Below are 110,414 nucleotides of genomic sequence, written 5' to 3'. Positions count from 1 at the left end.
CCCGCGCGCCCGCCGGCTGCTGCTGGACGCCCTGTGGCAGCAGGCCACCAGGGACCTGCCGAAGCCCGCGGACCACTACGCCCGCGAGCAGCGCCAGGAGGAGAAGGAGTCCTTCGACGAGTACGTCTCGGACGAGGCGTCGTTCCTGGACTTCCTGGACGCCTGGTGGCCGGCGCTGACCCCGCGCCGGGTGCTCGCCACGCTGCGCCAGCACCGGCACACCAACCGGATCGCCCGCCGGGCCGTCACCCCGGACGAGGCCAGGCTGCTGGCGGCCTCCTGGCGCCACCTGTCCGGGCGGGGCGAGGGCGCGCTGTCCGCGCACGACGTCGCGCTGATCGACGAGCTCCAGGTGCTGCTCGGCGAGCCGGCCCGCCCGAAGGTCCGCGAGGTGGACGCGGTGGACCTGCTGAGCGGCCTGGACGAGGTCACCACCTTCGCCGACCGCAGCGCCCGCCAGCGCGACCGCCAGCCGGTCGAGCGCACGGAGTACGCGCACATCATCGTGGACGAGGCGCAGGACCTCACCCCGATGCAGTGGCGGATGATCGGCCGCCGGGCCCGGATGGCCACCTGGACGATCGTGGGCGACCCGGCGCAGTCCTCCTGGCCGTTCCCGCAGGAGGCCCAGGCCGCGCTGGACGAGGTGCTCTCCGGCAAGCCGCGCCGCCGCTTCACGCTGACCGTGAACTACCGCAACCCGGCCGAGATCGCCGAGGTGGCGGCCAAGGTGCTGGCGCTGGCCGCGCCGGGCACCCCGTCGCCGAGCGCGGTGCGCCACGTCGGCGTGGAGCCGCGCTTCGCGGCCACCACCGACCCCGCGCCGGAGGCCTTCGGCAAGGCCGCTCGGGCCGAGCTGGAGCGGCTGCTGGCCGAGGTGGACGGCACCGTGGCGCTCGTGGTGCCGATGGACCGCCGGGGCGAGGCGGCCGGCTGGGCCGAGGGCCTGGGCGGGCGCGTGGTGGTGCTGGGCAGCCTGGAGGCCAAGGGCCTGGAGTACGACGCGACCGTGGTGGCCGACCCGACCGGCATCGCCGGCGAGTCGGAGGCCGGCCTGCGGGTGCTGTACGTGGCGCTGACCCGCGCGACCCAGCGGCTGACCGTGCTCTCCGGTCCGGACGACCTGCCCGACGCGGCCGGCGTGCCCGCGCTGCTGCACGGCTGACGGACCCTACGGGATCCGACGGAAGAAGGCCCCTCACCGGGTGGTGAGGGGCCTTCAGACGTTTACGACACCGACCCGCCATGCTCGCCTCGCGGCAAGTGGTCCCTCGAAGGGACGAAGGTTGGGCCCGGGGGCTTGGATCGAGCCGGTGTCCCGTCCAATGTAACGCATCGGCCGGGAGAGGCAAGGAGCGAGCGGCGGGAGCCGGACGGCCATCGGGTGGGATTGTCGGGTCCGCACACTCAATGAACGTTATTTCTGGCTACCCCTTGGAAGGTGCGACGATCGACGTCTAGCATGCGCAGGCGATGCCTTCAACAAAATGTTGAGCCTGCGGGACAGACGGAAGAAGGAAGCGTCGATGGCGACGGTGCCCAGTGTCTCCAACTCGATCACGGTACGGCTGGAGGTCCCGGCCCGGGGCAACGCCGTCAGCGCGATCACCACGGCCGTGGAGTCCTCCGGCGGATCGGTGACCGGTCTCGACGTCACCGCCTCCGGGCTGGAGGCGCTGCGGATCGACGTCACGGTGGCGGCGGCCTCGGTCGCGCACGGCGAGGAGATCGTCGAGAAGCTGCGCACGATCGACGGCGTGTCGATCGGCAAGGTCTCGGACCGCACCTTCCTGATGCACCTCGGCGGCAAGATCGAGATGTCCTCCAAGCTGCCGATCCGCAACCGTGACGACCTCAGCATGATCTACACCCCGGGTGTCGCCCGGGTCTGCATGGCGATCGCGGAGAACCCCGAGGACGCCCGCCGCCTGACCATCAAGCGCAACAGCGTCGCCGTGGTCACCGACGGCTCCGCGGTGCTGGGCCTGGGCAACATCGGCCCGGAGGCCGCGCTGCCCGTCATGGAGGGCAAGGCGGCCCTGTTCAAGCGCTTCGCCGGGATCGACGCCTGGCCGATCTGCCTGGACACCCAGGACACCGACGAGATCGTCGCCATCGTCAAGGCGATCGCCCCGGGCTTCGCCGGGATCAACCTGGAGGACATCTCCGCGCCGCGCTGCTTCGAGATCGAGGCCCGGCTGCGCGAGGCCCTGGACATCCCGGTCTTCCACGACGACCAGCACGGCACCGCGATCGTGGTGCTGGCCGCCCTCACCAACGCGCTGAAGGTGGTCGGCAAGCGGATCGGCGACATCCGCGTGGTGATGTCGGGCGCCGGCGCCGCCGGCACCGCGATCCTCAAGCTGCTGATGGCGGCCGGCGTCGAGCACGCCACCGTGGCGGACGTGCACGGCGTGGTCCACCTGGGCCGCGGGGACCTCAACGAGAACCTGCGCTGGATCGCCGAGCACACCAACCGCTCGGGCCGCACCGGCAGCCTCAAGGAGGCCGTGGCGGGCGCCGACGTCTTCATCGGCGTCTCGGCCCCGAACGTCCTGGACGGCGACGACCTGGCCACCATGGCCGAGGACTCGATCGTCTTCGCGCTGGCCAACCCGGACCCGGAGGTCGACCCGGCCATCGCCCGGCAGACCGCCGCCGTGGTCGCCACCGGCCGCAGCGACTTCCCGAACCAGATCAACAACGTGTTGGTCTTCCCGGGTGTCTTCCGCGGCCTGCTGGACGCCCAGAGCCGCACCGTCAACACCGAGATGATGATCGCCGCCGCCCGGGCGCTGGCCACCACCGTGGCCGACGACGAGCTGAACGCGAACTACATCATCCCGAGCGTGTTCCACAAGGACGTGGCCAAGACCGTCGCCTCCGCGGTGCGCGAGGCGGCCCTGGCGGGGGCCCAGGAGGACCGCGCGCCGGCCCGTCCGACCCCCGGCATCGTGGGCACCCTCGACACCGCCGCGTTCCCCACCGTCAAGCTCTGACGGACGGCTCGGGCGACGTGTCGCAGATCGCTCAAATGTGCGAATAGCGGTCATACCCGCCCAGCTCGCCCCGAACCCTTGCGACACAAGGGCGAGGGGCGTGTTTGGGCTTGTCAGTCGTAGGGCGTACCGTAGCCCTGCACGGGGCAGGCGTGTCCGACAAGTACGGAACGTCCCCCTGGTCTTCCGGCGTGTCGTCCCGACCGCCGCCCGGGTCCGGTCCGCCGGAGCCGACGGAGCGTCACACCTCCGACGGGCGGGCGATGTTCGGGTGGCTCGGCCGGGGCCCGATTGGCTTTCTCGGGGCCGGTCGGGGCAGGATTCGTACCCAGGCGGGCGGGCGGGCCTTCGACGGCTCCGGCGCGCGGCATCGGGTACGGACCCGGCCTGCGACCACGCATTGCCTGCATGAGCACAGTGTGCGGACCTGCGGCCTATCCGGGTGCCCCCCGGTGGGAGCACCGATGGGCCCCCGCGCACCGCAAGCGAACAGACCACAGGAGTACACATGAACCGCAGTGAGCTGGTGGCCGCGCTGTCCGAGCGCGCCGAGGTGACCCGCAAGGACGCCGACGCCGTTCTGGCCGCCTTCGCCGAGATCGTCGGCGAGGTCGTCGCCAAGGGCGACGAGAAGGTCACCATTCCCGGTTTCCTGACCTTCGAGCGCACCCACCGCGCTGCCCGCACCGCCCGCAACCCGCAGACCGGCGAGCCGATCCAGATCGCCGCGGGTTACAGCGCCAAGGTGAGCGCCGGCTCCAAGCTGAAGGAAGCCGCCAAGGGCGCTGCCTGAGCCACCCCTTGAACGCCCGAGAGGCCGGGCTCCCCACTGGGGAGCCCGGCCTCTCGCCGTTGTGTGCTCGGACCGTCAGGCGTCGACCAGCTGCTCGCTGGGCAGCTCGACGTGGGCGCCCAGGTCGCGCAGCTTGTCCATGAAGTTCTCGTAGCCGCGGTTGATCAGGTCGATGCCGTGCACGGTCGAGGTGCCCTCGGCCGCCAGCGCCGCGATCAGGTACGAGAAGCCGCCGCGCAGGTCCGGGATGACCAGCTCGGAGCCGATCAGCTTGGACGGGCCGGAGACGACCGCGGAGTGCAGGAAGTTGCGGGCCCCGAAGCGGCAGGGGGTGCCGCCCAGGCACTCGCGGTAGAGCTGGATGTGCGCGCCCATCTGGTTCAGCGCGCCGGTGAAGCCGAGCCGCGACTCGTACACCGTCTCGTGGACGATGGACAGGCCGGTGGCCTGGGTCAGCGCGACCACCAGCGGCTGCTGCCAGTCGGTCTGGAAGCCCGGGTGCACGTCGGTCTCCAGGGCGATCGCCTTGAGCTCGCCGCCCGGGTGCCAGAAGCGGATGCCCTCGTCGTCCACCTCGAAGGCGCCGCCGACCTTCCGGAAGGTGTTCAGGAAGGTCATCATCTCCAGCTGGCGGGCGCCGCGGACGTAGATGTCGCCCTTGGTCGCCAGCGCCGCGCAGGCCCAGGAGGCGGCCTCCAGGCGGTCCGGCAGCGCGCGGTGGTTGTAGCCGTTCAGCTCGTCCACACCGGTGATCAGGATCGTCCGGTCGGTGCCCAGGGTGATGATCGCGCCCATCTTCTGCAGCACGCAGATCAGGTCGACGATCTCCGGCTCGATGGCCGCGTTGCGCAGCTCGGTGACGCCCTCGGCGAGCACCGCGGTGAGCAGCACCTGCTCGGTCGCGCCGACCGAGGGGTAGGGCAGCTCGATCTTGGTGCCGCGCAGCCGCTGCGGGGCCACCAGGTAGGTGCCCTGCGGGTGCTTCTCGATGCTGGCGCCGAACTGGCGCAGCACCTCGAAGTGGAAGTCGACCGGGCGGCCGCCGATGTCGCAGCCGCCCAGGCCGGGGATGAAGGCGTGGCCGAGGCGGTGCAGCAGCGGGCCGCAGAACAGGATCGGGATCCGCGAGGAGCCGGCGTGCGCGTCGATGTCCGCGACATTGGCGCTCTCGACGTGCGAGGGGTCGAGGATCAGCTCGCCGTCCTCGTCACCGGTGCGCACGGTCACGCCGTGCAGCTGCAGCAGGCCGCGGACCACCTTGACGTCGCGGATGTCCGGGACGTTGCGCAGTCTGCTGGGGCCCTGCCCGAGGAGGGCGGCGACCATGGCCTTGGGCACCAGGTTCTTCGCTCCGCGGACGCGGATCTCGCCTTCGAGCGGGTTTCCGCCGTGGACCAGCAGGACGTCGTCGGTCATCGTTCTCGCAATCCGGGGTGCCAGAGGAGTCGGGGGGAGGGCTCCGGGAGAGAGCCGGTGGTGGACCGGTCGTACGGGCGCGTTCGGGCCCCCGGCGAAACCGAGTCGGCACCGTATAAAGGCGTCCACCAGACGTAGATGGTAGTAGGCGTGCCGTTGGTTCCCGTGAGCCTCTCCCGTGATGGTGCTCTCTCCGGGCCCGGGCCCGCCCCCCGGTACGGCCGTACGGGTGTTCGTGGGCGTGGCCGTTTCCGGGCGTTGCGGTGTCCGAGCGGTGCGGTTCTGCGGGATCATGTGGGCATGACGGCGGCCCATTCGCACGGAGGCCGGTCCCACACCGGCCGTCTGCTCGTCGCGACGCCCCTGCTCACCGACCCGAACTTCGCGCGGGCGGTGGTGCTGCTCCTCGACCACGACGTCGAGGGGGCGCTCGGCGTGGTCCTGAACCGGCCGACGCCGGTCGAGGTGGGCAGTGTGCTGGACGGCTGGAACAGACTCGTCGGACAGCCGGCCGTGGTCTTCCAGGGCGGCCCGGTGGCGCTGGACTCGGCGCTCGGCCTCGCGGTGGCGCCGGGGGAGCCGGGCACCGGCGAGCCGCTCGGCTGGCGCCGGGTGCACGGCGCGATCGGCCTGGTGGACCTGGAGGCGCCGCCCGAGGTGCTGGCCGGCGAACTGGGCAGCCTGCGGATCTTCGCCGGGTACGCCGGGTGGTCGCCCGGGCAGCTGGAGGCGGAGCTGGAGAGCGGCGCCTGGTACCTGGTGGACTGCGAGCCGGGGGACGTCTCCAGCCCCGAGCCGGAGCGGCTGTGGCGCTCGGTGCTGCGCCGCCAGCGCGGCCCGCTCGCCCTGCTGGCGACCTACCCGGACGACCCGACGATGAACTGAGCCGACCGGCCCGGAGCCGCGACACTGGCCGGGTTTCCGGAGGCGCCCATAGACTTGGCACCCATGAGCACTCTTGAGCCCGAGCGCGGCCTCGGCACCGGCACCCTGGTCGAGCCCGTCCCGCAGGTGTCCCACGGGGACGGCGACCACGAGCGCTTCGCGCACTACGTCCAGAAGGACAAGATCATGGAGAGCGCGCTCTCGGGGTCCCCCGTGGTGGCGCTCTGCGGCAAGGTGTGGGTGCCCGGTCGCGACCCGAAGAAGTACCCGGTCTGCCCGATGTGCAAGGAGATCTACGACGGCATCGGCAAGCCGCAGGGCGGCGACGGCGACAAGAAGTAGTCCGCGGCGCCCCGCACAACGCCGTTTTGCATAGCACCAGGGTTCCCCTGGTGGTCTATGCCAATCGTCGGGGCGTGGGCAGGATGTCGGAATGGACCTCATTCCCGCACCTTCGAGTGCCGCCCGCCGCCCGGACGAGGACTATCCGCTCGACGCCGCCACCACGCTGACCGCACCCCCCGCGCTGGCCGACGCCGAGCGCTGGCTGCGGGCCACGCTGTCCGCCGCCACCGGGCTGCCGCTCGGCCCGGGCCGGCCGGGTGCGGGCATCGAGCTGGTCCAGGACGGGACGCTCGCCGCCGAGGCGTACCGGATCACGGTGCGCCCCGGCCACGCCCTGCTCACCGCGGGCGGCCCGGCCGGCGCGCTGTGGGGCGCGCAGACCCTGCGGCAGCTGCTCGGGCCGGACGCCTACCGCCGCTCGCCGCTGCGCCACGAGGGCTGGGTGCTGCCCGGCGCCGACATCGAGGACGCCCCCCGGTTCGGCTGGCGCGGCGCGCTGCTCGACGTCGCCCGGCACTTCCTGCCCAAGGCGGACGTGCTGCGCTTCGTCGACCTGCTGGCCGCGCACAAGCTCAACGTGCTGCACCTGCACCTGACCGACGACCAGGGGTGGCGGGTCGAGATCAAGCGCTACCCGAGGCTGACCGCGCGCGGTTCCTGGCGGGACCGCTCGATGGTCGGGTACCGGGCCGGACAGCGCCGCGACGACCGCCCGCACGGCGGCTTCTACACCCAGGACGACCTGCGCGAGATCGTCGCCTACGCGGCCGCCCGCGGGATCACCGTCGTCCCGGAGATCGACCTGCCCGGCCACACCCAGGCCGCCGTCGCCGCCTACCCCGAGCTGGGCAACACCGACGTGGTGGACACCGCCGCGCTCGGGGTGTGGACCGACTGGGGGGTGAGCCACAACGTGCTCAACGCCTCCGAGGAGACCCTGCGCTTCTTCGAGGGCGTGCTGGAGGAGGTCCTGGAGCTCTTCCCGTCCGAGTTCGTCCACCTCGGCGGCGACGAGTGCCCCAAGGAGCAGTGGAAGGACAGCGCCGCCGCGCAGGCGCGGATCCGCGAGCTGGGCCTGGCCAACGAGGACGAACTGCAGAGCCACCTCATCCGGCACTTCGACCGCTGGCTGGCCGAGCGCGGCCGCCGGCTGATCGGCTGGGACGAGATCCTGGAGGGCGGGCTCGCGCCCGGCGCCGCGGTCTCCTCCTGGCGCGGCTTCGGCGGCGGGATCGCCGCCGCGAAGGCCGGGCACGACGTGGTGATGTGCCCCGAGCAGCACGTCTACTTCGACCACCGGCAGGCGGACGGGCCGGACGAGCCGATCCCGGTCGGCTTCGTGCGCACGCTGGAGGACGTCTACCGGTTCGAGCCCGTCCCGAAGCAGCTGGACGAGGCCGCCGCCCGGCACGTGATCGGCACCCAGGCCAACCTGTGGAGCGAGTTCATGGACAGCGCCCGGGACATCGACTACCGGGCCTTCCCCCGGCTGGTCGCCTTCGCCGAGGTCGCCTGGTCCGCGCTGCCCGCCGAGCCGGCCGAGCGGGACTTCGCCGGTTTCGAGCGGCGGCTGACGACCCACCTGAAGGCGCTGGACGCGCTCGGCGTCGAGTACCGCCCGGCCGACGGGCCGCACCCGTGGCAGCGCTGGCCCGCCCCGGCCGGCCGGCCGATCGAGGGCCTGCCGCCGGTCCGTTAGGGCGTGTCCCGGGGGCCCTTTCCGGGGCCGCCGGGACCCCCGTGACACGCCCCGGTCGTGCTGACCGGGAACTTCTGAGCGGTCATCGGACGTCAAGAACTGATGAACATCTGCCCTGGCCCGGAGCGGGTCGGGGCAGATACCGCCCGGTATCGGTCCCAATCGGGCAGCCCCGTTCACCGGCCCCGAAATGATCATCGAGCATTGTGTGCCAGAGTTGCCCAACCCGGCCCGATCGCCCGTACCCTACGGGCCAGGCCGGGCTGCTGACGCAGGACGGCACGGCCGCAGGCCGGCGGGCGGCAGGCGATCGATGAGCAAGTGGAGCACGGTGGGACCCAGGTGAACCGGACGATCATGCTGCCGGCCTCCCTCGACGAGGCCGTCGACGCGCTGGCCGCCGCTCCGGCCGCGGTACCGGTGGCCGGAGCCACCGACCTGATGGAGGCCGTCAACGCCGGCCGCTTGCGCCCCGCCGCCCTGGTCGGCCTCGGCCGGATCACCGAACTGCGGGGCTGGCGCTACGAGGACGGCGGCACCGCCGTACTCGGCGCCGGACTCACCCACGCCCGGATGGACCGCCCCGACTTCGCCGCGCTCATCCCCGCGCTCGCCGACGCCGCCCGCACCGCCGGCCCGCCGCAGGTCCGCAACGTCGGCACCCTCGGCGGGAACATCGTCACCGCCGCCCCGGCCGGCGACACCCTCCCGGTGCTCACCGCGCTGGAGGCCGGCGTCACCCTGACCCGGGCCGGGGGCACCCGCGAGGTGCCGGTCAGTCACCTGCTCACCGGACTCGACCCGGTGCGCCCCGGCGAACTGCTCACCTGGGTGCGCGTCCCGCTGCTGCACGCCCCGCAGGTCTTCCTCAAGGCCACCGGCCGCAGCGGCCCGGCCCGCGCCACCGCCTCCGTCGCCCTCGTCCTCGACCCGGCCAGGCGCTCGGTGCGCTGCGCCGTCGGGGCCGTCGCGCCGGTGCCGCTGCGCCCGCTGGAAGCCGAGGCCTGGGTCGCCGGCTGCATCGACTGGGACGGCAGCCGGGAGATCGACCCGGCCGCGACCGCCGCCTTCGGCGAGTACGTGGCCGCCGCCTGCGTCCCCGACGACTACGGCGCCGAGGGCGCCTGGGAGGCCGTGACCGAGGGGCCGACAGCGGCCGCCGTTCGGCTGCGGCGTACCGTATCGGTGCTGGCCCGACGGGCGCTGGGAAGGGTGCTGAAGTGACCACAGACCCCATCGAGACCCTCGACGCCGACCCGCTCGGCCTCTCCCCGCAGGTCAGCCGCGAGCTGCGCCCGTGCGCCTCGTACACGCTGCGGGTCAACGGTTTCGAACGGCCCGTCACCGACGCCTGGATCGGCGAGAGCCTGCTCTACGTGCTGCGCGAGCGGCTCGGCCTGGCCGGCGCCAAGGACGGCTGCGAGCAGGGCGAGTGCGGGGCCTGCTCGGTGCAGGTGGACGGCCAGCTGGTGGCCGGCTGCCTGGTGCCCGCCGCGCTGGCCGCCGACAGCGAGATCAACACCGTCGAGGGCCTGTCGGCCGCCGGCGGCGCGAGCGCCGTCCAGCAGGCGCTGGCCGCCTCCGGCGCCGTCCAGTGCGGCTACTGCACCCCCGGCATGGCGATGGCGGTGCACGACCTGCTCCAACGCAACCACCGGCCCACCGAGGTGGAGGCCCGTCAGGCCCTGTGCGGCAACCTCTGCCGCTGCACCGGCTACCGGGGCGTGCTGGCCGCCGTCCAGACCGTCGCGGACGCCCGCGCGCTGGAGGCCGAGCAGGCGGAGGAGGCCGCCGAGGCCGCCGCCGCGCAGGCCGCCGCCGGGCCCGCCGCCGAGGCGCCGGCCGTGCCGGTCGCCGAGCCCGTCGCCGAGCCGCCCGCCGCACGGCCGGCGGAGGCGCCGGTCGAGCCCGGGCAGGCCGTCGAGCCGCCGGTCTACGCCGACGCCGGGGACTGGATCGAGCACGTCCCGCAGCAGGCCGTCGAGCAGCAGCCCGTCCCGCAGCAGCCCGTCGAGCAGCACGCCGTCCCGCAGCACGCCGTCGGGCAGCCGGGCGTCGGGCCGGCCCCGGCCGGAGTGCCGTACGGCGACCCCCAGGGCGGCTACGACACCGGCGTGTACGACACCACCGTGCTGGCCCCGATCCGGGACGCCATCCCCGCCCAGGCCGCCGACGAGCAGGTGTACTACCCGCCGCAGGGCTACCCCGAGCAGCCCTACCAGGCCACCCCCGCGCACGGCACCTACCTGCCCTACCCGGACGGCCACCAGCAGCAGAACGGCTACGACACCGGGTACGACGCCCCGGTCTACGAGCCCACCCCCGCGCACGGCACCCCGCTGCCCGGCACCGTTTACGACGGCACGCCGCCGCACGGCACCCCGTACCCCGCTCCGCACCCGCACGGTGCCCCGGCCGAGGGCGGCGCCCCGGCCGGTGTCCCGTACGGGGCCACCCCCGCCCACGGCATCCGGCTCCCCGAGGACGACCACGCATCATGACGTCGCCTACCGACATCGGCGCAGCACTCCAGCAGGACGGCGGCGAGGGCGGCGCACCGGAGCCGATCGGCCTGGGCAGCTCCCCGCTGCGCGGCGACGCGCTGCCGAAGGCGCTCGGCATCTACCCGTACGCGGCCGACCTCTGGGCCGAGGGCCTGCTGTGGGGCGCGGTGCTGCGCTCGCCGCACCCGCACGCCCGGATCCGCGGCATCGACACCTCGGCCGCGCTGGCGCTGCCCGGGGTGCACGCCGTGGTCACCGCCGCCGACCTGCCGCCCGGCCCGGACGGCACCCCCGACGGCGCCCCGGCCGGGCCGATCGTCTCCGACCGGCCGGTGCTGGCCGCCGGTGTGGTGCGCCACCACGGCGAGCCGATCGCCGCGGTGGCCGCCGACCACCCGGACACCGCCCGGCTGGCGGTCGGCCTGATCGCGGTCGACTACGAGCCGCTGGAGGCCGTCACCGACCCGGAGCAGTCCTTCACCGCGCCGCCGCTGCACCCGGACGGCAACCTGTTCCGCCACCTGCCGCTGCGCACCGGGGACCCGGACGCGGTCGGCGAGATCATCGTGGAGGGCCTCTACCAGGTCGGCCGGCAGGACCCGGCCCCGCTCGGCGCCGAGGCCGGGCTGGCCGTGCCGCGCCCGGACGGCGGCGTCGAACTGCACCTGTCCTCCACCGACCCGCACGGCGACCGCGACCGCACCGCCGCCTGCCTCGGCCTGGAGCCGGACCGGGTCCGGCTGGTGGCCACCGGCGTGCCCGGCGCCACCACCGACCGCGAGGACCTCTCGTTCCAGGTCACCCTGGCCCTGCTGGCACTGCGCACCGGCCGCCCGGTGAAGATGACGCTCACCCGCGAGGAGTCCTTCCACACCCACACCTCGCGCCACCCCGCGCTGCTGCGCTACCGCCACCACGCCGACGCCGAGGGCACGCTGGTGAAGGTCGAGGCGCAGATCCTGCTGGACGGCGGCGCCTACGCGGACGTCTCCGCCGAGGCGCTGGCCGCCGCGACGGCCTTCTCGGCCGGTCCGTACGTCTGCCCGAACGTCTTCGTGGACGCCTGGGCGGTGCGCACCAACAACCCGCCGGCCGGCCGGATGCGCGGCGAGGGCGCCCTGCAGGCCTGCTTCGCGTACGAGTCCCAGCTGGACCAGCTGGCCGCCCGGATCGGCGTGGACCCGGTGGAGATCCGCCGCCGCAACGCGATGTCCACCGGCGACCCGCTGCCCACCGGACAGGCCGTCACCTGCCCGGCGCCGGTGCGCGCCCTGCTGGACGCGGTCGCGGCCGAGCCGCTGCCGGCCCTGCCGGTGGACGACCCGGACGCCGAGTGGCTGCTGCCCGGCGGGCCCGGTGGCGCGGGCGACCCGGCGGCGGTGCGGCGCGGCATCGGCTACGCCGTCGGCATGGTGCACATGCTGGGCGCCGAGGGCGAGGACGAGGTCTCCACCGCGACGGTGCGGGTCAGCGGCGACCACGCGACGGTGATCTGCGCGGCGGTCGACGCCGGGCAGGGCTTCGCCACGCTGGCCCGGCAGATCGTGCAGACCGTGCTGGGCGTCAGCGAGGTCTACATCGCGCCGGCCGACAGCGACCAGTCGATCGCCGGGCCGTCCGCCCGCGGCCGACACACCTGGGTCTCCGGCGGCGCCGTCGAGCGGGCCGCGCTGATGGTCCGCCACCAGCTGCTGCAGCCGATCGCGGCGAACTTCGGGATGTCGGCGGAGCTGCTCCAGATCGCCGACGGCAAGATCACCTCGTACGACGGGGTGCTCGGCATGCCGGTCGCCGAGGCGCTGGAGGGCAAGGAGCTGTGGGCGACCGCGCAGTGCCGCCCGCACCCCACCGAGCCGCTGGACGAGTCCGGGCAGGGCGACGCCTTCGTCTCCATCTCGTTCTGCGCGATGCGCGCGGTGGTGGACGTGGACATCGAGCTGGGCGCCGTCCGGGTGGTCGAGATGACCGTCGCCCAGGACGTCGGCCGGGCGCTGAACCCGCGCCAGATCGAGGACCGGATCGAGGCGGGGGTGGCCCAGGGCGTCGGCCTGGCGCTGCTGGAGGACCTGCGGACGGAGGGCGGGGTGCTGCAGAACCCCTCGCTCACCGGCTACCGGCTGCCCACCGCGCTGGACACCCCGGAGGTGCGGATCGCCGCGCTGCTGGAGGAGCGCGACGTGGTGGCCCCGTTCGGCGCGAAGGCGGTCGGCGCCGTCCCCGCGGTGGTCGCCCCGGCGGCCGTCGCCGCGGCCGTGCGCGCCGCCACCGGCCTGCCGGTCGGCCGGCTGCCGATCCGGGCGGAGGACGCCGTCACCGCCTGACCGGACGGTTGGGAAAGGCGACGGAAAGCGGTGCAAACAGCGGAAAGGAATTGCCGGCCGACTTTTCCGGGTCGACCGGCAATTCCTTTCTCCACGAGGCCATGGCGGGGATCGAACCCGCGTGTACCGCTTTGCAGACGGTTCCCTAAGCCACTCGGGCACACGGCCAGTGAATTCATAGTGGCCGATCCGGGGAGAGCGGTCAACGCTCCTTTGTAAATTCTGTATGGCAGTGTGTGCTACCGTCGGAGACCGGTGGCGGCATTTCCGCCACCCCGGACGAGCGCGTCGTACCCGGTGACGACAAGACGGCGCAGTTCAGCGGCAATCCGGCCGCTGTGGACTGCGGAGGCACCACCGTCATGGCCTGGCTCGTTCTGATCCTCTCGGGTTTCCTCGAAACCGTCTGGGCGGTCGCCCTGGAATCGTCCAAGGGCTTCACCCGCCTCGTTCCCAGCCTCGTCTTCGGCGTCGCCCTGCTGTTCAGCATGGGCGGGCTGGCGTACGCGATGCGCACCATTCCGATCGGTACCGGCTACGCGGTCTGGGTCGGCATCGGCGCGGTCGGCACCGCGGTCTACGGCATGGCCGTCCTGGGGGACGCGGTGACCATGGCCCGGATCGGCTGCCTGCTGCTGATCGTCTCCGGCGTGGTGGGCCTCAAGGTGTTGCACTGAGCCCCGGCGGGCCCGCGGCGTAGGTCCCGGGGCGGAGTCGATCACCGACCGGGGTCAGGGGTCATCGGGGCGGACGGCTCTTACGATGTTACGTATGACCACTGCCTCCCCCACCTCGGTCGACCCTGTTCCGATACCCCTCGACGACGACCCCGGTGGCGGGGTGCTCGGCGGCCGCTACCGCGCGCTGACCCTGGGGATCGTCTCGGTGGTCCTGGTGATCGCCTTCGAGGCGACGGCCGTCAACACCGCGATGCCGACCGCGGCCCGCCAGCTGAACGGGCTCGGGCTGTACGCCTTCGCCTTCTCCGGCTACTTCACCACCACCCTGTTCGCCCTGGTCGTCTCCGGCCAGTGGTGCGACCGGAGCGGCCCGCTGAGGCCGCTGTTCAGCGGCATCGCGGTGTTCGGCGTGGGGCTGGTGGTGGCCGGGACGGCGCCCGGGATGTGGGTGTTCGTGGCCGGCCGGGCGATCCAGGGCCTGGGCGGCGGGCTGGTGATCGTCGCGCTGTACGTGGTCGTCGGCCGGGCCTACCCGGAGCGGCTGCGGCCCGCGGTGTTCGCGGCCTTCTCCTCCGCCTGGGTGCTGCCCTCGATCATCGGCCCGCTGGTCTCCGGGGCCGTCACCCAGCACCTGGGCTGGCGCTGGGTGTTCCTGGCCGTGCCGGTGCTGATCCTGCTGCCGCTGGCCGTGATGGGCCCGGCGCTGGCCCGCTCGGAGCGGGAGCGCCCGGTGGTCCGGGGCGCGGCCTTCGACCGCCGTCGCACCCTGCTGGCCGCGATGGCGGCGGTCGGCGCCGGCCTGCTGCAGTACGCGGGCCAGCGGCGCGACCTGATCGGGCTGCTCCCGGGGATCGCCGGGGCGGCGCTGCTGGTGCCGGCCGTCCTGGGGCTGCTGCCGACCGGGACCCTGCGGGCCGGGCGGGGGCTGCCGGCGGTGATCCTGCTGCGCGGGATGGCGGCCGGGGCGTTCCTCGGCGCCGAGGCCTTCGTCCCGCTGATGATGACCACCCAGCGGGACCTCTCGCCGACGCTGGCCGGCCTGACCCTGACCAGCGGCGGCCTCACCTGGGCGGTCGGCTCCTGGCTCCAGGGCCGGCCCGGGGCGGAGCGCTACCGCGAGGCGATGATCCGGGGCGGCCTGCTGCTGACCGCGGTGGCGATCGGGGGCGCCGCGCTGGTGCTGTTCCCGGCGGTGCCGGCCTGGGTCGCGTCGGTGGCCTGGGGCGTCGGCGGCATCGGGATGGGGATGGCGATCGCGAGCGTCAGCGTGCTGATGATGAAGCTCTCCACGCCGGAGGACGCCGGGGCCAACTCGGCCGCCCTGCAGATGAGCGACGCGCTGGGCAACGTGCTGCTGACCGGGATGGCCGGGGTGCTGTTCGCGGCGCTGGGCGGCGGCTCGCTCGCCGCCGCCCACGAGGGCGGCGGGGCGGCCGGCTCGCCCGGCGCCTTCGCGGTGATCCTGCTGTCGATGGCCGGGGTGGCGCTGCTCGGCGCGCTGCTGGCCGGCCGGGTGCGGGCGAAGGCCTGACGGTCAGGACCCGGCGGGGGCTCCGGCCCCCACCGGGGCGCCGAGGAAGGCCTCCCAGCCGCCGGCCGGTGCCTGGCCCGGGGCGAGGGTCTGGAGCTTGCGCAGCACCGCCGGGTCCTGGGCGTCCAGCCAGTCGACCAGCTGCCGGAAGGAGACCAGCCGGACCTCCGGCTTGCCCGCGATGGTCCGGAGGACGTCCTCGACGGCGTTCATGTAGATGCCGCCGTTCCACTCCTCGAAGTGGTTGCCGATGACGTACGGCGCCCGGTTGCCGTTGTAGGTGCGGTCGAAGCCCATCAGGTAGGCGTCGCGGGCCTGGGTCTGGAAGCCGGGGTGGAGCGCCGGGTCGGCCTTGGTGTTGGGGCCGCACTGGTTGTACATGATGTTGTAGTCCATCGAGAGCACCTGGAAGGTGTGCCCGGGGAACGGGATGGACTGCAGCGGGAGGTCCCACAGGGCGCCGCCCTGGATCTTCTGCGGCCACACCTGGGTGCCGTTGCCGCTGCTGTCGTAGCGCCAGCCGCGCTTGACCGCGGTGGGCAGCAGGTTGCGCTGGCCCTCCAGACAGGGGGTGCGGCTGCCGATCAGCTCCTTGCGGTAGTCGAAGGGCAGCGCCGGCAGGTCGGTGAAGCCGGTGTTGGTGCGCCAGTTCGTCACGAAGTCCATCGCCTGCTGGATCTCGCTGTCCCACTCCTCGGGGGACCACTTGCCGACGCCGGTGGAGCCGCAGAAGTGGCCGTTGAAGTGGGTCCCGATCTCGTGGCCCTCCAGCCAGGCCGCGTGCACGTTCTCCAGGGTGTCGCGGATGTGCTGGTCGCTCAGGTAGCCGATGTCGGAGGCGCCGGCCCTGTGCTGCGGCGGGCGGTAGAGGTCCTTCTTGGACTCCGGCAGCAGGTAGAGGCCGCTGAGGAAGAAGGTCATCTTCGCGTCGTGCTCCTGCGCCAGCCGGCGGAAGCGGGCGAACAGGCCGTTGTCGAGCTCGCCGGCGCCGTCCCAGGAGAAGACCACGAACTGCGGCGGGCGCTGGCCGGGCTGCAGCCGGTCGGGGACCGGCTGGTGCGGCTGGGCGCCGGTGTCCGAGGTGGAGCCGTCGCCGATCAGGACGGCCTGCGGCTTGGGGGCCGGGGCCGGGGCGGGGGTGTCGCCCCGCTCGTCGGCCGCGCCGGTGGCCGGGACGACGGCTCCGGGCACCCGCACTCCGCCGGTGGCGTGGTCGCTGCCGCAGCCGGCCGCCAGGGTGGCGGCGGTGGCGGCGCCCGCCGCCAGCAGGGTGCGGCGTGAGAGGGCTTCCATGGTCACTCCGTTCGTGGGGCGGTGGGGCGGTGTGCGGGAGTGCGGAGTCCGGTCGGACAAGTGGGTGATACAACCCGTGGCCGGGTCAGCATGGCACGGGGGCGGGGCCGGTCGGAGAGGCGCAGCGCGTCGTCCGGAGCGATCGCCCGAACGCCGCAACCGATCGGGTCCGTAGAACCGTCGGTAGCTCGTGTCGGGAGTGTTCCTGCGGCGATCGTATGCGGGGGGCGGCCGTCGCGCTCCGCGACCGGGTGCCCACGGGGCGCACGAAAGAGGGCGTCAGCCCTGCCGATCGGCGGGTGCCGGTACGACCGTCGTATGGACGTGCCTTACAGTCCGTTCCGGTTGAATTGTTTCCCAGGAAACTCCCAGGAAGCGGGGTTCCGTCGGCAGAGGGGAGCGCCCGTGGGCGTCCAGCAGAGCAGGGGGCCCTGGCCGGGCACCCTGGCGGCGGGTGCCGCGCTGGTGCTCGGTGCCTGGCTCGTGCACGACGGAGGCCCGTCGCTGCCGCCCGCGCCGGGGGCCGGCCAGGCCCAGGCCGGGATCACGCCGGTCTCGGTCGTCCCTCCGCTGGGCCCGTCCGCGCCGACCCGGATCCGCATCCCGGCGGTGCGCCTGGACGCCCCGGTCACCGCGCTCGGACTGGACGCGGACGGCCACCTGCAGACCCCGCCCGAGGCGGACCGCAACCTGGCGGGCTGGTACCGGGGCGGGGCCAGCCCCGGCCAGCGCGGTACCGCGATCCTGGCGGGACACGTCGACAACAAGACCGGCCCCGCGGTCTTCTATCATCTGGGCGCGCTCCGTCGGGGGGACCGGATCGAGATCGCCCGGGCGGACGGCGCCACCGCCGTCTACCAGCTCTACGCCATCGAAGTGCACGACCGAAAGGACTTCCCGGACGATCGGGTCTACCGTCAGGCCACTGACGCGCAGCTGCGGGTGATCACCTGCGGCGGCTCGTACAGCGAGGAGCACGGCTACGACGGCAACGTCGTCGCCTACGGCTTCCTGGCCGACACCACCCCGCCGGGCAAAGCCGCATGAGCACGCTGACCCTTGCCTCCCGCTGGAACCCGATCGACTGGCCGCTCACCGAGGGCCTGATCCCGCACGCCGTGCTGGCGGCCGGCTGGGCGGCGCTGATCGCGCTCGCCGTCGGCCGCGGCCGGAGCTGGTGGCGGGTCCGCCTGCCCGCCGCCCTGATCACCGCCGCGGCGCTCAGCTGGCTGCTGGACGTCGTGGTCGACGGCTGGTGGCACCCCTTCCCGGAGGGCACGCCCAAGTACGTCACCTGGTGGATAGCCATCGCCCTGACCGGGCTCTGCCTGGCCGGCTACCGGATGCGCCGGCTCACCTGGCGGCGGCGGGGGCTCGCGCTGGGCCTGTGCGGCCTGGTGGTGCTGATGGCCTCCTCCGAGGTGAACATCGGCTTCGGCCAGTTCCCGAGCGGGCGCGTGATGCTCGCGCCGTGGCTGACCAAGACCGACGGGCTGGTCGCCGACAAGGCGGGCCAGACCGTGGCCGCCCCGCCGGGCAGGACGCTGGAGGAGGTCTGGCAGCCCCCGGCGGACCTGCCCGAGAAGGGCACCGTGTCGGTGGTGCCGATCCCCGGCACCAAGTCGGGCTTCAAGGCCCGCGACGCGTACGTCTACCTCCCGCCCGCCTACCAGGCCACCCCGCGGCCGCTGCTCCCGGTGATCGTGATGATCACCGGTCAGCCCGGCGTCCCGGGGGACTGGGTGCTCTCCGCGCAGATCAACGAGGCGCTGGACGCCTACGCCGCGGACCACGGCGGCCTCGCGCCGATCGTGGTGATGCCCGACCAGCTCGGCTCCACCTGGGCCAACACGCTCTGCCTCGACTCCAAGATCGCCAAGACCCAGACCTACCTGGCGGTGGACGTCCCCGAGTGGGTGCACCAGCACCTCCAGACGGCGGCCGGCCGGAAGTCCTGGGCGATCGGGGGCGCCTCGATGGGTGGAACCTGCGCCCTCCAGCTCGGCGTCAACGCCTCCGACGTGTACGGCACCGTCCTCGACATGTCCGGGCAGGAGGAACCGACCCTGGGCAGTCGGGAACAGACCGTCAAGGCCGCCTTCGGTGGTGACGAGAAGAAGTTCGACGCGGTCGATCCGCTCCAGGTGATGGCCCGCAAGAAGTTCCCGGACACCAACGTCGCGTTGGTCGTCGGCGAGACCGACGAGGAGTTCAGACCGCAGATGGAGAAGGTCTACCAGGCCGCGCAGGCGGCCGGAATGAAGTCCAAGTTCGAACTGATGCCGGGTGGCCACGGCTGGGTCGTCTTCCGGCCCGGCATCGCCCAGCAGCTCCCGTGGCTCGCCCAGCAGACCGGGCTGACCCGGTGACCGGGGCGGGGACGGCGCTGGCCACCGTCGGCGAGCAGCGCGGGCCGGGGCCGGACGCGGAGCGCTCGGCCGAGCGCGGCACCGACCGGGCCGACCGGGCGCCGGTCACCCGGACGCCGGAGCCGCGCCCGCAGAAGGTCCGGCGGGCGGCCGGGGTCCTCGGCGCCAGGCTGCGCTCGGCGCCGCTGACGCTGGCCCTGCTGGCCGGGCTCTGGCTGCTCGGCGCGGCCACCCGCAGCCTGGGCCACGGCCCGTCGGACCGGCTGCTGGAGCGGGCCGGCATCGGCCTGTCCACGCTGGCCGAGGGCCACTGGTGGACGCCGGTCACCTCGATGTTCTGGTGTTCGGGCCGCGGCTCGTACGTGTTCACCAGCCTGCTGCTGCTCCTGGTCGGCCCGGCCGCCGAGCACCGGCTCGGGCGGCTGCGCACCCTCGCGGTGCTGGTCGGCGGGCAGGTCGTCGGCACCCTGCTGGGCACCGGGCTGGTCGCGTTCGGCTCCTCGGCGGGGGAGCAGTGGACCGCCTCGGTGGCCGACCAGATCTCGGTCGGCCCCGGCGTCGGCGTGTTCGCGCTGGCCGGGGTCCTCGGGTACCGGCTCACCGTGCTCTGGCGCCGCCGGCTGCACCTGCTGGTGCTGCTCGTCCCGCTGGTGATGACGCTGTACGTGGGCCACCTGCAGAGCGTCCAGCGGTGCGCCGCCGCGCTGGCCGGGCTCGGCCTGGGCGCGCTGGTCAGCCGGGGCCGCCCGCACCTGCGCACGCACCGCTCCTCGCACTCGGAGACCCGGGTGCTGGTGGCGCTCTGCCTGGTCGCGGCCGCCTTCGGGCCGCTGCTCGCCTCGCTGTACGACAACGCCAGCGGGCCGTTCAACACCTTCTCCGAGCTGTACTTCTCGCACCGGCTCAGCCCGGACGAGGTGGCCGACTTCTGCGCGCAGTCGGCGCACGACTGCGCCCGGGCGCACGCCGTCGTCCGGATCTTCGACACCCCGGGCCGGATGATGGCCGCGCTGATCCCGGCACTGCTGCTGGTGCTCGCCGAGGGGCTGCGCCGGGGCCTGCGGTTCGCCTGGCTGGTCACCGTGGCCACCGAGCTGCTCTGGGCGGCGCTGCTGTGCTGGCTCTACCTGGACGCCGGGCCGGTCAGCCGGGACGTGGTGCAGTACTTCGTCGAGGCGCTGCTGCTGCCGCTGCTGACCACCGCGCTGCTGGTGGCCACCCGCAAGCGGTTCCTGCTGCGGCTGTCCGGCCGCTCGGTGCGCCGGCTGGCCCTGGTGCTCGGCGGCGCGGCGCTCGCCTCCGCGGCCACCTACGTGGGGGTCGGGCGGCTGGTGGCCGGGGAGTTCGAGCCGGGGGCGTCCGCCCGCCGGCTGGTGGCCGGGCTGCCGGCCCAGTTCCTGCCGCCCGCGTACAACGACCTGCTGCCGGACTACCCGATCGCGGTCGGGCCGGTGGCGCGCTTCCTGGAGACGTACTGCGGGCTGGCGTTCTGGGCGGTCGCGCTGGCCGTGCTGCTGTCGGTCTTCCGCCGGCCGGTGCTGCACACCGACGCGGCGGCGGCCGCCCGCGCGCGGGCGCTGCTGGCCGAGCACGGCGGCGGGACGCTCTCGTTCATCGCCACCTGGGACGGCAACCACTACTGGTTCGACGAGGGCGGCCGGGCGGCCGTCGCCTACCGGGTGGTGGGCACCGTCGCGCTGACCACCGGCGACCCGTTCGGCGCGCCGGAGGACCGGGCCCGGGCGGTGGCCGGCTTCGCCCGGTACTGCGACGCGCGCGGCTGGACGCCGTGCTTCTACAGCGTCTGCGGCGAGACCAGGGCCGCCACCGCGCAGCTCGGCTGGCGCTCGGTGCAGGTCGCCGAGGACACCGTGGTGCCGCTGCCCGAGCTGGCCTTCACCGGCCGCAAGTGGCAGGACATCCGCACGGCCCTCAACAAGGCCGGCAAGCAGGGCATCTCCGCGGAGTGGTGGGCGTACCACGAGGCGCCGCTCGCGCTGCGGGAGCAGATCCGGGCGATCTCCGAGGAGTGGGTCTCCGAGAAGGGCCTGCCGGAGATGGGCTTCACGCTCGGCGGGCTGGAGGAGCTGGACGACCCGGACGTGCGGGTGCTGATCGCGGTGGACGAGCAGCGGGTGGTGCACGGGCTGACCAGCTGGATGCCGGTGTACGAGAACGGCGTGCCGGTCGGCTGGACGCTGGACTTCATGCGCCGGCGCTCGGACGGCTTCCGCGGCGTCAGCGAGTTCCTGATCGCCTCGGCGGCGCTCGGCTTCAAGGAGGAGGGCGCGCGCTTCCTGTCGCTGTCGGGCGCGCCGCTGGCCCGGACCGGGCAGGACGAGGAGCCCACCGGCCTGCAGCGGATGCTGGACTGGATGGGCAAGGTGCTGGAGCCGGTGTACGGCTTCCGCTCGCTGCTGGCGTTCAAGGCGAAGTTCCAGCCGGAGTACCGGCCGATGTACATGGCGTACCCCGACCCGGCCGCGCTGCCCGGCATCACCAGGGCGATCGGCAAGGCGTACCTGCCGCACCTGACGGCGGCCCAGGGCGTCCGGCTGATGCGCAAGCTCTCGGGCTGACCCGCCCCTGGGGGCGCGACCGTACGGGCTTCCCGGGCCCCGGACCCGGGTCGCCGCGCGACGGACGCGGACGGACGGTTCACCACGCGGGCGGGCGCGTCACGGCCCGGAAGCACGGGGGCGCTTCCGCGGGCCGGCGCCCCCGTCAGCCGAGCAGCTGGGCGAGCGCGCGGTCGGCGTCCAGGTGCAGGTGCTCCTCGCCCTCGGGGACGACCAGCCGGCTGCGCCACAGGAAGCGGCGCAGGTCGGCGGCGTCGAACTGGAGCAGCGCGGTGCCCTCGGGCGCCCGCAGCTCGACCATGGTGCGCCGGCCGACCGCGGGCCGGACGTGGACGTCCCCGGCGCCGGACGGCAGCTCCAGACCGGCCGAGAGCAGCTGGCGCGCGAAGACCCAGACGATGTCCTCGGAGCCCCGGCGCTCGGCCGGGTCGTCCAGCGAGAACTCGGCGGGGAAGGCCATCCGGACGGCCAGCGGGTCCTCCGGCAGGTAGGAGAGCCCCACCCGCAGCCGGACGGAGCGGTGGGAGGAGAGGATCAGGCGGGCCTGGACGGTCTCTTCGACGGTGCGCACGGGCGGGGTCCCTTCGGTTCGGTGCGAGGCTGCGTGACAGCAGTGAGGGTTGCTGCGGCCTCACCCTGGTGAGAGTCCCGGGACGGGTGGTGCTTACCGGATTCCACGAGGCAATCGGTGTGATCCGGGTCACATCGATTTCCGGCCGCGCGGGCCCGGCGCGGAGCGCCGCCTGGAGGCCCGAACGGCGCCGGACCCGGTACGCTGGGCGGGTTGTCCGATTGCCGCCCGACCGCGGGGTGAGGCCGCAAAACCGCCTCTGACCTGCGATGATCCCCCTCGGAGACCGTGAGTACTGCCGCCGCCTCCTCGATGCCGCTGTTCTCCGACGTACCGGAGCCGCAGGCGCCCGTCCGATCCGTCGGCCACGCCGCGCCCGCCGGTTCGCACCACCTCTCCCCGGCCTTCCCCGGCCGCGCCCCCTGGGGCACCGCCGGCAAGCTGCGGGCCTGGCAGCAGGGCGCGCTGGACAAGTACATCGAGACCCAGCCGCGCGACTTCCTCGCGGTCGCCACCCCGGGCGCAGGCAAGACCACCTTCGCGCTCACCCTGGCCTCGTACCTGCTGCACAACCACCTGGTGCAGCAGGTGACGGTCGTCGCACCGACCGAGCACCTGAAGAAGCAGTGGGCCGAGGCCGCCGCGCGGATAGGCATCCGGCTGGACCCGGCGTACTCCTCCGGGCCGCTCTCCCGGGACTACCACGGCATCGTGGTCACCTACGCGGGCGTCGGGGTCAACCCGATGCTGCACCGCAACCGGACCGAGGCCCGCAAGACCCTCGTGATCATGGACGAGATCCACCACGCCGGTGACTCCAAGTCCTGGGGCGAGGCCTGCTTCGAGGCCTTCGAACCGGCCACCCGCCGACTGGCGCTGACCGGTACGCCGTTCCGCTCCGACACCAACCCGATCCCGTTCGTGGCCTACGACGCGGGCAGCGACGGCATCCGCAAGTCCATCGCCGACTACACCTACGGCTACGGGCACGCGCTCGCCGACCACGTCGTCCGTCCGGTGATCTTCCTCAGCTACAGCGGCAACATGCGCTGGCGCACCAAGTCCGGCGACGAGCTGGAGGCCCGGCTCGGCGAGCCGATGACCAAGGACCTGATCGCCCAGGCCTGGCGCACCGCGCTGTCCCCGCAGGGCGAGTGGATCCCCTCCGTCCTCCAGGCCGCCGACCGGCGCCTCACCGAGGTCCGCAAGGCGATCCCGGACGCCGGCGGACTGGTCATCGCCACCGACCAGAACGTGGCCCGCGCCTACGCCAAGATGCTGCGCGAGATCAGCGGCGAGAAGGTCACCCTGGTCCTCTCCGACGAGACCGAGGCCTCCAAGCGGATCTCCGACTACGCGGAGGGGACCTCGCGCTGGATGGTCGCCGTCCGCATGGTGTCCGAGGGCGTCGACGTGCCCCGGCTGTGCGTCGGGGTCTACGCCACCTCGATCTCCACCCCGCTGTTCTTCGCCCAGGCCGTCGGCCGCTTCGTGCGCGCCCGCAAGCGCGGCGAGACGGCCTCGGTGTTCCTGCCGACCATCCCGATGCTGCTGGGCTTCGCCAACGAGATGGAGCTCCAGCGCGACCACGTGCTGGACCGGCCGAAGAAGGAGGGCGACGGCCTCTTCGACGAGGAGGACCGGCTGCTCGCCGAGGCCGAGCGGGCCAACGACGGGCCGGACGGCGCGGGCGGCGACGAGTTCTCCTACGAGGCGCTGGGCTCCGAGGCGGTCTTCGACCGGGTCCTGTACAACGCCATGGAGTTCGGCATGCAGGCCCACCCGGGGAGCGAGGAGGAGGAGGACTACCTCGGCATCCCGGGCCTGCTGGAGCCGGACCAGGTGCAGATGCTGCTCCAGAAGCGCCAGCACCGGCAGATCCAGCGCAGCAGGACCAAGCCCGCCGAGGAGGCCGACCTGCTGGAGCTGCCGGCCGAGCAGCGGCCGGTGGTCACCCACCAGGAGCTGCGGGAGCTGCGCAAGGAGCTGAACGCGCTGGTGGCCGCCTGGCACCACCGCACCAACCAGCCGCACGGCACCATCCACAACGAGCTGCGCCGCCAGTGCGGCGGGCCGCTCACCGCGCAGGCCACCGCCAACCAGCTCAAGGCGCGGATCGTGAAGATCCGGGAGTGGGCCAACTAGTCCGGGCGGCGGCCCGGCGGGGCCTGTCGGCGGAGGGGCTTCGAAGGGCGGCGCGTCCGGTCATCGGACCGGGGGCGCGTCCGGAGCCCGACGCACCCGGCGAATCGCGGGGGTTCGTCCCGAATTCGAGGCGCTGTTGGAGTTGATCACGCCCGAATTTTGGACAACCACTTCCGTCGCGTCATTTCCTTCACTACCTTTCCCCCACGCTCTTCCGTCGGGCAACCCCCGCGGGACGGCGTCGCAGGGCCGTGCGCGTCAACGACGACGCCGTACGGCCCGAGCGCGGCCACCCCCACCTGCGCGCGACACCGACCTTGGAACGGCGCCGCCCGCCCCGCGAGCGCCGCGGAAAGGATTGCCCGTCGTGACAGCCGAGACCTCCCAGACCCTGGACCGCGGCGTCCGGGTCCTCAAGCTCCTCGCCGACTCCGAGCGCGGGCTCACCGTGACCGAGCTGGCCGCCCGGCTGGCCGTCAACCGGACCGTGGTCTACCGGCTGCTGGCCACCCTGGAGCAGCACGGCCTGGTCCGCCGGGACATCGGCGGGCGCGCCCGGGTCGGCCTCGGTGTGCTGCGCCTCGCGCACCGGGTGCACCCGCTGCTGCGCGAGGCCGCGCTGCCGGCCCTGCGCAGCCTCGCCGAGGACCTCGGCGCCACCGCCCACCTGACCCTGGTGGACGGCAACGAGGCGCTGGCCGTCGCCGTGGTCGAGCCCAGCTGGACCGACTTCCACGTCGCCTACCGGACCGGCCTGCGCCACCCGCTCACCGAGAGCGCGGCCGGCCGGGCGATCCTGGAGGCGCGCACCTTCCCCAGCCAGCGCCGGCCCGAGCAGGGCTTCGTCATCACCCGGGCGGAGGAGCAGTCCGGGGCGAGCGGGGCCGCCGCCGCGCTGGTCGGACTGAGCGGCATCGAGGGCAGCGTCGGCGTGGTGATGCTGAACGGCATGGTGCCCGAGCGGGTCGGCCCCCGGGTGGTGGAGGCGGCGACCGAGGTGGCCGACGCCCTGAGGTAGCGCCCGCACCCGGTGTCGGGTGTGTTTGGATTCCCCTTGTGTCCGACACCAAGCTCTCCAAGGCCCTCACCTCCCCGCGGACCCGCGCGCTCACGCTGTGCGGGGTGCTGGTCGCCGTGCTGTTCGGGGTGGCCGCCTTCGTCCCGCTGCCGTACACGATCACCTGGCCGGGCCTGACCGCGGACACCCTGGGCTCGTACGAGGACAAGCCGGTCCTCACGATCACGGGCGCGCCGCTGCGCACCACCGAGGGCGAGCTGCGGATGGTCACCATCACGGCGACCAACCCGGGGCAGAAGAACACCTTCTGGCGCTCGATGCAGGCCTGGTTCGACCCGAAGGAGGCCGTGCGCCCGACCGAGACGGTCTACCCGGAGAGCAACCCGGTGAAGGCCGACGAGGCGACCGCCGCGCAGATGGCCGAGTCGCAGGACGCCGCCACCGCGGCCGCGCTGAACTACCTCCGCCTGTCGCCGGACCAGGTGAAGGTCAAGGTCGACCTGGGCGCGGTCGGCGGCCCGAGCGCCGGCCAGATGCTGGCGCTGGGCATCGTCGACAAGCTGGCCGGCGACGGCAAGGGCGGCGACCTCACCGGCGGGCTCACCGTGGCCGGCACCGGCACCATCGAGGCGGACGGCACCGTCGGCCCGGTCGGCGGCGTCCCCCTGAAGACGCAGGCGGCGGCCCGGGACGGCGCGACGGTGTTCCTGCTGCCCAAGGACGAGTGCTCGGACGCCAAGGTGAACACCCCGAAGTCGCTGCGGCTGGTGCCGGTCGGCACCCTCGGCGAGGCGGTCTCCGCCCTGGAGGCGCTGAAGAGCGGCGGCAGCGTCCCGTCCTGCTGACCTCCGGCCGGCCTCGTGCGGGCCTCCGACCGGCCGGGCGTCCCCCCGCACGGGGTCGGCCCGGCCCGCGCGGTCAGATTCCGAAGGCGACCGCGGCGAAGTCCTCGCCGAGCCGGGTGCGCAGCTCGGCGGCGATCCCGGCCAGCCGGTGGGCCTGGGCCATCGGCAGGGAGACCGAGATCGCGCCGATGCCGTTGCCCGCGACGATCGGCACCGCCGCACCCGCCGAGCCGAGCGCGTACTCCTGGAACTGGGTGATCGGGACGGCCCGCCGCGGGCCCTGGCGGGGCAGCAGCGGCAGGCAGGCCGGGTCCCGCAGGGTGTACGGGGTGAACGGCACCATCGGGTAGCGGGCCAGGTGGGCCCGGCGCTCCTCGGCGGTCATCAGGGCGAGCAGGGTCTTCCCGGCCGCGTGGGCGTGGGCGCCGACCCGCCAGCTGTGCCGGTCGATCAGCGGCGCGCCGGGGGCCTCGGCGGCCTCGATCAGCTCCACCTCGCCGTGCCGGTACCAGGTGAAGTAGACGGCGGCGGACAGCTCGTCGGCGAGCAGGCCCAGCAGGGCCCTGAGCCGGGCCCGGTCGGTGGCCGGGCCGTCGTCCCGGACCAGCCCGGTGACGGCTGGGCCGGTCAGGTAGCGGCCGCTGTGGCGCTCCAGGTAGTGGTCGTGCACCAGGGTGCGCAGCAGGTGGTAGGCGGTGCCCAGGGCGAGGTCGGTGTCCCGGGCGAGCTGCTTGGCGGTGGCGCCCTTGGGGTAGCGGGCGGCCGCCGCCAGCAGGCGCAGGGCGCGCTGGGCGGAGGCGATGAGGGTGGGGGCGGTACCGTCGGCCGCGACGGCGTTCGTCATGCGGGGGCCGACCAGGGGGAGGGCGCGGCCGCCACGGGTATCAGCGGGCCGGAGAGCGGCGCCAGGATTTGTAGAACGTTCATACATAAATCTTGCGGCCCCCGACGCCTCCTGCCTATGCCGAATCGGCGCGTGGCGTGGCGCGGACCCTCCTACTCGGCGGCGGCCTGGTCCACCAGCGGCAGGATCCGGTACGGCACCGGGTTCTCCAGCACGATCGCGGTGGACGAGCGGACGATCCCGTCGAAGCCCAGCACCCGGTCGATCACCCGCTGCAGATCGGCGTTGGACCGGGCCACGATCCGCACCAGCATGTCCCCGATCCCGGTGATGGTGTGCAGCTCCAGCACCTCCGGCACGCTCGCCAGGTGCGCCCGCACGTCCGCGCCCTGCCCCTGGGAGATCTCCAGGGTGGCGAAGGCCGTCACCGGGTAGCCGATCGCCGCCGGGTCCACCTCCGGGCCGAAGCCGCCGATCACGCCCTTGGCCTGGAGCCGGTCCAGCCGGGCCTGGACGGTGCCCCGGGCGACCTGCAGCCGGCGCGAGCACTCCAGCACCCCGATCCGGGGCTCCTCGGCGAGCAGCCGGATCAGCCGGCCGTCCAGCGGGTCGATCGTGTCGTTCGTACTGCCCACGATGGAATTCCCTTGAGGGGCAGTGGAGTTGGGGGAGCCGGGGGAGCTCGGCGAGTGGGCGGGGGGCATTCGCGGCACCGTCCTGTGGTGGGCATTCTGTACAGCGGCGCGGCCGATTCTCCCGCTCCGGGGCACAGCTTGACCAGGAGGAAACGGAACAGTTGCGCGCGGGTCGGCCCGGCGACACCCTCCAGCCACACCCCCGTGCGCAGGGCCCCACCCCCGGTGCCGGGGGCGGCCACGATGGTCCGTACGCCTACCGGGAGGGCAGTCATGACCGACACCGCCGCCGAACCCGCCCTGTTCGGGGCAGACCTCCCAGCGGACCCGGCGGAGGCGGGGCCGCTGCCGATGGGCCGCGCCGACGCGGTGGTCTTCGCGGTCGCCGACGCCGAGCGGGCGGCCCGCCGCTACTGCGCCGCGCTCGGGCTGCGATGTACCGCGTACGCCGGGCCGGAGACCGGCGAGCCGGAGCTGCTCTCGTACGTGCTCGCGGCGCCGGGCACGCGGATCGTGCTCACCTCCCCGGTGCCCGCCGCCCCGCCGGTGCCCGCCGCCCCGGTGCGGGCCGCCTCCCGGACCGCGCCCCGGGTGCGGACCGGCGGCCCGCGCGGCCGGGAGCTGACCGCGTACCTGGACCGGTACGGGGACGGGGTGCTGGACCTCGCGGTGAGCGTGCCGGACGTCTACTACGCCTACGACTACGCGGTGGACCGGGGCGCGCTGTCGCTGGCCGAGCCGTACGAGGCGCGGGACGACTACGGCGCGGTGGTGCTCGCCACCATCGGGGTGCCGGGCGGGACCAGGCACACGCTGGTGGACCGGGCGGGGTACGTGGGGCCGTACCTGCCGGGGTACGTGCCGTGCGACGGCCTCTGACGGGGCGTCGTGCGGCGGACCGGTTCCTGACGGACCGCCGGAAGCGCCTCAGCGGATCGCCGTCTCCACGATCGGCGGGTGGCCGTTCCAGGAGGCGAAGACGGAGTTGGCCTCGTCGCCCCGGGTGAAGTCGACCCGCAGCCACTGGCCGTCGGTCCACACCTGCATCTGCCAGCCCGGGTCCGGGGTGGCGGAGACCAGGGTGGCCCGGTCCGGCTTCAGGTCCAGCGCGACCTTGCCGCCCGGGATCGGGTAGCTCTTCACCGTGGACGTCGTGGTGGCGGTGGGGACGGGCCGGCGGGTGGGCGGCGCGGCGGCGGTGGTGGCGGGGGCCGGGCCGTGCGGGGCGGTGGCGGTGGTGGCGGCGTTGGTGGTGCCGGTGGTCGGGGAGACCGCCGGGGAAGGGGTCGTGGACTGTGCGGCGGAGCGCGGCTGGTCCGCGGTGGCGGGCGCGGAGTGCAGCGTGCCGTCGGCCTTCGGGGAGGGCAGCGGCAGCGCCGTGGGCCGTTCGAACGCGGCGCCGGTCAGCACCGCGTGCACGCCGAGCCAGGACAGCGCCACCGCCGCCCCGGTGGCCGCCGCCCAGGCGCCGAGCTGTACCAGTCCGTTCCGCATCGTCCGCACATCCTGCCGTATTTCCATACGGATGGAGACCGGCACCCCCGGTATTCAGCAGGGCAGTTGCACAATGTCCGGACCCACCCCCGAGGTACAGACCACTGACCGGCGATGGCGTACCGTGCAGGCCCATGGCAACAGTGCTCGTGGTCGAGGACGACCCCTTCGTACGATCCGCCCTCATCCGGCACCTGACCGACACCGGTCACGCGGTCCGCAGTGTGGGCACGGCTCTGGAGGCGCTGCGGGAGGTCGCCCAGGTCGGCTGTGACCTGGTGATCCTCGACCTCGGCCTGCCGGACCTGGACGGCAGCGAGGCGCTCAAGATGATCCGGGGCCTGACCAACGTTCCGGTGATCATCTCCACCGCCCGGGACGACGAGGCCGAGATCATCCGGCTGCTCAACGACGGCGCCGACGACTACCTGGTGAAACCTTTCTCCGGGGAGCACCTCAGCGCCCGGATGACCGCCGTGCTGCGCCGCTTCGGCAGCGGCTCGGCCCCCGTCGCCCAGGTGCTGCGGGTCGGCGGACTGGCCATCGACCTCCAGCGGCGGGAGGCCGCGCTGGACGGACGGCCGCTCGACCTGACCCGCCGTGAGTTCGACCTGCTGGCCTTCCTGGCCGCCCGGCCCGGCGTGGTGGTGCCGCGCAAGGAGATCCTCGCCGAGGTCTGGCAGCAGACCTACGGCGGCGACCAGACCATCGACGTCCACCTCTCCTGGCTGCGCCGCAAGCTCGGCGAGACCGCCTCCAACCCCCGCTACCTGCACACCGTCCGGGGCGTCGGGGTCCGACTGGAGGCCGCCGGAGGACTGCCGGAGCACCGGACATGAGGCGGTTCGGGCGCTCGCTGCGCTGGGCCCTGATCAAGGCCGCGGTGGCCGGGACCACCATGGTCGCGCTGGCCTTCCTGATCCCGCTCGGGCTGATGGTCCAACAGACCGCGCGGGACCGGGCCTTCACCGCCGCCGAGCGGCAGGCCGCGGCGCTCGGGCCCGCCCTGGCCATCACCACCGACGAGGACGCGGTCAACCGGGCCCTGGCCAGTACGGACGCGGGCGGGCAGGGGCGGATGGCGGTGCACCTTCCGGCGGCCGGGCAGCCCGCCGGAGCGGGCGGCGCCGAGGCGGCGGCCGTGGGGACGGGCGGGGGCGGCCCCGGGACGGTGGCCGCGGGGACGGGCGGAGGAGGCCCCGGTGTGGCGGCCGCCGGGACCGGCGAGCCCGAGGGCCCGATGCTGGGGGTGGGGCGCGCCGCCGCGGCCGACGTGGCCACGGCCGGCGGAAAGGGCCGCTCCTTCACCGTGAAGGTGGCCGGCGGGTACGCCCTGCTCCAGCCGGTCGCGGTGGACACCGGGCGGACCGCGGTGGTCGAGGTGTTCGTGGCCGAGAGCGACCTCACCCGGGGCGTGGCCACCGCCTGGCAGGTGCTCTCCGCCGTGGCGCTCGGCCTGGTCGCCATCTCGGTGCTGGTCGCCGACCGGATGGGCAGCCGCATCGTCGCCTCCGCGCGGAAGCTCGCCGCCGCCGCCCGCTCGCTCGGCGCCGGGAACCTCGCGGTGCGGGTCCCGGTGGAGGGTCGGCTGGTCGCGGGCAGCCCGGAGGAACTGCGCGAGGCCGGCCAGGCGTTCAACACCATGGCCGACCGGGTGGTCCAACTCCTCGCCGCCGAACGGGAACTGGCCGCGGACCTGTCGCACCGGCTGCGCACCCCGCTGACCGTGCTGCGGCTCAACGCCGCCTCGCTCGGCGAGGGCGACGCGGCCGACGCCACCCGGCACGCGGTCGCCCAACTGGAGCGCGAGGTCGACCAGATCATCCGCTCGGCCCGCCGCGCCCCCGAGGACGCGCCCGTCGTCGCGGTTGGCTGCGACGCCGCCGAGGTGATCCGGGAGCGGGTCGCCTTCTGGTCGGCGCTGGCCGAGGACGAGGGGCGCCGCTGGCAGCTGGCCGGCGCCGAGCGGGCGGCGCCGGTGCCCGTCCAGCGCGGCGACCTGGCGGCCGCCGTCGACGCGCTGCTCGGCAACGTCTTCCGGCACACCGCCGTCGGCACCGCCTTCTCGGTGGACGTACTGGCCACCGACTGCTCGGTGATCGTGCTGGTCGGCGACGCCGGACCGGGGTACAGCGACCCGGCCGCCGCCCTCAAGCGCGGCGAGGGCCACGGCGGCGAGGGCTCCACCGGCCTCGGCCTGGACATCGTCCGCAAGCTCGCCGAGTCCACCGGCGGGGACCTCGCGCTCGGCCGCTCCGCGGTGCTCGGCGGCGCCGAGACCCGGCTGCGGCTGCGCACCGGGCCGCAGGAGGCGGCGCCCGCGCGGGGCGGACGGCGGCGGAGCCGGGGCGCGCTGTTCCAGAAGTGACGGCGGCTCGGGGTGGCCGGGCGCCAGGTGTGGCGGCACGGCGGCCGCGCGCTCTTCCTTAACGGCGGCCTAAGGGACCTCTACCGCTCGCTCAGCCCGCCCGCCGCGCCCCCGGCCCACCGCTAGCGTCGGTCGCGCCGACCTCCACCCCGGCGCCGACCCCACCCCGGCCGTCACCCCCACGGCGACCGGTGTGCCCGTTCCCCCGGTCGGCGCCGGGGCCGGACACACCCTGTGCGTGGACACCCCGCTCCACCCGCCGTACGACCTGGTCGCAGGGGCCAGGGCCTGCGCCGACGCGACGTGCTCCAGCGTCGTCCAGCAGCCGCTGGACTTCACCCGGGCCCTGGGGGCGTACACGGGCTGAGGGTCCGGCCCCGTCCGGTCTCCTGATCTTCCGATCGCGTGATCGCCTGATTCCCGGTCCTGGCCGTCCGTGCCCCGCTCGCGGCGGAGGACGGCTGGTCAGGGCCGGTTCGTCACGCCGGGTAGTCGATCGTGTCCGGTTCCGCCTGGGCGGCATCCGGTATCGTCGCTGGTTGGCCCAGCCGTGGACGGAGTGGACAGTGACAGCGGTGCAAGACGAGCGCAGCCCGGTGCGGACCGCACCCGACCCCTCGCCCGCCCCCCTGTCGGACCGGCTGCGCCGGGCCCTCGGCGCCCCCGTCCGGGCGCTGCGCGAGGCCCCCCGCCGTCCGCTGCTGGCGGCCTCCGCCGTCGCGCTGCTGTCCCTGCTGGTGTACGCGGTGGTCCGCCACTTCGTGCACACCTCGATGGTGGACATGATCGTCTACCGGGCCGAGGGCGCCGCCGTGGCCAACGGCACCGACCTGTACGCGCTGCGCGTCACCGAGTGGAACCTGCCGGCGACCTACCCGCCGTTCGCGGCGATGCTGTTCGTCCCGACCACCTGGTTCCCGGTCCCCTTCCTCCGGGTGGCGATCACTCTCGGCAACATCGGGCTGCTCGCCCTGCTGACCCACCTGTCCTTCAAGCTGGCCGGGTGGCCGCGCCGCGAGCTGCGGCCGATCGGCGTGATCCTGGTGACCGGCCTCGGGGTCTGGCTCGAACCGGTCTTCACCACGCTCCGTTACGGCCAGATCAACCTCGCGCTGGCCTGCCTGATCCTCTGGGACCTCACCCGTCCGGACGGGCGGCGGAGCAAGGGTGTGGCGATCGGCATCGCCGCCGGCATCAAGCTCACCCCCGGCCTGTTCGCCGTCTACCTGCTGGTCACCGGACGGATCCGGGCCGCCTTCGTGGCCGGCCTCACCTTCCTCGGCACCTTCCTGCTCGGCGCCCTGGTCCTGCCCGACGCCACCTGGGGCTTCTGGACCAAGTACCTCTACGACTCCTCCCGGGTCGGCAAGACCTGGATCGTCGACAACCAGTCGATGCGCGGCGCCTTCGCCCGCCTGCTGCACAGCGCCGACCCCGGCACCGTCGCCACCCTCGGCGCCGGCCTGGTCGCGGTGGCCGGCCTCGCCGTCGCCGCCTGGGCCGCGCGCAGCGGCCGCTGGCTGCCCCGGGCCGAGGCCTGGGGCGTCTGCTGCGCGGCCGTCACCGCCGTCCTGATCTCGCCGATCAGCTGGACCCACCACTGGGTCTGGTGCGTGCCGATGCTCGTCCTGCTCGCCGCCGAGGCCTCGGTCGAGCACGCCCGCCCGGCCGGCGTCCGCCGACTGCGCTGGCGGGCCGCCTTCTGGGCCACGCTGGTCGCCTTCCTGTCCTTCGCGATGTGGGCCGCGAAGCCGGTCGGCCTGGCCGTCCTCGACATGTCACCGTGGCGCCAGCTGCCGACCTCCGTCTACCCGTGGGTCGGACTCTGCTTCCTGATCGCCGCCGCCGTCCGGATAAGGGCCCGACGGCGCTCGGCCGGCGCGCCGCTGGTCCGGCTGCCCGGACAGCGGGAGACCGGCGGCCCGGACGCCGCCCGCGGTCGTCAGCAGGCCCCCGCGGCCCGCTGAGCCGGCGGGGGCGCCGCTCCTGCTTCCCTGTTCCCGCGCTCGCGGTTCCTGCCGAGCCCGCTGCCCGTGCTCGTGGTCGCGGTCGTGGCCGTGCTCTCGCGGGTGTCCGTGTCCGTGTCCCTGCTGCTGTCCGTGCCGGTGCACGCTGCGGCGCACGCCTAGGCGAGCAGCTCGGCGAGCGAGCCGTCCATGTCCAGCGCGGCCAGCTCGCTGCCCGGCGGGACCAGCCGGTGCGCCCGCTCCAGCCAGGCCGCGACGATCGGCAGCGGGGCCTCCAGCAGGGCGTCCCCGGCGGGCGAGCTCAGGGCCAGACAGAGCACGCTGCGCCGCCCCGAGCGGGTCGGCCAGATCCGGACGTCGCCCTGGCCGCACGGGCGGAAGGTGCCCTCGACCAGCAGCTCGCGGGCGAACACCCAGGTCACCGGGGAACCGGTGTCCAGGTGGAAGGTGATGTACACCGCGTACGGGTCGTGGCTGCCGTAGGACAGTCGGGCCGGGACGGGGACGCTGTGCTCCGGCGAGAGCACCAGGTTGAGCTCCAGCTCGTGCTCGACGACGCTGACGGGACGCTCCATGATCGTCTTCCTCTCTGCCTTCGGGCGGTGCCCGGTTCCGGGCCCCTGTGACCTTTGAGAGGGCGGTCCGCACCGGCTCTTACACACGTTTCCGGGATTTCTTCGGGAAGTTTGGTGAGGGGTGGTGAACGGCGGGTGGCACGGCGCGCGGGCCATCGTCGTGCGCTGGGTTCCTTACCTTGAGCCACCCTCCACTGTCCGGGGATTCGCGAACTTTCCGTCACGGCTTCGATGAGGTACTACCCTTTGTGACTGCCCGGCGACTGTCCGCCCATCGGTGGCTCCCCCACGCGCGCCGAACGCCGGGCGCGCGCCTGGTCGTGCGCGCGGGGGGACGCGTCTGCGGTGGTCGGGCCCGGTCGGCCCGCACCGTCCTCGTCAGGCCCTGCCAGGAAAGAAGACCCCCATGACGGACCGCCCCTTCGCCGCCGCCGGCGACCCGGCCGTCGCACCCGAGCCCGGCTACTACCCCGACCCCTCCATCCCCGGCTTCATCCGGTACTGGGGCGGCTCTGCCTGGGTGCCCGGCACCAGCCGGCCCGCGCCCGCGGAGGGCGAGGTGCCGGCGCCGCCCCGGTACGCGACCCGCCCTCCCGTCCCGGGCGGGCCGGCGGCGCGGGCGGTGCCGCCGCCGGTGGTGCTGCTGGAGGCGGTGGCGCCGGAGGCGGGGTGTGCGGGGCCGGCGGCCCCGGAACCGGCGGCTCCGGAGCAGGTGGCCCTGGGGGCGGTGCCGCTGGGGGCGGTTCCCCCGGGGTCGGCGCCTTCCGGGGTGGCGCCCCCGGGGTCCGTGGCGGAGGTGCGGGGCGGGCTGCCGGCGGGCGGGGGCGACACCGGGCCGGTGTACTTCGACCAGACCTCGGGCGGGGCGTCCTTCGTGCTCGGGCCGCGGGTGGCGGAGGTGATCGGCGGGCCGGTGTTCCGGACGGTCGACGGGCCGGGGGTGCTGTCGGGGGTTTCGCCGGGGGTGCCGTCCGGGGTGCCGTCCGGGGGGCCGTCGGGTTTCGCCGGTGCCGAGCCGCCCGGGGTCGTGGACGCGCCGGTGGCCTTCGGTGCGGTGCCCGAGGCGGCCCCGGTCCCGGTTCCGGCGCTGGGGCTGGGCCCGGCTCCGGCCGCCGCTCCGGTCGCCGGGGATTTCGAGTCCGGCTGGCAGGCCGATCCGCGGGCGCAGCGGGGCCTGATGGAGACGGGCGACGCGCCCCGTTGGGTCTCCTGGGGGGTGCTTCCGGAGGCGCCCGAGGTGGAGCAGGGGCGTGCGGAGCCCGAGCGTGCTCCGATTGCCGCGGAACTGGCCGCCGCCGGCGCTCCCGCCGTGGCGGTGGCGGTGCGGGAGGCCCCGGTGCCGGCCGTCCTGGCCTCGGGCCCGGTGCCGGTGGTCGGCGAGGAGATGCTCCGGAGCCCGCTTCAGGCCCCGGTCCCGGCCGCGACCGCGGCCGCCTCGAAGCCCCTGGCCGCGGCGGCGGCGACCGCCTCCGCCCACGCCGCTCCGCTGCCCGCCGTACGGGCGGTCCGGGAGACCGCCGTCCAGCCCCGCCCGTCCGCCGCCACCCCCGTCCCCGCGCCCTCCCGGGCCGCCCGGACCTCCCGGGACGCCCGGACCACCCGGATCCCCGGGCCGGCCGGCCTCGGCCGCCGACTGGCGGCGCGGACGGTGGACACCGCCGTGCTGCTGGTGGTCGCGGTCGCCGCCGGGATCCCGCTCGGCAACTCGGTCTCCGACCACCTCCGGCAGAAGGTCGACCAGGCCCGGATGGCCAGCGCCCTCACCCGGCGCCAGGTCCAGGTCTGGCTGGTGGACGACGTGGTGCTGGGCAAGATCGCCGTGCTGATCGGCATCCTGCTGTTCGTCAGCCTGCTCTACGAGGTGCTGCCGGTCGCCCGCACCGGACAGACCTTCGGCAAGCGGATCGTCCGGATCCGCGTGGTGGACGCCGCCGCCCCCGCGGCCCGCACCAGGCTGAGCCTCGGCCGCTCGCTGCTCCGCTGGGCCGTGCGGCAGCTGGGCGCGGTGCTGCTGCTCGGCCTGGTCTGGCCGGTGTTCGACCGTACGGCGCGGCGGGGCTGGCAGGACCGCGCGGCCAGGACCCGGGTGGTGCGCGGCTGAGGGCCGGTAGGGCCCGGTGCAAAACGGACAAAATGTCCCGAACATCGAGAATATGTGATGTTCTACTCTGGGACATGAGCACCCACGACCCCTCAGGCCCCCAGCCGGAGGGGGGCGGTACGCCCTCCTTCGACAAGCAGCCCCCGCAGCCGGGCGGCGGCACGCCGGAAGGCGAGCCGCCGGGCCCGACCCCGTCCCACGACCCGTCCGGTGACTCGTCCGGTGACCGGTCCGGCGGCCCCGGCGCCTACCAGGGCACCTACGGCGGAAGCCCGTACGGCGAACCGACCCCCGGTCAGAACCCGTACGGCCAGAACCCGTACGACCAGCCGCCGCCCGGCCACGGCACCGGCTACGGCCCCGGCGCGTACGGCACCCCCGGCGCCGGCCCCGTCCCCGGCATGCCGCCGATCGGCACCTGGCCCAAGCGGTTCCTCGCCCGGCTGATCGACTACCTCCTGATGCAGGCCGTCGGCGTGATCATCGTGGGCCCCTTCACCGACCTCAGCACGCGCAACGGCTCCACCGAGGCGTTCTGGCTCGGCTGCGCCATCTACCTCGTCTACGAGGCCCTGATGCTCAGCCGGGACGGCCAGACCCTCGGCAAGAAGGCGATGAAGATCCGCGTCGCCATGCTCGTCGACGGGAACAAGCCCACCCAGTCCGCCGCCTGGACCCGCGCCGCCGTCTTCATCCTCCCGGCCGTGCTCTGCTGCGCCGCGCTCTGGTGGATCGTCGACGGCCTCTTCGGCGTCTTCGACAAGCCCTACCGGCAGTGCCTGCACGACAAGGCCGCGAAGACCGTGGTGGTCACCACGGAGGTCTGAGCGGCGCGGCGGGACGCGCCCGCGCCCGGCGGCGGATCAGCGCTGCCGGGCGTACGCGTGCCCGGCAGCGGTCGCGGTGGGGTGCGGCGGGGCGGCCGGGGCCCCGGGACCCGACGCCACGGTGGCGGACCTGGCCGCGGCGGCGGACATCGAAAGCACCGTCACCACGGTGCCGAGCGCCAGCGCGAACCCCACCAGCACCACGACCGCCAGGACGCCCGAGGCGCCCGAGACGGCCAGCAGTGCCACCGTGGTGGCGACGACGGTGAACGAGCCGAGGCAGGCCTGGGCGACGGAGGGGCGCGGCATGGCGGGGGTCCTTCGCACGTCGGGGGAAACGGGCGGGAGTGGAGCCGGTTCCAGTGGTGCTACCCCGCGGGGAGGACGGGTACGTCCAGGCTAGCTCCCGGAGGCGGGGGCACAGGGGGCGCACGGGCTCACCCCGGGGTCGTCCGGGCCGCTCGGTACGGTGAGACCGGCACCTGCCACGCACTGTCGCAGAGCACGTATCACCGAGCACCACGTACCCGGGGGAACCGACCATGCCCATCCCCGCCGACTGGCCCACCACCGAGGCCGAGGCACTCGCCGAACAGGAGCGGCTGCGCCCGCTCGTCCAGCCCCACGACGACCCGGGCCGGGACCCCGCCGCCCCCGGCACCCTGATCGCCGGCGTGGACGTCGCCTACGACGACGAGCACGACCTCGTCGCCGCCGCGGCCGTCCTGCTCGACCGCGACACCCTGGACGTCGTCGAACAGGCCACCGCCGTCGGCCGGATCGCCTTCCCGTACGTCCCCGGACTGCTCGCCTTCCGCGAACTCCCCGCCGTCCTCGACGCGTTGGCCGCCCTCACCCGCACCCCCGACACCGTCGTCTGCGACGGCTACGGCCTCGCCCACCCCCGCCGCCTCGGCCTCGCCAGCCACCTCGGCATCCTCACCGGACTCCGCACCCTCGGCGTCGCCAAGACCCCCTTCACCTTCGACCACCACGAACCCGACGCACCACGCGGCTCCTGGACCCCCCTCACCGACCCCGCCACCGGCGAGGAGGTCGGCCGCGCCGTACGCACCAGGGCCGGCGTCAAACCCGTCTTCGTCTCCGTCGGCCACCGCACCGGCCTCGACACCGCCGTCCGCACCACCCTCGACCTCGCCCGCCACTACCGCCTCCCCGAAACCACCCGGCACGCCGACTCGCTCTGCCGCCGCGCCCTCGCCGACGCCCGACGCACCGGGACGAACGCGAACTGACCATGCCCCGGGCGGGATTCGGGCCCGGTGTGTTAGACATGAGGCACCGGGGCCCGGCCCCGGCCGCCAGGGGGACGGACGCACGGGGGAGGCGCCGACATGGGCACAGGAACCACCGGAACCGGATCGACCGGCGGAGCCGGACAGGGCTACCGCGTCGAGGTCGAACAGCTCCGCGCCTTCGCCGGCCAAGTACGGCTGCTGCTCGCCGACTTCCAGAAACACGCCGACGGCACCGACGCCCACGGCCGCAGCGGCATCGGCAAGACCGCCTTCGGGACCTTCGCCGAGGCCGCCGAGATCCACGGCCGCTACGGCACCATGCGGGACGCGCTGCGCGACGTCCTCAACCAGCTCCAGGAAGCCGTGAACGAGGCCCAGCAGAAGGCCGACCTCACCGCCACCAACTACGAGGAGCAGGACCAGCACACCGCCACGAAGCTCAAGCTCGGCGACGACGGCTGGTCCGTCGCCCAGCCCTCCGCGAGCAGCCAGGCCGCGGCCCAGCAGAACCGCACCCCGTCCACCCGCGGCAACGCCACCGTCTGACCGCCGCCCGCCCGCCCCGAACGGAGGCCGACCGCCCGTGGTCTACACCGACTTCACCAAGTACAGCCACGCCCAGCTCCGCACCATGGCACAGGCCCTCGACCCCGGCGCGGTGATGGCCGCCGGCGACCCCTGGCGCAAGGCCGCCGACACCCTCAAGCAGATCCGCCAGACCCTCACCAAGGCCAGCACCGAAGCCGCCACCTCCTGGGAAGGCACCACCAGCGACGCCTTCCACACCCGCATGCTCACCCTGGCCGCCAGCATCAACAACGCCGCCGCCTACGCCAACGACGCGGCCAACACCCTCCACAACACCTCCGAAGCCATGGCCAAGGCCAAGCGCGACATGCCCGAGGAACCCGGCAACTGGGACAAGGTCAAGGACACCGTCGGCGACGCCCTCTTCGGCGACGACGACGAACACATCCCCCTCGCCGACCGCAAGAAGGCCGAAGCGGCCGCCATCATGCAGACCCTCGCCATGCACTACCGCGTCGCCACCCCGGCCCTGAAGCCCCCGCCGGCGTTGGATACGAGGCCGCGGCAGCCGATCCGGGACGACCCCGCAGACGGCGCCCAGGGTGATCCGAGTGGTGCCGCGGCGACGGCGGCCGCGATGATGTCGGGCACCTCGGTGGGAGCGGCGGGAGCATCGACACGGCCGACGACCGTCCCGCCTTCTCAACGTAGTTCCGCCCAGCCGCCGATGACGGCTCGGCCCGTGGCGAGGAGTACGCCTGCTCCGACCGACTCGGGGATCAAGGGCGGTACGGCGCAGACTCCGTCGAAGCCCTCGGTCCCACCGGGTCGTGGTTCCGGTGACGGCATCTCCGGCAGGCCAGTGGCGCCCGCGAGCGGAAGCATGCCGAGTCCGGCGCTGGCCGGGACACAGACCTCCGGAGTGGAGCTCGTGCAGGCCGGGGGCACCGCCACCGGGCCGTTCGGGGGTGCCAATGGTCCGGAGACCCCTCGCACCACCGGCCCGACGACCGTCTCTCCGGCCGCGCCGATCGTCGGCCCGGGGAAGGTCGGCCCCGGAGGCCGGGAGATCGCGGGTGGCGTGGTGCCGGTCGAGGGTTCCGGTCCGCGTGGCGGTCGGGCTCCCGGCGGTTCCGGTGAGGTCAGTCCGGTCATGGGCGCCCGAGGCCCTGGAGCTTCTGGTGGCCGGCAGTCCGGGGGTTCTCTGGCGCGACCTGGCGGGGTCGCGGGAGAGACGGCGAAGCCGGGTGGCGCACAGGGCAAGCAGTCGTTCACGGAAGGCGGGTCCGGGCTGGGAGCACGCAATCGCCTCAGGGGTGAGTCGGGCCCCGCTACGACGAACGGCGCGTCTCCCGGTATCCCGCTGGGTGGAGCACAAGGACGCAAGAAGGAGCGGGGGAAGGACGGCAAGCGGCCCGACTACCTCGTTGAGGACGAGGAGACCTGGGCGTCGAAGAAGCCCGCGAATCCGAACGTGGTGGAATGAAAGCCGGTCCGTGAGCGGACAACGGTTCTGATCGCATCCCGCAGGTCGGTGACCTGTGGGATGCCGCGCTGAGTGGGGTGACCAGGTTTGACGAGCCGCCGGTTGGCACGTGGTACGGCGGCCCTTGCCGCTGGGGCACTGATCTGGGGTGTCGGGGCACCGGTGGCATCGGCCGATCAGATCAGGGACCAGCAGTGGGCTCTGAAGGCGCTCGAGGCGGAGACGAAGGTCTGGCCGACGAGCCAAGGCGATGGTGTGGTCGTCGCCGTGATCGACACGGGGGTGAGCCAGGATCAGCCGGATCTCACCGGACAGGTGCTTCCCGGCGGTGACTTCTCCGGTGGCAACACGGACGGTCGAGTGGACAACGACGGCCACGGCACCGGGATGGCGAGCCTGATCGCCGGACACGGACACGGTTCCCAGGACGGGATCATGGGCCTTGCCCCGAAGGCGAAGATCCTCCCGGTGAAGATCAAGTCTGGCGGCGACGGCCCGGACTCCCAGTCCACCTCCGAGCCGCAGCCGACCCCGGATCCTCAGCAGAACGACCTGGCGGACGCGATCCGCTTCGCGGCGGACCACGGTGCGAAGGTCGTCAACATGTCCATCGGAGGATATTCGCGCTTCGACTCGAAGCTGCGGAAGGCGGTCAGCTACGCGGTGTCCAAGGACATCGTGCTGGTCTCCAGTTCGGGCAACGGGGCCGGTCTGGGGGTCGAGTATCCGGCCGCCTTCCCCGGCGTGGTGGCGGTGGGAGCCGTGGACTCCAACGGGGTTGTGTGGGAGCGTTCCACGTCCGGCCCCGAGACCACGCTCACTGCACCCGGCGTGGGGATCTACCGTTCCGCTCCGAAGTCCTCGACGGGCTACGAGCGGAGGAACGGTACGTCGGATTCCACTGCCTACGTCTCCGCGACGGCGGCGCTCATCCGTTCCAAGTACCCGAACCTGTCCGCTGGGCAGGTGATCAATCGGATGATCAAGTCGGCCACGAGCCCGGCCGGTGGGCCGGCGGTGCCCAACGGTCAGTACGGCTACGGGCTCGTCGCGCCGGCGAAGGCCCTGGAGGCGAATCCCGCTGTGGACAACGGGCCCCGGGAGAACCCCCTGCTCGGGCGGATGGAGGCGAAGGGCACTCCGCCTCCGGTGGACGAGGAGACCGACGAGCCCGCCGTCGTGCCCATGGTCCCCGAGGGGGACAAGGCGAGCAGTGGGAACGGGGTCGGGGTGGTCGTGGGGGTGGCGGCCGGGGGGTTGGTGTTGGTGGTCGCTCTCGTCGGGGTGTTGGTGGTGCGGAGGCGGCGGGGGGCGGGTCAGTGAGTGGCGAGCCATTCGTCGCGTAGGGCGGCCATCTGGAGGACGTCCCAGTAGCGGTCGTCCCAGTGGTGGGCTTGGCGGGAGCGGCCTTCGAGGGTGAAGCCGGACTTGCGGTAGGAGTGGGCGGCGCGTTCGTTGTACTCGAAGACTTCGAGGTGGACGCGGTGGAGGCGGATGGTCTCGAAGGCGTGGCGCAGGACCAGGAGGGTGGTTTCGGTGCCGATGCCGCGGCCGGTGTGGTCCGGGGTGAGGGCGATCCGGTAGCCGGCGGAGGAGTTGTCGGGGTCGACGTCGTTGACGGCGGCCTCGCCGAGGAAGCGGCCGGTGGCGGGGTCTTCGACGGCGAGGTCGAGGCGGTCGGGCTGTTGGGCGCGGGTGGTGCACCACTGGTGGATCCGGTCGCGGGTGAAGGCGGTGCGGGTGCCGGTGAGCCGTTTGGTGGTCTCGTCGGCGCAGAGTTCCCACATCGGGTCGGTGTGCCGTTCGTCGAGGGGGACGAGCCGGATGGTGGGGCCGTGCAGGGTGGGCTTCACGGCGAGGGCGGCGAGATCGGTGGGAGCGGTCATGGCGGCCAGGATGGATGGTCGGCTTCCGGTTCGTCCACGTGTTTAGTCCTGGCGTGCGGGCGCGCACCGGTTGGGGTGCGCGCGGGGACGGGGGCGTGTGTCGGGCGGGCGCGCCGGGTGAATGCGCCGGGGGTGGCAGTATTTCGGCGACCGCTGGCGTCATTGCCGCTGGTGGGGTTCCCCCGGTGGCGGAGATGCTGGGCCCATGAGCACTCCTGAGCGCACGCGGGTCGAGAGCACGTCGATCGCCGCCACGAAGACCGCCGACGACGGGATCGTCCCCGACACCAAGGACTGGACCTGGGTACTGGAACGCCCGTGCCCCGACTGCGGGTTGGAGACTCCGCGGGTGGTGCGGGAGGACGTCGCCGGGATGGTCCGGGCCAATGCGGAGGGCTGGCTGGCGGTGCTGGCGGGGGATGTGGACGGGCTGCGCAGGCGGCCGGCTCCGGGGGTGTGGTCGGACCTGGAGTACGCGTGCCACGTCCGGGACGTCTTCCGGCTGTTCGAGGTCCGGCTGAACCTGATGCTGGACCTGGAGGACCCGCTGTTCCCCAACTGGGACCAGGACGGGACGGCCGTCGCCGAGCGCTACGGGGAGCAGGACCCGAAGGTGGTGGCCGGGGAGCTGGCGGAGGCCGCTGAGACGCTCGCCGCCGCTTTCGAGCGGGTGGCGGGGGCGCAGTGGGCGCGGACCGGGAGCCGCAGCGACGGGGCGCGGTTCACGGTCGAGTCGTTCTCCCGGTACCTGATCCACGACCCGGTGCACCACCTGTTCGACGTGACGGGCGAGCGGGTCTGAAGCCGGTCCTGAAGCCGGGCCTGGAGCCGGGCCCGGGAGCGGGGCCGAGGCCCGGTCTGAGGCCGGACCGGAGGCGGCCGGGGCGCGGGGTCACCAGCCGGAGGCCTCGCGCAGCATGGTGCGGCGCAGCCGTCCGGCCACGCTGGCGGCGTCGGTGCCGATGACGTCGGCGATCTCGGGGGCGGCGAGGCCGACGACGTAGTGCAGGATCGCCAGGTCGTCGTCGGCCGGGTGGCGGTCCGGGGCGGGGGTCGCCTGGCGGGTGTGGTCGGCGACGGTGCCGCGCAGGATCTCCCAGGCGTGCGCGGTGGGGTTGGAGCTGCCCATCAACTCCCGCCAGTGCACCGCGATTTCCGCGAAGGCCTGTTGGACGGCGACGGCCGCGGCGCTGTGCTCGGTCAGCCACACGCGCGCGTAGCTGAGGTACCGGGGGCGGTGGAGTTCGCAGAACGCGGTGAACTCCAGGGGCACCTCCGCCGGCTCGCCGGGCCTCGGGGGCGGCTCGGCTGAACTCTCGTGACGGTTGGTCATCTCGGCTTCTCGGAAAGGGAGATGGGTTTCTGACGGTCGATCATCTGTGCTCACTCTACGGTAGGCCCTCGGTGCGCTGGGTGACCAATCCGATGGAATGCCCGGAACCCGCCGCCGCCAGGCCGGTTCCGGTGGCGACCGGGTGCGGCGAGGTGGCGGGACGGCCGGGCGGAGGGCCGGCGAGGGCCGGTGGGGCGGTGCTGCGCAGTGGCGCGGGATTCGTAGGTGCGAGCGTGTCGCGGCTGGTCAGAGGGTGTGGGGCGACGGCGGCCGCAGGGCGGTTGATGTGCCACCGTAGGCCCTGTGGAGGCTGGCGTCCACGCCCAGGGCGCGAACCTGGGTGCGCACAACCACCCGCACAACCGCACTCACGATCGTGGGGAAGATCGCCACGGAAGAGGGCATGGTCGTCACCGCGATGACGTCCGCGCGGGCGGGCCGGACGGCGTGCGCGGAACGGGTGCGCCGTGGACGCGGTGGACCCGGCGCCCGCCGCGCGCCGGGGCGGAGGGCGCGCTGGTGGGGCGGCCGTTGGGCGGGGTGGTCCCGCGACCGCCGGTGTGCCGCCGGGGGCGTCCGCCACACCCCGGCGGCCCGGATCGGGCCGGGCGGAACGCCGGGGGCGGGAGGGCGGGCGGAGCGGCCGGCTGTCCGTCAGGAGGTCGTCCGGGCCTCCGTGGGGGAGATCCGGTCGACGGCGGTGTCCCGTTCGACCTGGGTCGGGAAGGCTTCGACGGCCCGTCGCCGGGCCGCCTGCGCCGCCGCGGCTGCCGCGGCCGCAGCCGCCGCAGCTGCCCCGGCGGCGGCCTCCTCGCGCTCGCACCGGTGCGCCGGGCCCGTGTGCGCCGCGCCCGTGGCGTGGGCGCCGGCGGCATGCGGACCCGCGGCGTGGGCGCTCGCCGCGTGCACACCCGTGGCGTGCGCGGCGGGGGCGTGCACGCCCCCCGCGAGCGCCCCGGGGGCGTGTCCGGTGGCCCGTCGTCGGCGGCCGAGCGCGGCCCGGGCGGCATGCTCCTCGGCGGCCTGTCTAGCGGCCAGGTAGGCCTGTACGGCCGCCATGCCGTAGACGGGCTGGATGAGCTGGTGGCCCTTGAAGAAGGGCCTGGCCGGGGCGAACCCGGCGGCGACCACGAGGTCGCGGATCTCTGCTATCTCGGCCTCACTGCGGGCGGTGAAGCGGACCTCCCAGCCCTTCTTGTACGTATGCCCCTTCTCGCCGCTGCGGCGGGCGGGGTCCGGGCGGCGGACGTATCCGGGCAGACGGCCGAGGCGGAGCTGGGCCGCGCGGAGGCCGGCGGTCTCGTCACGTGACATGACGTAAGCCTAGGCAATCCCCGGGGCGGGATTGACGCCTTGGGGGTCCCTCGCCGTATGCCTTTGATCACTCTGGGTCAGGCGACCAGGTCGGCGATCGTTTTCGATCACATATGACAACCTGATGAGCGTCAATTACTCCAAATGAGTGAGGGTATGAGGACTTTAGTGCGGGCTGATCCCGGTTTCGCGACGGTTGGGTAACAGTGCGTCAGGGTCTCGGTCGCGGGTCCGGACGGTTGGGGATGGTGTCGGCATGAGCTACCGGATTCCGTCGCCGCCGCCGTCCCTGGAGGAGCTGGCGAAGCGTCAACAGAACGTCGTCACCGCGAGCCAGCTGCGCGCCCGGGGCGTGCCGGCCCGGATCATCACCGAGCACTGCCGCCGGGGCGGCCCCTGGCGGCGGGTGCTGCCCCGGGTCTACCTGCTGCAGTCCGCCGAGCCCACCCCGGAGCAGCGGATGTGGGCCGCGCTGCTGTACGCCGCGCAGAACGGCCGGGAGGAGGGCCGCCGGGAGGGGGCGGTGATCACCGGTACGGCCGCGCTGGCGCTGTACGGCTTCACGGTTGTGCCCCGGCTGCCCGCGGTGACCGGGGTGGACGTCCTGGTGCCCCGACAGCGCCGGCTGAAGGACGTCGGCGAGGTGCGGATCCGGCGCACCGAACGGGAGTTGGTGGCCCGCTCGGTGCACGGCCTGGCCTGTGCGCCGGTGGCCCGGGCGGTCGCCGACGCGCTGGTCGAGTGGACGGCGGAGCCGGGTGGCGCGGCGCCGGTGCGCGAGGTGCTGCGGGAGGCCGTCGCCCTGCCCGGGAACCGCTGCACGGTACGGGAGTTGGTGTCCGAGCTGACCGACTCGGGGCTGACCTGCGAACCGCGGGTGCGTGCCGCCCTGGACGAACTGCTGGCCGTCGAGCGGGACTTGGCGCTGGAGCGGATCGGCCGCCTGGTGGACGAGCGGCTGCTGCCCGCCCCGCTGAACGCCCCCGAGCTGCGGATGCGCGGCGGCACGTACATCGCCGTCCCGGACCTCTACTGGCCGGAGCGGGGCGTCGCGGTGGAGGTGGACTCGGAGCTGCGCAGCGTGAGCGAGGGCGAGGCCGCCTGGGTGCGCGGCGGGCAGCACCGGATGGAGTACCTGGGCATCCGGGTGGTGTACGTCTGCGGGGCCGCGCTGGCCGCCGACCCGGACGCGGTCGGCGGCGAACTGCGCGAGGCGTACCGGGTCGGCGGGACGGACGTGGTGGAGCTGCTGGTGGTCTGAGCGGGCGACGCCGGCCGACCGGGACACGCCGGCCGCACCCACAACACGCCCGCACAACACGCCCGTACGGCACGACCCCCCGAATGCCGTTACGAACGGACCACCGGCGCGCCGACCAGCTCGACCCCGGCCGCCCGCAGCTCCGCCAGCGCGGCGGCGGTGGTCTCCGGGTTCACCCCGGCGGTGAGGTCCAGCAGCACGCGGGTGGTGAAGCCCGCCCGGGCGGCGTCCAGCGCGGTCGCCCGGACGCAGTGGTCGGTGGCGATGCCGACCACGTCGACCTGGTCGACCTGCCGCTCGCGCAGCCACTCCACCGGACCGCGGTTGTTCTCGTCCAGCCCCTCGAAGCCGCTGTACGCCGCCGAGTGGGCGCCCTTGTCGAAGACCGCCTCGACCGCGCCGGAGATGACGGCGGGCGCGAAGTTGGGGTGGAAGCCCACGCCCTCGGTGCCGGCCACGCAGTGCGGCGGCCAGCTGTCGACGTAGTCCGGCTCGGCGGAGAAGTGGTCGCCCGGGTCGATGTGGTGGTCGCGGGTGGCGAGGATGTGCCGGTAGCCGGGGGAGGACTCGGTGATCAGGTCGGTGATGGCGGCGGCCACCTCGGCGCCGCCGGCGACGGCCAGGCTGCCGCCCTCGCAGAAGTCGTTCTGCACGTCGACGACGATCAGTGCCCGGTGCATGACTCGCATCCTCGGATCTCGGGGGCCCGCGGGAGGCGGCGCCCCGGTGGGGGAGCCCTCGGGAGTACGCGGCCCGGCCGTGCCGGGCGCGGGGGGGTACTCGGGGAGCTCCGGGGGAACTCGGGGAACTCTACGGCTGACTCTAGGGAGTGGCGCCCGGGGGCGGAAGCCCCGGGGCCGGTCCGGGACATCCCGTCCGCGGGGGCGGGGGTCCCGGGGCCGGTCCGGTGGTCCGGCCCCGGGTTCCGGTCAGCGGCCGGGGCCGGCCGGCAGGACCAGTTCGGTCGGCAGCACCGGGTCGCCCTTGGACAGCTGGGTGGCCGACAGCGGCAGCGCGGCGCGGGCGCGCACGTGCCGGTCGCGGGCGGCGCTGAGCGGTTCCCGGCCGACGGTCTCGCCGCCCAGGACCAGCGGCACCTGCGTCAGGTGCGGGCGCAGGTAGTCCGGGACGGGGCCGGTGCCGACCACCTCGGCCTCGGCCACGCCGTCGGCGTCGGGCCGGCGGGCCGCCCACTTGCGGCCGCCGATGCTGGTCTTGCCGCCGGCCGCGCGCTTGGCGACCGGGATCAGCGGCCCGCCGTCGGTCTCGGCCCGGGCGACCAGCTTGTAGACCATCGCGCAGGTCGGGTGCCCGCTGCCGGTGACCAGGCTGGTGCCGACGCCGTAGCCGTCGACCGGGGCGGCGGCCAGGGCGGCGATCGCGTACTCGTCGAGGTCCGAGGTGACGATGATCCTGGTCCGGTCGGCGCCGAGGTCGTCCAGCTGGCGGCGGACCCGGTGGGCCAGCAGGGTGAGGTCGCCGGAGTCGATCCGGACGGCGCCCAGGTCGGGGCCGGCCACTTCGACCGCGGTGCGCACGGCCTCGCGCAGGTCGAAGGTGTCGACCAGCAGGGTGGTGCCCTTGCCCATGGAGGCGATCTGCGCCTTGAAGGCGTCCCGCTCGCTGTCGTGCACCAGGGTGAAGGCGTGGGCGGCGGTGCCGGTGGTCGGGATGCCGTGGGTGAAGCCGGCCTCCAGGTCGGAGGTGGCGGCGAAGCCGGCCACGTAGGCGGCCCGGGCTGCGGAGACGGCGGCGTGCTCGTGGGCCCGGCGGGCGCCCATCTCGATCACCGGGCGGCCGCCGGCGGCGGCGGTCATCCGGGAGGCGGCGGCGGCGATGGCCGAGTCGTGGTTGAGGATCGAGAGGATCACCGTCTCCAGGATCACGGCCTCGGCGAAGGTGCCCTCGACGGTGAGCAGGGGAGAGCCGGGGAAGTAGACCTCGCCCTCGGGGTAGCCGTGGATGTCGCCGCGGAAGCGGTAGTCGGCGAGGAAGCGCAGGGTCTCCTCGTCGACCACGCCCTGGTCGGCCAGCCAGTCCAGCTGGGGCGAGGTGAAGCGGAAGTTCTCGACGGCGTCCAGCACCCGGCCGGTGCCGGCCATGACGCCGTAGCGGCGGCCGCTCGGCAGGCGGCGGGTGAACACCTCGAAGACGGAGCTGCGGTGCGCGGCCCCGCTGCGCAGGGCGGCCTGCAGCATGGTGAGCTCGTAGCGGTCGGTGAGCAGGGCGGTCGAAGCGGCCGCTCGCACGGAAGTGGCGTCCATACGGATGATGCTACTACCACTTAGCGTCAGAGTGACGATTTCTCGTCGAGCGTGCCGGGGCGGAATCGCCCGGGTGTCCCCCGGATGGCAGCATGGGGCATGAGTGGTTACGGACGACTGTGCAGCGAGGAGGACCGGGGTGAGCGTCGCGCCCGTGGAGATCGAGCGCCCGGAGGTCGAGGGGGTGCCGGTGACCGAGCCGGACACGCCCTGGGTGACCATCGTGCACAACGACCCGGTCAATCTGATGAGCTACGTCCAGTACGTCTTCCAGGCCTACTTCGGCTACCCGAAGGACAAGGCCCGGAAGCTGATGATGGACGTCCACACCAAGGGCCGGGCGGTGGTCTCCAGCGGTTCCCGCGAGGAGATGGAGCGCGACGTCCAGGCGATGCACGGCTACGGCCTCTGGGCGACGCTGCAGCACGACTGATGCCGGGCCGACTGACGCCGAGCCGACTGACACCGGGCCGACCGGCGCCGGCCGTACGACCGAAGACGACGAAGACGGGCTGACCGATACAGATGGCTGGGTTGTTCGAGAGCGCCGGCAGTGGTGGCGCGGCGATCGCGCTGGACGAGTGGGAGGCCTCCATCCTGCGCTCGCTGGAGGTGCAGGTGCTGGAGCTGATCGGCCCCGGTCCGGGCGGGGAGGGCGGCGACCCGCTGGCCGCGCTGTTCGCCGAGGGCCCGACCGAGGCGCCCGCCGACCCGGTGCTGGCCCGGTTCTTCCCGGACGCCTACAGCGACCCGGAGGAGCCGGCGGACGAGGAGGCCGAGGTCGCGTCCGGGGAGTTCCGCCGTTTCACCGAGCTGGACCTGCGGGCCCGCAAGCGGGACGACGCGCTGTTCGTCGTCCGGGCGCTGGACGGGCTCGGCGGCGGCGGGGTGCTCAAGCTGGCCGCGCCGGACTGCCTGCGCTGGCTGGGCGCGCTGAACGACCTGCGGCTGGCCGTCGGCGTCCGGCTGGAGGTCACCGAGGACGACGAGGACGGCCTCTACGAGCTGCCCGACGATGACGAGCGCAAGCCGCTGGTGATGGCGTACCTGTGGCTGGGCGCGCTGCAGGAGTCGCTGTTGGAGGCGATGGCGGACTGACCTGCGCGGACCGCTCCGCGTGGGCCGCTCCCCGTGGACCGCTCCGCGGGGGTCGCCGTATACGCACCGTGTCGCACGGATCGCCCTGCGGGGTCGATCCTGCCCGATTCCGGGCAAGCCCCGGCCGTTTTGTCCAGAATATGGACGATCAGCCGGGGCTTTTCCCATCAAAATGGGACAGAACATACCAGGTCATGCTCAAATAACGCTCAGATGGACGCCGCTATCCGAACCCTGCGTGGTACGACTTCTCCACCCCCGAGACCGACCAGGACGGTGCACAGTGGCCGAGAAGTTGTACGACGAAAGGGTCGATACTCCACCGGATGCGGAGGGCTACGAGCGCGGGCTCGGCAGTCGCCAGATCCAGATGATCGCGATCGGCGGTGCGATCGGCACCGGTCTGTTCCTCGGCGCGGGCACCGCGATCTCCCGCTCCGGTCCCAGCCTGATCCTCTCCTACGCCGTCGCCGGCCTGGTGATCTTCGTGATCATGCGGGCGCTCGGTGAACTGCTCACCTACCGCCCGGTCTCCGGCAGCTTCGCCGAGTACGCCCGGGAGTTCCTCGGTCCCTTCGCCGGCTACGTGACCGGCTGGACGTACTGGCTGTTCTGGGTCGTCACCGGCATGGCGGAGACCACCGCCGCCGCCGTCTACGTGCGGTTCTGGGCGCCCGGCATACCGCAGTGGGCCAGCGCGCTGACCTTCCTGGTCCTGCTCTACGCGGCCAACCTGATCTCGGTGAAGCTGTTCGGCGAGATCGAGTTCTGGTTCTCCATGGTCAAGGTCACCGCCATCATCGGCATGATCCTGATCGGCGTCGGCGTGCTGACCCTGGGCTTCAGCAAGGCCGGTGACACCGCGTCACTCGGCCACCTCTGGCAGGACGGCGGCTTCTTCCCCGAGGGCATCGGCTCCACCGTGATGACCCTTCAGATCGTCATGTTCGCCTACCTGGGCGTCGAACTCGTCGGCGTCACCGCGGGCGAGAGCGAGAACCCCGAGAAGACCCTGCCGCGGGCCATCAACACCCTGCCCTGGCGGATCATGCTGTTCTACATCGGCGCCCTGGTGGTCATCCTCTCGCTCGTGCCGTGGACCGAATTCCGGCCCGGCGTCAGCCCGTTCGTCGCCGCCTTCGGCAAGATCGGCATCCCGGCGGCGGCCGGCATCATCAACTTCGTGGTGCTCACCGCCGCGCTCTCCTCCTGCAACTCCGGGATGTACTCCACCGGCCGCATGCTGCGCGACCTCGCGCTGCGCGGGCAGGCCCCGGGACGGCTCACCAGGCTCAACTCCCGCCGCACCCCGGCCTTCGCGATCACCGTCTCCTGTCTGCTGATGGGCATCGGCGTGGTGCTCAACGGCGTCGTCCCGGCGCGGGCGTTCGAGTACATCACCTCGGTCGCCACGGTCTGCGGCCTGTGGACCTGGGCGATGATCCTGATCTCCCAGATCCGCTACCGCCGGGCCTGGCGGGCCGGCCACCTGCCGCCGCCCACCTTCAAGGCGCCCGGGGGCACCTGGGTCAGCGGGGCCGCGCTCGCCTTCCTCGCGGTGGTCGTGGTGCTGATCGCGCTGGACCGGGACAACCGGATCTCGCTGTTCGTCTTCCCGGTCTGGGCCCTGCTGCTGGTGGGCGGCTACCAGGTGCTCAAGCGCCGCGACCCGCAGGCCGTCCTCGGCGCCGCCCCGGACGGGGCGCCCGCCCCCACCGGGAACGCCTCCGCCGGGAACACCCTCGACGGGAACGCCCTCGACGGGAACGTGGACGCCCGCTGACCGAGCCTCGGACACCCGGCGGACGGCCGCCGGGGCGTGGCTATCCTGACCGCATGCTGACCATCACCCGAGAACTCCGCGACCGGATCGTGGCCCACGCCCGCGCCGACCACCCGGACGAGGCCTGCGGCGTGGTCGCCGGACCGGCCGGCAGCGGCCGGCCCGAGCGGTTCGTCCCGATGCTCAACGCGGCCCGCTCGCCCACCTTCTACGAGTTCGACTCGGGCGACCTGCTCAAGCTCTACCGCGAGATGGACGACCGGGACGAGGAGCCGGTGATCGTCTACCACTCGCACACCGCCACCGAGGCCTATCCCTCCCGCACCGACGTGAGCTACGCCTCCGAGCCGTTCGCCCACTACGTCCTGGTCTCCACCGCCGAGGGCAGCGGCGAGGAGGACCCCTACCAGTTCCGCTCGTTCCGCATCGTGGACGGCGAGATCACAGAGGAAGACGTGCAGGTCGTCGAGGCCTACCCGGTGTGACCGGTACCGGCGCGGACCCGGCCCGCCGACCCCTCCGAGGGGGCGGCGGGCCGCCGTCGTCTCAGTCCTGGGAACGGGAACATCCGGATCCCGAGACGGGCATGTCGAAGCGAGCCCGGGAATCTATACGATGAGCCCATGCGTTCCGTCGATGTGAGCACCCAGGCCCCGGGCACCCGCCTCGTGGCGCGCCTGCACATCGACCTGTGCCGGCACGCCGGTGCGATCTGTCCCGGCACGCCCGCGCGCTCGCGCTGAGAGCCGCTTCACCACCTCACCCGGGCCCGCCGCCCCGCGGCGACGCCGGGCCCCGGGCGCCCGCCCCGCCGCGTCCGCCGCGGCCCACCCACTCCACGACTCGCACAGGAGCGCACCCATGGCCATCGAGGTCCGCATCCCGACCATCCTCCGCACCTACACCGACGGCGCCAAGGCCGTCGAGGGCAACGGCAGCAACCTCGGGGAACTCTTCACCGACCTCGACGCCCGCCACCCGGGCATCGCCGCCCGCCTGGTCGAGGGCGGCGAGCTGCGCCGCTTCGTCAACGTCTACCTGAACGACGAGGACGTCCGCTTCCTGGAGGGCATCTCCACCGCCCTCGCCGACGGCGACAGCGTCACCATCCTGCCCGCCGTGGCCGGCGGCGCCCGCTAGCGTTGACCGGTTCCCCCGTCGCCACGGCGGGGGAACCATCCCTCTCCACCCTCACCGCCGTGGCCGGAGGCCTCCCTTGCGTTACGACAGTCCGCTCGAAGCCGTCGGCAACACCCCGCTGGTCCGCCTGCCGCGGCTGTCCGCCGCCGTCCCCGGCAACGCCGACGGCCTGGTGACCCTCTGGGCCAAGCTGGAGGACCGCAACCCCACCGGCTCGATCAAGGACCGCCCGGCCCTGCACATGATCGAGCGCGCCGAGGCCGACGGCCGGCTCACCCCCGGCTGCACCGTCTTGGAGCCCACCAGCGGCAACACCGGCATCTCGCTGGCCATGGCCGCCAAGCTCAAGGGCTACCGGATGGTCTGCGTGATGCCCGAGAACACCAGCGAGGAGCGGCGCGAGCTGCTCCGCATGTGGGGCGCCGAGATCATCCCGTCCCCGGCCGCCGGCGGCTCCAACACCGCCGTCCGGATGGCCAAGGAGATCGCCGCCGAGCACCCCGACTGGGTCATGCTCTACCAGTACGGCAACCCCGACAACGCCGGCGCCCACTACACTGGCACGGGCCCCGAGATCCTCGCGGACCTGCCGACCGTCACCCACTTCGTGGCCGGCCTCGGCACCACCGGCACCCTGATGGGCGTCGGCCGCTACCTGCGCGAGAAGGTCCCCGGCGTGAGGATCGTCGCCGCCGAGCCGCGCTACGACGACCTGGTGTACGGGCTGCGCAACCTGGACGAGGGCTTCGTCCCCGAGCTGTACGACGCCGAGGTGCTCACCACCCGGTTCTCGGTCGGCTCCGCGGACGCCGTCCGCCGCACCCGTGAACTCCTCCAGCAGGAGGGCATCTTCGCGGGCGTCTCGACCGGCGCCATCCTGCACGCGGCGATCGGCGTCGGCCGCAAGGCGGCGGCGGCCGGCGAGCGCGCGGACATCGTCTTCGTGGTCGCGGACGGCGGTTGGAAGTACCTCTCCACCGGCATCTACACCGCCGAGTCCACCGAGGCCGCGGTCGAGGCGCTGCAGGGCCAGCTCTGGGCGTAGGGCCTATCCGCCCTGCAACACCTTCCGCGCCCGGGCCCAGACCTGTCGGTCCACCGTGCCGGCCCGGCGGCGGAAGTCCGCCAGCGGCACCTCGCGCAGCTCGTCGGTCTCCAGCCAGCTGGCCCGGCCCTGCCGGTCGCCCACCACGCCGGGCGGCAGCGGCAGCACGCCCGGGCGCTCCGCGTGGTGCTTGCTGGTGATCTTCGCGACGGTGGCGGTCCGGCCGTGCACCCGCAGCACCAGGCACGGGCGGTCCTTGGCACCGGGGCCGTCCTCGAACGGCACCAGCGCCCACCAGACCTCCTGCGGCCGCGGGCCGGCCCCCGGCCGCGGTCGCGGACCGGCCGGCCCGGACGGACGCGGCGCCGGACGGGTGCGCCGCACCAGCGCCGCCGCGGCGGCGGCCAGCAGCGCGACGCCCAGCAGCGACAGGACGAGCCAGGTAGCGGTCATGCCGTTCATGCGGCGAACCGTACCGGGCCGGGGGTGAACGCCACCACCGCGACGGCCGGGCACCCGTCCGGGCATTTGTCCGCGCATTGCTCCCGGTTCGTCACGGAACTGCCACAATGCCCGTTCTGCGCCCGGAGCCCCGGCCGTCCCGGCAAGGCTGCGTCACGAACGTCCGCCCCCGTCCCCCGGAGGTGCCCCGTGGCCCGTGGCCCCGAGCTGTGGTCCTACGCCGAGATCGCCCGCCACATCAACGTCCGGCGCGAGACCGTCCGCAGCTACCGGAGGCACCGGCTGCTGCCCGATCCGGACGTGATCGACGGCAGCGGCCACCCGCGGTGGTACCCGTTCACCATCCGCAGCTGGGCCCGCAACCGGCCCCGCCGCCGCTGATCCCCCGGCCCGTCAACCGCCCGCGCCCCCGCCCCGGGCGTTCTGGTGATTCCGCCCACAGCCCGGCACGGGGACGGGGGCAAAGTGCCGCTCCGCCCTTACCCTCGACACACCAACGCAGTGCTACCGGCCGGTCCACCGGGCCCGGCCTGCCGTTTTCCATGCTGTTTTCCACGCTGTGCCCGTGGAGGACGGCGATGCCGTTTTCCAGCAGCAGCCAGGATGTGTCGGGGCGGAGGGGCTCGGATGAAACTGACCGTGGTGGGGTGCTCGGGGAGCTTCCCGGCCGCCGACTCGCCCTGCTCCAGCTACCTGGTCGAGGCCGAGGGCTACCGCGTCGTCCTCGACCTCGGCAACGGAGCCCTCGGCGCCCTCCAGAAGTACACCGGCCTCTACGACGTCGACGCCGTCCTGCTCAGCCACCTGCACGCCGACCACTGCGTCGACCTGTGCGCCTACTGGGTGGCCCGCAACTACCGCGCCGAGGGCTGCCCCGAACTGCTGCCCGTGTACGGCCCGGCCGGCACCGCCGAGCGGCTCGCCCGCGCCTACGACATGCCGGAGAACCCCGGCATGAAGGAGGTGTTCGAGTTCCGCACCCTCACCCCCGGCGGCTTCCGGCTCGGCCCGTTCCGGATCGACGTCGCCCAGGTCAACCACCCCGTCGACGCCTTCGCCTTCCGGCTGGAGCACGACGGCCGCTCGCTGGTCTACAGCGGGGACACCGGCGAGAGCGCCGAACTCGTCGAACTCGCCCGCGACACCGACCTCTTCCTCTGCGAGGCCGCGTACATCGACGGGCGCGACACCTACCAGGCCGTCCACCTCAACGGCCGCGAGGCCGGCGAGCACGCCGCCGCGGCCCGCGCCCGCCGGCTCGTCCTGACCCACATCCCCCCGTGGACCGACGCCGAGCACAACCGGCGGGACGCCGCGGCCGCCTACCCGGGGCCGGTCGAGGTCGCCCGGGCCGGCGCGGTGTACGAGGTCTGAGAGCGGGCCGGCGGGGTCTGAGAGCGGGCCGGGCCTGAGAGTGGGCTGGCGAGGTCGGGCGGGATTCCCGGAAAAATGCTTCGGGACGACCCGCAACCTCCGCGCCCCCCGCACGTCCTTGTGAGTGAGCGGCGGGAAACGCCGCCGGAACGGCCGGCCCGTCGGGCACGGACGCGATCACACTACTCATCAGGCCCGCTTCGTGCTGCCCGGATCCGGTCGTACCGGTCCGGGACGGATATCCAGGGGGAAATCCCATGCGCAAGACCAACCGTGCCCTGAACCGGGCCCGCCGGCTCACCCCGGCGCTGGCGCTGACCGCCGCGCTGCTCGCCGGCGGCGCCGTGACCGCGGCCCCGGCCTTCGCCGCCGCCGGGCCGCTCAGCCTCACCGTGCACACCCCGGCGGTGGTCGGCTTCGCGGGCGGGCCGGTCGAGTTCACCGAACACCTCGGCAACCCGGGTGACCAGGGCACCTCCGTCGTGCTGGACTTCGAGATCGAGAGCGACCTCGGGACGCCGCCGAACGCCCTGAGCCTCGACTACTTCAGCGAGCTGACCGGCGGCTGGCTGCCGGTGGAGCTGACGGAGCGCCCCGGGGCGGACAAGGTGGTCAACGCGGGCGGCACCGGCAAGGTCGTGGTCCCGGCGGGCGGCACCGACGTCCGGCTGCGGCTCGGCGTGCCGATGGGCAGGCCCCACGACGGGGCCACCAACGGCGGCACCGGCCCGAGCCTCACCTTCCGCACCGGCGTCAAGGGCTGGTCGCAGGACTCCCCGGTCGAGCCGCCGCTCACCGACAGCCACGTGGTCAAGGTGGAGGGGATCAGCAACGGCGTGTCCGGGGTCCCGGCCGAGGTCGTCGCGGGCGGCGAGCCCGTCGAGTTCGACGCGGTGCTCTCGAACCCGACGCCGTCCGCCTACACCAACCTCGGCAACGTGCTGTTCACCGACCGCCTCGCCAAGGTCGAGGTCCGCGGCGCCGACGGGAAGTGGACCACCGTGCCGGGCGTCACGGCCCCGGCGGAGCCCGTGGCGGGCCACTACCTGGACGGCCGCAACTCCTCGGCGGCGCCCCAGAGTTCGACCACCCGGCGGGTCCGGGTCAGCTACCCCGCCGACAGCCCGCTGGGCAGGACGGCGCTGAACCCCTGCGTGTTCGTCAACGAGGGCGAGGAGATGCCCTTCCGGGGCACCACCATGTGCTCGCAGGGCGCCACCACCGAGGTCGTCGCCCCCGCGCCGAAGCCCTCACCGACCGGCACCCACAAGGCCGGCGAGCCCTCGACCGGGCCGGCCGGCTCCGACGGCTCGCAGCCGAAGCCGGACGGCGGCGCGGGCGTCGCCCAGCCGGTCGGCGACACCACCACGGCGCCGGCCGCCCCCGCTCCGGCCGTTTCGCAGCCCGCCGTGTTGTCCGCGGACAACGTTCCCGCCGCGGCCGCCCGGCCGGTGGACGCCCACCTGGCGTCCACCGGTGCGGACAGCGACTGGACCGGCCTGATCGCGGGCGTCGGCGCGCTGCTGGTCGGCGTCGGTGCGGGGGCCTTCGTGCTGGTCCGCCGCCGCCGCACCGGCTGACCGCGCACGGCCGTGCCGTCGGCGCTCGCTGTACGGCCGACGGCGTACGGCTAGCGCCGGCCGGGGACGGGCAGCCCGAGATGGTCCCGCAGGGTGGGGCCGGTGTAGTCGGTGCGGAAGACCCCGCGCTCCTGGAGCAGCGGGACCACGCGGTCGACGAACTCGTCCAGGCCGCCCGGGGTGAGGTGCGGGACGAGGATGAAGCCGTCGGCCGCGTCGCTCTGCACGAAGCGGTCGATCTCGGCGGCGACGGTGGCGGGCGCTCCGATGAAGGACTGCCGGCCGGTCAGCTCGATCACCAGTTCGCGGCTGGTCAGCTTCTTCTCCGCGGCCACCGCCCGCCACCGTTCGGCGACGGCCACCGGGTCGGCGTGCCGGACCCGGCCCTGGACCAGGCCGCTGTCCGGGTCGGGGTCGACGGCCGGCAGCGGTCCGTCCGGGTCGTGGTCGGACAGGTCGACGCCCCAGACCTGCTCCAGGAAGGCGATCGCGGTCTGCGGGCTCACCTGGGCCCGGCGGATCTCCCGGGCCCGTTCGTCCGCCTCGGCGTCGGTGTCGCCGAGGACGAAGGTGACCCCGGGCATGATCTTCAGCTCGTCCGGCTTGCGGCCGTACGCGGCGAGCCGGCGCTTGACGTCGGCGTGGAAGGCCTGGCCGTCGGCGAGGGTGGAGTGCCGGGAGAAGACCACGTCGGCGGCGGCGGCCGCGAACTCGCGCCCCTCGTCGGAGTCCCCGGCCTGGATCACCACCGGGTGGCCCTGCGGCGGTCGCGGCAGCGAGAGCCTGCCCTCGACCTCGAACTGCGGGCCGGAGTGCCGGACGGGTTCCTCCCCGGCGTCCCAGAACTCCCGTGCCAGCTGGACGGATTCGGCGGCCCGGGTGTAGCGGTCGGCGCGGTCCAGGTACCCGCCGCGGCGGAAGTTCTCCCCGGTGAAGGCGTCCGAGGAGGTGACCACGTTCCAGGCCGCGCGGCCGCCGGAGAGGTGGTCCAACGAGGCGAAGCGGCGGGCCAGTTCGTACGGCTCGTTGAAGGTCGCGTTGACGGTGGCGGCCAGGCCGAGCCGTTCGGTGACGGCGGCCAGCGCGTTCAGCACGGTGATCGACTCGGGGCGGCCGACCACGTCGAGGTCGTGGATGAGGCCCTTGGTCTCGCGCAGCCGCAGGCCCTCGGCGAGGAAGAAGAAGTCGAACTTCCCGCGCTCGGCGGTCTGCGCGAGGTGGCGGAAGGAGGAGAACTCGATGTGGCTGCCGGCGGCCGGGTCGCTCCACACCGTGGTGTTGTTGACGCCGGGGAAGTGCGCGGCGAGGTGGATCTGCTTGAGCGGTCGGTCCGTCATCGGGTCACCTCGGCGAGGGCGGGAGCGGCGGTGGAGGCGGTGGAGGCAGGGGAGGTAGGGGAGCCGTCGGCGGGGCGGGCGGCGTAGCGGCTGGCCGGGCGGGCCAGGCCGAGGTGGTCGCGCAGGGTGCGGCCGGTGTACCCGGTGCGCAGCAGTCCGGCGGCGCGCAGGGCGGGGGCGATCCGGTCGGCCAGCGCGGCGAGGTCGCGCGACGCGTCGGCAGGGGAGAGGTGGAAGCCGTCGACGCCGGTGCCGGGCGCGGTGAGCTCGGCGAGCAGCCGCTCGTCGGCGGCCCGGTCGGGCAGGGCGGACAGGTCGGCGTCGAGCCGGGCGAGGACGCGCAGGTTCTCGCCGGCCCGCAGCCGCAGTTCGGTGGCGGCGGTCAGCCGGGTGGCGCGGTCGGGGGCGTCGAGCAGGACGACGTCGGCGTGCCGGATCGCGGCGTCGACCCGCGCCCGCCCGCCCGGGGAGGCGTCCGGCGCGAGGTCGGCGGCGGCGACGGGCACCACGACCACCGGGCGGCCCTGCGGCGGGCGCGGGGTGATGGACGGGCCGCGGACGGAGAAGCGCGGGCCCTCGAAGTCGATGTAGTGCAGCTTGTCGCGGTCGATGAACCGTCCGGTGGCGGTGTCGCGGATCTCCGCGTCGTCCTCCCAGCTGTCCCAGAGCCGGGCGGCCACCTCGACGGCGTCGGCGGCCTCGGCCCACAGCTCGTCCTCGGCGGCGACGGGGCGGCGGCCGAAGGCCCGCGCCTCGGCCTCGGTCGTGGAGACGCCGACCAGCCAGCCGGCCCGGCCCTCGCTCACCCAGTCCAGGGTGTTGACCGAGATCGAGGTGTGGAAGGGCTCGGTGTGGGTGGTGGTGACGGTCGGCACCAGCCCGACCCGGCCGGTCAGCGGGGCGGTCCGGGCGAGGGCGGCGAGCGCGTCGGGGCGGCTCGGCTCGGCGGCGAAGGAGTCGTCGAGGGTGACGAAGTCCAGGGTGGCCCGCTCGGCGAGGCGGGCGAGGGCGGTGTAGTGCCCGGCGTCGAGACGGCCGGGGCTGTCGAGGGCTGCGGACAGGTGCAACTGGCGGGGCATGGTGAGCCTGGCTTCCTCGTGCGGACGCGTGCGGGCACCGGCGCACCCGTACGGGGACACGGGTGCGCGGGGGCGCGCCGGAGCGCGGTGGCGGCCCGCGGGCGGAGCCCGTACGGGCGGGGGAGGGAGGACCGGCGCCGGGCGGGACGTCAGCCGGGCGGCGGTGGGGGAACGGTCAGCTCAGCCGCGACACGCCGCGGACCACACGCGACCGAAGTCGATGTGGCTGCGGGTGACCAGCGGGCACGAGGCGTTCACCGCTTCAGTTGACCAGGGCGTCCGGCGGTTCGTCAACCGTCGTTTCCGCCCGCCGGAGCCCGCCGGAGCCGCGTGGGAGTCCGGCGGGAGCCCGGCGGGAGTCCGGTCGGGGACCCGCCGGAGCCGCGTGGGCGCGCCCGGGTACGCCGAAGGCCCCGCCCCGCCGCTGGGGGAGCAGCGGCGGGGCGGGGCCTCGGGAGCGGGCGGTGACTCGGGCGTCAGGCCTTGGTGACGTCCTCGATCTCGTCGTCGTCCTCGCGACCGGGGGTCTTGAGGTCGAACTTGGTGATCGCGAAGCGGAACAGGAAGTAGTAGACCGCGGCGAAGGCCAGGCCGAGCGGGATGATCATCCACGGGTCGGTGGCCTTGTTCCAGGCCAGCGCGTAGTCGATCAGGCCGCCGGAGAAGGTGAAGCCGTCGTGCACGCCGAGCGCCCAGGTGACGGTCATCGAGACGGCGGTGAGCAGCGCGTGGATGACGTACAGGACCGGGGCGATGAAGACGAAGGCGAACTCGATCGGCTCGGTGACACCGGTCACGAAGGAGGTCAGGGCCAGCGAGACCATCATGCCGGTGACGGCCTTGCGGCGGTGCGCCTTGGCGGCGTGGGCGATGGCCAGCGCGGCGGCGGGCAGCGCGAACATCATGATCGGGTAGAAGCCCGACATGAACTGTCCGGCGGTCGGGTCGCCGGCGAAGAAGCGGGTCAGGTCGCCGTGCACGACGGTGCCGTCGGGCTTGGTGAAGTCACCGGTCTGGAACCAGGCGTAGGAGTTCACGAACTGGTGCATGCCGACCGGCAGCAGACCGCGGTTGACCAGGCCGAAGGCGCCCGCACCGAACGCGCCGGCGCCGATCAGGGTGTCGTTCAGGCTCTTGATGGCGTCGCCGATCGGGCCCCAGGCCAGACCGAAGAAGACGCCGACGGCGGTGCCGACGAAGGCCATGATGATCGGGACCAGGCGGCGGCCGTTGAAGAAGCCGAGCCAGTCGACCAGCTTGGTGCGGTGGTACTTCTGCCACAGCACCGCGGCCAGTAGGCCGATCACGATGCCGCCGAGCACACCCGGGTTCTGGTAGGTGGCCGCCTCGTCCTTGCCGGGGAGGATCTTGTACTCGGTGATCGGGAACGCGGTGAGCACGTTCTTGTACACCAGGAAGCCGACCAGGGCGGCGAGGGCGGTGGAGCCGTCCGCCTTCTTGGCGTAGCCGATCGCGATACCCACCGCGAAGAGCATCGGCAGAGCGTCGAAGACCGAGGTGCCGGCGGTGTTGAACACCGCGGCGACCTTGTCCCAGCCGAGGCCGTCCTTGCCGAACACGTCGTCCTGGCCGAGACGCATCAGCAGACCGGCTGCGGGGAGCACGGCGATGGGCAGCTGGAGGCTGCGACCGATCTTCTGCAGACCCTGGAGGAGGTTCTGGCCGAACTTCTTGGCGGGGCTGGGTGAGGCCGGAGCCGTGGCGGGCGCCGGTGCCTGCGCAGACTGACTCATGGGGGTGGGTTCCTAACGGCATGGCGGTCGGTCGGGGGGAAGGCACAGGGGCCGAACCTCGAACTGGTCTACACCACACGTGGTGTAGACCAGTTTTGTAGCACGGGTGGAGAAGTCGAGGAACCCCGGAAAGCGGTGTCGCCGGGAAGCGCTATGAAATCGAAACCTACTTACCGAATGGCGATCATGGTAGCGACCGCGATTGGGATTTTGGCCGACTGCGCAACAAAATCGATTTTGGCTAATCGCGCAACAAAAGCACAGCGTGCTCCGGTGGGCCCTGCCAGGCGCGTTGGGCCCGGTCGGCCGGGCTTTCGGAAATGCCGAAGGCCTCCGGACCGGTGGTCCGGAGGCCTTTGCGGGGATAACTCGGGTGACGCCCGGGTTCAGGCCTTGGTGACGTCCTCGACCTCGGCCTCGTCCTCCCGACCGGGAGTTTTCAGGTTGAATTTGACGATGATGAACCGGAAGAGCGCGTAGTACACGACGGCGAAGCAGAGGCCGATCGGGATGATCAGCCACGGTTTGGTGGCCAGTCCCCAGTTGATCACGTAGTCGATCAGGCCGGCCGAGAAGCTGAACCCGTCGTGCACCCCGAGCCCCCAGGTCACCGCCATCGAGGCGCCGGTCAGCAGCGCGTGCACGGCGTACAGGGCCGGGGCGATGTAGGCGAAGGAGTACTCGATCGGCTCGGTGACGCCCGTCACGAAGGAGGTCAGGCCGACCGAGAGCATCAGGCCGTAGATCTCCTTGCGCCGGTGCGGCTTCGCCGAGTGCGCGATCGCGAGCGCGGCGGCCGGCAGCGCGAACATCATGATCGGGAAGAAGCCGGACTGGAACTGGCCGGCCGTCGGGTCGCCCGCCAGGAAGCGCGGGATGTCGCCGTGCACGATCGCGCCGTCCGGCCTGGTGAACTCCCCGAACTGGAACCAGACGAAGGTGTTCAGCAGCTGGTGCATGCCGATCAGCAGCAGGGCCCGGTTGAACAGGCCGAAGATGCCGGCGCCGCCCGCGCCCAGGTCGGAGAGGGTCTGCGAGAAGTCGTTCAGGCCGCGGCCGATCGGCGGCCAGACCCAGAGCGCCACCACGGCGGTCAGCATGCCGACCAGCGCGGTGATCATCGGCACCAGGCGGCGGCCGTTGAAGAAGCCGAGCCAGTCGACCAGCTTGGTGCGGTGGAACCGCACCCACAGCCAGGCCGACATCAGGCCGATCAGGATGCCGCCGAGCACCCCCGGGTTCTGGAACGTCGCGGCCGCCGCCTTCGCCGAGCTGTAGTCCACGCACTGGTCGCTGACCAGTACCGTCGGCGGCTTGCAGCTCTCCGGGAAGGCGTGCAGGACCTTGTAGTACACCAGGAAGCCGACCACGGCGGCGAGCGCCGTCGAGCCGTCCGCCTTCTTCGCCATGCCGATCGCGACGCCGATGCAGAACAGCAGCGGCAGGCCGAAGGAGGAGTCGAGCAGCGCGCCGCCGGCGGAGGCGAAGACCTTCGCGACGTTGTCCCAGCCGAGGCCGTCCTTGCCGAACACGTCCGGCTGGCCGAGGCGGTTGAGGATGCCCGCGGCGGGGAGCACCGCCACCGGGAGCTGCAGGGAGCGGCCCATCTTCTGGAGGCCGCCGTAGAAGATGTGCCATCGTTTGGCCTGCGGGGCCGTGGCGCCTGCCGAACTCATCCTTCGCCCTCCGAGAGCAGTTGCCTGCCGGGGGCCCGGCGGGACCCTCGGGCAGGGCTCGGGAACACCCGGGGCCGTTCCCGCGTTCGTCGGAGTACACATATATTGGTGTAGACCACTTGACGCAGGTCGCACTCCGGAGGCGCGAGCCCCGCTGATCGTCATCCTCGGGCGGCGATCCGGAGCCTGCCCGCCGGAATGGGCCGAAAGTGGACTAACGTGGCGGACCGGACCGGCACGGGTGATGCTGGTCGCGCCGCTCGCAGGCCGACCGCGGCCGAACCCGCGTCAGCCACCGGCACGCACCTCACCGCACGACGGTCGAGGGACACCCAGCACCAGCGCAGGACGGCACCCGGCAGAGCCGCCGAAGGGCCGAGACAGAGGGAGAAACCAGATGGCCAGCAAGGCTGAGAAGATCGTCGCCGGTCTGGGCGGCATCGACAACATCGAAGAGGTCGAGGGCTGCATCACCCGCCTGCGCACCGAGGTCAAGGACGCCTCCCTGGTCGACGAGGCCGCCCTCAAGGCCGCCGGCGCCCACGGCGTCGTGAAGATGGGCACCGCGATCCAGGTCGTCATCGGCACCGACGCCGACCCGATCGCCGCCGACATCGAGGACATGATGTGAGCTGAACCACCCAGGTTCAGCCCGCCCGGCCCGCCGACCCGCTCAGGGGGACGGCGGGCCGTGGCGCGTCCCGGCCCTCTCCGGCTCGCCTCCGGAAGCGGCCCCCCGGAGCGACTACGCTCAGTGCCTATGTCACGCATCGACGGCCGCACCCCCGACCAGCTCCGCCCGATCACCATCGAACGGGGCTGGAGCAAGCACGCCGAAGGCTCCGTCCTCATCTCCTACGGCGACACCAAGGTGCTGTGCACCGCCAGCGTCACCGAGGGCGTGCCCCGCTGGCGCAAGGGCAGCGGCGAGGGCTGGGTCACCGCCGAGTACTCCATGCTCCCGCGCGCCACCAACACCCGCGGCGACCGCGAGGCCGTCAAGGGCCGCATCGGCGGCCGCACCCACGAGATCAGCCGGCTCATCGGCCGCTCGCTGCGCGCCGTGGTCGACCACCGCGCGCTCGCCGAGAACACCATCGTCCTCGACTGCGACGTCCTCCAGGCCGACGGCGGCACCCGCACCGCCGCCATCACCGGCGCCTACGTCGCCCTGGTCGACGCCGTCGCCTGGGCCCGCGACAAGAAGCTGCTGCGCGCCAAGGGCCAGCCGATCACCGGCGGCGTCAGCGCCGTCAGCGTCGGCATCATCGACGGCGTCCCGATGCTCGACCTCCAGTACGAGGAGGACGTGCGCGCCGAGACCGACATGAACATCGTCTGCACCTCCGACGGACGCTTCGTCGAGGTCCAGGGCACCGCCGAGGGCGCCCCGTTCGACCGCGAGCTGCTCGACCGGCTGCTCGACCTCGGCAGCCTCGGCTGCGCGGAGCTCGACGAGATCCAGCGCAAGGCCCTGGAAGGCTGAACCGGCGAGGGCCCCGCGGCCGTGGAGCGGAACGGACGGACGGTCAACCCGTGGGTGGGGAGGGCCGTTCGGACCGGTACGGACGCGCGTACGGGCCGCGGGTGGGGCCGCGGGGCGAACGGCCCGCCGAAGGGTCGACCTGACGGTCGGCCTGCTGTACAGGCCGGGTCCGGAGACCGTACGGTTCCCGCAGCACCCCCGCTGCGGGAACCGCGCACCCCTCTGCGCGCGTCCCACCCCACGGAACCCGCGCCCCCCAGGAGGATCGGATGCCGTCGAGCATCGCCCGCCCCGCCGCCCTCGCCGTGGCCGGACTCATCGCGATCCTCCCGCTCAGCATGGTGAGCTGCTCCGCCGCCCAGAAGGCGCTCGACTGCGGCAACACCGCCGTGAGGATCACCGGCGACCTCGCCGACGTCACCCAGGCGTACGACAACGCGAGCAACGACTCGGCGGCCGCCGGGAAGGCCTTGCAGAAGCTCAAGAACGACCTCGACCAGGTCGGGAAGAACTCCAAGAACACCGACGTCGCCAAGGCCGTGACCGATCTGCAGAAGCAGGTCGAGAACGTGCAGCGGGCGGCGGACAGGAACGAGGTCCCGGACCTCAAGCCGCTCGGCAACGCGGCCGGCAACCTCACCTCGCTCTGCACCGGCTGACCGCCTCCGGCCACTCGGTAGGGTGGGCGATATGTCCACCCGCCTGATCCTCGCCACCCGCAACCAGCACAAGGTCACCGAGCTCCGCGCCATCCTGGCGGACGCCGGCCTGGACGTCGAACTCGTCGGCGCCGACGCCTACCCGGAGATCCCGGACGTCCCCGAGACCGGCGTCACCTTCGCCGAGAACGCCCTGCTCAAGGCCCACGCCCTGGCCCGCGCCACCGGCCTGCCCGCCGTCGCCGACGACTCCGGCCTCTGCGTGGACGTGCTGAACGGCGCGCCCGGCATCTTCTCCGCGCGCTGGTCCGGCAAGCACGGCGACGACCGCGCCAACCTCGACCTGCTGCTCGCCCAGCTCTCCGACATCGCCGAGCCGCACCGCGGCGCCCACTTCTTCTGCGCCGCCGCCCTCGCCCTCCCCGACGGCACCGAGCGCGTCGTCGAGGGCCGCCTCCTCGGCACCCTGCGCACCGCCCCGGCCGGCGACGGCGGCTTCGGCTACGACCCGATCCTCCAGCCCCTCGGCGAGACCCGCACCTGCGCGGAGCTCACGGCCGACGAGAAGAACGCCATCAGCCACCGCGGCAAGGCCTTCCGCGCCCTCGCCCCGGTCGTGAAGGACCTCATCGCCTGACGCCCCGTCCGCCGGACACGTCGAAGGCCCGCCTCGAGATCACTCTCGGGGCGGGCCTTCGAATTTAAGGCTAGTGCGGCCTGAGGGACTCGAACCCTCACGGGATTTCTCCCATGGGCACCTAAAACCCAGGCGTCTGCCAATTCCGCCAAGGCCGCATGGCGACCAGTCTAGGGCTTCGCCGAGTGTGGGGACAGCGACTTCCGCCGTCGCCCCGCCGGTGCCGCGCCCGGGCCCCGCGGCGGCAGTGGCGCCGGGCCCGTCGGGTCGGCCCGGTGGTGCCGGGAGTGGGTTTCGGCCAGGGGGCTGACTGGATGTCGCGCGCTTCCGACCTGTGATGTTTGGCTGTTGATTACCAATTGGTACAGACCTATTGACCTATGTGGTTCAGACCACATAGCTTCTCCGCCAATTGCAACCCCCCACGTGCGTGCTCCCCCACAGGCACGCGCCGACACTCTCTCCTGGAGGACCGAGTGTTGATCCGAAACACGGCGGAGCGGCGTCCCACCGCCGCGCACCGCCGGAAGAGCCCGGCGGCCCGCGCCGGTGTGGCCTCGCTCGCGGCGGCCTCGTTGGCCGGGCTGCTGATGGCGACGCTGGGTGCGGCGCCCTCGCAGGCGTCGGCGGCCGTCGACAACGCGGCCTGTCGGCCCGACGGCCTGTACCAGACGCCCGGCGTGGACGTCCCGTACTGCTCCGTCTACGACACCAGCGGGCGCGAGAAGATGGGCGCGGACCACCAGCGCCGCATCATCGGCTACTTCACCGGCTGGCGCACCGGCAAGAACGGCGACGCTCCGTACCTGGCGACCGACATCCCCTGGGACAAGGTCACCCACCTCAACTACGCCTTCGGCCACGTCGGCGGCGACAACAAGCTCTCGGTCGGCACCGACGGCCCGACCAACGAGGCCACCGGGATCTCCTTCCCCGGCGTCCCCGGTGCCGAGCTGGACCCGAGCCTGCCGTACAAGGGCCACTTCAACCTGCTGACGAAGTTCAAGAAGCAGTACCCGAACGTCAAGACCCTGATCTCGGTGGGCGGTTGGACCGAGACCGGCGGCTACTTCGGGGACGACGGCAAGCGCGTCAACTCCGGCGGCTTCTACTCGATGACCGTCAACCCGGACGGCAGCGTCAACCAGGCCGGCATCGACACCTTCGCCGCCTCCTCGGTCGACTTCATCCGCAAGTACGGCTTCAACGGCGTCGACGTCGACTACGAGTACCCGACCTCGATGAAGGACGCCGGCAACCCGCTGGACTGGCAGCTCGCCAACGCCAAGCGCGGTTCGCTGGCCAAGGGTTACGCGGCGCTGATGAAGACCCTGCGCGAGAGCCTGGACAAGGCCGGCGCCGCCGACGGCAGGCACTACCTGCTGTCGGTCGCCGCCCCGTCCTCCGGCTACCTGCTGCGCGGCATGGAGACCTTCCAGGTGGCGAAGTACCTGGACTACGTCAACATCATGTCGTACGACCTGCACGGCGCCTGGAACAAGTACGTCGGCCCGAACGCCTCGCTGTACGACGACGGCAAGGACGGCGAGCTGGCCGCCGCCAACGTCTACGGCACCGGGCAGTACGGGGGCATCGGCTACCTGAACGCCGACTGGTCGTACCACTACTTCCGCGGCTCGATGCCCGGCGGCCGGATCAACGTCGGCCTGCCGTACTACACCCGCGGCTTCAAGAACGTGCAGGGCGGCACCAACGGCCTCTGGGGCACCGCCTCGGCGACCACCTGCCCGGCCGGCTCCGGCCTGACGGCCTGCGGTGACGGCGCGGTCGGCATCGACAACATCTGGAACGACAAGGACGACGCGGGCAAGGAGTCCCCGGCCGGGTCGAACCCGATGTGGCACGCCAAGAACCTGGAGAAGGGCATCCTGCCCGACTACCTGGCCAAGTACGGCGTCTCCGACACCGCGCTGCAGGGCACCTACACCCGCAACTACAGCTCCGCGCTGGTGGCGCCGTGGCTGTGGAACGACGCCAAGAAGGTGTTCCTCTCCACCGAGGACGAGCAGTCGGTGGGCGCCAAGGCGGACTACATCGTCAACCAGGGCGCCGGCGGCGCGATGATCTGGGAGCTCGCGGGCGACTACAAGTGGGACGCGGCCGCCAATGGCGGCAAGGGCGAGTACGTGCCCGGTTCGACGCTGACCTCGCTGATGTACGACAAGTTCAAGTCGGCGGCCCCGTACGGCGCGGTCCGCGCGACGACCGCGCTGCCGCAGCAGACCCTGCCGATCGACGTGTCGTTCACCAACTTCGCGCTGGGCGACTCGAACTACCCGATCAACCCGAAGCTGCACATCGTCAACAACTCGACGCTGACCCTGCCGGGCGGCACCGAGTTCCAGTTCGACTACGGCAACTCGGCCCCGGGCAACGCCAAGGACCAGTCCGGCTTCGGCCTCCAGGTCATCAAGCAGGACAACCCGGGCCCGGGCAACGTGGGCGGCCTGAAGGGCACCTACAACCGGGTGTCGGTCAAGCTGCCGGGCTGGCAGTCGCTGGCGCCGGGCGCCTCGATCGACATGGACTTCGTCTACTACCTGCCGGTGTCCACGCCGTCGAACTGGACGGTCAACGTGGGCGGCACGCTGTACGGGATCAAGGGCGACCTGACCCGCGGCGCGGTGGACGGCGGCACGCCGACCCCGACCCCGACGCCGTCGCAGACGGCCACCCCGACGCCGACCCCCACGGGCACGCCGACCGGCACGCCGACGGCCACCCCGACCGGGACGCCGACGCCGACCGCGACCCCGACCTCGGGCACCTGCGGGGCTGCCCCGAGCTGGGACGCCGGCACCACCTACGCGACGCCCACCAAGGTCTCGTGGAAGGGCCACTACTACCAGAACAAGTGGTGGACCAAGGGCGACGACCCCGCGGCCAGCGGCTCGTGGGGTGTCTGGAGCGACCTCGGGACCTGCTGATCAGGGCGGTCCGCTGAGGTGAGGACGGCGGTGGCGGTGCACCCGGTCGGGGGGTGTGCCGCCACCGCTTCGTCGTACCGGCCGTGCTTACGCGCCGACGCTTACGCGCCGACCTTGAGGTCGCGCAGCAGCTTGGCGACGTGGCCGGTGGCCCGCACGTTGTAGAACGCGTGCTCGACCTTGCCGTGCTCGTCCACGACGATGGTGGAGCGGATGACGCCCAGGTAGGTGCGGCCGTAGTTCTGCTTCTCGCCGAAGGCGGCGTACGCCTCCAGCACCTCCTTGTCCGGGTCGGACAGCAGGGTGACCTTGAGGTTCTCGGCCTCGCGGAACTTGCCGAGCTTCTCCGGCTTGTCCGGGGAGATGCCGATGACGTCGTAGCCGGCGTCCGCGAGGACCTCCAGGTTGTCGGTGAAGTCGCAGGCCTGCTTGGTGCAGCCGGGCGTCAGGGCGGCGGGGTAGAAGTAGACGATGACCTTGCGGCCCGCGTGGTCGGCGAGGGACACCTGGTTGCCGTCGGCGTCGGACAGGCTGAAGGCGGGCGCGGTGTCGCCGGGCTGGAGACGCTCACTCACGGTCGTACTCTCCTGGATGCTGGGACGGGCGGTCGTACCACGGCAAACTTACCTCCGATGGTGGGTGGGGCCGCGCGACCGTGTGCGGCAGCTGACACACTGGGTCAGTCGCACCGATCGCAGGGATCGGATGGAACAACATCGGCGAGTGAATGGGGTGGCCCGAGTGGGCGAGGCGAGCACGCAGGACAAGTCGGCGCGGACGACCGCCCAGATCGAGGCGGACATCGAGCGGACGCGTGACCGGCTGGCGTCGACCCTGGACGAGCTGGCCGTCCGCGTCCACCCGAGCACGGTGACCGCCCAGGTCAAGGCCAAGGCGGTGGCCGCCGTCGAGGAGAAGACCGCCCGGGCGTACGTGGCCGCCAGCGGCGTGGTGGAGAAGGTCCGGGCGCAGTTCGTGGACGAGAAGGGGCAGCCGCGCCGCGAGCGGATCGTCCCGGCCGCGCTGGTCGGCGTGGGCCTGGTGCTGCTGGTCGCCTCTGCGCGCAAGCGCCGCAAGGGCTGAGCGCACAGCGGGACGGCGGGGCCGGGCGCGACGGGTGCCCGGCCTTTCGCGTGCCCGGGCTTCCGGGTGCCCGGCGCTCCGCCTGCCGGGCCTTCCGGATACCGGGCCAGCGTCACGCCCCGCGCCCGGGGGAGGTACCTTCGGGACCGTGAGTACGAACCACGAACCGACGCGCTCCGACGACGCGCAGGAGCCCGCCCGCCACGACCGGCTCGGCGAGAAGCTGCCGATCCGGATGCTGCACGACCGCGTGCTGGTGCGGATCGAGGGCGGCGAGGGCGAGCGCCGTTCGACCGGCGGCATCCTGATCCCGGCCACGGCGGAGCTGTCCAAGCGCTGTACCTGGGCGGAGGCCGTCGCGGTGGGCCAGAGCGTGCGCTCGGTGGAGCCCGGCGACCGGGTGCTGTACGACCCGGAGGACAAGCTGGAGGTCGAGGTCCGCGGCGCCACCTACGTGCTGCTGCGCGAGCGCGACCTGCACGCCGTCGCCGCCACCCGCTTCGGCGACGCGGAGGGCTCGACCGGGCTGTACCTGTGACGGTCTGATCCGCTCCGTGCCCTGAGGTGCCCCCGACCCGGGTCGGGGGCACCGTGCTTTCGCGGCGGGGGTCCGCGACATGGCGTTCCGCCGCGGGGATCGGGGGCGTTGTCGGTGCCGCGCGCTAGGGTCCCGGCATGAGTGTGCCGGTGATCGGGGACGGGGAGCGTCGGGCCAGGCTGGGGCGGCGTCAGCTGCTGGCGCCGTCGGTGCGGGCGGCGCGGGTGGAGGACGTGGCCGACGCGGTGGTCGGGCTGCACGCGACGGACGCGGCCACGGTGTACCTGTCGGCCTGCGCGCGGCTGGCCGAGCCCTCGGCGGCGGAGGTGGACCGGGCGCTGTACGAGGACGTCTCGCTGGTGAAGCTGCTGTCGATGCGGCGGACGATCTTCGCGGTGACGGAGGGCCTGGCCCCGTACGTGAGTTCGGCGGCGGCGCGGGCGATCGCGGCGAAGGAGCGGGCGACGCTGCTGAAGCACCTGCGGGACCACGCCGAGGGCTGGGACGAGGCCCGGCTGGCGGAGGCGGAGCGCGAGGTGCTGGCCGCGTTGGCCGGGCGCGGCGAGGCGACGACCAAGGAACTCTCCGAGGACGTACCGCAGTTGCGCGAGACGATGCTGATGTCGGCGGGCAAGGCGTACGAGGCGCGGCAGAGCGTGGGCAGCCGGCTGCTGCGGCTGCTGGCCTCGGACGGGCACGTGCGCCGCTGCCGTCCGCGCGGGTCGTGGCTGAGCAGCAGCTACCCGTGGGCGCTGGTGCCGCAGTGGCCGGAGGTGCCGGTGCGGGAGGCGAAGGCCGAGGTGGTGCGGCGCTGGCTGGCGGCGTACGGGCCGGCGACGGTCGAGGACGTGAAGTGGTGGACGGGCTGGACGCTGGGGGACGTCCGCCGGGCGCTGGCCGATCTCGGGGCGCTGGACGTGGCGTTGGCCGGCGGGGCGCCCGCCCTGGTGCTGCCGGGGGACGAGGGGCCGGTGGCGGAGCCGGAGCCGTGGGCGGCGCTGCTGCCCGCGCTGGACCCGGCGGTGATGGGCTGGCGCGGGCGGGACTGGTACCTGCGGCCGGAGGACGTGCCGGCGCTGTTCGACCGGGCGGGCAACGCCGGGCCGACGGTGTGGTGGTGCGGCGAGGTGGTGGGCGGTTGGACGCAGCGCGCGGACGGCGAGGTGGTGTGGCGGTTGTTCCGGGGGGCCGGGGCGGAGGCGGAGCGGGCGGTCGCGGCGGAGGCGGAGCGGTTGGCGGGCTGGCTGGGCGAGGTGCGGGTGACGCCGCGGTTCCGCACCCCGCTGGAGAAGGAGCTCAGGGGCTGACCGGGAGCCGATCGGGGGCTCAGGGCGTCGGGGGCGGCGGCACCGGGTGGCTCGCGGGGCCGCCGGTGGCGCTGGGCAGGGCCGTGGGGCGGGTCGGCTGGACCAGGGTGGGCTTCGGGGTGGGGCTGGGCTGCTCCGGGTCGGTGGTCGTCGGCCTGGTGGCCTGCGGGCTGGGGGTGTTGGGGCCGGTGGGGGGCTGGCCGGTGGCGGCGGGGGCGCTGGGCGTGTGGCCGGCGGGAGCGCCGGGGGCCGGGTCGGTGGTGGCGGGTTCGCCGCCGGCGGCCGGGGCGGTGGTCGGGGTGGTGGCGCTGGGGCTGCTGCTAGCGGACACGCCGGGCCAGGGGGTGGCGGTGGTGGCGCCGTGTCCGGTCCGGAGGTCGAAGTCCTGGGTGGGGGTGCCGTCGAGGGCGGCGGCGGTGTAGGCGGTCCAGATCCGGGTGGGGAAGGCGCCGCCGTTGATCCGGCTGAGTCCGGCGGTGCCGGCCAGCGGTTCCTTGGCATGGGTCTTCGGGTTCTCCCGGAACAGGCCGACGGTGGTGGCGAGTTCGGGGGTGTAGCCGGCGAACCAGGCGGAGAGGTTGGAGTCGGTGGTGCCGGTCTTGCCGGCGGCGGGGCGGCCGAGGTCGAGGGCGGCGGCGCCGGTGCCGCGCGGGCTGATGACGTCGCGCAGCACGTCGGTGACGGAGTCGGCGATCTCCCGGTCGAGGGCGTCGGTGGGGGTGTGCTCGGGCATCTTGGGGACGTCGACGGCGCCGCCGGGGTTGACGCGTTCGAGTTTGAGGACGGACCAGGGGGTGTGCGCCTGGCCGTGGTCGGCGAGGGTGGCGTAGGCGCCGGCCAGGTCGAGGGCGCTGGGGGTGGCGGTGCCGAGGGTCATCGAGGTGTTGGCCGGGTCCATGCCGCGGACGCTGTCGGGGATGCCGAGTCTGACGGCGGTCTCCCGGACACGGGCGAGTCCGGCGTCCACGCCCTCCTGGGCGTACACGGAGTTGACGGACTTCACCATGGCGTAGCGCAGGGTGATGTTGCCGTAGTCGACGCCGTCCTCGTTGGGCGGGGCGTAGGGAGTGGGGCCGCCGGTGACGGGGCGTTCGCTGGTGCCGTCGTAGCGGGACTCGGTGGTGATCGGGCGGCCGTCGAGGTCGTGCTGGGCGACCAGGCCGGCGGCGAGGTCGATGGGCTTGAAGGTGGAGCCGATCTGGTTGTCCTGGCGCAGCGCGTCGTTGTAGGGCTGCTTGGCGTAGTCGGGGCCGCCGTAGACGGCGACGACCCGGCCGGTGGCGGGTTCGACGGAGGCGCCGGCGACCCGGACGTCGGTGTCGGTGGTGGGGCGGGCCTGGGGGTCGAGTTCGCCGGTGAGCTGCTCCTGGACGGCCTTGGCGAAGGCGTCCTGCCGGGGCTTGTCGAAGGTGGTGGTGATGCGCCAGCCGCCAGCCTTGAGGGTGGCGGCGTCGATGGTGCCGGAGGAGACGAGGTAGTCGTCGGCGACGCCGACCAGGTACCCGGCCTGGCCGGCCAGGCCGGTGGCGGGCTGGGGGTCGATCGGGTCGGGGAAGGTGGTGGCGGCGCGGTCGGCGGGGGTGAGGAAGCCGAGTTGGACCATGCCGTCGAGGGCGTAGTTCCAGCGGGCGACGGCCTTCTCGCGGTTGGCGGGGGTGGCGGTCTTGACGTCGTAGAGGCTGGGGGCCTGGAGCAGGGAGGCGAGGTAGGCGCCCTGGCCGAGGGTGAGTTGGGAGACGTCGACGCCGTAGTAGGCGTGGGCGGCGCTCTGGATGCCGTAGGCGCCGCGGCCGAAGTAGCTGCTGTTGAGGTAGCCGGCGAGGATCTCGCGCTTGTCGCGCTGCTGGTCGACCTTGAGGGCGATGAGCAGTTCGCGGCCCTTGCGCTCGAGGGTGCGGTCCTGGGTGAGGTAGTAGTTCTTGACGTACTGCTGGGTGATGGTGGAGCCGCCCTGCATGCCCTTGCCGAGCAGGGTGTTCCAGCCGGCCCGGAGCATGCCCTTCAGGTCGATGCCGCGGTTCTGGTAGAAGGTGCGGTCCTCGGCGGAGACGACGGCCTGCTGGGTCGGGAGCGGGATCTGGTCGATGGTGACGTCGGTGCGGTTGACGGCGCCGGTGCGGGCGATCTCGGTGGTGCCGTCGGCGTAGAGGTAGATGTTGTTCTGGGCGACGGCGTGGGCGTTGGGGTCGGGCACCGGGACGATGACGTAGAGCACGGCGAAGCCGCCGGCGGCGAGCAGGAGCAGCGCGGTGAGGGTGCCGAGGGTGATCCGCCAGGTGGGCAGGAGCCGGCGCCAGAGCGGGAGGGCGCGGCGGGCCTCGCGGCGGGCGGCCCGTTTGGCCTGGCGGCGGGTGCTCAAGGTCATGCCGAGATTATCTGCTATTTGACGTCGGCTCAGGTCGGAAAAACCGGGTGCGGGTGGTGCGGGCCGGAGGTACGGTGAAAGGTGAAAACCGCATAGCGCACCGACTTTTCGGCGCACTGGCCTTCCAGTGCACCGGCTTTCCGGCGCACCGACTTCCGCAGCTCCGCCCGCCAGGCCCGGCACCCCCCGGGTACGGCCGGTCGGAGCCGCTGGGGCGTGCGCGGATGTCGAGGGGCGCCTCCCTCTGCCCACATTTGTCGACAAGGAGACAATATGCTCTACGCCGCCGTTGCCCGCGGCGCCTTCCGCCGCTACTCCACCTACCGGGCCGCCACCGTGGCCGGCACCTTCACCAACACCGTCTTCGGCATCATCCTGGCCTCCTCCTTCCTCGCCCTCTGGCAGGCCCGCCCCGGCCTCGGCGGCTACGACCAGAGCCAGGCCGTCACGTACATCTGGGTCAGCCAGAGCCTGCTGGTCACCGTCGCGGTGTGGGGCGGCGGCTTCCAGGACGACCTCCAGGACCGCTTCCGCAGCGGCGACATCGCCGTCGACCTCTACCGCCCGGTCGACTTCCAGGGCTGGTGGCTGGCCTCCGACCTCGGCCGGGCCGGCTTCCAGGCGCTGGTGCGCGGCACCGTGCCGATGCTGATCGGCGCGCTGGTGTTCCGCATCCGGCTGCCCGAACACCCGCTGACCTGGGCGTTCTTCCTGCTCTCCGCGCTGCTCGCGGTGATCGTCAGCTTCGGGCTGCGCTTCCTGGTCTCGATCACCGGCTTCTGGCTGCACGACTCGGAGGGGGTGCGCTCGGTGATGCTGGTGGTCTCGATGTTCTTCTCCGGGATGCTGCTGCCGGTCGCGCTGTTCCCCGGCTGGCTCGGCGACCTCGGCCGGGTGCTGCCCTGGTCGGCGCTGGTGAACGTCCCCACCGACGTCTTCCTGGAGCGGACCGGCGGCGCCGCGCTGCTCGGGGCGCTCGGCTTCCAGCTCGGCTGGGCGGCGGTGCTGCTCGCCGCCGGGCGGGGCGCCCAGTGGCTGGCCACCCGCAGGGTGGTGGTGCAGGGTGGCTGAGCAGCTCGTACGGGAGCCCCTCGGGCCCCGCGACTCCTTCGGGCCCCGCGATTCCCTCGGGCCCCGCACCGCCTGGGCGCTGCGCTCCTGGTGGCTCTGCGCCCGGATGTGGATGCGCTCGATGATGGCCTACCGGGCCTCCTTCGCCCTGAACCTGGTGGCCAGCCTGGTCACCCACTCCCTCGACTTCGTGGTGCTGGTGATCATGTTCCGGCACACCGACCGGCTCGGCGGCTGGAGCCTGCCGGAGACGGCCTTCCTCTACGCCACCGCGGCCTTCTCGCTCGGCACGGCCAACCTGCTGGTCGGCTCGGCCGAGGGCCTGGGCGCGCGGATCCGGAGCGGCTCGCTGGACACCATGCTGATCCGGCCCGCGCCCGCGCTCTCCCAGCTGTGCGCGGAGCGCTTCACGCTGCGCCGGCTCGGCCGCCCGCTCCAGGCCGTCGCCGTGCTGGTCTGGTCGCTGACCGCCCTGGACGTGCACTGGACCTGGGACCGGGTGCTGCTGGTGCCCGTCCTGCTGCTCTGCGGCACCGTCATCTTCGGCGCGGTCTACGTCGGCGGCGCCACCGTCCAGTTCTGGTGGGGCGAGTCCAAGGAGATCCAGAACTCCTTCACCTACGGCGGCGCGACCCTGCTGCACTACCCGCCGACGATCTTCGCCAAGGAGCTGGTCGCCGCGGTGGTCTTCGGCGTCCCGCTGGCCTTCGTCAACTGGCTGCCCACGCTGCGCATCCTCGACCGGCCCGACCCGCTCGGCCTGCCCACCGCCTTCCAGTTCGCCTCCCCGGTCGCCGCCGCGGTCTGCGTCCTCGCCGCCGGACTCGCCTGGCGGGCCGGGCTGCGCGCCTACCGCGGCACCGGCAGCTGAACCCCCGCCGCTCCGCTTCGCTTCGTGAGGAACCCCATGGCACTGATCGAACTGCAGGACGTCCACCGCACCTTCACCGTGCGGACCCGCACCGGCCGGTTCAGCCGGGCCAGGCGCGAGGTCCGCGCGGTGGACGGGCTCGGCTTCACCGTCGAGGCCGGCGAGTGCGTCGGCTACATCGGGCCCAACGGGGCCGGCAAGTCCACCACCATCAAGATGCTCACCGGCATCCTCGTCCCCAGCTCCGGACGGCTGCGGGTGGCCGGGGTCGACCCGGCCCGGGAGCGCGTCGCGCTGGCCCGCCGGATCGGCGTCGTCTTCGGCCAGCGCACCACCCTCTGGTGGGACCTGCCGCTGCGCGACTCCTTCGAGCTCGCCCGCCGGATCTACCGGATCCCCGACGCCCGGTACCGCGAGAACCTCGACCGCTGCGTCGAACTGCTCGACCTCGGCGGGCTGTTGGACACCCCGGTGCGCCAGCTCTCGCTCGGCCAGCGGATGCGCGGCGACCTCGCGGCGGCGCTGCTGCACGACCCCCGGGTGCTCTACCTGGACGAGCCGACCATCGGCCTGGACGTGGTCAGCAAGGGCCGGGTGCGGGAGTTCCTGCGCGAGGTCAACCGGGACCGGGGCACCACCGTGCTGCTCACCACCCACGACCTGACCGACATCGAGCAGCTCTGCGGCCGGGTGATGGTGATCGACCACGGCCGGCTGGTGTACGACGGCGGGCTGGAGGGGCTGCACGCCACCGGCCGCAGCGAGCGGACGCTGGTGGTGGACCTCGCGCAGGAACTCGGGCACCCGGTCGAGGTGCCCGGGGCCCGGGTCACCAGGGTCGAGGGGCCGCGCCAGTGGCTGGCCTTCCCGGCCCAGGAGAGCGCCGCGCCGATCGTGGCGGCGGTCGCCGCGCGCTACCCGCTGGTGGACCTGTCGGTGCGGGAGCCGGCCATCGAGGACGTGATCGCCCGGATGTACGCGGAGGTCGCGATCGGCTGACGGGCCCCGGGGCCCGGTTCGCCCTCCCGGCCGTCGCTCACCCGTGCGACGGCCGGGGGTGCGTTCTATTCCGCGTCACCGGTGTGGGTGATCGTCGTGACCCCCGGCCCCCACCGTGAGTTGACCCGGCATCACTCGCCGATGTCCGGAACCGGAGGCCCGCCACCCGATGGCCGTACCCGACGTGACCGTGGTGGTCGCGGTCTACAACACCATGCCGTACCTCACCGCCTGCCTGGACTCGCTGGTCGGGCAGTCCCTGGCGCCGGGGCGGCTGGAGGTGGTGGCGGTGGACGACGGCTCCACGGACGGCGGCGGGGAGCTGCTGGACGAGTACGCCGCCCGCCACCCCGGGCTGTTCACGGTGGTGCACCAGTCCAACTCGGGCGGCCCGGCCGGCCCGACCAACCGCGGCCTGGAGCTGGCCCGCGGCCGCTACGTGCTGTTCCTCGGCGCGGACGACTGGCTCGGCGAGGAGGCGCTGGAGCGGCTGGTCACGGCCGCCGACGCCTGGGGCTCGGACGTGGTGGTGCCCAAGCAGGTCGGGGTGAACGGGCGGCTGGTGCCGCAGGGGATCTTCCACGCCGACGCCGAGTCGGTGGGCTTCGCCGACTCCGCACTGGCCTGGGCGCTGGCCGACACCAAGCTGTTCCGGCTCGACCTCGTCCGGCGCCACGGGCTGCGCCGCGACGAGGGGTTGAAGGTCTTCTCGGACCAGCCGTTCACCCTGGAGGCCTGCCTGCGGGCGGCCAGGGTGTCCGTCCTCGCCTCCTACGACTGCTACTTCCTGGTGCTGCGCGAGGACCGGGGCAACGTCACCGAGCGGGCCGGGGTGCTGGACCGGCTGCGCGGGATCGCCGCGCTGCAGCAGGTGGCCGTCGAACTGGCCGAGCCGGGCGAGGAGTTGGACGCCATCCGGGCCCGCAGCTTCGGCTGGGACGTGCCCCGGCTGCTGCGGGAGGGCTTCCTGCTGCTGACCGCGGACATGCAGGAGCGGGTGTGCGTCGAGACCGCCCGGCTGGTCGAGCGGTTCGGTGCCCGCGAGGTGTACCACCGGCTGCCGGTCGCCGAGCGGGTGCGGCTCGAACTCGCCTGCGCGGTACGGCCGGAGGCGCTGCGCGACCAGGTCCGCTACGAGGCGGCGCACGGCGATCCGCCGGTGGTGGTGGACGGACGGCGGCAGTACGCGGGCTACCCGGCGTTCCGGGACGCCCGGCTCGGTCTGCCGGACGAGCTGTTCCTGCTGCGCGAGGAGGCGGCGGAGGCGGAGGTCGAGGCGGCCGCCGGGCCGCTGGACCTGGCGCGGCAGCTGTGGCGCGGTCTCGTCCCGGAGCAGGTGCGGCGCGGGCTGCGGAGGAACCCGGCGTGGCGCCGGCTGGCCGACTCGGTGAACGGAGGACGGGGATGAGCCTGGACGTCTGCGTGGTCGGGCTGGGCAAGCTGGGCCTGCCACTGGCGGTGCAGTTCGCGCTGAAGGGCCACCGGGTGACCGGCGCGGACATCGCGCCGGGCGTGGTGGACAGCGTCAACCGGGGCGTGCCGCCGTTCCCCCGGGAGGCGGGCCTGGACCAGGCGCTCAAGCGGGTCGTCGCCGAGGGCCTGCTGCGGGCCACCACGGACACCACGGCCGCGGTCGCCCGGGCCGAGGCCGTCGTCGTGGTCGTCCCGCTGGTCACCGCCGCCGACGGCAGCCCGGACTTCGCCCTGCTGGACGCGGCCACCGACGCCGTCGCGGCCGGGCTGCGCCGGGGCACCCTGGTCAGCTACGAGACCACCCTGCCGGTCGGCACCACCAGGGAGCGCTGGGCGCCGCGGCTGTCGGCCCGGTCGGGGCTCGCGGCCGGGACGGACTTCGCGCTGGTGTTCAGCCCGGAGCGGGTCCGCACCGGACGGGTCTTCGCGGACCTGCGGCGCTACCCCAAGCTGGTCGGCGGCCTGGACGCGTCCTCCACCCGGCGCGGCGCCGAGTTCTACCGGGCGGTGCTGGACTTCGACCCGCGCCCCGACCTGCCCCGGCCCAACGGCGTCTGGGAGCTGGCCTCGGTGGAGGCGGCCGAGTTCAGCAAGCTCGCCGAGACCACGTACCGGGACGTGAACATCGCGCTGGCCAACCAGTTCGCCCGCTACGCGGACGAGGTCGGGGTGGACTTCGCGGAGATCGCCGACGCCTGCAACTCGCAGCCGTACAGCCATCTGCACCGGCCGGGCATCGCGGTCGGCGGGCACTGCATCCCGGTGTACCCGCGGCTGTACCTGTGGAACGACCCGGGGGCGACGGTGGTCCGGGCGGCGCGCGAGGCCAACCTGGCGGTGCCGGGGTACGCGGTGGGCGTGCTGGCGGGCGCGGTGCCGGGCGGGATCGCCGGGCAGGGCGTGCTGGTGCTCGGCGCCTCGTACCGGGGCGGGGTCAAGGAGACGGCGTACTCCGGGGTGTTCCCGCTGGTCGAGGCGGTGCGGTCGGCGGGCGCGCGGCCGTACGTCAGCGACCCGCTGTACGAGGCGGAGGAGCTGGCGGCGCTCGGGCTGCCGCCGTACGGCGGGGAGCCGGTGGTGGCGGCGGTGCTGCAGGCGGACCACCCGGAGTACCGGGACCTGGCGCCGGTGGACCTGCCGGGGGTGCGGGTGCTGCTGGACGGGCGGCGGTGCACGGACCCGAAGCGCTGGGCGGGCGCGGAGGTGCGGCGGATGGTGTTGGGCGGGGAGTGAGGCCCCTCCTCGCCCGGCCTGTGAGGCCCCCGGGGCGCGTGATCGCGATGCGCGCCCCCGTCCGCGCCGGGCAACGGGCAGACTGGCGGGGTGAGTGACGATGCCTTCAGCGGGACCGGCCCCGGAGTCCGGTTCACCGCGGCCGACGAGGAGAAGAGACGCGGCGTCCGCCGGATGAAGACCATCGCGACCGGCCTGCTGGCCTTCGCGACCCTGGTCTTCGCCCTGGCCACCTGGGCCAAGGCGGCCGGCGCCGGCCCCTGGGCCGGGTACGTGGCGGCCGCCGCCGAAGCGGGCATGGTCGGCGCGCTGGCCGACTGGTTCGCGGTGACCGCGCTGTTCCGCCGGCCGTTCGGCCTGCCGATCCCGCACACCGCGATCATCCCGACCAAGAAGGACGCCTTCGGCCGCTCGCTCGGCGACTTCGTCGGCGAGAACTTCCTCTCCGGCCACGTGGTCCGCGGCCGCCTGGCGGCGCTCGGCATCGGCCGCCGGCTGGGGGAGTGGCTGGCCGCGCCGGGCAGCGCCGAGCGGGTCACCAAGGAGGCCTCGGCGGCGCTGCGCGGCCTGCTCGCGGTGCTCCGCGACGACGACGTGCGGGCGGTGGTCGCCGAGGCGGTGACCAGGCGGGCCGCGGCCACCTCGGTGGCCGAGCCGATGGGCCGGATGCTCGGCAAGGTGGTCGCGGACGGCGGGCACCACGGGGTGGTGGACCTGGTCGCCGTCCGGGCGCACGGCTGGCTGACCACCAACCACGAGGAGGTGGTCCAGAAGGTCACCCAGAAGACCCCGGGCTGGACGCCCAGGTTCATCGACCACCAGGTCGGCGAGCGGGTCTACAAGGAGCTGATGCGGTTCGTCACCGAGATCCGGGACGACCCGGACCACCCGGCCCGCGGCGCGATCGACAACTTCCTCGCCGACTTCGCGACCGAGCTGCAGACCGACCCGGAGACCATCGCCCGGGTCGAGCGGGCCAAGGGCGAGCTGCTGGCCCGCCCCGAGGTGCAGGACCTGATCAACTCCACCTGGGCGGCCGTGCGCACCCTGGTGATGGGCGCGGCCGAGGACGAGGACAGCGAACTGCGCCGGCGCATCCGCGACGGCGTGCGGCGCTTCGGCGAGCGCCTGGCCACCGACCCCAAGCTCCAGGCCAAGGTGGACGGCTGGCTCCAGGACGCCGCCCAGTACCTGGTCGACACCTACCGCACCGAGATCACCTCGCTGATCTCCGAGACGGTGGCGGGCTGGGACGCCGACGACGCCTCCCGCAAGATCGAGGCCAACGTCGGCCGGGACCTCCAGTTCATCCGGATCAACGGCACCGTGGTCGGCGCCCTGGCCGGGCTGCTGATCCACACCGTGGCGGTCGCGCTCGGGGGGTGATCCGGGGACGGCGCCCCCGGCGTGGGCCTATCCTGGGCCGAACTTCGCGATACGCGCGTAGAAGCACGGAGAAGGAAGAAGGGAACCACCGTGGTCCAGCCGGACGGAAGTCGGATCGTCCCCCACACCAGCCGGATCGGCTCCACCGACCGGAGCATCGAGGCGTTCATCGCCGGGATGCCCAAGGCGGAGCTGCACGTCCACCACGTCGGCTCGGCCTCGCCGCGCGTCGTCGCGGAGCTGGCCGCCCGGTACGCCGGGAACTCCAAGGTGCCGACCGACCCGGCGGCGCTCGCCGAGTACTTCACCTTCACCGACTTCGCGCACTTCATCGAGGTCTACCTCAGCGTGGTGGACCTGGTCCGGGACGCCGAGGACGTCCGCGCGCTCACCTACGGCGTGGCCGAGGACATGGCCCGGCAGAACATCCGGTACGCCGAGCTGACCATCACCCCGTACTCCTCGGTCCGCCGGGGCATCCCCGAGGTCGCCTTCATGGAGGCGATCGAGGACGCCCGGCTGCGCGCCGAGAAGGAGCTCGGCGTGGTGCTGCGCTGGTGCTTCGACATCCCGGGCGAGGCAGGGCTGCGGTCCGCCGAGGAGACCGCCCGGCTGGCCACCGAGCTGGGCCCCGAGGGCCTGGTCAGCTTCGGCCTGGGCGGCCCGGAGATCGGCGTGCCGCGCCCGCAGTTCAAGCCGTACTTCGACCGGGCCCGGGCGGCCGGCCTGCACAGCGTGCCGCACGCGGGCGAGACCACCGGGCCGGAGACGGTCTGGGACGCGATCCGGATGCTCGGCGCCGAGCGCATCGGGCACGGCACCCAGGCGGTGAAGGACCCGGCGCTGCTCGATCACCTGGGCGAGCACCGCATCCCGCTGGAGGTCTGCCCGACCTCCAACATCGCCACCCGGGCCGTGGAGCGGATCGAGGACCACCCGATCAAGCGGATGGTGGACGCCGGACTGCTGGTGACGGTCAACAGCGACGACCCGCCGATGTTCGGCACCGACCTCAACACCGAGTACGCGGTGGCGGCGCGGCTGCTGGGCCTGGACGAGGCCGGGGTGGCGGGGCTGGCCCGCAACGCCGTCGAGGCCTCCTTCCTGGACGGGGCGGGCAAGACCCGGCTGACCGGGGAGATCGACGCCTACCTGGCGGGCTGGCAGCAGGCCTGACCGTCCCGCGGTCCGCGTCTCCCCTGGTGAACCGCCCCGTCGACCCCCTCGTTCCCGGGGGTCGGCGGGGCGGTTCCGTGTTCCGGCACGGGTCGGCGCCACCGCCGTTCGGGTGATGGCGCCACAGTGGTGCCATAAATGCTCGACATGGCGCCATCGCTGTGCCATGCTTACGGCCATGGACCTCACGCCATATGTGGAAAACCTCCGGAACGAGCTCGCGGTGGCCGCCGCAACCGGCGGGGACGAAGCCCGCGCGCTGGCCGAGCGGCTGACGCTCCCGCTGGAGTCGGCCGTGCGGCTCACCCTGCTCAACGCGCTGTCGGCGGCCATGGGCGAAGTCACCCGCGACCTCGCCCCCGGCTCGGTGGACGTGCGCCTGCGCGGACTCGACCCGGAGTTCGTGGTGACGGCGCCGCCCGGATCGGATGCCTTCCACGGCGATATGGCACCACCGTCGGCGCCGGTGGCACCAGTCGTGCCGCCCGTGGTGCCACCGGTGGCGCCTCCGGTGTCGCCGGAGTCGGACGAGACGGGCACCGCCCGGATCAACCTCCGGCTGCCCGCCCACCTCAAGGCCCGGGCGGAGGAGGCCGCCGTCGAGGCCGGCCTCTCGCTCAACGCCTGGCTGGTCCGGGCCCTGGCCGGCGCCCTGGAGGGCGGTGAGCCGGCCCGCCGGCCGGTCGCCGACCCGGGCAGCCGGGTCCCGCGCAGCATCGGCGGCCAGGGCTTCACCGGCTGGGTCCACTGACAGCTCCGTAGCGCCCGCAGCACCTCCCGCACCACCTTCTGCACCTTCGACGTCACCCCCGCTCCGACCAGCGGGGACACCCACACGAGTCAAGAGGACGGGACAGCCATGCCTACGTACGAGACCGACGGACCGATCTCCGCCATCCTCGAGTTCGACATCGGCTCGGTCTGGATCAAGGCGAGCAAGCGCACCGACGCCGTGGTCGAGGTCCGGCCCGCCAACCCGGCCAAGGAGGCGGACGTCAAGGCCGCCGAGCAGACCCAGGTCGACTTCTCGGGTGGCCGGCTCGGCATCAAGGCGCCCAAGCAGCGCTCCGTCTTCAGCGGCAAGAAGGGCGCGGTCGAGATCCTGGTCGAGCTGCCGGTCGGCTCCGAGGTCCACAGCGAGTCCCCGATGGCCGAGTTCGTCACCGAGGGGGCGCTCGGCGCCTGCCGGCTGAAGACCTCGCTCGGCCGGATCCAGGTCGAGCACGCCGACAGCGCCCGGCTCGACAGCGGCTTCGGGGACATCCGGCTCGGGGGGACGGCCTGGGACGCCGAGGTCTCCGGAGCCGGCCGGATCGAGATCGGCTCCGTCGGCGGCCGGCTGACGGTCAAGAACAGCAGCGGCGACACCGAGATCGACGAGGTCCGCGGCGAGCTGCACGCCAACGCCTCCAACGGGCGGATCCACGTCGGTCAGGCCGAGGGGAACGTGACCGCCAAGTCGGCGCACGGCCACATCCGGGTCGGCCGGGTGGTCCGCGGCCAGGTCACCCTGCAGACCAGCGTGGGGGACGTGGAGGTCGGCATCGCGGAGGGCACGGCGGCCTGGCTCGACGTGCACAGCAAGGTCGGCGGCGTCCGCAACGACCTCGGCCCCACCAAGGGCCCGGGCGACGCCGTGGAGACGGTCGAGGTCCGCGGCCGCACCCAGGTCGGCAACGTCATCGTCCGGCGGGCGTGATGGCGGCGAACGCGGCGGCCCCGGCGGACGCGGCGGTCCGTTCGCTCCCGGCGGTCTCGGCGACGGGGCTCACCAAGTCCTACGGGGACAAGGCGGTCCTGCGGGGCATCGACCTGGAGATCCCGGCGGGCAGCGTGTTCGCCCTGCTCGGGCCCAACGGCGCCGGCAAGACCACCACCGTGCAGATCCTCTCCACCCTGATCCCCGCCGACGGCGGCTCGGCCCGGGTGGCCGGGCACGACGTGGAACGCGAGGCCGACGGGGTGCGGAGGGCGATCGGGGTGACGGGCCAGTTCTCGGCGGTGGACAACCTGCTCACCGCCGAGGAGAACCTGCTGCTGATGGCCGACCTCAACCACCTCCGCCGTCGGGAGGGGCGGAGGCGGGCCGAGGAGCTGCTGCGGCGCTTCGACCTCACCGAGGCGTCCCGCGAGGCCGTCGCCACCTTCTCCGGCGGCATGCGGCGCAAGCTCGACCTCGCGATGACCCTGGTCGGGGACCCGAGGGTGATCTTCCTGGACGAGCCGACCACCGGGCTGGACCCGCGCAGCCGGCGCACCATGTGGGAGATCATCCGGAGCCTGGTCGCCGACCACGGGGTGACGATCTTCCTCACCACCCAGTACCTGGAGGAGGCCGACCAACTCGCCGACCGGATAGCCGTCCTGGACGGCGGCCGGATCGTCGCCGAGGGCACGGCCGAGGAGCTGAAGCGGTACGCCCCCGGCGGGCGGATCCGGCTCCGGTTCGCCGACGCCGGCTCGCTGGCCGCCGCCGCCGTCCTGTTCCCGTACGCCACGGCCGACACCGAGGCGCTGCGGCTGGAGATCCCGGGGGACAACTCCGTCCTCACGGTGAAGGCCGTGCTGGACGCCCTCGACAACGCGTCCGTGCAGGCCGAGTCGCTGGTCGTGGAGACGGCCGACCTGGACGACGTGTTCCTGCAACTGACCGGGGAGGGCTCGCGATGAGCACGGCCACGCACACGGCCACGCGTACAGCCACCAGTACCGCCGGCCACGCGCTCGGCGACTCGCTGACCATGCTGCGCCGCAACCTCAAGCACGCGCTGCGGTACCCGTCCCTGACCTTCGCGGTCGTGGTGACGCCGGTCATGATGCTGCTGCTCTTCAACTACGCCTACGGCAGCACGCTGGGGGCCGGCATCGGCGGCGGCCACTACATCGACTACGTCACGCCCGGCATCGTGCTGATGGCGGCCACGTCCGGGGCGCTGGTCACCGCGATCGGCATCTGCACCGACATGACCGAGGGCATCGTCAACCGCTTCCGCACGATGGCGATATCGCGCTCCGCCTTCCTGGCGGGGCACGTGGTCGGCAGCGTCATCCAGACCATGATCGGGCTGGTGCTGGTGGTCGGCACGGCCCTCGCGATGGGCTTCCGGCCCAACGCCGGACCGGTGGAGTGGCTGGCCGCGGCCGGGCTGCTGCTCTTCCTCACCATCGCCCTGACCTGGATATCGGCCGGCATCGGCCTGGTGGCCAAGACGGTCGAGAGCGCCAGCAACATGCCGATGCCGCTGCAGTTCCTGCCCTTCATCGGCAGCGCCATCGTGCCGACGGACTCCATGCCCACGGCGCTGCGCTGGTTCGCCGAGTACCAACCCTTCACGCCCATGATCGAGACCCTGCGCGGGCTGCTGCTGGGCACCGGGATCGGCACCAGCGCCTGGATCGCCCTCGCCTGGTGCACCGCGCTGACGCTGGTCGGCTACTTCTGGTCGCGGAGCGTCTTCTACCGGCGGTGACGGGGGTATCGCCGGTGCGCCGAGTGACCAGGCCGGGCGGCCCGGACAGCGGAGCACCCGCCGTCCGGGCCGCCCGGCACCCCCGTAGTAAAGTCCCGGCAAAGGGCAACTCCGGGGGGAGCAAATGACGGTGACGCGCCGCGGGCAGGTCGTCTGGTGGCTCCGTGGCGCGGCGCTGGCGGCCTTCCTGGTGTACCTGCCGGGCTACTTCTCCTCCCGCCAGGGCGGGCTGGTCGAGGTCGAGCGCTGGCTGAACCACCCGGTGCTGCTGCTCGGCACGGCCGTCACCCTGGCCATGGCCTCGGCGGTGGCCCAGGTCGAGTTCCGCACCAGGTGGGCGCAGATCGGTTTCGCGGCCGTCCTGTCGCCGCTGCTCGTCATCGGGGCGGCGGTCGGCGGCCTGGCGTACGTCTTCGGCGGCGACGGCCGGCTGGTCGACCGCAAGCCCGACCCGAGCCGCTCCGACCACGTGCTGAGCGTCACCGACGTCGCCTTCTCGATCGATCCGGTCTACCGGGTGGAGCTGGTGGCCGGCAGCGGCTGGTCGGCCCGTCACTGGGGCCTCGGCACCTGGGAGGAGGACGACGGCTTCGTCAGGGCCGAGTGGTCCGGTCCGGGCCGGATCACGGTGACCTTGGAGAAGGAGATCGAGGTCTTCACCGTGGGCGAGGACGGGACGCCGGCCGGCCCGTCGTCCACGCCCCGGCCGCGGTAGCGGGCCTGTAGTAGGGTCCGCGCCAAAGTTCGGTCAAGAACCGCCGGGGGGCGAAGGTGACAGCGGTACGCCGCAGAGGGATCGTGTGGGGGCTCGGAGGGGCGGCGCTCCTGGCGCTGCTGGCCTACGCGGTGGGTCGGTACGAGTCCCGGTCGGGAGGGCTCGTGGTGGTCGAGCGCTGGCTCGACCACCCGGTCCTGCTGGTCGGGACGGCGGTCGTGCTGACCGCCGTCGCGTTGTACATCGGGATGGAGTTCCGGACCTGGGTGTCGCAGATCGGCTGCGCCGTCGCCATGGTGGCGCTGGTCTTCGGTGGGCCGCTGATCGCGTTCCTGGCGCTCGTGAGCGGCGAGGGGCGGACCGCGCGGACGGCCGCCCCGGGCCACCCGGACCGGGTGCTGACCATGACCAACATGGCCTCGATCGACCCGGTCTACCGGGTGGAGCTGGTGGCCGGCAGCGGCTGGTCGGCCCGCCACTGGAGCATGGGGATCTGGGACACCCGGGGCGGCGACTTCGTGCGCGCCGACTGGTCCGGCCCGGACCGGATCACCATCACCGGCCGCAAGAAGCTCACGGTCTTCGACGTCCACCCGGACGGCAGCCTGAGCGCGCCCCGGGAGGAGCCCAAGCCCCCGGAGGGCTGAGGCCGGCCCGGCCCTCCTCCGAAGTCCGGGGGAGGGCCGGGGCGTTCGGGCTCAGCGGGGCGGTGTCACCACGTGTCGATGTGCATCGTGTTGGCCGCGTTGTGGATGGCGTTGTAGTGCGGGATCGACATGTCGGACCTCTTCTGGCTCGCCGGCAGGTTCTTGTCGGCGGCGCGGAACTCGTCGCGGGCCTCCGCCAGCAGGCTGACGCCGTGGGAGACCGGGACGTCTTTCGTACCGTGCGCCGGGTGGGACTTGGCGGCCGTCTTGCTGCCGGCGTTGATCAGGGTGCCGCGGGCCTGGTTGTAGTCGGCCACCTTGATCGTCTTCGGGTTGCGGAGCTCCGCCTGCACCCCCGCGGTCGGCGGCGTCTGCTCGGCGGCCAGGGCGGCGGGAGCGGCGGCGGTGGTGAGCGCACCCGTCACGATGACGGTGGCGAGGGCGTTGCGGAGGGTCCTGTGCATGAGGGTGTCCTTCCGATAAGAAAGCATCAAGGATTTCGCGCCCGCCGTGATGATGAAACGGTCGGGATGCGAACGTCTCGGCCCTACCCCGGCCCCCGGTGGCGGAAAACCGGCTTCCGTTCCGGGAATTCGCAGAGGATGAGATCAGGCCTTTTTCTGATCATGCGCCAATATGATTGGTGCAATGGGGCGATGGGGAATCACCGGCCCTGCCCCGGTGCCGCGAGCGCGCCGTCCCGGCTCGGCCGAGGGACTGCGCCGGGGGGAGGGGGAGCCCGGGCGCGGCCCCGCGCTGCGGCAGACGGGGCAATGCGATTCGTACGCTGACTCCACCCGGGTTACTCGGCGTTGCGGGGGCCCGGTGCGAGTGGTTCCCTCGCGTTCGTGGCCCGAAGTGCGGTCGCGCGATTCGAGGAATCACCCTCGCAGAAGGAGAGATCCTTGTTCAGCATCAAGAAGGCGGCCGTCGTCACGGCCGCCGCCCTGGCCGTCGCCGGCTCGGTGGGCGCGGCGGAGCCCGTCAAGGCGGGCGGAGTGCGGGGCCCGGGCCAGGAAGTGCGCTTCTTCAACGAGGCCGTGAACGGCTTCCTGGACTCGGCCAAGCACGGGCCCGTCGCCATCACCTGGCAGGCCAACGGCACGGAGTGGCAGAACTGGGTCCTCCGCCCGACCTCCAACGGGTACCTGGTCGAGGCCAAGGCGAAGCCGGACAAGTGCCTCCAGGCGATCATGAAGCCCGGTTCGGAGGTCCCGCTCGTTCCGTGCAACGTCGACGTCCCGACCCAGCACTGGCAGCTCGACCGGGCGGGCGACAAGTACGTCATCGCCGAGGCCACGGACGAGGACTACGTCATCGCGGCACAGGGCAACGACAGCCCCGTGGTGAAGGCGCTCCGCGACAACAGCCCGCGCCAGCTCTGGGACGTGGTGTCCCCGAACTGACCGACCGGTGGTCTGAGGGTTCCCGCCGGATCCGCCTCCCTCCGGCCGGGTCGTCGATGTGTTCCTGATGGCGGCCCGACCGGAGTGAACCGGATCGCGGCGGTGAAGGAGGGCCGGGCGATCTGCCACACTCTTGCCCACTCTCGCCGACGCGGACGGAGTGTGGATGGAAGAGCAGAGGAACGGTTCAGGGGCGGGCCCGGCGGCAGGCCGGCGTCGGCCCCGGAGGACGCGGGGGGCGCGGGGGGCGGAGAACTCCGCAGGCCAGGGCCCCGTCCAGCCGGTCATGTTGGAGGTCGAGAAGAACGCCGAAGGAGTCCGGGGCCGTGTTTCGGCACCGGATTCGCCCCGGGCCCACGGGACGGTCCGGATCGTGGCGTCCCTCGGTGCCGCGGTGGCCATCGTCCTGGGCGGGGGGTCGCTCGCGGTCAAGTACGCGACCAGTACGGGCAGCGCCGGTTCGACACCGTCCGCGCAGCACCCGGAGCCGCCGCCGGCCGCGGTGGCGGGGGAGCAGCACCCGGAGCCGCCGCCGGCCGCGGTGGCGGGGGAGCAGTGCGCTGCGGAGTCGCCCGGTGACGCCGCAGGGAGCACGATCAGGGTCTGCTTCCGGCGGGCCGGGAACACCGTCTACATGGTGGCCTACGCCAAGGCGGACCCGGCGACGTCCGCGGACGTGTACCTGTGGCTCAAGGACGGCAGCGGCACCGCGGCCGTGTACCCGGCGAACGGCCAGGCCGTGTCGTGGACCGGCGTCCCCCTGGAGTCCTCCGCCGAGGTGCGCAAGGAGACGCCCGTCAACCAGTCCCTGGTCCGCGGTACGACCTACAACGTGTCCCTCGCGGTGAAGCCGGCCGGCGGTCCGGCGCCGAACATCAGGAACCACGCCGTGGACGGCCGACAGATCCAGTTCACGTACTGAGGCTTCGGCAGGCGACTGGGCGCCGAGTGATCAAGTGCCGGAGGGAACGCGGAAGGGTCCGGCACCTGTGTGGTGCCGGACCCTTCCGACTGTGGAGCGCCAGGCCCGGGTTGCACGGACTCTTCCTACTGAAAGTAGGACGTGCTCTGGTAGCACCGCTGACGCCTGACGAGGACTCATGTCCCTCGCGACATCAGGAATATTAGCAGCTCAACGCTGGTGCGCCGAATCGCGTCCCCGGCACCAGGGCCTTGCCGAACTCCAGTGGGGCGTGCGCATGTCGGAGGCCGTCGGCCCGAACCCGGTTGGCCGGGCGTCGGCCGGGTGCTGTCACCATCAGCTGACCGTATTCGTGTGCGTGGCCTGCGACCGTCCGACCACCGGGGAGCTGACCGGGCTCCCCGGGGTCCCGGAGCGACCGATGGGCCAGGGCAGCAGCAAGGCCGACGGTTCCGGCAGGCCACGTCCACCGTGCCGCTCGGCTTCTTCGCCGTGGAGCCCGAGCCGTGGGGCGCCCCGCTCGTTCCCTCCAGGAAGTGCCTGGCGGTCTTCCCGAGCGGGCCCGCCGTCGTGGACCCGGACGGCTCCGGGTTCCTGGTGTCGCGGGGCCCCGCGACACGGTCGTCCTCCACCCCGGGGATGCGGCGGAACTCCAGCCGCATCCCCGGGGTGGGGGCACGCGGGGTGCTGCGGCACCACAGGTCGGAGCGGCATGAACCGGCTGTGCCCCCGCGGTGCGGAAGTGGCCACGCTGGTCAGCGATTGCAGTACCCCGTACGAGCTGCACCTGGATCCCGACCGGGTGCGCGCCATCCGCCAGGGTTCGCCCCGCGAACGCGAAAGGGCCCGGCACCTGTGTGGTGCCGGACCCTTCCGACTGTGGAGCGCCAGGCCCGGGTTGCACGGACTCTTCCTACTGAAAGTAGGACGTACTCTGGTAGTACCGCTGACGCCTGACGAGGAATCATGTCCCTCGCGACATCAGGAATATTAGCAGTTCAGTGCCTGTGTGCCGAATCGCGGTGCCACGAGGCCGGGCGGGCAGGCTCAGGGGGTGACCGCGTACTCGGTGAACCCGCCGCAGGACTGGAATCCGAGGCGGCGGTAGACGGGCTCACCGTCGGAGGAGGCCTGGAGGACCGCGGTGCGGTAGCCCGCGTCGTACGCCGTGCGCAGGGTGGCCAGGGTGATGGCTCCGCCGTAACCGCGCCGGCGCTCGGAGGCGAGGGTGGCGATGTTGTAGATCCCGGCGACCCCGGCGAAGAGGAAGACCTCGGCCGAGCAGACCGGTCGCCCGGCCACGTAGCCGACGAGGTAGCGGGCGGGGCAGTCGGGGGAGAGGGCGTACGAGGTCGCGTCGGCGTAGAAGCGGCGGACCGTGGCGGCCGGCGGTTCCCAGTTCGCGGCCACGATCGTCGCGTAGTCGGCGAGTCGTTCGGGAGTTGTCGCGAGGCGGATGTCCAGGCCGTCGGCGGACGGCTCCGGTGGGGCGGTGTGCAGGTCCAGGTACATCCCGGTCTCGGTCTCGGAGGCCTGGAGGCCGGCGTCGGAGAGGAGGGCGGGGAGATCAGGGGGAGTGGTGGCGGGGCCGACCCACCAGGAGAAGGGGCGGCCGGTCGCGGTGAGCGTCCGGACGGTCTCCGCGATCCGGGAGGGAGCGGTGTCGGCGGTGAAGCGTGCCGCCGCAACGATGTTGAAGGTGTCGTCGTCGAGCCCGCTGTCGGCGACGACGAGGTCGGCGGTTTCGGTGACGGTCGCGTGCTCCAGGTGGCGGTGCAGGTGACAGGCGTGCTCGGCGAGGTTCTGTTCGATGCTGCTGTGCAGGTCGGGAACGGGTGGCTTCGTCTGGTTCATGCCCGTCACGATGCCAGCCGGGGGAAGGGATGCCGAGTGATTAAGTACCGGGGGGAATGCGGAAGGGTCCGGCACCTGTGTGGTGCCGGACCCTTCCGGTGATGGAGCGCCAGGCCCGGGTTGCGCGGACTCTTCCTACTGAAAGTAGGACGTGCTCTGGTAGCACCGCTGACGCCTGACGAGGGCTCATGTCCCTCGCGCTGAATGAAATATTAGCAGCTCAGTGCCCGTGCGCCGAATCGGGGCCGCCGGGGCACCGGCCGGAGGGTGGAGCGGGCCGGCCGGTGCGGCGGGGGAGGCGTCAGACGTCGAACTCGCCCGCGCGGATGGCGGAGGCGAGGTCGCGCCACTCGGTGGGGGTGAGCTGGGCGACGGCGTCGGGCAGGAAGCTGCTGCGGACATAGACGGCGTCGGTGGTGATTGCTACCTCTGGGCAGTTGCCCGCATTGGAGCACGCGTTGGGTCGAGTCCAGATGAGGTTCTTCATCGAACTGCCTCCGTAGTCCGAGCGCTACAGGTCGAACTCGCCCGCGCGGATGGCGGAGACGAGGTCACGCCATTCGTCGGGGGTGAGCTGGGCGATGGCGTCAGGCAGGAGGCTGCTGCGGACGTAGACAGCGTCGGGGGCTATGGACACCTCCGGGCAGGAGTTGCCGTCCGGGCAGGCCTCAGGACGCTTCCAGTGAAGGTTTTCCATGGCTCAGAGCTCTTTCTTGATTAGCCTGATGGCATCGCGAGACTGGCTCTCGGTCAGGGACCGCTCAGTCATCACGTCGATAATGTGTCGGTAGTTTTCCAGGTGCTTCTGCTCGTGCAGGAACGCGGGGCCGCCAACCGCATCGAGCTGAACGGTGTCCAGGCGGGGGACTGGGCCTCTCGCGTAGCAGATCCCCTGACCTGCACCCATGAAGCCATTGGTGCTGAAGCTGATCACCCGGAGTGTCACATGGGGCAGTTCCGAGTACTCGAGCAGCTGGTCCAGCTGTCGCCTTGCGGCATCGCGGCCGCCGAAGAGCATGCGAAGAGCGGCTTCGTGGACCAACGCCGAGTACGGCTCGGCTCCGTCTCGCATCAAGACTGCCGCACGTTGCACTCGGTGTTCAACGCGCGCTTCAAGCAGGCGCGGTGAAAGCGGAGGGTAGACGTCTTTGAAGATCGCCCGCCCGTACTCCTCCGTCTGCATAACGCCGGGAACGTGCGAGACCTGGTACGAGCGAGAACCCTTGGAGAAGTACTCCATCTCCGCAATGTCGAGGAAGCCGACTGGCACGGAGCCGCGAAAGTCCTCCCACCAGCCTCTGTGGCGCTCCTCGGCCATGGCGCCAAGCGCCTCGATGTAAGCGGCGTCGCTCTCCTGGAAGTCGCAGGCGAGCATCCTCACGCGCTCGGCGCTGATCGGGTACTGCGCCTTCTCGATCTGTGTGATCTTCGTGCGAGAGAACCCAAACAGTGCGGCAGCCTGGGCCGTTGTGCGTCCCGCGCAGTCGCGCATCTTCCGCAGCTCGATGCCGACTCGTTCCTGCCGGGCAGAAGGGGTGATTCCTGGTGGCATGCCCCAAGCATCCATCGCGATCCCGCGAGGGGTCCAGCAATCCATCGATCGAGTGAAGGATTGGGTAGAGGTGCCGGTACATGTGCCACACGTGCCCTACAGTCGGTGACGCACCGACCACCGATGCGGGCGTCAGTAACGCTGCCTCGCACCGCAGAGCACCCATGCCCGGACTGGCTCACGGTGACAGCTCGCTCGGTTCATCCTTCCATCCCCCCTGGGAGAAACTGTGCGTAACATCAACTCCCCCTCCCTCACCCTCTCCCGCGACGCCCTCCGCGACGGCATGGCCAGCGCCGGCTGGCCGCCCTCCCTCATCGCGGACGCCGAGCTCGCCATGGTCGAACTCATCGTCAACGCCTGGCGCCACGGTGAGACGACCTCCCCGGTCATCCTCATCGACCACCGCGTCGACACCCTCCGCGTCGCCGTCTCCGACCGCAGTCCACTCCTCCCGGCCCTGGGCCCCCACGCTCTCCTCTCCGAGACCGGCCGGGGCCTCCAGCTCGTCGCCGGCCTCACCCACCGCTGGGGTGTCGACCCGCAGCATCTCGGCAAAACCGTCTGGTTTGAGCTGCGGCAGGACGGTGCCGCGTGAGCGCCCACCACCCGATCCACCCCGCCGACCCGGCCCTGCTCCACCTCACCTCGCGCCAGGTCACCGAACTCATCGTGGAACTCCGCACCGAGGGCCGTGAGTTCGGCCTCCTCTGGCCGTCCGCCATCCCCGGGGACATCAACCTCCACGGCCGCCGCCTGGTCGACATCGGCAACGTTCCGGCGAGCACTCTGATCAACCTCCTCGCGCTCATGCGCGAGTACAAGCGCAACCGCGACGTCCGCCACCGGCTGGAGTGACGACACCTTCCCGGGAACAGTCCCGCTCTGTGATCCTGTTCGCATGCTGCTCCCCGACGTCGCCTCGCAGACCGTCCTCATCGAAGTGGTCCGGATCGCGGATCCGAGGAGCGCCTACGGCTCGGACTCCGTCACCGGCGAGGTCCTCACCGTCTGGGATTCCGAGCACCTCCGGCAGGCCCTCGACCTGATGGGCGAGCTGCCGGAGGGCGAACTGCGCCGGTGCTTCGCGCCCGGGTACGGGATCCGGGCGCACGGCCCCGGCGGGCTCCTCTTCGAGGTCTCCTTCTGCTTCAGCTGCCACGGCGTCTGGCTCGCCGGCCCCGGGGTGCCGTCCGACCTCCACGGCATGCAGGCCTTCGACGCCGACAGCCCGCCCGCCCGCGAACTGCTCCACCGCTTCCGTACGTCCGCCGGAAATCCGGCGTGACACCTCACCCCTGACCGGACCGACCGCACCCCGAGGAGCCGCCATGCCCGTACCGCAGCAGCCCGCCGACCCGTACGCGGCGATCGGCGTCGTGGGCCCCGCCCCCGAAGGGGTCACCCTGCCGTTGCCGCCGGTGTTCGACTCGGTGGAGGAGGAGCGCCGGTACCGCAAGGAGCAACTCGCCGCGGGCTTCCGCCTGTTCGGGCGGTTCGGCTTCTCGGAGGGCGTCGCCGGGCACATCACCGTCCGCGACCCGGAGCATCCGGACCGGTTCTGGGTGAACCCGTTCGGCATGAGCTTCAGCCAGATCAAGGCCTCCGACCTGATCCTGGTCGACCACGAGGGCACCCTGCTGCACGGCACCCGCCCGGTGAACCGGGCCGCCTTCGCCATCCACTCCCAGGTGCACGCCGCCCGCCCCGACGCGGTCGCCGCCGCCCACTCGCACTCGCTCCACGGCAAGGCCTTCTCCAGCCTCGGCATCCCGCTCGCCCCGCTGACCCAGGACGCCTGCGCCTTCTTCGAGGACCACGGCCTGTACAGCGACTACCGGGGCGTCGTGACCGACACCGAGGAGGGCAAGAGGGTTGCTGCCGCGCTCGGCAGCCACAAGGCCGTCATCCTGCAGAACCACGGCCTGTTGACCGTCGGCCAGTCCGTGGCCGAGGCGGTCTGGTGGTTCGTCACCATGGAGCGCTCCTGCCAGGCGCAGCTGCTCGCGATGGCGGCCGGCACCCCCAAGCCGATCGACCGGGAGACCGCGCTGATCACCCGGGGCCAGGTCGGGACCCCGCTGGCCGGCTGGTTCCAGGCCCGCCCGCTGTGGGACCAGATCACCGTCTCCGACCCCGACCTCTTCGACTGACGGCCCCCGCCCTCCCCGCCCCCTCCCCGCCCCCTCCCCGTCCGCCCTCCCCTCGGAGAAGCCCCCCGTGCCCGCCACCCCCGCCCAACGCAGGCTCCGGATCGCCGTGTTCGGCGCCGGCTCCATCGGCTGCCACCTCGGCGGCATGCTCGCCGCGACCGCCGACGTCACCCTGATCGGGCGGCCGGCGGCGATGGCGGCGATCGACGCGGCCGGGCTGACCCTCACCGGCCCGGGCGGGGCCCGCCGCGAGGTACGGGGCCTGACCGCCGCCACCGACCCGGCGGCCGTGGCCGGCGCCGACCACGTCCTGGTCACCGTGAAGTCCGCCGACACCGCGACCGCCGCCCGCGAACTCGCCCCGCACCTCGGCCCGGACGCGGTGGTGGTGAGCTTCCAGAACGGCCTGCGCAACGCCGGGGCGCTCGCGGCCGCGCTGCCCGCCCACCGGGTGCTGGCCGGCATGGTCCCGTACAACGTGGTGCGGACCGGGCCCGCCGCTGTTCACCAGGGCAGCGGCGGGTCGCTGATGCTGGCGGCGGGGGAGGGGGCCGCCGCCCTCGCCGGGGCGGCCCGGGCGAGCGGGCTCCGGCTGGACCTGCGGCCGGACATGCCGGCCGTCCAGGCGGCCAAGCTGCTGCTGAACCTCAACAACGCCGTCAACGCGCTCTCCGGGCTTCCGCTGCGCGAGCAGGTCGGGCAGCGGGCGTTCCGGCGGTGCGTGGCGCGCTGCCAGCGGGAGGCGCTGGCGGCGTTCCGGGCCGCCGGGGTCGCACCGGCTCGGCTCGGCCCGGTGCCGCCGGGGCTGATGCCCTGGGTGCTCGGCCTGCCCGACGCCCTGTTCCAGCGGCTGGCCGGGGCGAGCCTGCGGATCGACGCCACCGCCCGCTCCTCGATGTGGGAGGACCTCCAGCGCGGCCGCCCCACCGAGATCGACTCGCTCCAGGGCGAGATCGTCGCCCTCGCCGAACGCCACGGCCTCACCGCCCCCGCCAACGCCCGCCTGATCACCCTCGTCCGTCGGGCCGAGGCCGCCGCCCCCGCCGCCACCCCCGCCTGGACCGGCCCCGCCCTCCTCGCCCAACTCCCCCCGGCCCGCTGACGGGTGGCGCCCGTCGGCCTGGTTGGATCGCCGCATGACGGACTGGTCGCGCCTCCACCACGCCTACGGCTCCGCCGAGGACGTACCCGCCCTGCTGGACCGGATCGCGGCGGAGCCTAGCGCCGAACTCTGGAACGACCTGTGGTCCGCCCTGTGCCACCAGGGCAGCGTCTACCCGGCCAGCTTCGCGGCACTGCCCTGGCTGGCGGACACGGCCGGGCGCGGGGACCGGGACCAGGCGGTCAACGCCGTGGTGCTGGCGGGCGCGATCACCGCCGGAGCCGACCAGCTGCACGAGGCGGGCGACGTCCGCGCGGAGCACGCGGCGGAGATCGCCGGACTCCTGGCAGCCGCGAACCGGTACCTGCGGACGGCCACGGACCGCGGGGAGTACGTCCACCTCCTGGAAGCCGTCCTGGGCTTCGAAGGCGTCGCGGGCTGGAGCGAGGACCTGGCCTGGGGGCTCGGGAGCGAGGAGTACGAGGTCTCCTGCCCGGGCTGCGGGGCGGGCCTGTTCATCGTCTTCGGCGAGCGCGGCCACTTCTCCACCGGCGAGGACTACGCGCTCGCCGACGGGGACATCGAGACCCGGCCCCTGCGGCCGGCCGCCCCCGCGGACCTGGACGGCATCGGGCGGCGTCTCCACGACCTCGCGCTCGCCGACGGACAGCGCGAGGTCGCGCACGCGCTCACCCACGTGTTCGGCGGTGCGACGTGCCCCGACTGCGGGACCGACTTCCCGGTCGCCGACCGGATCCGGGCCGAGGGCTGAGCCGGCTGCCGAGCTGCGACCGCCGGGCGGCGGGCAGTGCTTGCGGGCGGGCGCCGCTCAGTAGTCGAACCAGACCACCAGCCGGACGTTGTCGTCACCGTGCTGCGAGGCGAGGGCCTCCATGACCGTCCAGACCGGCTTCCACTCGCCGCCATCGCGGACGGCGTCGCGGCGGTCCATCCGCTCGGAGCGGTAGACGACGTCGTCGACCACCCACTCGCTGCCCTCGGGCCAGGTCCGCACCTCGCCCGGCTCCGGCCCCGGTCCCGGTGTCGGCACCGGTTCGGGAATGCCGAGGGTCTCGCCGAAGCGCCGGTTCCAGGCGCTCTTGCCGACGAGCGTGAGCCCGTCGGGGGTCCGCCGGTACTCGTGGAGCCGGCTGTCGGGTGCCTCCGCCGCCTCGGCCCAGTCCACGGCCCTCACCTCGGCCCAGGTGATCCAGGTGGTGCCGTAGAAGGTGGTCCCGTACGTGTCCACCGCCGCCCGCACGGTCTGCGAGGCGTCCGGCGGCAGCCCGCGATCGGCGGCCAGCGGGCGGAAGTTGGCGTGGTTGCGGACCCCGAAGAGGCAGCCGAACGCGTCGTAGTTCCTGGTGGTGTTGAGGAGGTCGAGGGCGACGGCGGCCTGCCAGGCCGGCTTCCCGTCCTCGTCGCGAAGGAACCACGCCCGGCACTCGATGAATCCGTTGATGTCCGTTCCCATGCCGGGCATTCTCCAGGCCGCCCCGCGCGAGAAGTCGGCCCGGCCGACTTCCCGTGCGCTCCCCAGCCGGGCCGACTTCCCGTGCGGCGACCGCGTCGGCTCAGTCGCGCGGCCAGGGGCGGCCGTCGAGCCGCTCGATGCCGGTGTTGAAGCGGCGCAGGAATCCGGCGAAGGAGGCGATGTCCTCCTCCGGCCAGTCCGTCATCACGAGGTTCAGTGCCCGTACGTGCGCCTCGCGTTCCGTGTCCAGCCGGCGGCGGCCCTCCTCGGTGAGGCGGAACTTGCGGGCGATGCCGCCGTCCGGGTCCGGGATGCGTTCGAGCAGTCCCGCGCTCTTCAGGGCCGCCGTCTGCCGGTTGAGGGTGGAGACGTCCAGGGCGAAGGCGTCGCTCAGCTGGCCGATGGACATCGGCCCTTCGGCGTCGACCCGGCTGAGCAGGATGTAGGCGCTGCGTTCGAGCTGGCTGCCCTCGGGGCGGGCGTTGACCTGGCTGAGGTCGCGGTGCCGGGCGAACACCAGGAACTCGAGGGCGACCTCGTGCGTGGGGCTGGTCATGTCGAAGTCCCTTCATCACCGCTTCGACCTGCGGGTTCTCCGTGGATCACCCTTCAGTATGCCAGAGGCATGCGCGGCACACATGATGTGCATCGCGCACATCCTGTGTAAGCTGACCGTCTTGTGTTTCATGCACATCGTGTGTTTTGTGCATGTTTCCGCTCTCGAACGCTCTTCGAACGTTCTTCGACTGCTCTTCGACCGCCCGAGGAGGCCCGTCATCAACGGCCCCGCCCCCACCCCCCGCACCGGTCCGATCGTGGCGGTGCTCGCCTTCACCGGCACCGTCGCCGCGATCATGCAGACCCTGGTCACCCCGCTGATCAGCCAGCTCCCGCAACTCCTGCACACCAGCGCGTCCAACGCCTCCTGGGTCATCACCGCGACCCTGCTCTCCGCCGCCGTCTTCGTCCCGATCAGCGGCCGCCTCGGCGACCTCCTCGGCAAGCGGACGATGCTCATCGCCTCCTGCGTCCCGCTGCTGCTCGGCTCGGTGCTGTGCGCGGTGGCCGACTCCGTGGTGCCGATGATCGCCGGACGGGCCCTGCAGGGCATGGGCATGGGCCTGGTGCCGATCGGCATCAGCCTGCTGCGCGACGTGCTGCCGCCCGAGCGGCTCGGCTCGGCGATCGCCCTGGTCAGCGCCTCCATGGGGATCGGCGGCGGCCTCGGCCTGCCGATCGCGGCCGGCGTCGCCGACTACGCCAGCTGGCGCGTGCTGTTCTGGGGCACCGCCGTGCTGGCCGTCGTCATCATCGGCCTGCTCTGGGTCATCATCCCGGCCCCGGCCGCTTCCGCTTCCTCGGGCGGCCGCCCCGCCGCCGGGGGGCGCTTCGACTACGTCGGCGCGATCGGCCTGAGCGTCGGCCTGGTCTGCCTGCTGCTGCCCGTCTCCAAGGGCGGCGACTGGGGCTGGGGCAGCACCCGGACCCTCGGCCTGTTCACCGCCTCCGCCGCGATCCTGCTGCTCTGGGCCCGCTGGGAGCTGCGTGTCACCGAGCCGCTGGTGGACCTGCGGGTCACCGCGCGCCCCCGGGTGCTGCTGACCAACGCCGCCTCCGTCCTGGTCGGCTTCGGTATGTACGCCCAGGCGTTGATCGTGCCGCAGCTGCTCCAGCTGCCGGAGGCCACCGGCTACGGGCTCGGGCAGTCGATGCTGGCGATGGGCCTGTGGATGGCGCCCGGCGGGCTGATGATGATGGTCGTCTCCCCGTTCGGCGGCAAGCTGTCGGCCGCGCGCGGACCGAAGTTCACCCTGGTCGCCGGGGCGCTGACGATCGCCGTCGGGTACGGGCTGGCGCTGCCCCTGATGGGCTCCACCTGGGGCGTGCTGATCGTGACGATCGTCTGCAACAGCGGCGTGGGCCTGGCCTACGGCGCGATGCCCGCGCTGATCATGAGCGCGGTGCCGCTGACCGCGACGGCCTCGGCGAACAGCTTCAACACCCTGATGCGCTCGCTGGGCACCTCGGTGTCCGCCGCCGTGATGGGCGTGGTGCTGTCGCAGATGACCGTCACCCTGGGCGGCCACACCCTGCCCTCGGAGGGCGGCTTCCGGGTCGGCCTGGTGATCGGCTGCGGCGTCGCGCTGATCGCGGCCGCCGTCGCCGCCGTCATCCCCGCGCCGCCCGCGTCCCGGCTGCGCTCCGTTCCGGTGCCGGCGGGGGCCGGCGCCGAGGAGGCGGACCAGGCCAAGGCCTGAGCTCCGCCGGTCCTCGAAGCCCCGCCCCGGGCGCGCCGTGCTCGCGCGCCCGGGGCGGTCCGTCTTTCCCGGTCCGCTGTTCCCGGGTCCGCCTTTTCCGGTTCGCCGCTCGCCGGTTCGCCGTTCCCCCGGGGGCCTCAGTCCTGCCGGTCGAGCCGGGGCCCGGCCGTCGCCGCGAGCGCGCCCGGCAGTTCGGCGCAGGCCATCCGGAGTCGGTGCGCGAGGTCCGCGCGGGTGTGCCCGGACGGCTGCGCCACCCACGCGTCCAGCGCCTGCCGGAACGCGGCGACCAGCATGTCCACCGCCAGCCGGGCGCGCGGCGCGGCGGCCGCCGGGGGGCCGTCGAGGGTGAACCGGTGGCCGATCGTCGCGACCGCCTCCCGGGTCGTCCGCTCGCAGAAGGCCAGCCCGTGGGCGTCCATCGACGGCGTCCGGGCGGCCAGCCGGCGGCTCGCCAGGGCGCGTTCGGCCCAGCCGTCGGCCGGCATCCGGTCGATCGCCTCGGCGAGGGCCTCCTCCAGGGTGGTCATCAGCCGGCCGTCCCCGCCCTCCGGCGGCCGGTTCTCCAGCGCCACCAGGAACGCCGCCCAGAGGTCCTGGGTGGGCGCCATCGCGACGTCCTCCTTGCTGGTGAACGCCCGGAAGAAGGTCCGCTTGGAGACCTCGACGGCCTCGCAGAGCCGGTCCAGCGTCACCCCGTCGAAGCCGTGCTCGCCGAACAGTTCCAGGGCGGTGTCGACCAGTGCCTGACGGGTGCGCAGCTTCTTGCGCTCGCGCAGCGGGAGTCCGGCGCCCGGAGCCTCGGGGCTGCCGGTCCGGGGTGCGGTGCCGGTCCGGGCTGCGGCGGCGGTGGCCTTCTCGGGAGTCATCGCGGTCAGTCTAGCCAGGCCGAGAACGCCACCTATAGGCTTATGCCACTCAGTGGCAGAATCTTGGGGAGGATCCTCCATGCGTGCACTCCTGGTCGACCGCTCGGCCCCCGGCGGCCTGCGCCTCGGTACGGCCCCCGAGCCGGTCCCGGCGCCCCACCAGGCCCTGGTCCGGGTCACGGCGACCTCGCTCAACTACGGCGAGGCCGCCTTCGCACTCGCATCGGCCCCCGACGGCACCGTCCTCGGCTGGGACGCCGCCGGAACCGTCGAACGCGCCGCCGCCGACGGCTCCGGCCCCGCCGAGGGGACCCCCGTGGTCACCCTGATGCCGGCCGGCGGCTGGGCCGAACTGCGGGCGGTGGACACCGGGTTGATCGGCGTCGCACCCGCCGGCGCCGACCCGGGCGCCCTCGCCACCATCCCGGTCGCCGCCACCAGCGCCCTGCGCGCGCTGCACCGCATCGGCCCGCTGCTCGGCCGCGGCGTCCTCGTCACCGGCGCCACCGGCGGCGTCGGCCGGTACGCCGTCCAGCTCGCCCGGGCGGCGGGCGCGCACGTCGTGGCGTCCACCGGCTCGCCCGACCGGAACGGCGACCTGCTGCGCGGCCTCGGCGCCCACGAGGTCGTCGCCTCGCCGGCCGAGGCCGCCGGGCCGGTCGACGGCGTGGTCGACCTCGTCGGCGGCCCCCAACTGGTCGAGGCGTACCAGGCGTTGGCGCCGGGAGGAACCCTCGTCGCGGCCGGCCACAGCTCCGGGAGCGGGGAGGACTTCGCGTTCGGCGCCCTCTTCGGCGACGCGAACCGGCACGACCGCTCGGTGGTCTCCTTCTACCTGCTCGGCTGCACCGGCCTCGGCCGCGACCTCGGCTGGCTCGCCCACCGGGTGGCGGCCGGCGAGCTGGACCCCGGCATCACCTGGCGCGGTGCCTGGGACGACGCGGCCGAGGCGGTCGACGCCCTGCTCGGGCGGCGGCTGCACGGCAAGGCGGTGCTGGCCGTCGGGAGCTGAGGCCGGGCCCGGGCCGGGCTCGGGGCTGGGCGGGGGCTTTCGCCGGGGCCCGGGCCACTCGGACGGGTCAGGAGCTGTCGCTGTGGAGCGGGATGTTGCCAAGCATGGGGACGTACGGGCCCCTCGGCCGCCGAACACCGACCAGGAGAGGGATCCCTCGGTGCGTGAACTCCACAGTCCCCCCAGCCACCGCCGACCGGGCCGGAGGTGGACGCCGCAGCGGACGGTCGCGCTGATCGTGGCGGCCTCCGGCGTCGCCGTGCTCGCGGCCTGCAGCAGCAGCTCCTCGGGCACGGCGGCCGGTTCGGCGACGGCCACCCCGCCCAACGCGGGCGCCTTCTCCGGCGAGCCGCCCTCCGCCGTCGCCTCCGCCGCCGAGTCGCTGCTGGCCTCGGCGTCCGCGGCCATCGCCTCGGCCTCGGAGGCCTCCGCGGCGTCCGTCGCCTCCAAGGCCGCGGCGGCCTCCGCCTTCGAGGCCTCCGTCTCGGCGCAGCAGGTGACGACCAGGGAGAAGGCCGCCTCGGTGCTCAGCGGGGAGCCGGACGGCGGCAACGCGGTGAACGACGTCGCGATCACCGGCATCAACCGGCAGAACACCGGCGGCCTGCACGCCGTGGTCGTCACGATCCGCAACCGGGGGCTCGAAGCGGCCTCCTACGCCGTCCAGGTCGACTTCACCGACACCAGCGGCAAGACCGTGGACAGCGCCGTCGTCGGCGCCGAGAACGTCCCGGCGAACGGCACGGCCGAGCCCGTCGCCTTCAGCAGGCAGCCGGCCGACCGGACGCTGCTGCCGGTGGTGGTCAAGGCCGTCCGGTACTGACCCCCGGCCTAGCGGAAGTCCGCCGCGTGGTCCCGCACCCAGCTGCGGACATCGCGCGGCGGACGCCCGAGCACCTCCCGCACGGTGCCGTTCACCCGCTCCGGCTCCCGGGTGAACGACTCCCAGGCGCGCAGCCGGGCCGCCACGAACGCGGCGTTCCCCCAGGCCGCCGTCAGCTCCTCGCGGGCCGTCTCCGGCGGCAGCTCCTCCCACCGCACCGCGACGCCCAGCTCCTCGCCGATGATCCCGGCCAGCTCGGTGTGCGAGAGCGACTCCGGGCCGGTGACCACGTACGCGGCGCGGCCGTGCCCGTCCTCGGTGAGCGCCCGCACCGCGACGTCCGCGATGTCCCGCTCGTGCACCAGTGATCGCCGCGCCCGCCCGTACGGCCGGCGGACCACGCCCTCCCGCACCTGGTCGGCCCAGGCCGGCAGGTTGCCCGCGAAGTCGATCGCCCGGACGAAGGTCCACTCCAGGTCCGAGCGCCGGATCAGCCGCTCGATCTCCTGGTGGAAGACGACGGCCGGCTCGTCGTCGGCGAGGTCCGCCACGTCCGTCGACAGGTAGACGACCCGCCGGGCGTGCCGGGCGATCAGCTCCACCACCCGGGGCCGCACGGGCAGCCCGGGCCACATCAGGTAGACCGCCTCCACCCCGCCGGCCAGCGCCGGCTCCAGGCTCTCGGGCCGCGTCAGGTCGCCCTCGACGGCCTCGACGGCCTCGACGGCCTCGACGCCCGCCGGGAGCCGGGACGCCGCCTCGTCGCGCACCAACGCCCGCACCTCGTGGCCGCCTTCGACCAGCGAGGCCACAACGTGCCTGCCCACACTGCCGGTTGCGCCGATCACCAGAACCTTGGTCATGCCCGCCCCCGACACCGGTGCGCCCGGGGCTATGCCCGGGCGGCTACCAGCCCGACTCCACAGGCCCGGTTCGCGGGCGCGTCCCGGGTTACGTCACGCCGCCGGGGGGTTACGTGACGCCGTCCGCGCGTTCCCGCTGCCGGGTGCGGTAGGCGCGGGAGCGGCAGCGGGGCGAGCAGTAGCGGGGCGGGCGGCCGCCGGGGCGCGGGCCGGCGGGGGAGGGGGCGGGGGCCGTCAGCGGGCCGCCGCAGGCGGGGCAGGCCGGGGCCGGTTCGGGCTCCTCGTCGGGGGCCGGGGCGTCCGGGACCGGGTGCGAGGTCAGGCCCAGCCGTTCGGCGACCACGCCGGCCTGGAAGCGGCTGTGCGCGCCGAGGCCGTCCAGCAGGTCCGAGACGTGGCGGCGGCAGGTGCGCAGGGAGATGCCGAGGCGGCGGGCGATGGACTCGTCCTTGAGGCCCTTCGCGAGCAGCACCAGGATGCTCTGCTTCATCGTCTTGGTGACGTCGTGCGCGGCCTGCGGGCCGCTGGCGAACGGGGCCGCGTTCTCCCAGTCCCGTTCGAAGACCGTCAGCAGGTAGGAGAGCAGGTCGGGCTCGCGGATGATGAGCGCGCCGCCGGAGCTGGCGGGCAGCAGGGCCAGCGAGCCGTCCACGATGATCAGTTGCGGCAGCACCTCCGGCAGCGTCCGGATCTCGGCGCCGGCCTCGATGAGCTGCTCGGCGTGCACCCGGGTGGGCTGGTCGAAGCGAGTCGCGTGCTGGTAGAGGCTGCGCATCCGGACGCCCCGGTCGAGCAGCGCCAGGTCGCGCGGCAGCGCCTCGCGCAGGGCGGCCGGGGAGAACGAACCGCCGTGCTTGGAGACCAGCACCTCGCTGCGGCAGGAGTCGATCACGTCGGCGAGCAGCGAGCGCACCGCGAACTTGTCCGGCAGGCGGTCGATGGTGCCCTGGGGGAAGGCGTGCTGACGGGCCTGGAGGTAGACGGGCACCAGCGCCGCGAGGCCGTCGCGCTGCTGCTGGACGATCCGCCGCTGCTCGCGCAGGGCCTCCTCCCGGGCGCGCAGGGCGGTGTCGCGGGCGGAGAGCAGCTGGGCGGTGGCGGCCTGGGGGCTGACGGGCTGCCAGGCGACCGGGGGCGCGTCCGTACGGGTCCCCTCCGTGCGGCGGTCGTCGGGGAACAGTTCCTGGAGGAGGCAGGCCCCGGTGAGCTGCCGGACGGCCGCCTCGCACTCCGGCAGGGTCAGGTCGGTCTCCGACGCCGCCTGCGCGAGGGTGGCCGGGGTGAGGCGCTCGTGCACCACCGTCCACCGGTAGAGCGTGACGGCCGCGCTGTCGAGCGCGGGCACGTCGGCGGTCGGGTCGGGGCCGGTCGGGTCGGGGCCGGTCACGGGGTGCATCGCATGCCTCCTAAAGCTGCCAGGCAGGCTCATGATCCCCTGCGGGGGATGCCGTGGCCATCCGCCGCCTGGCAGGGTGACGAGCACGGACCGGGCGATGCGGCAGGAACTGCGGAAACGCCCGGAACGTGTGGAACCGTCCCCGAAGTGATGGGAGTTGTCGTCATGCGAGGAATCGTGACGCGGACACTGGCCGTGGTCGCGCTGGGTGCCGCCGCCTGGTTGGGCGGGGTGGCTCCGGCCGGCGCCTCCGTGTTCGACGGCGCGACGCTGACGGAACCCGGCGGCGTGCACGACGGCCACCACTGCGTCCAGACGACGGCCTGGGGCGACGCCTGGTGCCCGGGCAAGCCGCTGAGCTGACGCGTCGTCGCCGGCGACTCCCGTCCCCTCCTCATCGAAAGGGAAGTCCTGTCATGCACATGGCTCTGAAGCGTTCCGTCCGTACCGCGCCCACCGCCACCGGCCGGGCCGGCTCCGCGCCTTCCGCCCCCTCCGCCGGGGCCTCCGCAGGGTCCGCGAGCTGATCCGCCCGGTGAAGTGACGTAGCGCGCCCTGCACGGGAAGTCGGCGGAGTCGACTTCCCGTGCAGGGCGCGTTGCCGTACCCGCAGGTGCGAGGGGCTCAACCTCCGACGCGCACCACGTACTTGCCGGTCGCCCGGCCCTCCTGCATGGCGTCGTGGGCGGCCGGGACGGCGTCGAGGCCGGGCAGTTCGGTGACCGGCAGGTCCAGGCCGCCGTCGGCGAGGAGGCCGAGGGCCCGGCGGACGGCGCGGGCCAGCCGCTCGGGGGCGGTGGCGGCCAGGCCGCGGTGGCTGAAGCCGGTGACGGTCAGGTTGCCCGCCATCAGGCGGCCGAGCGGGGGCAGGTTGGCGACGGCGCCGCCGCCCGCGTTGCCGAACAGCACGATCCGCGCGCCGGGTGCCGCCACGGCGAGGTCGAGGTCGAGGGCGGCGGTGCCCAGCGGGTCGAGCACCAGGTCGACGCCCCGGCCGCCGGTGGCGGCGCGGATCGCCTCGGCCGGTCCGCCGCCGCTGCCGCTTTCGCCGCTACCGCTACCGTCGGCGCCAGGTCCGTCGGCCGCGCCGCGGGCGAAGACGTGGTCGTAGCCGGAGGCGAGCGCCGCCGCGGCCTTCTCCGGCCGGCCGACCGTGCCGATCAGCCGGCCGCCGCCGAGCAGCGGGACGAGCCGGGCGACGGCGTTGCCGATCCCGCCGCCCGCCGAGTGGACCAGGACGGTGTCCCCGGCGGTGAAGCGGCCCGCGTCGGTCAGCAGCAGCATCGAGGTGGCCAGGCCCAGCGGGACGGCGGCGGCCTCGCGCAGCGCCACCCCGTCCGGGAGCGGCACGGTGAGCGCGGCCTCCGCGACCACCACCTCGGCCAGCCCGGCGCCGACCGGCGCGGCGACCACCCGGTCGCCCACCGCCAGGCCGGTGACCCCGGCGCCGAGCTCGCGGACCGTACCGGATACCTCCTTGCCGGGCCGGTACGGCCACTCGGCGGCGTACGCGGCGTCGCCGCGGCGGGTCATCACGTCCACGAAGTTCAGTCCGGCGTGGGCGACATCGACCGCCACCTGGCCCGGTCCGGGGTGCGGTACCGGGACCTCCCGGACCTCCGAGTTCTCCGCTCCACCGGGTGCGGTCATCACCAGCGCACGCATGTCGGGCCCCCTCGACTACGATGTTCGACGAACGACGAAATTGGCGCGGGACAGTGGTACCACGTCATTTCCATGGATGTCGAACATCGCAGATCAGGGAGGTCGACCCATGCCCCGCAGCACTTGCCGACGACCGGCGCTCGCCCACCCCGCGGCCGAGGAGATCGACCTTTTCGACGTCCTGCACGCGCTCTCCGACCCCACCCGGATGACCATCGTCCGCGTTCTGCGCACCGAGCCCGAACGGGCCTGCGGCACCTTCCCGGTGGACGTCGCGCCCTCCACCCTGAGCCACCACTTCAAGGTGCTGCGCGAGTCCGGCCTGATCGTCCAGCGCGAGGAGGCCAACCGGCGCTTCTCCGCCCTGCGCACCGTCGACCTGGAGCAGCGCTTCCCCGGGCTGCTCGACACCGTCCTCGCCGCCCACGCCGCCGCCGCCCACGCCGGTACGGCGGGTTAGGCGACACCGGGGCGCTCAACGCCGGTGCCAGACCGCCCAGTTCTGCCGGGCGTCGAAGCGCTCGACGTACCAGTCGGCGGGGTGGCCCGGCCAGTACGCCTCCGGCGGCCTCCCCTCCCCGGGCAGCGGGAGGACCATCACGTTCGCCTCCGCCGGGACGGGTTGCCAGCGGGGGTCGCGGGACCAGACCCGCCCCCGGTAGACCTCGAAGGTCTGGGCGGCGCGCAGCGACCAGTCGACGTCCCAGGCGAACACCACGTTGTCGTCCGCCGTGATCCCGGCGGCGCGGGTGAAGCCGGTCGCCAGGCCCTCGCGGCCCTCCGCGTGCGGCCGGGCGACCTGTGCGGTGATCGTCGTGGTGGCGAAGGCGGCGAACAGCGCCAGCGAGACGCCGAGCGCCCCGAGCACCCGGCGGCCCCCGGCGTGGCGGACCAGGACCGCCGCCCCGAGCAGGACCAGCACGGCGGCGCAGGTGCGGGGCAGGTCGACCCGGCCCCAGTCCGCGGCCAGGAACGAGACGTCGGGCAGGGTCCAGGGGATGAACATCGACGTGTGCAGCCGCTCGCCGGCCGCCAGCGCCACGACCCCGGCGAGCAGCAGGACGAGTCCGGCCGCGACCGCCGCCGTCCGGACCAGCGCGCGGCGACCGTACCGCGCGAGCACCGCGACGCCCGCGACGAAGGCCGACGGGACGAGGTAGGAGGTGTACCGGGCGTACACCCAGTCGTCGACCCGGCCGTCCATCGGCAGGGCGGCGGCGGAGGCCACGGCCGTGCCGAACAGCAGGGCCACCAGCACGCCGCCGGTGGTCCGCAGGGCGGGCGGCCGACGGCGGTCGAACACCGCGCACAGGCAGGCGACGACGGCGAGCCCGCCGACACCCCAGGTGGAGACGGTGAAGTACCAGATCTGACCGGCCGCCCGGGCGAGGGTCTGCACGGCGGCGCCCGGATCGGTCAGACCCTTCCAGAGCGAGCCGCCGACGTCGCTGTCCGGGACGGTGAACCGCGCGTGCAGCCAGGCCGACAGCAGCTCGGCGCCGAGCACGCCGAGGCCGAGCGCCGCGAGCCCGGCCGCCGTGGCGCGCCACGGCGCCCGGCGCAGCAGCAGGACGCCGAGCAGGACGGCGGCGGTCAGCGCCACCACCACGCCGCCGCGGTCGTGCACCGCCATCGCGTAGCCGGCCGACGCCCCCGCCCCGACGGCGTGCCAGGTGCGGCGCCGCGGCGGGCCGTCGGCGAGCCAGCCGTGCAGGCAGAGCAGCCAGGCGAGCACCAGGACGGGCAGGACGGCGTCGGTCAGCGCGAACTGCGAGTAGAAGACCACCGGCGGCAGCAGCGCGGGCGCGGCGGCGAAGGCGTACGAGAGGCGGCGGTCCAGGCCGAGGGGGCGCAGCGCGACGTGGGCGAGCGGGAAGACCAGGGCGTTGACGGCGGCGTTGACGCCCATGACCAGGTGGTAGGCGGTCGTCGGGTCGTCGGCCAGGCGCAGCGCGGGGGAGATCAGCAGGGGGTAGCCGCCGGGGATGACCACGCCGACCGGGATCTCGGTCGCCGAGCCGCCGGCCAGCACCCGGGCCTCGGCGAGGTAGGAGTCCTCGTCGGGGTGGACGGACGGGAAGTCCATGGACCGGACGAGGACGAGACGGAACAGCAGCTCGGCCAGGTAGCCGACGAGCAGCACGACGGCGGGCCGGGTGGCGGCGGTCCGGACGACGGCGGCGCGGACGGTGGCGGCTGTGGCACGCACGGCGGTTCGGGCGGTGCTTCGGGCGGTGCTTCGACCGGTGGCGAGCGGAGTCGGGTCGGGCCGGGTCGGGTTCGGCCGGGTCGTGGTGCGGGGTGGCATGGGCGCGCCCCCTTCTGTCGACTGTCGGGCGACTGTATATGTCGTTGGACTGCATATGTAGTCCGACTGGTTCCACGGAAGGGGGCGGGCGCCTACGGGCCGGGCCGGGTCATTGCGCCGGCGGGGTCGGGTACAGGCTCGCCAGCGGGTTGACGTACTCCTTGGCCGGCATGCAGGAAGGGCCCGGGGACTTCATCAGTCCGGCCTGCATCTCGCGGGAGCTGTTGGCCGGCGAAGTCCTGGCCAGCGGCAGGTAGATGAAGATCTCCGTGCCCGCCGGGAGCCGACGGGGGTGGACGGTCAGCACGAGCGGCTCCCCGGGCCCGTGCTCGATGTCCCATCCGGCGGTGAGGTCCACGTGGGAGGGCTGCTTCGGCTCGCGCGCCTTGCAGCCCGGCTCGCCGGGGTAGACCCGGGCGCGGATCCCGAACCGGTCGATGTCGCGCTGCAACTGGTCCACGTCCACCGGCTTGTAGTCCTCGAGGATGGTCAGCCGGACCACCTCCTCCTCACTCTCCAGGGTGTACGCGACACCGCTGCTGCTGCCCAGCGACCGACCGCTGTCGTCGCCGCCGGGGGCGGAGCCGCCGGTGCCGGTGGTGAGCAGGACCCCGGTCAGCGCGGCAGCCAGCCCCAGCGGGAGGGCGGCGCCCAGGAGCAGGCCGCGCCGACGGGCGGTGCGCCGGGGAGCGGAGGGGGTGCCGTCCGGGTCGGTGATGCTGTCCAACAGGTGCTCCTTGAGCAGGAGGTGGCGGCTCCGGGGGAGGACCGGAGCGGCCGGGGCCGGCAGCAGCCGGGCCAGCTCCTCCCGATCGGCCTGTTCGGACCGGTGCCGGGGGGTGGCGCTCATCGGATCGTCTCCTTGGTCGGCCGGACCGCGGGGGTGCGGTCACCTGGTACCTGTCCGGTGCTGCCCGGGCGTTGCGCGGTCTCCGCCGCCCGGTGGCCGGCCTGGTGGCCCGCCGCCGGCGCGCCCCGCTGCTCCGCCCGCGCCGAACGCGCCGCGGCCAGCTCCCGCTCGGTCAGCTCCCGCAGCCGGGCGCGGGCACGCGAGAGCCGGGAGCGGACCGTACCCACCGGGCGGCCGAGCGCCTCGGCGACGGCCGCGTGGTCCAGCCCCTCCCACACGTACAGTGCGAAGACCTCCCGCTCGGCCGGCCGCAGCCGCTCCAACGCGGCCTTCGCGGCGGCCAGTTCCTCGGCGTCGGCGATCCGGCCCGCCAGCTCGCCGGAGAAGTCCGGCACCACCTCGCGCGGCGGCAGCTTGGCCATCGCCTTCTGGTGCCGGCGGGCCGCCCGGCGGGTGTTGCGGATGACGTTCCCGGCGATGCCCAGCAGCCACGGCGCCAGGCTCTCCGCGCCGTCCTCCCGCTCGGGGGCGATCCGGGCGCGCAGCCGCCAGGCCTCCAGGAAGGTCAGCGAGACCACGTCCTCGGCGACGGTCCGGTCCCCGGTCATCCGTACGGCGTGCCGGTACACCGCCTGGGCGTGATCCTCGAAGACCTGCCCGAACGCCTCGGCGTCCCCGGCGCGGATCCGCGCCCGTATCGATTGCTCCACACCCGGTCCTGTCCGGCGGGCCCCGGGCGCTGCCGTGATCCGCGTCACATGCCTGCCCGGCTCTGCTTCAGGCCGTCCGCGGGAGCGTCATCGCCGCCGACGGCGCCCGGTGGCGGCGGTGGTACGACACGGTGACGGCCGCCAGCAGCGGCGCCCAGGCGACGGTCGGCAGGTAGAGGAAGCCGACCAGGGTGTGGCCGAGCGGGGTCATGCCCGTACCCGGCAGGGCCCACCAGCCGATGAACGGCGTCCACAGCAGGGCCAGGCCGACGGCGCCGAGCGAGGCCGCGAGCACCACCGCACGCGGGCGGACCGGGCGGCCGCCGAAGAACGGCACCCAGCGCGGCGGCACCGTGCCCCACGGGCGGACCAGCCCGATCGTGAGCAGCGCCAGCGCCTCGGTGAACAGGCTCAGGAAGACCGGCCACACCGCGCCCCACCCGGTGAGGCCCATCGCCCGGTAGCCCGCCTCCGTGTACCCGCCGTGCCAGCCCGCCACCAGCCCGAGCCGCCACAGCCCGGCCGGCAGCGCGGTGACGGCGGCGAGGTGGGCGGCGCGCACGGCCCAACGGGGCGCGGCGGGAACGGCGGTGGCGGCGGCAGCGGGCCGGGCGTCGACCGTCGCGGCGGCGTCCAGCACCAGGCGGTGGACGGCGTCGATCCGGCGGCC

Annotated in this window: 108 protein-coding genes, 2 tRNA genes, 1 pseudogene and 1 riboswitch (1 of these 112 running past the window's edge); of the genes and pseudogenes, 74 read left to right on the top strand and 37 right to left on the bottom strand. The window is 73.4% G+C overall.

Annotation, left to right across the window (positions count from 1 at the left end):
• From ACWDCZ_RS04790 to ACWDCZ_RS04780, 3 genes are all read left to right on the top strand, one after another.
• Nucleotides 1-1,165 carry the 3' portion of a HelD family protein gene (locus tag ACWDCZ_RS04790; protein WP_049653441.1) on the top strand. It extends 1,139 nt beyond the left edge of the window, so only the last 1,165 of its 2,304 coding nucleotides appear in the window; the start codon falls outside the window, past its left edge; its stop codon occupies nt 1,163-1,165.
• A 361-nt stretch (nt 1,166-1,526) separates the two neighbouring features.
• The gene (locus ACWDCZ_RS04785) at nt 1,527-2,999 is read left to right on the top strand and encodes an NAD-dependent malic enzyme (protein ID WP_049653443.1); all 1,473 of its coding nucleotides are present in this window, start codon (nt 1,527-1,529) and stop codon (nt 2,997-2,999) included.
• 508 nt (nt 3,000-3,507) lie between these two features.
• On the top strand, nt 3,508-3,792 hold the full coding sequence (locus ACWDCZ_RS04780) for an HU family DNA-binding protein (RefSeq protein WP_030242980.1): 285 nt from the start codon (nt 3,508-3,510) through the stop codon (nt 3,790-3,792).
• A 75-nt stretch (nt 3,793-3,867) separates the two neighbouring features.
• Here ACWDCZ_RS04780 and murA read toward each other — a convergent pair whose 3' ends face one another.
• Complete coding sequence (murA, locus tag ACWDCZ_RS04775; RefSeq protein WP_049653446.1) at nt 3,868-5,208, bottom strand: UDP-N-acetylglucosamine 1-carboxyvinyltransferase; 1,341 nt, start codon at nt 5,206-5,208, stop codon at nt 3,868-3,870.
• A gap of 300 nt (nt 5,209-5,508) precedes the next feature.
• On the opposite strand from murA, the gene ACWDCZ_RS04770 reads away from it, so the two are divergent.
• From ACWDCZ_RS04770 to ACWDCZ_RS04745, 6 genes and pseudogenes are all read left to right on the top strand, one after another.
• Nucleotides 5,509-6,093: a YqgE/AlgH family protein gene (locus ACWDCZ_RS04770; RefSeq protein ID WP_049653449.1), complete on the top strand. Its 585-nt coding sequence runs from the start codon at nt 5,509-5,511 to the stop codon at nt 6,091-6,093.
• A gap of 63 nt (nt 6,094-6,156) precedes the next feature.
• A complete protein-coding gene (locus ACWDCZ_RS04765; protein WP_049653451.1) occupies nt 6,157-6,435 on the top strand; it encodes a DUF3039 domain-containing protein in 279 nt (92 codons plus the stop codon).
• A 91-nt stretch (nt 6,436-6,526) separates the two neighbouring features.
• A complete protein-coding gene (locus ACWDCZ_RS04760; protein ID WP_449815194.1) occupies nt 6,527-8,137 on the top strand; it encodes a beta-N-acetylhexosaminidase in 1,611 nt (536 codons plus the stop codon).
• Between the two features lie 357 nt (nt 8,138-8,494).
• Entirely contained in the window at nt 8,495-9,361 is an 867-nt protein-coding gene (locus ACWDCZ_RS04755; protein WP_049659370.1) for an FAD binding domain-containing protein, read from the top strand.
• 71 nt (nt 9,362-9,432) lie between these two features.
• A pseudogene (locus ACWDCZ_RS04750) lies at nt 9,433-9,889 on the top strand ((2Fe-2S)-binding protein); the annotation flags it as partial.
• Nucleotides 9,890-10,634: 745 nt separating this feature from the next.
• Nucleotides 10,635-12,962, top strand: a complete 2,328-nt coding sequence (locus ACWDCZ_RS04745; protein ID WP_079272634.1) for a xanthine dehydrogenase family protein molybdopterin-binding subunit — start codon at nt 10,635-10,637, stop codon at nt 12,960-12,962.
• A 96-nt stretch (nt 12,963-13,058) separates the two neighbouring features.
• On the opposite strand, the gene ACWDCZ_RS04740 is transcribed toward ACWDCZ_RS04745, so the two are convergent.
• A tRNA-Cys gene (locus tag ACWDCZ_RS04740) sits at nt 13,059-13,130 on the bottom strand.
• A gap of 84 nt (nt 13,131-13,214) precedes the next feature.
• Nucleotides 13,215-13,280: riboswitch (guanidine-III (ykkC-III) riboswitch) on the top strand.
• Between the two features lie 44 nt (nt 13,281-13,324).
• Here ACWDCZ_RS04740 and ACWDCZ_RS04735 point away from each other — a divergent pair.
• Nucleotides 13,325-13,639 (top strand): DMT family transporter, encoded by a 315-nt coding sequence (locus ACWDCZ_RS04735; RefSeq protein ID WP_049656934.1) that lies wholly within the window; start codon nt 13,325-13,327, stop codon nt 13,637-13,639.
• Nucleotides 13,640-13,733: 94 nt separating this feature from the next.
• The gene (locus ACWDCZ_RS04730) at nt 13,734-15,173 is read left to right on the top strand and encodes an MFS transporter (protein ID WP_117488028.1); all 1,440 of its coding nucleotides are present in this window, start codon (nt 13,734-13,736) and stop codon (nt 15,171-15,173) included.
• Nucleotides 15,174-15,176: 3 nt separating this feature from the next.
• Here the strand turns inward: ACWDCZ_RS04730 and ACWDCZ_RS04725 are convergent, their stop codons facing one another.
• Entirely contained in the window at nt 15,177-16,466 is a 1,290-nt protein-coding gene (locus ACWDCZ_RS04725) for a polysaccharide deacetylase family protein (protein ID WP_199823158.1), read from the bottom strand.
• A 405-nt stretch (nt 16,467-16,871) separates the two neighbouring features.
• On the opposite strand from ACWDCZ_RS04725, the gene ACWDCZ_RS04720 reads away from it, so the two are divergent.
• Genes ACWDCZ_RS04720 through ACWDCZ_RS04710 form a run of 3 tightly spaced genes read left to right on the top strand, consistent with a single transcriptional unit; the run spans nt 16,872 to nt 21,414 of the window.
• On the top strand, nt 16,872-17,513 hold the full coding sequence (locus tag ACWDCZ_RS04720; protein ID WP_049656930.1) for a class F sortase: 642 nt from the start codon (nt 16,872-16,874) through the stop codon (nt 17,511-17,513).
• A complete protein-coding gene (locus ACWDCZ_RS04715) occupies nt 17,510-18,835 on the top strand; it encodes an alpha/beta hydrolase (protein WP_049656928.1) in 1,326 nt (441 codons plus the stop codon). The genes ACWDCZ_RS04720 and ACWDCZ_RS04715 overlap by 4 nt, the downstream gene beginning before the upstream one ends.
• Nucleotides 18,802-21,414 (top strand): rhomboid family intramembrane serine protease, encoded by a 2,613-nt coding sequence (locus ACWDCZ_RS04710; RefSeq protein ID WP_147409113.1) that lies wholly within the window; start codon nt 18,802-18,804, stop codon nt 21,412-21,414. Before ACWDCZ_RS04715 ends, ACWDCZ_RS04710 begins: the two co-directional genes overlap by 34 nt.
• 145 nt (nt 21,415-21,559) lie before the next feature.
• Here ACWDCZ_RS04710 and ACWDCZ_RS04705 read toward each other — a convergent pair whose 3' ends face one another.
• Entirely contained in the window at nt 21,560-21,985 is a 426-nt protein-coding gene (locus tag ACWDCZ_RS04705; protein ID WP_049654781.1) for an SsgA family sporulation/cell division regulator, read from the bottom strand.
• Nucleotides 21,986-22,297: 312 nt separating this feature from the next.
• On the opposite strand from ACWDCZ_RS04705, the gene ACWDCZ_RS04700 reads away from it, so the two are divergent.
• The 3 genes from ACWDCZ_RS04700 (at nt 22,298) to ACWDCZ_RS04690 (ending at nt 25,993) form a co-directional block, all read left to right on the top strand.
• Nucleotides 22,298-24,130, top strand: coding sequence for a DEAD/DEAH box helicase (locus ACWDCZ_RS04700; RefSeq protein WP_449815199.1), 1,833 nt, complete (start codon nt 22,298-22,300; stop codon nt 24,128-24,130).
• A 367-nt stretch (nt 24,131-24,497) separates the two neighbouring features.
• Complete coding sequence (locus tag ACWDCZ_RS04695) at nt 24,498-25,148, top strand: IclR family transcriptional regulator (protein ID WP_049654777.1); 651 nt, start codon at nt 24,498-24,500, stop codon at nt 25,146-25,148.
• A gap of 38 nt (nt 25,149-25,186) precedes the next feature.
• Entirely contained in the window at nt 25,187-25,993 is an 807-nt protein-coding gene (locus ACWDCZ_RS04690) for a S16 family serine protease (RefSeq protein ID WP_449815193.1), read from the top strand.
• Between the two features lie 73 nt (nt 25,994-26,066).
• On the opposite strand, the gene ACWDCZ_RS04685 is transcribed toward ACWDCZ_RS04690, so the two are convergent.
• Together ACWDCZ_RS04685 and ACWDCZ_RS04680 are read right to left on the bottom strand one after the other, a co-directional pair.
• Entirely contained in the window at nt 26,067-26,837 is a 771-nt protein-coding gene (locus ACWDCZ_RS04685) for a helix-turn-helix domain-containing protein (RefSeq protein WP_049654774.1), read from the bottom strand.
• A gap of 152 nt (nt 26,838-26,989) precedes the next feature.
• Nucleotides 26,990-27,472, bottom strand: a complete 483-nt coding sequence (locus ACWDCZ_RS04680) for an Lrp/AsnC family transcriptional regulator (RefSeq protein WP_181970601.1) — start codon at nt 27,470-27,472, stop codon at nt 26,990-26,992.
• A gap of 273 nt (nt 27,473-27,745) precedes the next feature.
• Here ACWDCZ_RS04680 and ACWDCZ_RS04675 point away from each other — a divergent pair, with 273 nt between their 5' ends.
• Nucleotides 27,746-28,351 carry a VOC family protein gene (locus ACWDCZ_RS04675; RefSeq protein WP_449815192.1) on the top strand — a complete coding sequence of 202 codons (606 nt, stop codon included), beginning with the start codon at nt 27,746-27,748 and terminating at the stop codon, nt 28,349-28,351.
• A 48-nt stretch (nt 28,352-28,399) separates the two neighbouring features.
• On the opposite strand, the gene ACWDCZ_RS04670 is transcribed toward ACWDCZ_RS04675, so the two are convergent.
• The gene (locus tag ACWDCZ_RS04670) at nt 28,400-28,966 is read right to left on the bottom strand and encodes a hypothetical protein (RefSeq protein ID WP_449815191.1); all 567 of its coding nucleotides are present in this window, start codon (nt 28,964-28,966) and stop codon (nt 28,400-28,402) included.
• Between the two features lie 134 nt (nt 28,967-29,100).
• Between ACWDCZ_RS04670 and ACWDCZ_RS04665 the strand changes: the two genes are divergently transcribed.
• The 4 genes from ACWDCZ_RS04665 (at nt 29,101) to ACWDCZ_RS04650 (ending at nt 33,301) form a co-directional block, all read left to right on the top strand.
• Nucleotides 29,101-29,805 carry a response regulator transcription factor gene (locus tag ACWDCZ_RS04665; protein WP_449815190.1) on the top strand — a complete coding sequence of 235 codons (705 nt, stop codon included), beginning with the start codon at nt 29,101-29,103 and terminating at the stop codon, nt 29,803-29,805.
• The gene (locus tag ACWDCZ_RS04660) at nt 29,802-31,334 is read left to right on the top strand and encodes a sensor histidine kinase (protein WP_449815189.1); all 1,533 of its coding nucleotides are present in this window, start codon (nt 29,802-29,804) and stop codon (nt 31,332-31,334) included. Before ACWDCZ_RS04665 ends, ACWDCZ_RS04660 begins: the two co-directional genes overlap by 4 nt.
• 193 nt (nt 31,335-31,527) lie before the next feature.
• On the top strand, nt 31,528-31,701 hold the full coding sequence (locus ACWDCZ_RS04655; RefSeq protein ID WP_449815188.1) for a hypothetical protein: 174 nt from the start codon (nt 31,528-31,530) through the stop codon (nt 31,699-31,701).
• A 199-nt stretch (nt 31,702-31,900) separates the two neighbouring features.
• Nucleotides 31,901-33,301, top strand: coding sequence for a glycosyltransferase 87 family protein (locus tag ACWDCZ_RS04650; protein ID WP_117488016.1), 1,401 nt, complete (start codon nt 31,901-31,903; stop codon nt 33,299-33,301).
• A gap of 158 nt (nt 33,302-33,459) precedes the next feature.
• On the opposite strand, the gene ACWDCZ_RS04645 is transcribed toward ACWDCZ_RS04650, so the two are convergent.
• A complete protein-coding gene (locus ACWDCZ_RS04645; protein ID WP_049658875.1) occupies nt 33,460-33,876 on the bottom strand; it encodes an SsgA family sporulation/cell division regulator in 417 nt (138 codons plus the stop codon).
• 406 nt (nt 33,877-34,282) lie between these two features.
• Here ACWDCZ_RS04645 and ACWDCZ_RS04640 point away from each other — a divergent pair, with 406 nt between their 5' ends.
• Together ACWDCZ_RS04640 and ACWDCZ_RS04635 are read left to right on the top strand one after the other, a co-directional pair.
• Nucleotides 34,283-35,977, top strand: coding sequence for an RDD family protein (locus ACWDCZ_RS04640; protein WP_449815187.1), 1,695 nt, complete (start codon nt 34,283-34,285; stop codon nt 35,975-35,977).
• A gap of 74 nt (nt 35,978-36,051) precedes the next feature.
• Nucleotides 36,052-36,804, top strand: a complete 753-nt coding sequence (locus ACWDCZ_RS04635; protein WP_387968058.1) for an RDD family protein — start codon at nt 36,052-36,054, stop codon at nt 36,802-36,804.
• A gap of 36 nt (nt 36,805-36,840) precedes the next feature.
• Here ACWDCZ_RS04635 and ACWDCZ_RS04630 read toward each other — a convergent pair whose 3' ends face one another.
• Nucleotides 36,841-37,113: a hypothetical protein gene (locus tag ACWDCZ_RS04630; RefSeq protein ID WP_380740328.1), complete on the bottom strand. Its 273-nt coding sequence runs from the start codon at nt 37,111-37,113 to the stop codon at nt 36,841-36,843.
• 233 nt (nt 37,114-37,346) lie between these two features.
• Here ACWDCZ_RS04630 and ACWDCZ_RS04625 point away from each other — a divergent pair, with 233 nt between their 5' ends.
• The 4 genes from ACWDCZ_RS04625 to mycP all read left to right on the top strand — a co-directional run bounded on the left by ACWDCZ_RS04625 (nt 37,347) and on the right by mycP (nt 41,400).
• On the top strand, nt 37,347-38,060 hold the full coding sequence (locus ACWDCZ_RS04625; protein WP_049657751.1) for an endonuclease V: 714 nt from the start codon (nt 37,347-37,349) through the stop codon (nt 38,058-38,060).
• 99 nt (nt 38,061-38,159) lie between these two features.
• Nucleotides 38,160-38,609 carry a hypothetical protein gene (locus ACWDCZ_RS04620; RefSeq protein ID WP_049657753.1) on the top strand — a complete coding sequence of 150 codons (450 nt, stop codon included), beginning with the start codon at nt 38,160-38,162 and terminating at the stop codon, nt 38,607-38,609.
• Between the two features lie 112 nt (nt 38,610-38,721).
• Nucleotides 38,722-40,077 (top strand): hypothetical protein, encoded by a 1,356-nt coding sequence (locus tag ACWDCZ_RS04615; RefSeq protein WP_449815186.1) that lies wholly within the window; start codon nt 38,722-38,724, stop codon nt 40,075-40,077.
• A 162-nt stretch (nt 40,078-40,239) separates the two neighbouring features.
• Nucleotides 40,240-41,400 (top strand): type VII secretion-associated serine protease mycosin, encoded by a 1,161-nt coding sequence (gene mycP / locus ACWDCZ_RS04610; protein WP_387968064.1) that lies wholly within the window; start codon nt 40,240-40,242, stop codon nt 41,398-41,400.
• Here mycP and ACWDCZ_RS04605 read toward each other — a convergent pair.
• Nucleotides 41,394-41,963 (bottom strand): GNAT family N-acetyltransferase, encoded by a 570-nt coding sequence (locus ACWDCZ_RS04605; protein ID WP_449815185.1) that lies wholly within the window; start codon nt 41,961-41,963, stop codon nt 41,394-41,396. The genes mycP and ACWDCZ_RS04605 overlap by 7 nt on opposite strands.
• A gap of 205 nt (nt 41,964-42,168) precedes the next feature.
• On the opposite strand from ACWDCZ_RS04605, the gene ACWDCZ_RS04600 reads away from it, so the two are divergent.
• Nucleotides 42,169-42,765 carry a DinB family protein gene (locus ACWDCZ_RS04600; RefSeq protein ID WP_449815184.1) on the top strand — a complete coding sequence of 199 codons (597 nt, stop codon included), beginning with the start codon at nt 42,169-42,171 and terminating at the stop codon, nt 42,763-42,765.
• A gap of 90 nt (nt 42,766-42,855) precedes the next feature.
• On the opposite strand, the gene ACWDCZ_RS04595 is transcribed toward ACWDCZ_RS04600, so the two are convergent.
• Both ACWDCZ_RS04595 and ACWDCZ_RS04590 read right to left on the bottom strand, forming a co-directional pair.
• On the bottom strand, nt 42,856-43,296 hold the full coding sequence (locus ACWDCZ_RS04595) for a hypothetical protein (protein WP_049657761.1): 441 nt from the start codon (nt 43,294-43,296) through the stop codon (nt 42,856-42,858).
• Between the two features lie 654 nt (nt 43,297-43,950).
• Entirely contained in the window at nt 43,951-44,610 is a 660-nt protein-coding gene (locus ACWDCZ_RS04590; RefSeq protein ID WP_074005042.1) for a hypothetical protein, read from the bottom strand.
• A gap of 256 nt (nt 44,611-44,866) precedes the next feature.
• Here ACWDCZ_RS04590 and ACWDCZ_RS04585 point away from each other — a divergent pair, with 256 nt between their 5' ends.
• Nucleotides 44,867-45,871: a hypothetical protein gene (locus ACWDCZ_RS04585; RefSeq protein WP_049654308.1), complete on the top strand. Its 1,005-nt coding sequence runs from the start codon at nt 44,867-44,869 to the stop codon at nt 45,869-45,871.
• Between the two features lie 89 nt (nt 45,872-45,960).
• On the opposite strand, the gene ACWDCZ_RS04580 is transcribed toward ACWDCZ_RS04585, so the two are convergent.
• Both ACWDCZ_RS04580 and ACWDCZ_RS04575 read right to left on the bottom strand, forming a co-directional pair.
• Nucleotides 45,961-46,551, bottom strand: coding sequence for an isochorismatase family protein (locus ACWDCZ_RS04580; RefSeq protein ID WP_074005044.1), 591 nt, complete (start codon nt 46,549-46,551; stop codon nt 45,961-45,963).
• Nucleotides 46,552-46,800: 249 nt separating this feature from the next.
• Nucleotides 46,801-48,135, bottom strand: coding sequence for a nicotinate phosphoribosyltransferase (locus ACWDCZ_RS04575; protein ID WP_049654311.1), 1,335 nt, complete (start codon nt 48,133-48,135; stop codon nt 46,801-46,803).
• A 139-nt stretch (nt 48,136-48,274) separates the two neighbouring features.
• Here ACWDCZ_RS04575 and clpS point away from each other — a divergent pair, with 139 nt between their 5' ends.
• From clpS to ACWDCZ_RS04540, 7 genes are all read left to right on the top strand, one after another.
• Nucleotides 48,275-48,568, top strand: coding sequence for an ATP-dependent Clp protease adapter ClpS (clpS, locus tag ACWDCZ_RS04570; RefSeq protein WP_049654313.1), 294 nt, complete (start codon nt 48,275-48,277; stop codon nt 48,566-48,568).
• A gap of 92 nt (nt 48,569-48,660) precedes the next feature.
• Nucleotides 48,661-49,233, top strand: a complete 573-nt coding sequence (locus tag ACWDCZ_RS04565) for a DUF2017 domain-containing protein (protein WP_449815183.1) — start codon at nt 48,661-48,663, stop codon at nt 49,231-49,233.
• 283 nt (nt 49,234-49,516) lie between these two features.
• Complete coding sequence (locus ACWDCZ_RS04560; protein WP_449815182.1) at nt 49,517-51,016, top strand: amino acid permease; 1,500 nt, start codon at nt 49,517-49,519, stop codon at nt 51,014-51,016.
• Nucleotides 51,017-51,069: 53 nt separating this feature from the next.
• On the top strand, nt 51,070-51,501 hold the full coding sequence (locus tag ACWDCZ_RS04555; protein WP_380775101.1) for a Mov34/MPN/PAD-1 family protein: 432 nt from the start codon (nt 51,070-51,072) through the stop codon (nt 51,499-51,501).
• 138 nt (nt 51,502-51,639) lie between these two features.
• Nucleotides 51,640-51,759, top strand: a complete 120-nt coding sequence (locus ACWDCZ_RS04550; protein ID WP_310593142.1) for a putative leader peptide — start codon at nt 51,640-51,642, stop codon at nt 51,757-51,759.
• A 118-nt stretch (nt 51,760-51,877) separates the two neighbouring features.
• Complete coding sequence (locus ACWDCZ_RS04545; RefSeq protein ID WP_030242903.1) at nt 51,878-52,156, top strand: MoaD/ThiS family protein; 279 nt, start codon at nt 51,878-51,880, stop codon at nt 52,154-52,156.
• Nucleotides 52,157-52,232: 76 nt separating this feature from the next.
• Nucleotides 52,233-53,201, top strand: coding sequence for a PLP-dependent cysteine synthase family protein (locus ACWDCZ_RS04540; RefSeq protein ID WP_049654320.1), 969 nt, complete (start codon nt 52,233-52,235; stop codon nt 53,199-53,201).
• 3 nt (nt 53,202-53,204) lie between these two features.
• On the opposite strand, the gene ACWDCZ_RS04535 is transcribed toward ACWDCZ_RS04540, so the two are convergent.
• Entirely contained in the window at nt 53,205-53,654 is a 450-nt protein-coding gene (locus ACWDCZ_RS04535; protein WP_375874795.1) for a type II toxin-antitoxin system PemK/MazF family toxin, read from the bottom strand.
• Between the two features lie 198 nt (nt 53,655-53,852).
• On the opposite strand from ACWDCZ_RS04535, the gene ACWDCZ_RS04530 reads away from it, so the two are divergent.
• The 3 genes from ACWDCZ_RS04530 to ACWDCZ_RS04520 all read left to right on the top strand — a co-directional run bounded on the left by ACWDCZ_RS04530 (nt 53,853) and on the right by ACWDCZ_RS04520 (nt 56,617).
• On the top strand, nt 53,853-54,044 hold the full coding sequence (locus ACWDCZ_RS04530) for a MarR family transcriptional regulator (protein WP_079272642.1): 192 nt from the start codon (nt 53,853-53,855) through the stop codon (nt 54,042-54,044).
• Nucleotides 54,045-54,290: 246 nt separating this feature from the next.
• Nucleotides 54,291-55,037, top strand: a complete 747-nt coding sequence (locus ACWDCZ_RS04525) for an MBL fold metallo-hydrolase (protein WP_074005047.1) — start codon at nt 54,291-54,293, stop codon at nt 55,035-55,037.
• A 257-nt stretch (nt 55,038-55,294) separates the two neighbouring features.
• Nucleotides 55,295-56,617 carry an LAETG motif-containing sortase-dependent surface protein gene (locus tag ACWDCZ_RS04520; protein WP_449815181.1) on the top strand — a complete coding sequence of 441 codons (1,323 nt, stop codon included), beginning with the start codon at nt 55,295-55,297 and terminating at the stop codon, nt 56,615-56,617.
• 50 nt (nt 56,618-56,667) lie between these two features.
• On the opposite strand, the gene ACWDCZ_RS04515 is transcribed toward ACWDCZ_RS04520, so the two are convergent.
• From ACWDCZ_RS04515 to ACWDCZ_RS04500, 4 genes are all read right to left on the bottom strand, one after another.
• Nucleotides 56,668-57,954: an LLM class flavin-dependent oxidoreductase gene (locus ACWDCZ_RS04515; protein WP_449815180.1), complete on the bottom strand. Its 1,287-nt coding sequence runs from the start codon at nt 57,952-57,954 to the stop codon at nt 56,668-56,670.
• On the bottom strand, nt 57,951-59,033 hold the full coding sequence (locus ACWDCZ_RS04510; RefSeq protein ID WP_449815179.1) for an LLM class flavin-dependent oxidoreductase: 1,083 nt from the start codon (nt 59,031-59,033) through the stop codon (nt 57,951-57,953). Before ACWDCZ_RS04510 ends, ACWDCZ_RS04515 begins: the two co-directional genes overlap by 4 nt.
• A 476-nt stretch (nt 59,034-59,509) precedes the next feature.
• Nucleotides 59,510-60,787 (bottom strand): PTS transporter subunit EIIC, encoded by a 1,278-nt coding sequence (locus ACWDCZ_RS04505; protein WP_049655708.1) that lies wholly within the window; start codon nt 60,785-60,787, stop codon nt 59,510-59,512.
• 386 nt (nt 60,788-61,173) lie between these two features.
• The gene (locus ACWDCZ_RS04500; RefSeq protein WP_049655706.1) at nt 61,174-62,463 is read right to left on the bottom strand and encodes a PTS transporter subunit EIIC; all 1,290 of its coding nucleotides are present in this window, start codon (nt 62,461-62,463) and stop codon (nt 61,174-61,176) included.
• 397 nt (nt 62,464-62,860) lie between these two features.
• Here ACWDCZ_RS04500 and ACWDCZ_RS04495 point away from each other — a divergent pair, with 397 nt between their 5' ends.
• From ACWDCZ_RS04495 to rdgB, 4 genes are all read left to right on the top strand, one after another.
• The gene (locus tag ACWDCZ_RS04495) at nt 62,861-63,094 is read left to right on the top strand and encodes a glucose PTS transporter subunit EIIB (protein WP_030060521.1); all 234 of its coding nucleotides are present in this window, start codon (nt 62,861-62,863) and stop codon (nt 63,092-63,094) included.
• 129 nt (nt 63,095-63,223) lie between these two features.
• On the top strand, nt 63,224-63,949 hold the full coding sequence (gene rph / locus ACWDCZ_RS04490) for a ribonuclease PH (RefSeq protein WP_049655704.1): 726 nt from the start codon (nt 63,224-63,226) through the stop codon (nt 63,947-63,949).
• Nucleotides 63,950-64,218: 269 nt separating this feature from the next.
• Nucleotides 64,219-64,608 carry a hypothetical protein gene (locus ACWDCZ_RS04485; RefSeq protein ID WP_049655703.1) on the top strand — a complete coding sequence of 130 codons (390 nt, stop codon included), beginning with the start codon at nt 64,219-64,221 and terminating at the stop codon, nt 64,606-64,608.
• A 31-nt stretch (nt 64,609-64,639) separates the two neighbouring features.
• A complete protein-coding gene (gene rdgB / locus ACWDCZ_RS04480; RefSeq protein ID WP_074005051.1) occupies nt 64,640-65,245 on the top strand; it encodes an RdgB/HAM1 family non-canonical purine NTP pyrophosphatase in 606 nt (201 codons plus the stop codon).
• Nucleotides 65,246-65,319: 74 nt separating this feature from the next.
• On the opposite strand, the gene ACWDCZ_RS04475 is transcribed toward rdgB, so the two are convergent.
• Nucleotides 65,320-65,403 (bottom strand) — tRNA-Leu (locus ACWDCZ_RS04475).
• Between the two features lie 432 nt (nt 65,404-65,835).
• Here ACWDCZ_RS04475 and ACWDCZ_RS04470 point away from each other — a divergent pair.
• A complete protein-coding gene (locus ACWDCZ_RS04470; RefSeq protein ID WP_449815198.1) occupies nt 65,836-68,193 on the top strand; it encodes a chitinase C-terminal domain-containing protein in 2,358 nt (785 codons plus the stop codon).
• 101 nt (nt 68,194-68,294) lie between these two features.
• Here ACWDCZ_RS04470 and bcp read toward each other — a convergent pair whose 3' ends face one another.
• Nucleotides 68,295-68,768, bottom strand: a complete 474-nt coding sequence (gene bcp / locus ACWDCZ_RS04465; protein ID WP_049655699.1) for a thioredoxin-dependent thiol peroxidase — start codon at nt 68,766-68,768, stop codon at nt 68,295-68,297.
• A gap of 166 nt (nt 68,769-68,934) precedes the next feature.
• On the opposite strand from bcp, the gene ACWDCZ_RS04460 reads away from it, so the two are divergent.
• The 3 genes from ACWDCZ_RS04460 to ACWDCZ_RS04450 all read left to right on the top strand — a co-directional run bounded on the left by ACWDCZ_RS04460 (nt 68,935) and on the right by ACWDCZ_RS04450 (nt 71,121).
• On the top strand, nt 68,935-69,276 hold the full coding sequence (locus ACWDCZ_RS04460; protein ID WP_049655697.1) for a DUF3618 domain-containing protein: 342 nt from the start codon (nt 68,935-68,937) through the stop codon (nt 69,274-69,276).
• Between the two features lie 235 nt (nt 69,277-69,511).
• Nucleotides 69,512-69,814, top strand: a complete 303-nt coding sequence (locus tag ACWDCZ_RS04455) for a GroES family chaperonin (protein WP_449815197.1) — start codon at nt 69,512-69,514, stop codon at nt 69,812-69,814.
• A gap of 137 nt (nt 69,815-69,951) precedes the next feature.
• Complete coding sequence (locus ACWDCZ_RS04450) at nt 69,952-71,121, top strand: winged helix DNA-binding domain-containing protein (protein ID WP_049655696.1); 1,170 nt, start codon at nt 69,952-69,954, stop codon at nt 71,119-71,121.
• Nucleotides 71,122-71,140: 19 nt separating this feature from the next.
• On the opposite strand, the gene ACWDCZ_RS04445 is transcribed toward ACWDCZ_RS04450, so the two are convergent.
• Nucleotides 71,141-73,486 (bottom strand): transglycosylase domain-containing protein, encoded by a 2,346-nt coding sequence (locus ACWDCZ_RS04445; protein ID WP_449815178.1) that lies wholly within the window; start codon nt 73,484-73,486, stop codon nt 71,141-71,143.
• 273 nt (nt 73,487-73,759) lie between these two features.
• Between ACWDCZ_RS04445 and ACWDCZ_RS04440 the strand changes: the two genes are divergently transcribed.
• From ACWDCZ_RS04440 to ACWDCZ_RS04380, 13 genes are all read left to right on the top strand, one after another.
• Nucleotides 73,760-74,557, top strand: a complete 798-nt coding sequence (locus ACWDCZ_RS04440) for an ABC transporter permease (RefSeq protein WP_074005053.1) — start codon at nt 73,760-73,762, stop codon at nt 74,555-74,557.
• The gene (locus tag ACWDCZ_RS04435; RefSeq protein ID WP_449815177.1) at nt 74,550-75,428 is read left to right on the top strand and encodes an ABC transporter permease; all 879 of its coding nucleotides are present in this window, start codon (nt 74,550-74,552) and stop codon (nt 75,426-75,428) included. The genes ACWDCZ_RS04440 and ACWDCZ_RS04435 overlap by 8 nt, the downstream gene beginning before the upstream one ends.
• A gap of 36 nt (nt 75,429-75,464) precedes the next feature.
• Nucleotides 75,465-76,427, top strand: coding sequence for an ABC transporter ATP-binding protein (locus ACWDCZ_RS04430; protein WP_049650304.1), 963 nt, complete (start codon nt 75,465-75,467; stop codon nt 76,425-76,427).
• 169 nt (nt 76,428-76,596) lie between these two features.
• Complete coding sequence (locus ACWDCZ_RS04425; RefSeq protein ID WP_117487985.1) at nt 76,597-77,835, top strand: glycosyltransferase family 2 protein; 1,239 nt, start codon at nt 76,597-76,599, stop codon at nt 77,833-77,835.
• A 2-nt stretch (nt 77,836-77,837) separates the two neighbouring features.
• Nucleotides 77,838-79,133, top strand: coding sequence for a nucleotide sugar dehydrogenase (locus tag ACWDCZ_RS04420; protein WP_074005141.1), 1,296 nt, complete (start codon nt 77,838-77,840; stop codon nt 79,131-79,133).
• Nucleotides 79,134-79,223: 90 nt separating this feature from the next.
• A complete protein-coding gene (locus ACWDCZ_RS04415; RefSeq protein WP_259316613.1) occupies nt 79,224-80,519 on the top strand; it encodes a DUF445 domain-containing protein in 1,296 nt (431 codons plus the stop codon).
• A gap of 135 nt (nt 80,520-80,654) precedes the next feature.
• A complete protein-coding gene (locus ACWDCZ_RS04410) occupies nt 80,655-81,695 on the top strand; it encodes an adenosine deaminase (RefSeq protein ID WP_375874793.1) in 1,041 nt (346 codons plus the stop codon).
• Nucleotides 81,696-81,873: 178 nt separating this feature from the next.
• On the top strand, nt 81,874-82,446 hold the full coding sequence (locus tag ACWDCZ_RS04405; RefSeq protein ID WP_049650302.1) for a toxin-antitoxin system HicB family antitoxin: 573 nt from the start codon (nt 81,874-81,876) through the stop codon (nt 82,444-82,446).
• A gap of 108 nt (nt 82,447-82,554) precedes the next feature.
• Nucleotides 82,555-83,394 carry a DUF4097 family beta strand repeat-containing protein gene (locus ACWDCZ_RS04400; protein ID WP_049650301.1) on the top strand — a complete coding sequence of 280 codons (840 nt, stop codon included), beginning with the start codon at nt 82,555-82,557 and terminating at the stop codon, nt 83,392-83,394.
• Nucleotides 83,394-84,365 (top strand): ATP-binding cassette domain-containing protein, encoded by a 972-nt coding sequence (locus ACWDCZ_RS04395; protein WP_449815176.1) that lies wholly within the window; start codon nt 83,394-83,396, stop codon nt 84,363-84,365. Before ACWDCZ_RS04400 ends, ACWDCZ_RS04395 begins: the two co-directional genes overlap by 1 nt.
• A complete protein-coding gene (locus ACWDCZ_RS04390; protein ID WP_449815175.1) occupies nt 84,362-85,165 on the top strand; it encodes an ABC transporter permease in 804 nt (267 codons plus the stop codon). The genes ACWDCZ_RS04395 and ACWDCZ_RS04390 overlap by 4 nt, the downstream gene beginning before the upstream one ends.
• A 124-nt stretch (nt 85,166-85,289) precedes the next feature.
• Nucleotides 85,290-85,880, top strand: a complete 591-nt coding sequence (locus ACWDCZ_RS04385; RefSeq protein ID WP_049650298.1) for a hypothetical protein — start codon at nt 85,290-85,292, stop codon at nt 85,878-85,880.
• An 83-nt stretch (nt 85,881-85,963) separates the two neighbouring features.
• Nucleotides 85,964-86,527 carry a hypothetical protein gene (locus ACWDCZ_RS04380; protein ID WP_449812664.1) on the top strand — a complete coding sequence of 188 codons (564 nt, stop codon included), beginning with the start codon at nt 85,964-85,966 and terminating at the stop codon, nt 86,525-86,527.
• A 65-nt stretch (nt 86,528-86,592) separates the two neighbouring features.
• On the opposite strand, the gene ACWDCZ_RS04375 is transcribed toward ACWDCZ_RS04380, so the two are convergent.
• Nucleotides 86,593-86,991 carry a hypothetical protein gene (locus ACWDCZ_RS04375; protein ID WP_198959475.1) on the bottom strand — a complete coding sequence of 133 codons (399 nt, stop codon included), beginning with the start codon at nt 86,989-86,991 and terminating at the stop codon, nt 86,593-86,595.
• Nucleotides 86,992-87,432: 441 nt separating this feature from the next.
• Between ACWDCZ_RS04375 and ACWDCZ_RS04370 the strand changes: the two genes are divergently transcribed.
• Nucleotides 87,433-87,933 (top strand): ricin-type beta-trefoil lectin domain protein, encoded by a 501-nt coding sequence (locus ACWDCZ_RS04370; RefSeq protein ID WP_074005062.1) that lies wholly within the window; start codon nt 87,433-87,435, stop codon nt 87,931-87,933.
• Nucleotides 87,934-88,306: 373 nt separating this feature from the next.
• Nucleotides 88,307-88,855 (top strand): hypothetical protein, encoded by a 549-nt coding sequence (locus ACWDCZ_RS04365; RefSeq protein WP_449815174.1) that lies wholly within the window; start codon nt 88,307-88,309, stop codon nt 88,853-88,855.
• 1,047 nt (nt 88,856-89,902) lie between these two features.
• Here the strand turns inward: ACWDCZ_RS04365 and ACWDCZ_RS04360 are convergent.
• The 4 genes from ACWDCZ_RS04360 to ACWDCZ_RS04345 all read right to left on the bottom strand — a co-directional run bounded on the left by ACWDCZ_RS04360 (nt 89,903) and on the right by ACWDCZ_RS04345 (nt 92,261).
• Nucleotides 89,903-90,667, bottom strand: coding sequence for a GNAT family N-acetyltransferase (locus ACWDCZ_RS04360; RefSeq protein ID WP_449815196.1), 765 nt, complete (start codon nt 90,665-90,667; stop codon nt 89,903-89,905).
• A 343-nt stretch (nt 90,668-91,010) separates the two neighbouring features.
• Nucleotides 91,011-91,196: a DUF397 domain-containing protein gene (locus ACWDCZ_RS04355; RefSeq protein WP_449815173.1), complete on the bottom strand. Its 186-nt coding sequence runs from the start codon at nt 91,194-91,196 to the stop codon at nt 91,011-91,013.
• Nucleotides 91,197-91,220: 24 nt separating this feature from the next.
• A complete protein-coding gene (locus ACWDCZ_RS04350) occupies nt 91,221-91,406 on the bottom strand; it encodes a DUF397 domain-containing protein (protein ID WP_117487962.1) in 186 nt (61 codons plus the stop codon).
• A gap of 3 nt (nt 91,407-91,409) precedes the next feature.
• Complete coding sequence (locus ACWDCZ_RS04345) at nt 91,410-92,261, bottom strand: helix-turn-helix domain-containing protein (RefSeq protein WP_181970597.1); 852 nt, start codon at nt 92,259-92,261, stop codon at nt 91,410-91,412.
• A 229-nt stretch (nt 92,262-92,490) separates the two neighbouring features.
• Between ACWDCZ_RS04345 and ACWDCZ_RS04340 the strand changes: the two genes are divergently transcribed.
• The 6 genes from ACWDCZ_RS04340 (at nt 92,491) to ACWDCZ_RS04315 (ending at nt 96,288) form a co-directional block, all read left to right on the top strand.
• The gene (locus ACWDCZ_RS04340; RefSeq protein ID WP_449815172.1) at nt 92,491-92,859 is read left to right on the top strand and encodes an ATP-binding protein; all 369 of its coding nucleotides are present in this window, start codon (nt 92,491-92,493) and stop codon (nt 92,857-92,859) included.
• Nucleotides 92,856-93,119: a hypothetical protein gene (locus tag ACWDCZ_RS04335; RefSeq protein WP_074005068.1), complete on the top strand. Its 264-nt coding sequence runs from the start codon at nt 92,856-92,858 to the stop codon at nt 93,117-93,119. Before ACWDCZ_RS04340 ends, ACWDCZ_RS04335 begins: the two co-directional genes overlap by 4 nt.
• A 43-nt stretch (nt 93,120-93,162) precedes the next feature.
• Nucleotides 93,163-93,549, top strand: a complete 387-nt coding sequence (locus ACWDCZ_RS04330; RefSeq protein WP_049650290.1) for a hypothetical protein — start codon at nt 93,163-93,165, stop codon at nt 93,547-93,549.
• A 43-nt stretch (nt 93,550-93,592) separates the two neighbouring features.
• Nucleotides 93,593-94,414 (top strand): class II aldolase/adducin family protein, encoded by an 822-nt coding sequence (locus ACWDCZ_RS04325; RefSeq protein ID WP_449815171.1) that lies wholly within the window; start codon nt 93,593-93,595, stop codon nt 94,412-94,414.
• 67 nt (nt 94,415-94,481) lie between these two features.
• A complete protein-coding gene (locus ACWDCZ_RS04320) occupies nt 94,482-95,516 on the top strand; it encodes a 2-dehydropantoate 2-reductase (RefSeq protein ID WP_449815170.1) in 1,035 nt (344 codons plus the stop codon).
• Nucleotides 95,517-95,550: 34 nt separating this feature from the next.
• Nucleotides 95,551-96,288 (top strand): hypothetical protein, encoded by a 738-nt coding sequence (locus ACWDCZ_RS04315; RefSeq protein WP_449815169.1) that lies wholly within the window; start codon nt 95,551-95,553, stop codon nt 96,286-96,288.
• Nucleotides 96,289-96,345: 57 nt separating this feature from the next.
• Here ACWDCZ_RS04315 and ACWDCZ_RS04310 read toward each other — a convergent pair whose 3' ends face one another.
• Both ACWDCZ_RS04310 and ACWDCZ_RS04305 read right to left on the bottom strand, forming a co-directional pair.
• The gene (locus ACWDCZ_RS04310) at nt 96,346-96,990 is read right to left on the bottom strand and encodes a hypothetical protein (RefSeq protein ID WP_449815168.1); all 645 of its coding nucleotides are present in this window, start codon (nt 96,988-96,990) and stop codon (nt 96,346-96,348) included.
• 100 nt (nt 96,991-97,090) lie between these two features.
• The gene (locus ACWDCZ_RS04305; RefSeq protein ID WP_387968109.1) at nt 97,091-97,546 is read right to left on the bottom strand and encodes a MarR family winged helix-turn-helix transcriptional regulator; all 456 of its coding nucleotides are present in this window, start codon (nt 97,544-97,546) and stop codon (nt 97,091-97,093) included.
• A 220-nt stretch (nt 97,547-97,766) separates the two neighbouring features.
• Between ACWDCZ_RS04305 and ACWDCZ_RS04300 the strand changes: the two genes are divergently transcribed.
• Nucleotides 97,767-99,248, top strand: a complete 1,482-nt coding sequence (locus ACWDCZ_RS04300; RefSeq protein WP_074005146.1) for an MFS transporter — start codon at nt 97,767-97,769, stop codon at nt 99,246-99,248.
• Between the two features lie 137 nt (nt 99,249-99,385).
• On the opposite strand, the gene ACWDCZ_RS04295 is transcribed toward ACWDCZ_RS04300, so the two are convergent.
• Nucleotides 99,386-100,117: a TetR/AcrR family transcriptional regulator gene (locus ACWDCZ_RS04295; protein WP_449815167.1), complete on the bottom strand. Its 732-nt coding sequence runs from the start codon at nt 100,115-100,117 to the stop codon at nt 99,386-99,388.
• 79 nt (nt 100,118-100,196) lie between these two features.
• Between ACWDCZ_RS04295 and ACWDCZ_RS04290 the strand changes: the two genes are divergently transcribed.
• Complete coding sequence (locus tag ACWDCZ_RS04290; RefSeq protein WP_449815166.1) at nt 100,197-101,129, top strand: zinc-binding dehydrogenase; 933 nt, start codon at nt 100,197-100,199, stop codon at nt 101,127-101,129.
• Nucleotides 101,130-101,289: 160 nt separating this feature from the next.
• On the top strand, nt 101,290-101,952 hold the full coding sequence (locus ACWDCZ_RS04285) for a hypothetical protein (protein WP_234348259.1): 663 nt from the start codon (nt 101,290-101,292) through the stop codon (nt 101,950-101,952).
• Between the two features lie 8 nt (nt 101,953-101,960).
• On the opposite strand, the gene ACWDCZ_RS04280 is transcribed toward ACWDCZ_RS04285, so the two are convergent.
• Nucleotides 101,961-102,815, bottom strand: a complete 855-nt coding sequence (locus tag ACWDCZ_RS04280; RefSeq protein ID WP_449815165.1) for an NmrA family NAD(P)-binding protein — start codon at nt 102,813-102,815, stop codon at nt 101,961-101,963.
• 109 nt (nt 102,816-102,924) lie between these two features.
• On the bottom strand, nt 102,925-104,211 hold the full coding sequence (locus ACWDCZ_RS04275) for a helix-turn-helix transcriptional regulator (RefSeq protein WP_449815164.1): 1,287 nt from the start codon (nt 104,209-104,211) through the stop codon (nt 102,925-102,927).
• A gap of 177 nt (nt 104,212-104,388) precedes the next feature.
• Here ACWDCZ_RS04275 and ACWDCZ_RS04270 point away from each other — a divergent pair, with 177 nt between their 5' ends.
• Nucleotides 104,389-104,574 carry a hypothetical protein gene (locus ACWDCZ_RS04270; RefSeq protein WP_117487948.1) on the top strand — a complete coding sequence of 62 codons (186 nt, stop codon included), beginning with the start codon at nt 104,389-104,391 and terminating at the stop codon, nt 104,572-104,574.
• A 261-nt stretch (nt 104,575-104,835) separates the two neighbouring features.
• Here the strand turns inward: ACWDCZ_RS04270 and ACWDCZ_RS04265 are convergent, their stop codons facing one another.
• Nucleotides 104,836-105,876, bottom strand: coding sequence for a quinone oxidoreductase family protein (locus ACWDCZ_RS04265; RefSeq protein WP_449815163.1), 1,041 nt, complete (start codon nt 105,874-105,876; stop codon nt 104,836-104,838).
• Nucleotides 105,877-105,985: 109 nt separating this feature from the next.
• Here ACWDCZ_RS04265 and ACWDCZ_RS04260 point away from each other — a divergent pair, with 109 nt between their 5' ends.
• Entirely contained in the window at nt 105,986-106,336 is a 351-nt protein-coding gene (locus tag ACWDCZ_RS04260) for an ArsR/SmtB family transcription factor (RefSeq protein WP_449815162.1), read from the top strand.
• 15 nt (nt 106,337-106,351) lie between these two features.
• On the opposite strand, the gene ACWDCZ_RS04255 is transcribed toward ACWDCZ_RS04260, so the two are convergent.
• The 4 genes from ACWDCZ_RS04255 to ACWDCZ_RS04240 all read right to left on the bottom strand — a co-directional run.
• A complete protein-coding gene (locus ACWDCZ_RS04255) occupies nt 106,352-108,085 on the bottom strand; it encodes a hypothetical protein (protein ID WP_449815161.1) in 1,734 nt (577 codons plus the stop codon).
• A gap of 208 nt (nt 108,086-108,293) precedes the next feature.
• Entirely contained in the window at nt 108,294-109,034 is a 741-nt protein-coding gene (locus ACWDCZ_RS04250) for a hypothetical protein (RefSeq protein WP_449815160.1), read from the bottom strand.
• Nucleotides 109,031-109,744: an RNA polymerase sigma factor gene (locus ACWDCZ_RS04245; protein WP_449815159.1), complete on the bottom strand. Its 714-nt coding sequence runs from the start codon at nt 109,742-109,744 to the stop codon at nt 109,031-109,033. The genes ACWDCZ_RS04250 and ACWDCZ_RS04245 overlap by 4 nt, the downstream gene beginning before the upstream one ends.
• A 67-nt stretch (nt 109,745-109,811) precedes the next feature.
• A partial coding sequence (locus ACWDCZ_RS04240) for a hypothetical protein (RefSeq protein ID WP_449815158.1) occupies nt 109,812-110,414 on the bottom strand: 603 nt, incomplete at its 5' end.

The sequence above is a fragment of the Kitasatospora sp. NPDC001225 genome (assembly GCF_053597855.1).
This window is presented reverse-complemented; position numbering and strand designations above follow the sequence as displayed.

Bases quoted from the DNA above. Each gene is read 5' to 3' on its own strand.
- ACWDCZ_RS04785 (WP_049653443.1), top strand. From the start codon at position 1,527: ATGGCGACGGTGCCCAGTGTCTCCAACTCGATCACGGTACGGCTGGAG.
- ACWDCZ_RS04780 (WP_030242980.1), top strand. From the start codon at position 3,508: ATGAACCGCAGTGAGCTGGTGGCCGCGCTGTCCGAGCGCGCCGAGGTG.
- murA (WP_049653446.1), bottom strand. From the start codon at position 5,208: ATGACCGACGACGTCCTGCTGGTCCACGGCGGAAACCCGCTCGAAGGC.
- ACWDCZ_RS04770 (WP_049653449.1), top strand. From the start codon at position 5,509: ATGACGGCGGCCCATTCGCACGGAGGCCGGTCCCACACCGGCCGTCTG.
- ACWDCZ_RS04765 (WP_049653451.1), top strand. From the start codon at position 6,157: ATGAGCACTCTTGAGCCCGAGCGCGGCCTCGGCACCGGCACCCTGGTC.
- ACWDCZ_RS04760 (WP_449815194.1), top strand. From the start codon at position 6,527: ATGGACCTCATTCCCGCACCTTCGAGTGCCGCCCGCCGCCCGGACGAG.
- ACWDCZ_RS04755 (WP_049659370.1), top strand. From the start codon at position 8,495: ATGCTGCCGGCCTCCCTCGACGAGGCCGTCGACGCGCTGGCCGCCGCT.
- ACWDCZ_RS04745 (WP_079272634.1), top strand. From the start codon at position 10,635: ATGACGTCGCCTACCGACATCGGCGCAGCACTCCAGCAGGACGGCGGC.
- ACWDCZ_RS04735 (WP_049656934.1), top strand. From the start codon at position 13,325: ATGGCCTGGCTCGTTCTGATCCTCTCGGGTTTCCTCGAAACCGTCTGG.
- ACWDCZ_RS04730 (WP_117488028.1), top strand. From the start codon at position 13,734: ATGACCACTGCCTCCCCCACCTCGGTCGACCCTGTTCCGATACCCCTC.
- ACWDCZ_RS04725 (WP_199823158.1), bottom strand. From the start codon at position 16,466: ATGGAAGCCCTCTCACGCCGCACCCTGCTGGCGGCGGGCGCCGCCACC.
- ACWDCZ_RS04715 (WP_049656928.1), top strand. From the start codon at position 17,510: ATGAGCACGCTGACCCTTGCCTCCCGCTGGAACCCGATCGACTGGCCG.
- ACWDCZ_RS04700 (WP_449815199.1), top strand. From the start codon at position 22,298: ATGCCGCTGTTCTCCGACGTACCGGAGCCGCAGGCGCCCGTCCGATCC.
- ACWDCZ_RS04685 (WP_049654774.1), bottom strand. From the start codon at position 26,837: ATGACGAACGCCGTCGCGGCCGACGGTACCGCCCCCACCCTCATCGCC.
- ACWDCZ_RS04675 (WP_449815192.1), top strand. From the start codon at position 27,746: ATGACCGACACCGCCGCCGAACCCGCCCTGTTCGGGGCAGACCTCCCA.
- ACWDCZ_RS04670 (WP_449815191.1), bottom strand. From the start codon at position 28,966: ATGCGGAACGGACTGGTACAGCTCGGCGCCTGGGCGGCGGCCACCGGG.
- ACWDCZ_RS04665 (WP_449815190.1), top strand. From the start codon at position 29,101: ATGGCAACAGTGCTCGTGGTCGAGGACGACCCCTTCGTACGATCCGCC.
- ACWDCZ_RS04660 (WP_449815189.1), top strand. From the start codon at position 29,802: ATGAGGCGGTTCGGGCGCTCGCTGCGCTGGGCCCTGATCAAGGCCGCG.
- ACWDCZ_RS04645 (WP_049658875.1), bottom strand. From the start codon at position 33,876: ATGGAGCGTCCCGTCAGCGTCGTCGAGCACGAGCTGGAGCTCAACCTG.
- ACWDCZ_RS04640 (WP_449815187.1), top strand. From the start codon at position 34,283: ATGACGGACCGCCCCTTCGCCGCCGCCGGCGACCCGGCCGTCGCACCC.
- ACWDCZ_RS04635 (WP_387968058.1), top strand. From the start codon at position 36,052: ATGAGCACCCACGACCCCTCAGGCCCCCAGCCGGAGGGGGGCGGTACG.
- ACWDCZ_RS04630 (WP_380740328.1), bottom strand. From the start codon at position 37,113: ATGCCGCGCCCCTCCGTCGCCCAGGCCTGCCTCGGCTCGTTCACCGTC.
- ACWDCZ_RS04625 (WP_049657751.1), top strand. From the start codon at position 37,347: ATGCCCATCCCCGCCGACTGGCCCACCACCGAGGCCGAGGCACTCGCC.
- ACWDCZ_RS04620 (WP_049657753.1), top strand. From the start codon at position 38,160: ATGGGCACAGGAACCACCGGAACCGGATCGACCGGCGGAGCCGGACAG.
- ACWDCZ_RS04605 (WP_449815185.1), bottom strand. From the start codon at position 41,963: ATGACCGCTCCCACCGATCTCGCCGCCCTCGCCGTGAAGCCCACCCTG.
- ACWDCZ_RS04600 (WP_449815184.1), top strand. From the start codon at position 42,169: ATGAGCACTCCTGAGCGCACGCGGGTCGAGAGCACGTCGATCGCCGCC.
- ACWDCZ_RS04595 (WP_049657761.1), bottom strand. From the start codon at position 43,296: ATGACCAACCGTCACGAGAGTTCAGCCGAGCCGCCCCCGAGGCCCGGC.
- ACWDCZ_RS04590 (WP_074005042.1), bottom strand. From the start codon at position 44,610: ATGTCACGTGACGAGACCGCCGGCCTCCGCGCGGCCCAGCTCCGCCTC.
- ACWDCZ_RS04585 (WP_049654308.1), top strand. From the start codon at position 44,867: ATGAGCTACCGGATTCCGTCGCCGCCGCCGTCCCTGGAGGAGCTGGCG.
- ACWDCZ_RS04580 (WP_074005044.1), bottom strand. From the start codon at position 46,551: ATGCACCGGGCACTGATCGTCGTCGACGTGCAGAACGACTTCTGCGAG.
- ACWDCZ_RS04575 (WP_049654311.1), bottom strand. From the start codon at position 48,135: ATGGACGCCACTTCCGTGCGAGCGGCCGCTTCGACCGCCCTGCTCACC.
- ACWDCZ_RS04565 (WP_449815183.1), top strand. From the start codon at position 48,661: ATGGCTGGGTTGTTCGAGAGCGCCGGCAGTGGTGGCGCGGCGATCGCG.
- ACWDCZ_RS04555 (WP_380775101.1), top strand. From the start codon at position 51,070: ATGCTGACCATCACCCGAGAACTCCGCGACCGGATCGTGGCCCACGCC.
- ACWDCZ_RS04550 (WP_310593142.1), top strand. From the start codon at position 51,640: ATGCGTTCCGTCGATGTGAGCACCCAGGCCCCGGGCACCCGCCTCGTG.
- ACWDCZ_RS04545 (WP_030242903.1), top strand. From the start codon at position 51,878: ATGGCCATCGAGGTCCGCATCCCGACCATCCTCCGCACCTACACCGAC.
- ACWDCZ_RS04535 (WP_375874795.1), bottom strand. From the start codon at position 53,654: ATGACCGCTACCTGGCTCGTCCTGTCGCTGCTGGGCGTCGCGCTGCTG.
- ACWDCZ_RS04525 (WP_074005047.1), top strand. From the start codon at position 54,291: ATGAAACTGACCGTGGTGGGGTGCTCGGGGAGCTTCCCGGCCGCCGAC.
- ACWDCZ_RS04520 (WP_449815181.1), top strand. From the start codon at position 55,295: ATGCGCAAGACCAACCGTGCCCTGAACCGGGCCCGCCGGCTCACCCCG.
- ACWDCZ_RS04515 (WP_449815180.1), bottom strand. From the start codon at position 57,954: ATGACGGACCGACCGCTCAAGCAGATCCACCTCGCCGCGCACTTCCCC.
- ACWDCZ_RS04510 (WP_449815179.1), bottom strand. From the start codon at position 59,033: ATGCCCCGCCAGTTGCACCTGTCCGCAGCCCTCGACAGCCCCGGCCGT.
- ACWDCZ_RS04505 (WP_049655708.1), bottom strand. From the start codon at position 60,787: ATGAGTCAGTCTGCGCAGGCACCGGCGCCCGCCACGGCTCCGGCCTCA.
- ACWDCZ_RS04500 (WP_049655706.1), bottom strand. From the start codon at position 62,463: ATGAGTTCGGCAGGCGCCACGGCCCCGCAGGCCAAACGATGGCACATC.
- ACWDCZ_RS04495 (WP_030060521.1), top strand. From the start codon at position 62,861: ATGGCCAGCAAGGCTGAGAAGATCGTCGCCGGTCTGGGCGGCATCGAC.
- rph (WP_049655704.1), top strand. From the start codon at position 63,224: ATGTCACGCATCGACGGCCGCACCCCCGACCAGCTCCGCCCGATCACC.
- ACWDCZ_RS04485 (WP_049655703.1), top strand. From the start codon at position 64,219: ATGCCGTCGAGCATCGCCCGCCCCGCCGCCCTCGCCGTGGCCGGACTC.
- rdgB (WP_074005051.1), top strand. From the start codon at position 64,640: ATGTCCACCCGCCTGATCCTCGCCACCCGCAACCAGCACAAGGTCACC.
- ACWDCZ_RS04470 (WP_449815198.1), top strand. From the start codon at position 65,836: ATGGCGACGCTGGGTGCGGCGCCCTCGCAGGCGTCGGCGGCCGTCGAC.
- ACWDCZ_RS04455 (WP_449815197.1), top strand. From the start codon at position 69,512: ATGCTGCACGACCGCGTGCTGGTGCGGATCGAGGGCGGCGAGGGCGAG.
- ACWDCZ_RS04450 (WP_049655696.1), top strand. From the start codon at position 69,952: ATGAGTGTGCCGGTGATCGGGGACGGGGAGCGTCGGGCCAGGCTGGGG.
- ACWDCZ_RS04445 (WP_449815178.1), bottom strand. From the start codon at position 73,486: ATGACCTTGAGCACCCGCCGCCAGGCCAAACGGGCCGCCCGCCGCGAG.
- ACWDCZ_RS04440 (WP_074005053.1), top strand. From the start codon at position 73,760: ATGCTCTACGCCGCCGTTGCCCGCGGCGCCTTCCGCCGCTACTCCACC.
- ACWDCZ_RS04430 (WP_049650304.1), top strand. From the start codon at position 75,465: ATGGCACTGATCGAACTGCAGGACGTCCACCGCACCTTCACCGTGCGG.
- ACWDCZ_RS04425 (WP_117487985.1), top strand. From the start codon at position 76,597: ATGGCCGTACCCGACGTGACCGTGGTGGTCGCGGTCTACAACACCATG.
- ACWDCZ_RS04405 (WP_049650302.1), top strand. From the start codon at position 81,874: ATGGACCTCACGCCATATGTGGAAAACCTCCGGAACGAGCTCGCGGTG.
- ACWDCZ_RS04400 (WP_049650301.1), top strand. From the start codon at position 82,555: ATGCCTACGTACGAGACCGACGGACCGATCTCCGCCATCCTCGAGTTC.
- ACWDCZ_RS04395 (WP_449815176.1), top strand. From the start codon at position 83,394: ATGGCGGCGAACGCGGCGGCCCCGGCGGACGCGGCGGTCCGTTCGCTC.
- ACWDCZ_RS04390 (WP_449815175.1), top strand. From the start codon at position 84,362: ATGAGCACGGCCACGCACACGGCCACGCGTACAGCCACCAGTACCGCC.
- ACWDCZ_RS04385 (WP_049650298.1), top strand. From the start codon at position 85,290: ATGACGGTGACGCGCCGCGGGCAGGTCGTCTGGTGGCTCCGTGGCGCG.
- ACWDCZ_RS04375 (WP_198959475.1), bottom strand. From the start codon at position 86,991: ATGCACAGGACCCTCCGCAACGCCCTCGCCACCGTCATCGTGACGGGT.
- ACWDCZ_RS04355 (WP_449815173.1), bottom strand. From the start codon at position 91,196: ATGAAGAACCTCATCTGGACTCGACCCAACGCGTGCTCCAATGCGGGC.
- ACWDCZ_RS04350 (WP_117487962.1), bottom strand. From the start codon at position 91,406: ATGGAAAACCTTCACTGGAAGCGTCCTGAGGCCTGCCCGGACGGCAAC.
- ACWDCZ_RS04345 (WP_181970597.1), bottom strand. From the start codon at position 92,261: ATGCCACCAGGAATCACCCCTTCTGCCCGGCAGGAACGAGTCGGCATC.
- ACWDCZ_RS04330 (WP_049650290.1), top strand. From the start codon at position 93,163: ATGCTGCTCCCCGACGTCGCCTCGCAGACCGTCCTCATCGAAGTGGTC.
- ACWDCZ_RS04325 (WP_449815171.1), top strand. From the start codon at position 93,593: ATGCCCGTACCGCAGCAGCCCGCCGACCCGTACGCGGCGATCGGCGTC.
- ACWDCZ_RS04315 (WP_449815169.1), top strand. From the start codon at position 95,551: ATGACGGACTGGTCGCGCCTCCACCACGCCTACGGCTCCGCCGAGGAC.
- ACWDCZ_RS04310 (WP_449815168.1), bottom strand. From the start codon at position 96,990: ATGGGAACGGACATCAACGGATTCATCGAGTGCCGGGCGTGGTTCCTT.
- ACWDCZ_RS04305 (WP_387968109.1), bottom strand. From the start codon at position 97,546: ATGACCAGCCCCACGCACGAGGTCGCCCTCGAGTTCCTGGTGTTCGCC.
- ACWDCZ_RS04295 (WP_449815167.1), bottom strand. From the start codon at position 100,117: ATGACTCCCGAGAAGGCCACCGCCGCCGCAGCCCGGACCGGCACCGCA.
- ACWDCZ_RS04290 (WP_449815166.1), top strand. From the start codon at position 100,197: ATGCGTGCACTCCTGGTCGACCGCTCGGCCCCCGGCGGCCTGCGCCTC.
- ACWDCZ_RS04280 (WP_449815165.1), bottom strand. From the start codon at position 102,815: ATGACCAAGGTTCTGGTGATCGGCGCAACCGGCAGTGTGGGCAGGCAC.
- ACWDCZ_RS04275 (WP_449815164.1), bottom strand. From the start codon at position 104,211: ATGCACCCCGTGACCGGCCCCGACCCGACCGGCCCCGACCCGACCGCC.
- ACWDCZ_RS04265 (WP_449815163.1), bottom strand. From the start codon at position 105,876: ATGCGTGCGCTGGTGATGACCGCACCCGGTGGAGCGGAGAACTCGGAG.
- ACWDCZ_RS04260 (WP_449815162.1), top strand. From the start codon at position 105,986: ATGCCCCGCAGCACTTGCCGACGACCGGCGCTCGCCCACCCCGCGGCC.
- ACWDCZ_RS04250 (WP_449815160.1), bottom strand. From the start codon at position 109,034: ATGAGCGCCACCCCCCGGCACCGGTCCGAACAGGCCGATCGGGAGGAG.